This window comes from Pseudomonas svalbardensis (assembly GCF_030053115.1).
Classification (GTDB): domain Bacteria; phylum Pseudomonadota; class Gammaproteobacteria; order Pseudomonadales; family Pseudomonadaceae; genus Aquipseudomonas; species Aquipseudomonas svalbardensis.
The window spans coordinates 3,853,312-3,966,756 of record NZ_CP125619.1 but is presented as its reverse complement, the minus strand read 5'-3'; the positions used below and the strand labels follow the sequence as shown (position 1 = coordinate 3,966,756).

At 58.2% G+C, this 113,445-nt stretch carries 103 protein-coding genes and 16 pseudogenes (2 of these 119 cut by a window edge); 59 read left to right on the top strand and 60 right to left on the bottom strand.

Annotated elements, in window-relative coordinates; all coding sequences use genetic code 11:
• Positions 1-182, bottom strand: a pseudogene (locus QFX16_RS18330) (LysR family transcriptional regulator); it reaches 705 nt to the left of the window's first position.
• On the opposite strand from QFX16_RS18330, the pseudogene QFX16_RS18325 reads away from it, so the two are divergent.
• From QFX16_RS18325 to solA, 3 genes and pseudogenes are all read left to right on the top strand, one after another.
• Positions 132-1,107: pseudogene (locus QFX16_RS18325) on the top strand (MFS transporter); the annotation flags it as partial. The pseudogenes QFX16_RS18330 and QFX16_RS18325 sit on opposite strands and share 51 nt — an antisense overlap.
• Positions 1,104-2,122 (top strand): annotated as a pseudogene (locus QFX16_RS18320) (enolase C-terminal domain-like protein). The pseudogenes QFX16_RS18325 and QFX16_RS18320, both read left to right, overlap by 4 nt.
• Before the next feature lie 109 nt (positions 2,123-2,231).
• On the top strand, positions 2,232-3,410 hold the full coding sequence (gene solA, locus QFX16_RS18315; RefSeq protein ID WP_283180810.1) for an N-methyl-L-tryptophan oxidase: 1,179 nt from the start codon (positions 2,232-2,234) through the stop codon (positions 3,408-3,410).
• Here the strand turns inward: solA and QFX16_RS18310 are convergent.
• A complete protein-coding gene (locus tag QFX16_RS18310; RefSeq protein WP_283180809.1) occupies positions 3,400-3,702 on the bottom strand; it encodes a DUF7693 family protein in 303 nt (100 codons plus the stop codon). The two genes, solA and QFX16_RS18310, sit on opposite strands and share 11 nt — an antisense overlap.
• 113 nt (positions 3,703-3,815) lie before the next feature.
• Between QFX16_RS18310 and QFX16_RS18305 the strand changes: the two genes are divergently transcribed.
• The gene (locus tag QFX16_RS18305) at positions 3,816-4,205 is read left to right on the top strand and encodes a c-type cytochrome (protein ID WP_283180808.1); all 390 of its coding nucleotides are present in this window, start codon (positions 3,816-3,818) and stop codon (positions 4,203-4,205) included.
• Positions 4,206-4,301: 96 nt separating this feature from the next.
• Entirely contained in the window at positions 4,302-5,363 is a 1,062-nt protein-coding gene (locus QFX16_RS18300; RefSeq protein ID WP_283180807.1) for a sterol desaturase family protein, read from the top strand.
• Between the two features lie 64 nt (positions 5,364-5,427).
• On the opposite strand, the gene QFX16_RS18295 is transcribed toward QFX16_RS18300, so the two are convergent.
• The 4 genes and pseudogenes from QFX16_RS18295 to QFX16_RS18280 all read right to left on the bottom strand — a co-directional run.
• Complete coding sequence (locus tag QFX16_RS18295; protein WP_283180806.1) at positions 5,428-7,140, bottom strand: amidase; 1,713 nt, start codon at positions 7,138-7,140, stop codon at positions 5,428-5,430.
• 181 nt (positions 7,141-7,321) lie between these two features.
• Positions 7,322-7,750 (bottom strand): nuclear transport factor 2 family protein, encoded by a 429-nt coding sequence (locus QFX16_RS18290; protein WP_283180805.1) that lies wholly within the window; start codon positions 7,748-7,750, stop codon positions 7,322-7,324.
• A gap of 149 nt (positions 7,751-7,899) precedes the next feature.
• Positions 7,900-8,472: a chorismate mutase gene (locus tag QFX16_RS18285; RefSeq protein WP_283180804.1), complete on the bottom strand. Its 573-nt coding sequence runs from the start codon at positions 8,470-8,472 to the stop codon at positions 7,900-7,902.
• A gap of 156 nt (positions 8,473-8,628) precedes the next feature.
• Positions 8,629-8,832: pseudogene (locus tag QFX16_RS18280) on the bottom strand (phage infection protein); the annotation flags it as partial.
• A gap of 228 nt (positions 8,833-9,060) precedes the next feature.
• On the opposite strand from QFX16_RS18280, the gene QFX16_RS18275 reads away from it, so the two are divergent.
• Positions 9,061-10,734, top strand: coding sequence for a tetratricopeptide repeat protein (locus QFX16_RS18275; RefSeq protein WP_283180803.1), 1,674 nt, complete (start codon positions 9,061-9,063; stop codon positions 10,732-10,734).
• A gap of 112 nt (positions 10,735-10,846) precedes the next feature.
• Positions 10,847-11,155 carry a hypothetical protein gene (locus QFX16_RS18265; RefSeq protein WP_283184664.1) on the top strand — a complete coding sequence of 103 codons (309 nt, stop codon included), beginning with the start codon at positions 10,847-10,849 and terminating at the stop codon, positions 11,153-11,155.
• A 153-nt stretch (positions 11,156-11,308) separates the two neighbouring features.
• On the opposite strand, the gene QFX16_RS18260 is transcribed toward QFX16_RS18265, so the two are convergent.
• From QFX16_RS18260 to QFX16_RS18245, 4 genes and pseudogenes are all read right to left on the bottom strand, one after another.
• Positions 11,309-12,196, bottom strand: coding sequence for an alpha/beta hydrolase family protein (locus QFX16_RS18260; RefSeq protein ID WP_283180802.1), 888 nt, complete (start codon positions 12,194-12,196; stop codon positions 11,309-11,311).
• A 30-nt stretch (positions 12,197-12,226) separates the two neighbouring features.
• Positions 12,227-13,225 (bottom strand): MBL fold metallo-hydrolase, encoded by a 999-nt coding sequence (locus tag QFX16_RS18255; RefSeq protein ID WP_283180801.1) that lies wholly within the window; start codon positions 13,223-13,225, stop codon positions 12,227-12,229.
• A gap of 202 nt (positions 13,226-13,427) precedes the next feature.
• Positions 13,428-13,922: a PaaI family thioesterase gene (locus QFX16_RS18250; protein WP_283180800.1), complete on the bottom strand. Its 495-nt coding sequence runs from the start codon at positions 13,920-13,922 to the stop codon at positions 13,428-13,430.
• Positions 13,923-13,987: 65 nt separating this feature from the next.
• Positions 13,988-14,458: pseudogene (locus tag QFX16_RS18245) on the bottom strand (CadC-family transcriptional regulator); the annotation flags it as partial.
• Between QFX16_RS18245 and QFX16_RS18240 the strand changes: the two are divergent.
• Positions 14,459-14,984 (top strand): annotated as a pseudogene (locus QFX16_RS18240) (MFS transporter); the annotation flags it as partial.
• A gap of 8 nt (positions 14,985-14,992) precedes the next feature.
• On the opposite strand, the gene QFX16_RS18235 reads toward QFX16_RS18240, so the two are convergent.
• Positions 14,993-15,847, bottom strand: a complete 855-nt coding sequence (locus QFX16_RS18235; RefSeq protein ID WP_283180799.1) for a LysR substrate-binding domain-containing protein — start codon at positions 15,845-15,847, stop codon at positions 14,993-14,995.
• 147 nt (positions 15,848-15,994) lie between these two features.
• Between QFX16_RS18235 and QFX16_RS18230 the strand changes: the two genes are divergently transcribed.
• The 4 genes and pseudogenes from QFX16_RS18230 (at position 15,995) to QFX16_RS18215 (ending at position 20,220) form a co-directional block, all read left to right on the top strand.
• Positions 15,995-17,047, top strand: a complete 1,053-nt coding sequence (locus tag QFX16_RS18230) for an agmatine deiminase family protein (RefSeq protein ID WP_283180798.1) — start codon at positions 15,995-15,997, stop codon at positions 17,045-17,047.
• A gap of 4 nt (positions 17,048-17,051) precedes the next feature.
• Positions 17,052-17,960 (top strand): N-carbamoylputrescine amidase, encoded by a 909-nt coding sequence (aguB, locus tag QFX16_RS18225; protein ID WP_283180797.1) that lies wholly within the window; start codon positions 17,052-17,054, stop codon positions 17,958-17,960.
• Position 17,961: 1 nt separating this feature from the next.
• Positions 17,962-19,065 carry an extracellular solute-binding protein gene (locus QFX16_RS18220; RefSeq protein WP_283180796.1) on the top strand — a complete coding sequence of 368 codons (1,104 nt, stop codon included), beginning with the start codon at positions 17,962-17,964 and terminating at the stop codon, positions 19,063-19,065.
• A gap of 29 nt (positions 19,066-19,094) precedes the next feature.
• Positions 19,095-20,220, top strand: a pseudogene (locus QFX16_RS18215) (agmatine deiminase family protein).
• Between the two features lie 38 nt (positions 20,221-20,258).
• Here the strand turns inward: QFX16_RS18215 and phnE are convergent.
• From phnE to QFX16_RS18195, 4 genes are read right to left on the bottom strand one after another with little or no spacing between them, the layout of a single operon-like run.
• Entirely contained in the window at positions 20,259-21,026 is a 768-nt protein-coding gene (gene phnE / locus QFX16_RS18210) for a phosphonate ABC transporter, permease protein PhnE (protein ID WP_283180795.1), read from the bottom strand.
• The gene (locus QFX16_RS18205; protein WP_283180794.1) at positions 21,023-21,850 is read right to left on the bottom strand and encodes a PhnE/PtxC family ABC transporter permease; all 828 of its coding nucleotides are present in this window, start codon (positions 21,848-21,850) and stop codon (positions 21,023-21,025) included. The genes phnE and QFX16_RS18205 overlap by 4 nt, the downstream gene beginning before the upstream one ends.
• Entirely contained in the window at positions 21,844-22,641 is a 798-nt protein-coding gene (locus QFX16_RS18200) for a phosphonate ABC transporter ATP-binding protein (protein ID WP_283180793.1), read from the bottom strand. Before QFX16_RS18200 ends, QFX16_RS18205 begins: the two co-directional genes overlap by 7 nt.
• Positions 22,638-23,489 (bottom strand): putative selenate ABC transporter substrate-binding protein, encoded by an 852-nt coding sequence (locus QFX16_RS18195; RefSeq protein WP_283180792.1) that lies wholly within the window; start codon positions 23,487-23,489, stop codon positions 22,638-22,640. Before QFX16_RS18195 ends, QFX16_RS18200 begins: the two co-directional genes overlap by 4 nt.
• A 291-nt stretch (positions 23,490-23,780) precedes the next feature.
• Between QFX16_RS18195 and QFX16_RS18190 the strand changes: the two genes are divergently transcribed.
• Positions 23,781-24,089, top strand: a complete 309-nt coding sequence (locus tag QFX16_RS18190; protein WP_283180791.1) for a panthothenate synthetase — start codon at positions 23,781-23,783, stop codon at positions 24,087-24,089.
• 45 nt (positions 24,090-24,134) lie between these two features.
• On the opposite strand, the gene QFX16_RS18185 is transcribed toward QFX16_RS18190, so the two are convergent.
• From QFX16_RS18185 to QFX16_RS18170, 4 genes and pseudogenes are all read right to left on the bottom strand, one after another.
• The gene (locus QFX16_RS18185; RefSeq protein WP_283180790.1) at positions 24,135-24,620 is read right to left on the bottom strand and encodes a GNAT family N-acetyltransferase; all 486 of its coding nucleotides are present in this window, start codon (positions 24,618-24,620) and stop codon (positions 24,135-24,137) included.
• Between the two features lie 46 nt (positions 24,621-24,666).
• The gene (locus tag QFX16_RS18180; RefSeq protein ID WP_283180789.1) at positions 24,667-25,470 is read right to left on the bottom strand and encodes a 2OG-Fe(II) oxygenase; all 804 of its coding nucleotides are present in this window, start codon (positions 25,468-25,470) and stop codon (positions 24,667-24,669) included.
• 77 nt (positions 25,471-25,547) lie between these two features.
• Positions 25,548-26,357, bottom strand: coding sequence for a glycosyltransferase (locus QFX16_RS18175; protein WP_283180788.1), 810 nt, complete (start codon positions 26,355-26,357; stop codon positions 25,548-25,550).
• A gap of 323 nt (positions 26,358-26,680) precedes the next feature.
• A pseudogene (locus QFX16_RS18170) lies at positions 26,681-26,986 on the bottom strand (methyl-accepting chemotaxis protein); the annotation flags it as partial.
• A 126-nt stretch (positions 26,987-27,112) separates the two neighbouring features.
• Between QFX16_RS18170 and QFX16_RS18165 the strand changes: the two are divergent.
• Positions 27,113-27,583: an anti-virulence regulator CigR family protein gene (locus QFX16_RS18165; protein WP_283180787.1), complete on the top strand. Its 471-nt coding sequence runs from the start codon at positions 27,113-27,115 to the stop codon at positions 27,581-27,583.
• Positions 27,584-27,633: 50 nt separating this feature from the next.
• Here the strand turns inward: QFX16_RS18165 and QFX16_RS18160 are convergent, their stop codons facing one another.
• Together QFX16_RS18160 and QFX16_RS18155 are read right to left on the bottom strand one after the other, a co-directional pair.
• Positions 27,634-28,068, bottom strand: a complete 435-nt coding sequence (locus QFX16_RS18160; protein ID WP_283180786.1) for a GFA family protein — start codon at positions 28,066-28,068, stop codon at positions 27,634-27,636.
• 41 nt (positions 28,069-28,109) lie between these two features.
• Positions 28,110-29,051, bottom strand: a complete 942-nt coding sequence (locus QFX16_RS18155) for a carbon-nitrogen hydrolase family protein (RefSeq protein ID WP_283180785.1) — start codon at positions 29,049-29,051, stop codon at positions 28,110-28,112.
• 103 nt (positions 29,052-29,154) lie between these two features.
• Between QFX16_RS18155 and QFX16_RS18150 the strand changes: the two genes are divergently transcribed.
• Positions 29,155-29,838 (top strand): winged helix-turn-helix transcriptional regulator, encoded by a 684-nt coding sequence (locus QFX16_RS18150; RefSeq protein WP_283180784.1) that lies wholly within the window; start codon positions 29,155-29,157, stop codon positions 29,836-29,838.
• A 90-nt stretch (positions 29,839-29,928) separates the two neighbouring features.
• Positions 29,929-30,450: a hypothetical protein gene (locus QFX16_RS18145; RefSeq protein WP_283184599.1), complete on the top strand. Its 522-nt coding sequence runs from the start codon at positions 29,929-29,931 to the stop codon at positions 30,448-30,450.
• Positions 30,451-30,637: 187 nt separating this feature from the next.
• Here the strand turns inward: QFX16_RS18145 and chrA are convergent, their stop codons facing one another.
• Both chrA and QFX16_RS18135 read right to left on the bottom strand, forming a co-directional pair.
• Positions 30,638-31,996, bottom strand: a complete 1,359-nt coding sequence (chrA, locus tag QFX16_RS18140) for a chromate efflux transporter (protein WP_283180783.1) — start codon at positions 31,994-31,996, stop codon at positions 30,638-30,640.
• The gene (locus QFX16_RS18135) at positions 31,989-32,933 is read right to left on the bottom strand and encodes a chromate resistance protein ChrB domain-containing protein (RefSeq protein ID WP_283180782.1); all 945 of its coding nucleotides are present in this window, start codon (positions 32,931-32,933) and stop codon (positions 31,989-31,991) included. The genes chrA and QFX16_RS18135 overlap by 8 nt, the downstream gene beginning before the upstream one ends.
• A 99-nt stretch (positions 32,934-33,032) precedes the next feature.
• Here QFX16_RS18135 and QFX16_RS18130 point away from each other — a divergent pair, with 99 nt between their 5' ends.
• Positions 33,033-33,203: a hypothetical protein gene (locus QFX16_RS18130; protein ID WP_283184663.1), complete on the top strand. Its 171-nt coding sequence runs from the start codon at positions 33,033-33,035 to the stop codon at positions 33,201-33,203.
• A 38-nt stretch (positions 33,204-33,241) separates the two neighbouring features.
• Here QFX16_RS18130 and QFX16_RS18125 read toward each other — a convergent pair.
• The 5 genes and pseudogenes from QFX16_RS18125 to QFX16_RS18105 form a co-directional block, all read right to left on the bottom strand.
• A pseudogene (locus QFX16_RS18125) lies at positions 33,242-33,322 on the bottom strand (Mut7-C RNAse domain-containing protein); the annotation flags it as partial.
• Positions 33,323-33,575: 253 nt separating this feature from the next.
• Positions 33,576-34,001 carry a GNAT family N-acetyltransferase gene (locus QFX16_RS18120; RefSeq protein ID WP_283180781.1) on the bottom strand — a complete coding sequence of 142 codons (426 nt, stop codon included), beginning with the start codon at positions 33,999-34,001 and terminating at the stop codon, positions 33,576-33,578.
• Between the two features lie 164 nt (positions 34,002-34,165).
• Positions 34,166-35,179: an acyltransferase family protein gene (locus QFX16_RS18115; RefSeq protein ID WP_283180780.1), complete on the bottom strand. Its 1,014-nt coding sequence runs from the start codon at positions 35,177-35,179 to the stop codon at positions 34,166-34,168.
• Positions 35,180-35,686: 507 nt separating this feature from the next.
• Entirely contained in the window at positions 35,687-35,842 is a 156-nt protein-coding gene (locus QFX16_RS18110) for a hypothetical protein (protein ID WP_283180779.1), read from the bottom strand.
• A gap of 58 nt (positions 35,843-35,900) precedes the next feature.
• Complete coding sequence (locus QFX16_RS18105) at positions 35,901-36,530, bottom strand: LysE family translocator (RefSeq protein WP_283180778.1); 630 nt, start codon at positions 36,528-36,530, stop codon at positions 35,901-35,903.
• Positions 36,531-36,797: 267 nt separating this feature from the next.
• Here QFX16_RS18105 and QFX16_RS18100 point away from each other — a divergent pair.
• Positions 36,798-36,948, top strand: a pseudogene (locus tag QFX16_RS18100) (DUF3455 domain-containing protein); the annotation flags it as partial.
• Positions 36,949-37,095: 147 nt separating this feature from the next.
• Here QFX16_RS18100 and QFX16_RS18095 read toward each other — a convergent pair.
• Positions 37,096-45,765 carry a glycoside hydrolase family 94 protein gene (locus tag QFX16_RS18095; RefSeq protein WP_283184598.1) on the bottom strand — a complete coding sequence of 2,890 codons (8,670 nt, stop codon included), beginning with the start codon at positions 45,763-45,765 and terminating at the stop codon, positions 37,096-37,098.
• A gap of 900 nt (positions 45,766-46,665) precedes the next feature.
• Between QFX16_RS18095 and QFX16_RS18090 the strand changes: the two genes are divergently transcribed.
• Entirely contained in the window at positions 46,666-51,213 is a 4,548-nt protein-coding gene (locus QFX16_RS18090; protein WP_283180777.1) for a PAS domain S-box protein, read from the top strand.
• 11 nt (positions 51,214-51,224) lie between these two features.
• Positions 51,225-51,899 carry a GGDEF domain-containing response regulator gene (locus QFX16_RS18085; protein ID WP_283180776.1) on the top strand — a complete coding sequence of 225 codons (675 nt, stop codon included), beginning with the start codon at positions 51,225-51,227 and terminating at the stop codon, positions 51,897-51,899.
• On the opposite strand, the gene QFX16_RS18080 is transcribed toward QFX16_RS18085, so the two are convergent.
• A protein-coding gene (locus QFX16_RS18080) for an IS3 family transposase (RefSeq protein WP_283184552.1) occupies positions 51,900-53,455 on the bottom strand; the annotation gives its coding sequence in 2 pieces (ribosomal slippage) (positions 51,900-52,993 and positions 52,993-53,455; 1,557 coding nt in all).
• Positions 53,456-53,542: 87 nt separating this feature from the next.
• On the opposite strand from QFX16_RS18080, the gene QFX16_RS18075 reads away from it, so the two are divergent.
• The 3 genes and pseudogenes from QFX16_RS18075 to QFX16_RS29595 all read left to right on the top strand — a co-directional run.
• Complete coding sequence (locus tag QFX16_RS18075; protein WP_283180775.1) at positions 53,543-53,836, top strand: diguanylate cyclase; 294 nt, start codon at positions 53,543-53,545, stop codon at positions 53,834-53,836.
• A 105-nt stretch (positions 53,837-53,941) separates the two neighbouring features.
• Positions 53,942-54,193 (top strand): EAL domain-containing protein, encoded by a 252-nt coding sequence (locus QFX16_RS29600; RefSeq protein WP_369698816.1) that lies wholly within the window; start codon positions 53,942-53,944, stop codon positions 54,191-54,193.
• A pseudogene (locus QFX16_RS29595) lies at positions 54,171-54,233 on the top strand (hypothetical protein); the annotation flags it as partial. The gene QFX16_RS29600 and the pseudogene QFX16_RS29595, both read left to right, overlap by 23 nt.
• A 154-nt stretch (positions 54,234-54,387) precedes the next feature.
• Here QFX16_RS29595 and QFX16_RS18065 read toward each other — a convergent pair.
• Positions 54,388-55,083, bottom strand: a complete 696-nt coding sequence (locus QFX16_RS18065) for an FMN-dependent NADH-azoreductase (protein WP_283180773.1) — start codon at positions 55,081-55,083, stop codon at positions 54,388-54,390.
• Positions 55,084-55,189: 106 nt separating this feature from the next.
• On the opposite strand from QFX16_RS18065, the gene QFX16_RS18060 reads away from it, so the two are divergent.
• On the top strand, positions 55,190-56,044 hold the full coding sequence (locus tag QFX16_RS18060; protein ID WP_283180772.1) for a LysR substrate-binding domain-containing protein: 855 nt from the start codon (positions 55,190-55,192) through the stop codon (positions 56,042-56,044).
• Positions 56,045-56,592: 548 nt separating this feature from the next.
• On the opposite strand, the gene QFX16_RS18055 is transcribed toward QFX16_RS18060, so the two are convergent.
• The 3 genes from QFX16_RS18055 to QFX16_RS18045 form a co-directional block, all read right to left on the bottom strand.
• Positions 56,593-57,696: an IS110 family RNA-guided transposase gene (locus tag QFX16_RS18055; RefSeq protein WP_283180771.1), complete on the bottom strand. Its 1,104-nt coding sequence runs from the start codon at positions 57,694-57,696 to the stop codon at positions 56,593-56,595.
• Between the two features lie 160 nt (positions 57,697-57,856).
• Entirely contained in the window at positions 57,857-59,047 is a 1,191-nt protein-coding gene (locus QFX16_RS18050; protein ID WP_283180770.1) for a Fic family protein, read from the bottom strand.
• 245 nt (positions 59,048-59,292) lie between these two features.
• On the bottom strand, positions 59,293-59,565 hold the full coding sequence (locus QFX16_RS18045) for a hypothetical protein (RefSeq protein ID WP_283180769.1): 273 nt from the start codon (positions 59,563-59,565) through the stop codon (positions 59,293-59,295).
• 753 nt (positions 59,566-60,318) lie between these two features.
• Here QFX16_RS18045 and QFX16_RS18040 point away from each other — a divergent pair.
• Entirely contained in the window at positions 60,319-60,762 is a 444-nt protein-coding gene (locus QFX16_RS18040) for a PRC-barrel domain-containing protein (protein ID WP_283180768.1), read from the top strand.
• Positions 60,763-61,477: 715 nt separating this feature from the next.
• On the opposite strand, the gene QFX16_RS18035 is transcribed toward QFX16_RS18040, so the two are convergent.
• Positions 61,478-61,855 carry a c-type cytochrome gene (locus QFX16_RS18035; protein WP_283180767.1) on the bottom strand — a complete coding sequence of 126 codons (378 nt, stop codon included), beginning with the start codon at positions 61,853-61,855 and terminating at the stop codon, positions 61,478-61,480.
• A gap of 243 nt (positions 61,856-62,098) precedes the next feature.
• On the opposite strand from QFX16_RS18035, the gene QFX16_RS18030 reads away from it, so the two are divergent.
• The 4 genes from QFX16_RS18030 to QFX16_RS18015 all read left to right on the top strand — a co-directional run bounded on the left by QFX16_RS18030 (position 62,099) and on the right by QFX16_RS18015 (position 66,591).
• Positions 62,099-63,148 (top strand): IS110 family RNA-guided transposase, encoded by a 1,050-nt coding sequence (locus QFX16_RS18030; protein WP_439900090.1) that lies wholly within the window; start codon positions 62,099-62,101, stop codon positions 63,146-63,148.
• 177 nt (positions 63,149-63,325) lie between these two features.
• The gene (locus tag QFX16_RS18025; RefSeq protein ID WP_283180766.1) at positions 63,326-64,684 is read left to right on the top strand and encodes an MATE family efflux transporter; all 1,359 of its coding nucleotides are present in this window, start codon (positions 63,326-63,328) and stop codon (positions 64,682-64,684) included.
• A gap of 95 nt (positions 64,685-64,779) precedes the next feature.
• Complete coding sequence (locus QFX16_RS18020) at positions 64,780-65,478, top strand: phosphoribosyltransferase (protein ID WP_283180765.1); 699 nt, start codon at positions 64,780-64,782, stop codon at positions 65,476-65,478.
• 81 nt (positions 65,479-65,559) lie between these two features.
• The gene (locus QFX16_RS18015) at positions 65,560-66,591 is read left to right on the top strand and encodes an NAD-dependent epimerase/dehydratase family protein (protein ID WP_283180764.1); all 1,032 of its coding nucleotides are present in this window, start codon (positions 65,560-65,562) and stop codon (positions 66,589-66,591) included.
• Here the strand turns inward: QFX16_RS18015 and QFX16_RS18010 are convergent.
• Entirely contained in the window at positions 66,518-66,925 is a 408-nt protein-coding gene (locus tag QFX16_RS18010) for a MerR family transcriptional regulator (RefSeq protein WP_283180763.1), read from the bottom strand. The genes QFX16_RS18015 and QFX16_RS18010 overlap by 74 nt on opposite strands.
• A gap of 161 nt (positions 66,926-67,086) precedes the next feature.
• Complete coding sequence (locus tag QFX16_RS18005) at positions 67,087-67,842, bottom strand: SDR family oxidoreductase (RefSeq protein WP_283180762.1); 756 nt, start codon at positions 67,840-67,842, stop codon at positions 67,087-67,089.
• 205 nt (positions 67,843-68,047) lie between these two features.
• Here QFX16_RS18005 and QFX16_RS18000 point away from each other — a divergent pair, with 205 nt between their 5' ends.
• Together QFX16_RS18000 and QFX16_RS17995 are read left to right on the top strand one after the other, a co-directional pair.
• Positions 68,048-68,617 carry a YceI family protein gene (locus tag QFX16_RS18000; protein ID WP_283180761.1) on the top strand — a complete coding sequence of 190 codons (570 nt, stop codon included), beginning with the start codon at positions 68,048-68,050 and terminating at the stop codon, positions 68,615-68,617.
• A gap of 88 nt (positions 68,618-68,705) precedes the next feature.
• A complete protein-coding gene (locus QFX16_RS17995) occupies positions 68,706-69,428 on the top strand; it encodes a GNAT family N-acetyltransferase (protein ID WP_283180760.1) in 723 nt (240 codons plus the stop codon).
• A gap of 253 nt (positions 69,429-69,681) precedes the next feature.
• On the opposite strand, the gene QFX16_RS17990 is transcribed toward QFX16_RS17995, so the two are convergent.
• A complete protein-coding gene (locus QFX16_RS17990; protein ID WP_283180759.1) occupies positions 69,682-70,362 on the bottom strand; it encodes a TetR/AcrR family transcriptional regulator in 681 nt (226 codons plus the stop codon).
• Positions 70,363-70,448: 86 nt separating this feature from the next.
• Between QFX16_RS17990 and QFX16_RS17985 the strand changes: the two genes are divergently transcribed.
• Positions 70,449-71,099 carry an NAD(P)H-dependent oxidoreductase gene (locus QFX16_RS17985; protein WP_283180758.1) on the top strand — a complete coding sequence of 217 codons (651 nt, stop codon included), beginning with the start codon at positions 70,449-70,451 and terminating at the stop codon, positions 71,097-71,099.
• Here QFX16_RS17985 and QFX16_RS17980 read toward each other — a convergent pair.
• The gene (locus QFX16_RS17980) at positions 71,056-72,177 is read right to left on the bottom strand and encodes a DmpA family aminopeptidase (RefSeq protein ID WP_283180757.1); all 1,122 of its coding nucleotides are present in this window, start codon (positions 72,175-72,177) and stop codon (positions 71,056-71,058) included. The two genes, QFX16_RS17985 and QFX16_RS17980, sit on opposite strands and share 44 nt — an antisense overlap.
• A 202-nt stretch (positions 72,178-72,379) precedes the next feature.
• Positions 72,380-73,483, bottom strand: coding sequence for a polyamine ABC transporter substrate-binding protein (locus tag QFX16_RS17975; protein WP_283180756.1), 1,104 nt, complete (start codon positions 73,481-73,483; stop codon positions 72,380-72,382).
• 111 nt (positions 73,484-73,594) lie between these two features.
• On the opposite strand from QFX16_RS17975, the gene QFX16_RS17970 reads away from it, so the two are divergent.
• On the top strand, positions 73,595-74,371 hold the full coding sequence (locus QFX16_RS17970; protein ID WP_283180755.1) for a helix-turn-helix transcriptional regulator: 777 nt from the start codon (positions 73,595-73,597) through the stop codon (positions 74,369-74,371).
• Here the strand turns inward: QFX16_RS17970 and QFX16_RS17965 are convergent.
• On the bottom strand, positions 74,355-75,296 hold the full coding sequence (locus tag QFX16_RS17965; RefSeq protein ID WP_283180754.1) for a class I SAM-dependent methyltransferase: 942 nt from the start codon (positions 75,294-75,296) through the stop codon (positions 74,355-74,357). The two genes, QFX16_RS17970 and QFX16_RS17965, sit on opposite strands and share 17 nt — an antisense overlap.
• Positions 75,297-75,465: 169 nt before the next feature.
• Between QFX16_RS17965 and QFX16_RS17960 the strand changes: the two genes are divergently transcribed.
• From QFX16_RS17960 to QFX16_RS17940, 5 genes are all read left to right on the top strand, one after another.
• The gene (locus tag QFX16_RS17960) at positions 75,466-76,086 is read left to right on the top strand and encodes a cytochrome b/b6 domain-containing protein (RefSeq protein ID WP_283180753.1); all 621 of its coding nucleotides are present in this window, start codon (positions 75,466-75,468) and stop codon (positions 76,084-76,086) included.
• On the top strand, positions 76,083-76,868 hold the full coding sequence (locus QFX16_RS17955) for a molybdopterin-dependent oxidoreductase (protein ID WP_283180752.1): 786 nt from the start codon (positions 76,083-76,085) through the stop codon (positions 76,866-76,868). The genes QFX16_RS17960 and QFX16_RS17955 overlap by 4 nt, the downstream gene beginning before the upstream one ends.
• Positions 76,869-76,939: 71 nt before the next feature.
• Positions 76,940-77,221, top strand: a complete 282-nt coding sequence (locus QFX16_RS17950; RefSeq protein ID WP_283180751.1) for a pentapeptide MXKDX repeat protein — start codon at positions 76,940-76,942, stop codon at positions 77,219-77,221.
• 180 nt (positions 77,222-77,401) lie between these two features.
• Positions 77,402-77,809 (top strand): response regulator, encoded by a 408-nt coding sequence (locus QFX16_RS17945; protein ID WP_283180750.1) that lies wholly within the window; start codon positions 77,402-77,404, stop codon positions 77,807-77,809.
• Between the two features lie 243 nt (positions 77,810-78,052).
• On the top strand, positions 78,053-78,721 hold the full coding sequence (locus tag QFX16_RS17940) for an HAD-IA family hydrolase (RefSeq protein WP_283180749.1): 669 nt from the start codon (positions 78,053-78,055) through the stop codon (positions 78,719-78,721).
• A gap of 53 nt (positions 78,722-78,774) precedes the next feature.
• Here the strand turns inward: QFX16_RS17940 and QFX16_RS17935 are convergent.
• Positions 78,775-79,182: pseudogene (locus QFX16_RS17935) on the bottom strand (isoprenylcysteine carboxylmethyltransferase family protein); the annotation flags it as partial.
• 43 nt (positions 79,183-79,225) lie between these two features.
• A complete protein-coding gene (locus QFX16_RS17930; protein ID WP_283180748.1) occupies positions 79,226-80,173 on the bottom strand; it encodes a GlxA family transcriptional regulator in 948 nt (315 codons plus the stop codon).
• 123 nt (positions 80,174-80,296) lie between these two features.
• Here QFX16_RS17930 and QFX16_RS17925 point away from each other — a divergent pair, with 123 nt between their 5' ends.
• Both QFX16_RS17925 and QFX16_RS17920 read left to right on the top strand, forming a co-directional pair.
• Positions 80,297-81,088 (top strand): SDR family NAD(P)-dependent oxidoreductase, encoded by a 792-nt coding sequence (locus tag QFX16_RS17925; RefSeq protein WP_283180747.1) that lies wholly within the window; start codon positions 80,297-80,299, stop codon positions 81,086-81,088.
• A gap of 68 nt (positions 81,089-81,156) precedes the next feature.
• Positions 81,157-82,089: a pyridoxal-phosphate dependent enzyme gene (locus tag QFX16_RS17920; protein WP_283180746.1), complete on the top strand. Its 933-nt coding sequence runs from the start codon at positions 81,157-81,159 to the stop codon at positions 82,087-82,089.
• Between the two features lie 52 nt (positions 82,090-82,141).
• Here the strand turns inward: QFX16_RS17920 and QFX16_RS17915 are convergent, their stop codons facing one another.
• The 5 genes from QFX16_RS17915 to QFX16_RS17895 form a co-directional block, all read right to left on the bottom strand.
• Positions 82,142-82,459, bottom strand: a complete 318-nt coding sequence (locus QFX16_RS17915) for a DUF2388 domain-containing protein (protein WP_074880773.1) — start codon at positions 82,457-82,459, stop codon at positions 82,142-82,144.
• Between the two features lie 171 nt (positions 82,460-82,630).
• On the bottom strand, positions 82,631-82,984 hold the full coding sequence (locus QFX16_RS17910; protein ID WP_283180745.1) for an SLOG family protein: 354 nt from the start codon (positions 82,982-82,984) through the stop codon (positions 82,631-82,633).
• Positions 82,972-84,621 (bottom strand): Na/Pi cotransporter family protein, encoded by a 1,650-nt coding sequence (locus tag QFX16_RS17905; RefSeq protein ID WP_283180744.1) that lies wholly within the window; start codon positions 84,619-84,621, stop codon positions 82,972-82,974. The genes QFX16_RS17910 and QFX16_RS17905 overlap by 13 nt, the downstream gene beginning before the upstream one ends.
• 153 nt (positions 84,622-84,774) lie before the next feature.
• On the bottom strand, positions 84,775-87,495 hold the full coding sequence (gene mgtA / locus QFX16_RS17900) for a magnesium-translocating P-type ATPase (protein ID WP_283180743.1): 2,721 nt from the start codon (positions 87,493-87,495) through the stop codon (positions 84,775-84,777).
• Between the two features lie 273 nt (positions 87,496-87,768).
• Complete coding sequence (locus QFX16_RS17895; RefSeq protein ID WP_283180742.1) at positions 87,769-88,065, bottom strand: hypothetical protein; 297 nt, start codon at positions 88,063-88,065, stop codon at positions 87,769-87,771.
• A gap of 769 nt (positions 88,066-88,834) precedes the next feature.
• On the opposite strand from QFX16_RS17895, the gene QFX16_RS17890 reads away from it, so the two are divergent.
• From QFX16_RS17890 to QFX16_RS17875, 4 genes are all read left to right on the top strand, one after another.
• On the top strand, positions 88,835-89,203 hold the full coding sequence (locus tag QFX16_RS17890; RefSeq protein ID WP_283180741.1) for a DUF6124 family protein: 369 nt from the start codon (positions 88,835-88,837) through the stop codon (positions 89,201-89,203).
• A 122-nt stretch (positions 89,204-89,325) separates the two neighbouring features.
• A complete protein-coding gene (locus QFX16_RS17885; RefSeq protein ID WP_283184662.1) occupies positions 89,326-89,484 on the top strand; it encodes a hypothetical protein in 159 nt (52 codons plus the stop codon).
• Between the two features lie 16 nt (positions 89,485-89,500).
• Positions 89,501-90,619, top strand: a complete 1,119-nt coding sequence (locus QFX16_RS17880; protein ID WP_283180740.1) for an NAD(P)/FAD-dependent oxidoreductase — start codon at positions 89,501-89,503, stop codon at positions 90,617-90,619.
• A gap of 256 nt (positions 90,620-90,875) precedes the next feature.
• Positions 90,876-91,472 carry a DinB family protein gene (locus QFX16_RS17875; protein WP_283180739.1) on the top strand — a complete coding sequence of 199 codons (597 nt, stop codon included), beginning with the start codon at positions 90,876-90,878 and terminating at the stop codon, positions 91,470-91,472.
• Here QFX16_RS17875 and QFX16_RS17870 read toward each other — a convergent pair.
• The 3 genes and pseudogenes from QFX16_RS17870 to QFX16_RS17860 all read right to left on the bottom strand — a co-directional run.
• Positions 91,393-91,803, bottom strand: a pseudogene (locus tag QFX16_RS17870) (LysR substrate-binding domain-containing protein); the annotation flags it as partial. The gene QFX16_RS17875 and the pseudogene QFX16_RS17870 sit on opposite strands and share 80 nt — an antisense overlap.
• Before the next feature lie 71 nt (positions 91,804-91,874).
• Positions 91,875-93,176 carry an ATP-binding protein gene (locus tag QFX16_RS17865; protein WP_283180738.1) on the bottom strand — a complete coding sequence of 434 codons (1,302 nt, stop codon included), beginning with the start codon at positions 93,174-93,176 and terminating at the stop codon, positions 91,875-91,877.
• On the bottom strand, positions 93,173-93,913 hold the full coding sequence (locus tag QFX16_RS17860; protein ID WP_283180737.1) for a response regulator: 741 nt from the start codon (positions 93,911-93,913) through the stop codon (positions 93,173-93,175). Before QFX16_RS17860 ends, QFX16_RS17865 begins: the two co-directional genes overlap by 4 nt.
• Positions 93,914-94,218: 305 nt before the next feature.
• Here QFX16_RS17860 and QFX16_RS17855 point away from each other — a divergent pair, with 305 nt between their 5' ends.
• The 3 genes from QFX16_RS17855 (at position 94,219) to QFX16_RS17845 (ending at position 96,194) form a co-directional block, all read left to right on the top strand.
• Positions 94,219-94,482 carry a DUF2790 domain-containing protein gene (locus QFX16_RS17855; protein ID WP_283180736.1) on the top strand — a complete coding sequence of 88 codons (264 nt, stop codon included), beginning with the start codon at positions 94,219-94,221 and terminating at the stop codon, positions 94,480-94,482.
• Positions 94,483-94,530: 48 nt separating this feature from the next.
• Positions 94,531-94,743, top strand: a complete 213-nt coding sequence (locus QFX16_RS17850) for a hypothetical protein (protein ID WP_283180735.1) — start codon at positions 94,531-94,533, stop codon at positions 94,741-94,743.
• 221 nt (positions 94,744-94,964) lie between these two features.
• On the top strand, positions 94,965-96,194 hold the full coding sequence (locus tag QFX16_RS17845; RefSeq protein WP_283180734.1) for a cytochrome c biogenesis protein DipZ: 1,230 nt from the start codon (positions 94,965-94,967) through the stop codon (positions 96,192-96,194).
• A gap of 9 nt (positions 96,195-96,203) precedes the next feature.
• Here QFX16_RS17845 and QFX16_RS17840 read toward each other — a convergent pair.
• Positions 96,204-96,392: pseudogene (locus tag QFX16_RS17840) on the bottom strand (helix-turn-helix domain-containing protein); the annotation flags it as partial.
• 310 nt (positions 96,393-96,702) lie between these two features.
• On the opposite strand from QFX16_RS17840, the gene QFX16_RS17835 reads away from it, so the two are divergent.
• Both QFX16_RS17835 and QFX16_RS17830 read left to right on the top strand, forming a co-directional pair.
• Positions 96,703-96,972: a DUF4242 domain-containing protein gene (locus QFX16_RS17835; RefSeq protein ID WP_283180733.1), complete on the top strand. Its 270-nt coding sequence runs from the start codon at positions 96,703-96,705 to the stop codon at positions 96,970-96,972.
• A gap of 37 nt (positions 96,973-97,009) precedes the next feature.
• Positions 97,010-97,822, top strand: coding sequence for a class I SAM-dependent methyltransferase (locus QFX16_RS17830; protein WP_283180732.1), 813 nt, complete (start codon positions 97,010-97,012; stop codon positions 97,820-97,822).
• Between the two features lie 166 nt (positions 97,823-97,988).
• On the opposite strand, the gene QFX16_RS17825 is transcribed toward QFX16_RS17830, so the two are convergent.
• Positions 97,989-98,915, bottom strand: coding sequence for a universal stress protein (locus tag QFX16_RS17825; RefSeq protein WP_283180731.1), 927 nt, complete (start codon positions 98,913-98,915; stop codon positions 97,989-97,991).
• Positions 98,916-99,071: 156 nt separating this feature from the next.
• Here QFX16_RS17825 and QFX16_RS17820 point away from each other — a divergent pair, with 156 nt between their 5' ends.
• The gene (locus QFX16_RS17820; RefSeq protein ID WP_283180730.1) at positions 99,072-100,145 is read left to right on the top strand and encodes an NAD(P)-dependent alcohol dehydrogenase; all 1,074 of its coding nucleotides are present in this window, start codon (positions 99,072-99,074) and stop codon (positions 100,143-100,145) included.
• A gap of 89 nt (positions 100,146-100,234) precedes the next feature.
• Here QFX16_RS17820 and QFX16_RS17815 read toward each other — a convergent pair whose 3' ends face one another.
• Complete coding sequence (locus QFX16_RS17815) at positions 100,235-100,696, bottom strand: DUF3574 domain-containing protein (protein WP_283180729.1); 462 nt, start codon at positions 100,694-100,696, stop codon at positions 100,235-100,237.
• A gap of 334 nt (positions 100,697-101,030) precedes the next feature.
• Between QFX16_RS17815 and QFX16_RS29560 the strand changes: the two are divergent.
• Positions 101,031-101,279, top strand: a pseudogene (locus QFX16_RS29560) (hypothetical protein); the annotation flags it as partial.
• A 122-nt stretch (positions 101,280-101,401) separates the two neighbouring features.
• On the opposite strand, the pseudogene QFX16_RS17805 reads toward QFX16_RS29560, so the two are convergent.
• The 4 genes and pseudogenes from QFX16_RS17805 to QFX16_RS17790 all read right to left on the bottom strand — a co-directional run.
• Positions 101,402-101,497: pseudogene (locus QFX16_RS17805) on the bottom strand (helix-turn-helix domain-containing protein); the annotation flags it as partial.
• A gap of 88 nt (positions 101,498-101,585) precedes the next feature.
• Positions 101,586-102,026, bottom strand: a complete 441-nt coding sequence (locus tag QFX16_RS17800; protein ID WP_283180727.1) for a hypothetical protein — start codon at positions 102,024-102,026, stop codon at positions 101,586-101,588.
• A 152-nt stretch (positions 102,027-102,178) separates the two neighbouring features.
• A complete protein-coding gene (locus QFX16_RS17795) occupies positions 102,179-103,078 on the bottom strand; it encodes a carbohydrate kinase family protein (RefSeq protein WP_283180726.1) in 900 nt (299 codons plus the stop codon).
• Between the two features lie 71 nt (positions 103,079-103,149).
• Positions 103,150-104,100: an AraC family transcriptional regulator gene (locus tag QFX16_RS17790; protein WP_283180725.1), complete on the bottom strand. Its 951-nt coding sequence runs from the start codon at positions 104,098-104,100 to the stop codon at positions 103,150-103,152.
• Between the two features lie 287 nt (positions 104,101-104,387).
• Here QFX16_RS17790 and QFX16_RS17785 point away from each other — a divergent pair, with 287 nt between their 5' ends.
• The 5 genes from QFX16_RS17785 (at position 104,388) to QFX16_RS17765 (ending at position 109,577) form a co-directional block, all read left to right on the top strand.
• Positions 104,388-105,695, top strand: a complete 1,308-nt coding sequence (locus tag QFX16_RS17785) for an ABC transporter substrate-binding protein (RefSeq protein ID WP_283184597.1) — start codon at positions 104,388-104,390, stop codon at positions 105,693-105,695.
• Positions 105,696-105,840: 145 nt separating this feature from the next.
• Entirely contained in the window at positions 105,841-106,767 is a 927-nt protein-coding gene (locus tag QFX16_RS17780; protein WP_046055095.1) for a carbohydrate ABC transporter permease, read from the top strand.
• Positions 106,768-106,777: 10 nt separating this feature from the next.
• Positions 106,778-107,608, top strand: coding sequence for a carbohydrate ABC transporter permease (locus tag QFX16_RS17775; RefSeq protein WP_007936731.1), 831 nt, complete (start codon positions 106,778-106,780; stop codon positions 107,606-107,608).
• Between the two features lie 32 nt (positions 107,609-107,640).
• Positions 107,641-108,738: an ABC transporter ATP-binding protein gene (locus QFX16_RS17770; protein WP_283180724.1), complete on the top strand. Its 1,098-nt coding sequence runs from the start codon at positions 107,641-107,643 to the stop codon at positions 108,736-108,738.
• A gap of 65 nt (positions 108,739-108,803) precedes the next feature.
• Positions 108,804-109,577, top strand: coding sequence for an L-iditol 2-dehydrogenase (locus tag QFX16_RS17765; RefSeq protein WP_134104233.1), 774 nt, complete (start codon positions 108,804-108,806; stop codon positions 109,575-109,577).
• A gap of 113 nt (positions 109,578-109,690) precedes the next feature.
• Here the strand turns inward: QFX16_RS17765 and QFX16_RS17760 are convergent, their stop codons facing one another.
• The gene (locus QFX16_RS17760) at positions 109,691-109,891 is read right to left on the bottom strand and encodes a hypothetical protein (RefSeq protein ID WP_283180723.1); all 201 of its coding nucleotides are present in this window, start codon (positions 109,889-109,891) and stop codon (positions 109,691-109,693) included.
• Positions 109,892-110,086: 195 nt separating this feature from the next.
• Between QFX16_RS17760 and QFX16_RS17755 the strand changes: the two genes are divergently transcribed.
• From QFX16_RS17755 to QFX16_RS17745, 3 genes are all read left to right on the top strand, one after another.
• On the top strand, positions 110,087-110,317 hold the full coding sequence (locus QFX16_RS17755; RefSeq protein ID WP_283180722.1) for a hypothetical protein: 231 nt from the start codon (positions 110,087-110,089) through the stop codon (positions 110,315-110,317).
• Between the two features lie 323 nt (positions 110,318-110,640).
• Positions 110,641-111,795, top strand: a complete 1,155-nt coding sequence (locus QFX16_RS17750) for a GNAT family N-acetyltransferase (RefSeq protein ID WP_283184596.1) — start codon at positions 110,641-110,643, stop codon at positions 111,793-111,795.
• 74 nt (positions 111,796-111,869) lie between these two features.
• Entirely contained in the window at positions 111,870-112,988 is a 1,119-nt protein-coding gene (locus tag QFX16_RS17745) for a glycosyltransferase 61 family protein (RefSeq protein WP_283180721.1), read from the top strand.
• 200 nt (positions 112,989-113,188) lie between these two features.
• Here QFX16_RS17745 and QFX16_RS17740 read toward each other — a convergent pair whose 3' ends face one another.
• On the bottom strand, positions 113,189-113,445 hold the final stretch of the coding sequence (locus tag QFX16_RS17740) for a thiamine pyrophosphate-binding protein (protein ID WP_283180720.1). The gene runs 1,423 nt beyond the window's last position; only the last 257 of its 1,680 coding nucleotides appear in the window; the start codon falls outside the window, past its right edge — the gene reads right to left on this strand; its stop codon occupies positions 113,189-113,191.

Genomic DNA, 113,445 nt, shown 5'->3' with positions numbered 1-113,445 from the left:
GAAGAAGGCGCGGCCGGCGGCGGTCAGGGCGACGCTGCGGGTGGTGCGGTTGAACAGCTCCACGCCCAGGTAATGTTCCAGCAGTTGAATCTGTCGACTGAGAGGCGGTTGAGTCTGTTCAACCGTTCGGCGGCGCGGCGGCGATGGCCATGGCGTTTGTACGCGGCGAAACCAGCTTCTATGTACTGCGTTTTGTCCTCGGTGCAGCCGAAGCAGGGTTTTTCCCATGCATCATTTACTACTTCACCCAATGGGTGCCATCGACCGAAAGTGGCAAAGCCATGGCGATTTTCCTCCGCGGTTCGGCCATTGCCTCGATCATGCTCTGTGGGTTTGTGTGGTTCTGGTTGCAATCTCATCCGCGCGAGGCGAAATGGCTGAGCGCCGAAGAAAAGGGCGCACTGGTTGACGCCATCGCGCTGGAACAACAAGCCCGCGAAGCCACACAGACAGTCAAGCCGTCGATGTTCAAACTGCTGGCCGACAAGCAAATCGCGCTGTTCTGCTTCATCTACTTTTCCATCGCCCTGACCATCTACGGCGCCACGTTCTGGCTGCCAAGCATGATCAAGAAAATGGGCAACCTCGGCGACTTCCAGGTGGGCCTGTTCAACTCGATTCCGTGGATCATTTCGATCATCGCGATGTATGGCTTCGCCGCCATGGCCAGCAAATGGAAGCACCAGCAAGCCTGGGTGGCCTTGACCCTGGTGATCGCCGCGTTCGGCATGTTCATGTCCACCACTGGCGGGCCGATCTTCGCCTTCGTCGCCATCTGTTTTGCCGCCATTGGCTTCATGGCCGCCTCGGCATTGTTCTGGCCGATTCCGCAAGGCTATCTGGACGCTCGCATCGCCGCCGCGGTGATCGCCTTGATCAATTCCATCGGCAACCTCGGCGGTTTCGCCGCCCCGACGCCGTTCGGTTTCCTTGAGCAAAAAAACCGGCTCCATCGAAGGCGGGTTGTACGGCCTGGCGGCCACTTCGCTAGTCGCAGCCGTGGTGATCTTTTTTGCCCCTACGGCACCGTGCGGCGACGTCGCAACGCCTGAAAAATCCATCAGTCATCAAGCCTTGAGTTCAGGTTCAAAGGGAGCAGTTTCTTGAAAATCAAACGAGTCACCGTCACCCCAATCGCTTTCCGTGATCCGCCGCTGCTGAATGCCAGTGGTATCCACGAACCTTTTGCGCTGCGCTCGATCATCGAGATTGAAAGCGACAACGGCTACATTGGCCTGGGTGAAAGCTACGGCGACGCCCCGGCGCTGTTGATCCAGCAGCAACTGCAAGACCAGTTGATCGGCCTCGCCCCGTTCAACCTCAATCAACTGCGCCGCATCGTGCAGGCCACAGCGGCGGCGAACAAACCGGCGAGTATTGCCGGTGCGGAACTGGCGCCCGGCTCCCACGCCAGCAAAGCGGTGAGCAATGCGTATTCGGCGTTCGAAGTGGCGTTCCTGGATTTGCAGGCGCACTCGTTGAACGTGCCATTGGTGGACTTGCCGGGCGGGGCGATTCGCGACGAGATTCCGTTCAGTGCCTACCTGTTCTTCAAGTACGCCCAGCATGTCGACTCACCCTACAAACCCGACAGTTGGGGTGAAGCGCTGAACGAAGTACAGATCGTCGCCCAGGCGCGGCGCATGATCGAGGCCAACGGTTTCAAGAGCATCAAGCTTAAGGCCGGCACGCTGCCACCGGAGCACGAAGTGTCGTGCATCAAGGCGCTGAAAAAGGCTTTCCCCGGTTACCCGTTGCGCATCGACCCGAACGGCAACTGGTCGCTGGAAACTTCGATTCGCATGGCCGAGCTGTTGGGCGATGACCTGCAATATTACGAAGACCCGACGCCGGGCCTCGACGGTATGTCCGAACTGCACAAACGCACCGGCCTGCCCCTGGCGACCAACATGGTGGTCACCGACTTCGATGAGTTCCGCCGCAGTATTGCTTTGAACAGCGTGAAGATCACCCGCGCGCCCGGATTGGGCCTGGAACTGGATCACGATCAATTGGGCAAGCTGCACGACCAGTACCTGACCTGCGGCATTCGACAGCGCGATGACGTGAGCAGATGCAGCGTTACAAGCCGGAGTGGAAGGCGGTCAAACCGCGTTTCTGATCACGTGAGCTGTGCCCCCGGGAGTACTGAAAAGCCCTGGCAACCCAAAGGAGCAATCCTTGGCCTATGCTGGTGGCTTTTCAACGAGTCGGTTTCGGCGGGGGCATAGATGGATCATCGGTGTGAAGTAGCGGTTCTCGGCATGGGCGCAATGGGCGCTGCCACCCTGTATCAACTGGCGAAATCCGGCGTCAAGGTGGTGGGTATCGACCGCCATCATCCTCCCCACGATCAAGGTTCCAGCCATGGCGATACGCGCATCACCCGGCTCTCGGTCGGGGAAGGCGCCGAGTATCTGCCCATCGTCCGCAACTCCCACAAAATCTGGCGCGAGCTCGAAGCGCTGTCCGGTGAGTCATTGTTCGAGCAGTGTGGGGTGCTGGTCATGACCTCCAGCCCCACGTATGACGCTGACGATGAAAGTGACTTCACCCACAGCACCCTTCATCTCGCGAACACCTATGGCATTGAGCACGAGGTGTTGTCGGCGGGACAGATTCGCGAGCGTTTTCCGCAGTTTTCACCGGTGCTGGACACGGCAGTCGGCTATTTCGAACCGGGCGGCGGTTATGTCCGGCCCGAGCGTTGCATTGCGGTACAGCTCAAACTCGCCGAGGAACTGGGCGCGACGCTGCTGAAGGGCGAAACCGTCATGCAAATCACCTCGGACGAGCAGGGCGTCACCGTCATTACCGATCAGCGAACCATCCTCGCCGACAAGGTCGTGATCAGCGTCGGCATGTGGTCCAAGGGCTTGCTCGGCGAGCCTTTCGACCGGTTGCTGCGGGTGTGTCGTCAGAAGCTGTTCTGGTTCGAACTGGAGGAGAACGCCCGGTTTGCGCCGGTGTCACCGACCTATATTTGCGCTCACGGGCCAGGCGATGAAGACTCTGTCTATGGTTTTCCACCGCTGCCCGGCGAGGGCAACCTGAAGGTCGGCACCGAGCAATACAGCGAAGAGACTTCACCCGACACGCTGGACAGAACCGTCAGCGACGCCGAAGCACGCGAAATGTTCGACACCCATGTGCGCGGCAAGATGGCGGGCGTCAGCTCGCGGGTCGTCAAGTCGGCGGTGTGTGCTTACACCGTCACACCGGACGGCAATTTCATCATCGACGAGCACCCGACACTGAAAAATACCCTGGTGGTGTCCGCCTGTTCGGGGCATGGCTTCAAGCATTCCGCTGCGCTGGGCGAGGCGCTGGCGCAGTGGTGCGTGCGGGGCAGCAGTGATCTGGATTTGTCGGCGTTTTCGTTGAAGCGGTTTGAGGGCGTTATTGAGTGAGTGCAGTGCTCAGGCGCTCGATCTGCGCCAGCTCCCAGGTGCTGAGCAAACTGACCGGGTCAGTGCCGTAACGTTGCCAACTGTCGAGCGCGCCCTCGCGACCGTCCGGGCTTTGGCAACGTTGGCAGTGGCGCAAGTGATTGCCGTCGAAGTCGAGGGTCAGACGCCAGCCCTCGATATCGAGCTGCACCTGGCCGGGCTCGGGTTGTTCGTCGAGGCGCTTTAGAAGCCGAACTTCCAGCGCGGCGTCGCGCAATTGCTGGTAAACCTCGCGGGCGGTCAGGGGCGGCACTGATGTCTCCGGTGAGTTCGTGGCTTGCGTAGAATCGGGGTGCACAGGATAGACGATCATGGTGAAATCTCGGCGAGCTTGTGCTGTGAACACCTACTGATCTGGAACCCTACATGAAGAAAGCCGCTGTACTCACCTTCGCCCTAGTGTTCAATGCAGGATTATTGAGCACGCAAGCACAGTCAGCCGGCGATGCTGAAGCGGGTGCGACACTGTTCAAGCGGATATGCGGCGGCTGCCATCAGGTCGGGGAGTCGGCACGCGGTTCATTCGGGCCGCAGCTCAATGGCATTTTTGGACGCCCTTCGGGCAGCACCACGGATTACCAGTATTCCGATGCGATGAAATCAGCCGGCATCGTCTGGACCCGCGAAACGCTGACTGCATACCTCGAAGCTCCAAAGGAAGTGGTGCCCGGCACGCGCATGATTTTCTGGGGACTCAGCGACCCGGAGAAGATCGACAACCTGTTGGCGTACCTTCAGACGTTTCAGCCGCAGTAGGACTTTGCGACTTTAGAGGGCATTCGCGAGGCGCGGAGCACTCGGTGGTTCTGATCTGATTTACAATCCCCCCTTTTGACGGAGGGGCAGCCGTTCATGGATGTTCTCGCGTTTCTGTATGACTACCTGATCAAGTGGGTGATCGAGCCTGTCACGGATCAGTTTCTTGGCATTTTCGATCTGAACGGCCGCTTCAGCATCGTGTTTCTCTGCGTGTCCTACAGCATCGCCTACAGCCTGTACCGCTTCAGAAAATATCGCGGGCTGACCGACGCACGTTCTTTCTGGCAGTTCATCGGCGGGCACCGGGTTCATTTTCATCCCTCGGCGTTGCTGGATTACCGGTACTACTTCGTGCGGGCCATTCTGAAGGTCGCGCTGGTGTTGCCCATTGTTGGCCTGGTCGATCCGTACGTCCTGCGTTCCGGCGACTACATCTCGTTTTTCAACAATCTTTGGGGGGCGCGCGCGCAGGTGGGGGAGAACCTCTTACTTTCCTTGCTATACGGGCTGGGCGTGTTTCTGGTGCAAGACTTCATCCATTACTGGGGCCATCGCGCCTTTCATTCCCGGTATCTGTGGGCGTTCCACAAAGTCCATCATTCCGCGCCCGTCCTGGTGCCGGCGACGGCGAGCCGGATTCACTTTGTGGAGAAAATGGTCGAAAAACTGACTGACACCGTCTTCCTCGGCGCTTTTGCCGGTGTCTTCTGGTACGCCTGCGGCGGGGAGATCAGCCGGTACACCTTGTTCGGCGTGACGTATATGGTCCTGATCCTCAATGCCTTGGCGGCCAATTTGCGTCACAGCCATGTCTGGCTTTCATTCGGGCCCGTGGTCGAGCATGTGCTGAACAGCCCGGCGCAGCACCAGATTCACCACAGTGACGCGCCCCGACACTTCAACAAGAATTTCGGTACCAACCTGTCACTCTGGGACTGGATGTTCGGTACGCTCTACGTCACACACTCGACGCCCGAGCCCATTCAGTTCGGCACCGGCAAACAGGATCACGACCGTTACCTGACGCTCTATAGCCTGATCGTCACGCCCTTTGTGGACATCGCCCGCAAGATCCCCACCAGGCGTGCCATGGAATGGCCGTCGCGTTTTGCCGAAAAACTCTCGTTGAAACTCTTCCGCCGACGTTGGCGCTGAATTCCGGGGCGACGTTCAATCAGTGGGCGGGATTGGAGCGTGTAACGCCCCAATCCCGCCCTTATTATTTGCTAACCGGCAAGGGTGGGGTGCGAGGCGGGATCAATCGTTTCGTCCCGATCGACTCGAACGCCGAAGCCAGGCGCAGCAGCGTCGAATCGTCATAGGCACGACCGGCAAATGTGAGCCCGACGGGCATGCCGATGTCCGGCATGACGCCCATCGGCACTGTGACCGTGGGGACTCCCAGGTGCCGGATGGCAAGATTGCCGTTGGCGACCCAGACGCCGTTGCTCCACGCGATATCCGCAGACTTCGGATCGACATCGGCATTCGCCGGACCCACGTCGGCCACCGTCGGGAACAGCACCGCATCGAGCCCCAACCGATCCATCCAGTCCTCAAGATCGATTCGACGTGTCAGTTCAAGTCCGCGCAGTCCGTCAGGAACGGTGGAGATCTGGTCCCACGGTGTGATGCCGCGCTCGGCCATCTTCACGTACTCGTCCATGCCAGCGGCAAGGTCGTCCTCCCGGTTGGGGAGCGTGCCCGGGTCGTGGGGGAAAATCAGCGGTCCGTCGACATCGGCCAGGCGGTTCAACTTGGGATCGCCATTAGCCCGCAGAAAATCATCGAACGCCCAGGCCGACAGGTCCCACAATTCATGATGCAGGAACTCTTTGGACACCAGGCCTCGCGTAAACACGGTCGGCGCACCCGGGCGATCACCCTCGCAATTAGACACCAGCGGGAAATCGACTTCGATCACTTCCGCACCGGCAGCTTTCAGTGCCTTGCGAGCCTCTTCCCAGAGCCCGATCACGGAAGGACGGGTGATGATTCGCTGCCCCGTCGGACCACCGATGCCAGGCGCGTCGCTCGTGCCCGCTTCGGGATCCGCATTGATGTACATGCGCGGAACACCAAAGCGCTTTCCTGCCAGTGCATCGGACTTCACGGCCAACTCGGCATAGGAAGCGGGACGCACTGAAGCGACACTTGGAATCGGCACCCACAGTTGCATGCGCCACAGATCGCCACGGGTGTCGGGATCATCCGCCACCACCACGTCGAGCACTTCGAGCAGGTCGGCCATGGTTCTGGCAAACGGCACGACAACGTCCATCGTCGGCGTCAACGGCCAGTTGCCGCGCACCGAAATCACCCCGCGCGAAGGTGTGTAGGCACACAGACCATTGTTCGATGCAGGACCGCGTCCGCTCGACCAGGTTTCTTCCGCGAGGCCAAATGCCGCGAAGCTGGCGGCAGTTGCGGTACCGGCGCCGTTCGATGAACCCGAGGCGAAGGGAGCGGTGAGATAGTCAGCGTTGTACGGGCTTTCTGCACGGCCGTAGACCCCGCGCTGCATGCCGCCGTTTGCCATGGGCGGCATGTTGGTCTTGCCCAGGCAGATCGCGCCAGCAGCGCGAAGCCGTTCGATCGTGAACGCATCGCGATAAGCAATCAGGTTCGCGAAGGCCGGACTTCCCGAGGCAGCAGTGAGCCCTTTCACCAGATAACTGTCCTTGGCCGTATAGGGAATGCCGTCGAGCGGACCCAGCGTCTCGCCCTTGGCCCGGCGAGTATCGGACGCCTGCGCCTCGTTCAGCGCCTCGGGGTTTCGAACCACCACCGCGTTGAGGGCGGTGGGCGTGTCGGGACCGTCGTAGGCATCGATCCTGGCGAGATAGGCCTGGACCAGTTCAACCGCAGTGGTTCGACCTGACTCGAGCGCAGCACGCAGTTCGGCAATGGAAACTTCGGTGACCTCGATCATGCTGTTACCACCGTCTGCTGATGGACGACGCGATGAATGTTGCCATCGCGCTGAATGTTGGGCTCAGGGACATCACTAATCTCAAAATGGGTATTCATCAGTGTTCTCGTTGCGCTGCTTTTCGCGCTCTATTTAACACCAAGCCGGGAGCAGAGGCATCGCCCAAGGCGATGCAACGTCTTCAGGCTTTGCTGGCCGCCAGGTAAGCGCCAAGGCGTTGTCCCATTTGCTCGCCCAAGGCTTGCAGGCCGCTCAAGGGACGGACCATCACCTCAAACTCAACGATTTTTCCTTGTTCATTGAACCGGATCATGTCGATGCCCTTTAACGCTTTCCCGCCGACGTTGGCGCTGAACTCCAGGACGACGCTCAACCCGTCTGCGGTCGACAGTTCCCGGTGGTAGACAAAATCCTCAAATACCTCGATGACCGTGTTGAGAATCATCGATACCACGGCTGCACCCGGGTAAGGCGTGTGAGCCATCGGGGAGCGGAATATCGCCTGTGGGTCCAACAAACCGGGCAAGGCGCTCAAGTCTCTCTTGCTGATCATGTCGTGCCACTGGTTCAGGGATTCTGCGGCTTTGGGATGCAGTTTCAGTTCAGACATTTCAACTCCGATGGTTTGCCGTGTGACATTCAATAAGTGCCGCCAGGATCGTCTTGCGACCCTGCGGATGCACTAAAAGTAGCTCACAAAAAAGAAGCCCGGCTGATCACGCCTGGCTTCTTTTTAGAGACCGCTTTAAAGCTACTCAGTCACTGATCAGCGACACACAGCTCCCCGGTGGCGCGTATCAGTGCCTGACCATGCAGACCGTCCTTGATCAGGCTGGATCGTTCTTTGGCTAGCCAGTTCGCGCATTCCGGGTCATTGCGATAAGGCGCGAAGGCGGCGTATTGCTGCAACAGGCGGTTTTGCAGCTCATCGAGCTGTGGCCGGATTTGATTGGCGAGGTCTGGCCGTGGCGTGTCAGGCGCCTTGCCAGCCGCTCGCCATTGGGCCACCAGCCCGTACTGCACCAGCTTGTTGGCTTCAATCTGTGCGGCGATCAATTCGGCTACTTCATCCGGGTCCAGTTTGCGGTCAACGGCCAGCTTCCTGGCGTTGGCGATGACTTGCGCTTCCCGGGCACTGTCCTGGATCGGTTTGCCACTGTCCCACTTGGTCAGCGCCACAAGATCAGCAATGCTCAGGCGTTCGTTCAACGTTACCAGCAGCGGTTGCAAGCTATCGGGCGCCGGGGAGGGCGCAATGGCCTGTGCGCTGCTGGCGAGTAAACCGAGGACGGCGCAGATCAGCAGTTGCGGTAAATGTGGGGAACGGGGCATCGGCAAACCTCATTGGGTACGGGACTCACAATCAGGTGTTATGTATCACAGGTGCGGCGGAGGCATTAAGCAGGGATCGATTTATTTTGTGCACGAAAAAGCCCGGCTTGTCAGGCCGGGCTTTTCGTTGAGTGCTTCGGTAAAGCCATTCATTTATGCAGCGCGGTTTTCGATCAGACGATCGGAGCCACCTTCAGCCACGCGGTTTTCGATCAAGCGATCCGAACCACCCTCAGCCACACGACTCTCAATCAGACGATCCGAGCCGCCTTCAGCGACAACCGGGTGAGCAGAGGTAGCGGCGAAAGCGTTAACTGCAAAAACCGAGAAAGCGATGCTGAGGAGGATTTGGCGTTTCATGATGGTGTGCTCCGGGGTGTAGTTGTTGGGTCTGGAGCTGATGTTACGCCGCGGATTTTTTATGAGAACTTCATTGAGTTGATGGTGACTATCGACGTCAACAATGATCCTCCTGTCGTCGGCTGTACCGCTCAGCCAGAACCGCAGGGGTATGCTGAACCTCTTGAACTGTCGAGGCTCGCAAGGATTTCCTGCGAGGTTCCCTGCTCTGGTCGAGAGGATAAACCGATGCACGACTATTACGATTTGGGCACCTACAGCCGCCCGGTGACGACCCACTCGCCCCAGGCCCAGCGCTGGTTCGATCGTGGCTTGGTATGGTGCTACGACTACAACCACGACGAATCCATACGCTGTTTCCACAAGGCGATCGAACACGACCGCGATTGCGCGATGGCCTACTGGGGCATCGCTTACGCTTCGGGCCCCAACTACAACAAGCGTTGGGATGCCTTCATCGAACAGGAGTTGAAAGAAGCCGTGGCCCAGGCCCGACTGGCGACGCAAACCGCGCTGGCGCATATCGACGGCGCAACACCGGTGGAACAGGCGCTGATCCGCACGCTGGAGCAACGCTACCAGGCCGATCAGGCCACCAGCCTCGACCAACTCTTCGCCTGGAACGATGCCTATGCGGCGTCCATGCGTGATGTCTACAACGCCTTTCCCGAAGATCCCGATGTCGTTGCGCTGTTTGCCGAATCGATGATTGACCGTACACCCTGGCAATTGTGGGACCTGAAAACAGGTAAACCGGCGCCGGGCGCTGACACGCTTGAAACGGTAGACGTACTGGAACGGGCGCTACGGCGGATGGAGCAGCACGGCGATGCGCCGCACCCCGGCGTGCTGCACATGTACGTCCACACCCTGGAAATGTCGCCCTACCCGGAACGGGCATTGCGCGCCGGCGATGTCCTGCGTGACCTTGTGCCGGATGCGGGACATTTGCGCCATATGCCGTCGCACATCGACGTGCTCTGCGGTGATTACCGCGGGGCCATGGTCACCAATAGCCGGGCGATTCTGGCCGACAGCAAATACCTGGAACAGGAAGGGCCACTGAACTTTTACACCCTGTATCGATGCCACAACTACCACTTCAAACTCTATTCGGCGATGTTCCTAGGGCAATACCAACCGGCCCTGGAAGCTGCCGATCAACTGATGTCGACCATCAGGGAAGAACTGCTGCGCGTGGAGCAACCGCCCATGGCCGACTGGCTGGAAGGCTTCGTGTCGATGAAGGTCCACGTGCAGATTCGTTTCGGTAAATGGCAGGACATCCTCGCCACGCCGCTGCCGAACGACCAGGCGCTGTACTGCGTGACCACGGCGATGCTGCATTACGCCAGAGGCGTGGCGCATGCGGCCACCGGGTATATCGCCGCTGCAGAAGCCGAACAGCGTCTATTTCTCGAAGCCTGGACCCGAGTGCCGGACACACGCTACCTCTTCAACAATAAATGCACCGACATTCTGGCGGTTGCCGCAGGCATGCTGCGCGGGGAAATCGAGTACCGTAAGGGCAATTACGACGACGCCTTCGCCCACTTGCGCCAGGCACTGTCTCTGGACGACAACCTGCCTTACGACGAGCCATGGGGTTGGATGCAACCGGTCAGACATGCGTTGGGCGCGTTGCTTTTGGAGCAGGGCAGGGTAGAAGAAGCGTTGCAGGCCTATCGGGCCGATTTGGGACTGGAAAACACCCTCAGCCGTGCTTCGTGGCATCTGGACAATGTGTGGAGCCTGCACGGCTATGTGGAATGTCTGAAACGACTGGGTCTGGATGCCGAAGCTGCTGCTGCCCAGACGCGCCTTGATCTGGCCATGGCCCGGGCGGATGTGGAGATCAGGGCCTCGTGTTTTTGCCGTGTTGGGGCGGGGTGTTGTCAGTGATGCTCGAAAGCGCGGAGATTGCCTATGGATCGCTTGTCTACGTTGTTGTCGCAGTTCGGCGTGCGCGCAAACTTGTTTTACAACGGCAAGCTGTGCGGCATGGCGTCATACGATGGCGCTGACCAGCGCCGTCATCATCGCCGCCACGTACGCTGGCCCCGTCGTTGCGCCGGCCTTTTTAGGGCTTGTGCCCATCGTGCTGGCCATAAGCGGAAATTTTCACGGCGGGATTTCCTGGCGCTCGCTTCAAGTGCCTTTTGCACTGGCCGTGCTCGGCTTGCTCCTGGTCAACGGCCAGAGCATCGCCCAGTTCGAAGGGCAATCACACACCACGTTGGCGCTCGGGATCGGCGCGTCACTCGCGTCGGTCGCATTGTGGGGCTGGTTTGGTCTGGCCAATCAAATTCTGGTCAACGTTTGAGTCCAGATGCCGTTGCGTGGTCTTCGTGTTGACGCTCACGCATTCGCCGAACACGGTCACGTCATGCGGCTCCAGCGACTAAGCCCCTTGCCAGTCGTTAGTCAACGGCAAGGGACGCACTTCAAGCAACTTGAAATAGTCGGGGATGCCGGATCAGTGAATGTGTTTCTTGACGAAGGTAGCTGTCGTCGAAATCAGCTCGTCGATCTGCTTCTCGTCTTCGGTCATGTTGAAGGCGTGATCCATGGGCCGGACAAGCAATTCATGTTTTCCAGGGTGATGGCTAATAAAGCTTTTTCCGAGGGTTGGCTGTGGAAAAACAATGTCGTCGTTAGTGCCGACGGCGACGAGCAGCGGCCCCTTGTAATGGGTGATCTCGGCGGCGGCATCGAGGGTCATCAAGCCGATAAAGAACGCGGATTTAAGCTTGATCTCGCCACCACCAGGTATTGCCAGTACGACGGGGGTGTCACCGCTGTGCAATGCTTCCTTGATCTTCTCGGAGCCCCACAGCAGCGGGAAAGCGGCTCCCATATTGGTCGCGGGGTTCCAGAGTGCGACTGCGTCGAGTTTATGCGGGGTCCGTCCTGCTACAGCAGCACCAATTGCTCCGCCCATGCTCCATCCAACAAGAGCCATGCGGCTGGCGTCGACGCGCCCGGACCTGGCTAGAAAGTCGAGCGCAGCCAGCCCATCCTCAACACCCGTATCGAGTGTGCCGTCGGTCTTGGCGCCATCACTTTCGCCATCAAAACGGTAATCGATACGGAGGCTGGCAATGCCTTGTTCGGCCCAAAGACGTGCGGCACGGACATAAATACCTTCATTGACGGCCGGAATGATGTGCTCATCCCTACTGCCCCCGAAACTGTGAAGTAACAGAATTACTGGGGGCTTCTTAACGCCGTCAGGCAGGTTCAGAGTGCCGACGACGTTCATTCCCTCAACGGAGAAGGTGACTTTTTCCTCAGCTGCAAACGCGAAATACGGGGCTGTAATCAGGCTAGCGAGAAGTAATGTGCGGGTCAAAAAAGTGGACATCGGGTGATCCTCAGCCAAACGGGTAAAGGTTTAATTCTTGGGCAGGGGAGCATCGCCCGAAGATGCAGTCGGCGCTCCGAGCAGTCCGATAGCGCTGTACCAGAGCGGTCCTTGATTGATGCGGTCGGGGTGGAGTTCGATCATCTTGTCGAAGAACTCACGTGGGGTCGCCTTCTCGGCGAGTAGTTCTATGGCATCCAACAGGTATTGGCGTGTCTGCTCCAGAATGACTGGATCATCGGCACGGCTTTTCTGTTTGTGCCCAGCAATAACGATGCTCGGTTTCAAAGCTTCTACTTGGTCGATCGCCTTGACCCAAGCTTGGAGCCCTCCGTTGCCGCCTTCGAGGAGATATTGGTGTACACCGTTGTAGGCAACGTCGCCGGCCACCACCAGTCCCATGGACGGCACATACAGCACCGTGGTGTCGTCAGTATCTGTATGACCGACATCTATGGCCTGGATGGTATTGCCCTCAAGTGTGAAGCCTTCAGCAGGTATCGGTTGAGCAATAACATCGGTCTTTCCAATGAGCCCGGGAAAGTCTTTGTCATATACATTTTCGCGTCCAACAGTGGCCTGTTGGTGCATAAGCCGGATCGTGCCTTTGGTGGCATATACAGTGGCCCCTGGGAACCGTTCTAGGATCTCTTCAGTACCGAACCAGTGATCGCCATGTCCGTGGGTAACGTAGATGTATTTCAAGTGCTTACCGGATTGCGCAACCCAGTCGCTGACCTTTTGTGTTTGCTCTCGGCTCATTGGCGGATCGATCAGCACAGCGTCGGTTTTCCCGAAGATCAGGGTTGAGGTGATCGGCGATGAAACGATGCGATCACCATTGGGTAGGCGTTTATCGCTCGCCCGAGTTACCCCGTCAGTAACGAGTACTTCATAGGACAATGTCGAAGGGGGGGACATATCGTTCTCTCCTGTACTTTTCGCTGCTGTGGACTCGGCGGCGCCCGATAAGCAGGAGGCCGTGACCAAGATTGTGGTGAGCAATGCTCGAATGGAGTTGCTGGGCATAACTGACCTCTATCTAGTGAAGTGGGACGGAGGTTGGACATCTACTTGCGTTGCTGATGTCAGATGAGGCATTGATCGAGCCATTAGTCAAAAGTGCAGATTAGCACTGGGCGCATGAGTCGGTACTCGATGCGATGCAGCTTCGACCGCTTAAGTCCGGTTACTGCCTGTCGCGAAGGACTGCAGCTTGTGTGGAGGCAACCTACCGACTATGAGCAACGGCTGCCAGTTGCTCGGTATCCACGCGAACAAAAATGGAGTCTCCAATAGCCGTGAGCACATCCCCCGCGTAGACCTCGCAGATGACGCGAGTTTTGCGTCCGACTTCACCTTCGACTTTCGCACGCAGGGTCAGCGGTACACCCATCGGTGTCGGTTTGATGAACTTGATGCCAAGGTTGCCAGTGACGCAATTGATGCGGGGGAGGCTGCCGACTTCACGGTGTTCCGTACGGTAGTGATAAGCCATCGCCGTCCAGTTTGAATGGCAATCAACCAGCATCGCTATAAGCCCGCCGTAGACCAGATCCGGCCAGCCGCAATACTTGGCATCAGGCACGTGTTCGGCCATGACATGCACGCCGTCCTCATGCCAGGCGCTCTTGATGTGAAGCCCGTGCGGATTGCTACTGCCACAGCCGTAACAAACACCTTCAGGTGCGGCGGTGTCTTGCAGGGAGATGTCGAGCGTGGACATACCGTGATCCTCCTCAAAAAAGTGAACCAAACCTGTCGGATTTTAACGCTGCAATCGGGCATCGGTCACTCGGGCAACCCGACCAGCCGCAGTCCATCCGCGAACCGCGCGAGATCCTCGGGCCGTTGGATGGGCAGCCAGTCCTTCAGGTTGGAGACGCGCAACGATGGTTCCAGATCGTGCAGGCGCTGGATCGCCTGCTTCGCTTTGTCCATTTTCCCGGTGAGCGCATGACTGGCCGCCTTCAGGGCAACCGAGGGCAGGAGGGTGGGCAGGTTTCCCAGCGACTTCTCCGCCCAGGCCGAAGCGGCGTCGAAGCGCCTGGCGAAGAAATGCGCGAGCGCCATTCAGACCTGCATCCTGAACATTTCCGGATCCAGCGGACTCAAGCGAACGGCATGGGTCAAATGCTCAATCGCTTCGTCTGTTTCACCACGCAGCGAACGCAGCATTCCGCCCAGGTACCAAGCGGGGGCGAGGTTGGGATTGAGCAGGCGTGCCCTGTCGAGCAGGGCAATGCCGCCATCGACATCGCCATGCTCTCCGGTTCGACCAGCGAAAGCGGCACGGACGACATGATGGCAGCCATCCTGTTGCGCGGTCTGGGCCTTGGCTTCCTCTTTCTATCGATCACGCTGATCGCTTTCAGCGACCTCAACAGCCGAAACCTCGCCTGCGAAATAGGTCTCTTCAATACGGGGCGCCAGTTGGGTGGTCTGATGGGCGTCGCAGGGCTCTAGACACTGATCGACCATAACGTCTTCGCTAATGCCGTGGTCGTCGGTGCCAACGTCACCCCGGAAGGGGCCGCGGTCATCGAATGGCTGACGACCACGACAGCCATGCCGTCGGTGAAAGGGATGGATGCAGCGGCCGCCGGCCGGGCAGCGGTGAGCCTCCTGGGCCGGGCCGGGGCGTGTCAGGTCAGGCCACTGTGATTGCCTTCGACACAGCGTTCATCGTTGTTGTCCTGCTTTTTGTTGTCGCCGCCCCCATCCTGGTAAGCATCAAGATCGGACTCTCGCGATACGCGAAGTTCGCGCTGCGCGAACCGTAGCGTGAGGCTTCACTCAGTCCAGGTTACCCAGCAGCCACTCACTGAAGCTTCGTGCCAGCGCGTTGTTCTCACTGTCACGATGGGTCAGCATGGCCCAGTTCGGGCCGCGAATGGTTTGCTCCACCAAGGGTTGCAACAATCCTTGGGCGCGCGCCTGCCGACTCAATAACTGACTGACCAGGGCGATACCGAGCCCTGCGCACGCGGCGTCCAGCAGCAGGCCGGGGTCGGAGAAATTCAGCCCCTGATCTTTCTGGCCCACATCGATGCCAGCTTCCACCGCCCAGTGACTCCAATCCGTTTCCCGCTCGCCATGAAGGGTTGTGCGCTGTTCCCGTGGCAGCGCCAACAGGTTCGGGTGACACGCCGGATAGAGGCGGTCGGCGTGCAGCACCTTGAAGCTGCACTCGGCTTGGGAACTGATGTCATCGCGCACCGCGAGGTCGATGGTCTGGGTGGTCATGTCCGGGACTTCATCGGTACTGAAAACCCACAGATCAACGTCCGGATGCTCGCGGCGAAAATCCCCCAAGCGTGGCAGCAGCCAATGACGGGCGAACGCCGGGGTGGTGTTAAGGACCAGTTGATTGGGTTTCTGGTATTGCCCAAGACGGCGAATGCCGACCGCCAGTTGTTGCAGTAACGCTTGGGTGGTGCTGAGCAGGTCGTGACCGGCATCGGTCAGGCTGACGCTGCGTCCACTGCGAAAGAACAAGGGTTGTTCAAGGTACGCCTCAAGGCTGCGGATCTGCTGACTGATCGCCGATTGGGTGAGGTGCAACTCGGCGGCCGCCTTGTGGAAACTGCCCAGCCGGGCGGCGGCTTCAAAGCCGCGAAGGGTGCTGAGTGGCGGCCAGTGCTTGAGCATATTGATAAGTTCCTCTAATCATTTGTCCGCTAAATCCATCGTTTGTTTGCCTGATTTTACGGCCGTAGCATGCATGCCAGGACCACCCAAGCAGTTTTGTTGAACACAATGGCTTAACTAAAAGGGCTTTTTATCATGCAGCATGTCATGCAGCAGAATGAAATTCGAAACAGCGGTTGGATGATGCCGGCCGAGTGGGTCAGGCACGCCGCCACCTGGATGGTCTGGCCGCACAACACGGCACTCTGGGAGTCCGGTTGGGGCGTGACATTGCCTCTGGTGCAAGAGGATTTCGCTCGCGTGGCCAACGCCATCGCCCGTTTCGAACCGGTGAAACTGGTCGTCGACCCTTCTGCTATTGCCAGTGCCAAAGCGTTATGTGGGCCGAACATCGAATTGATCGAACTGGCGGTCAACGACAGCTGGTGTCGGGACTCCGGTCCGAGTTTCGTCTGCCATCCGCAACAAGGCCTGGCCGGGGTGAGCTGGCGCTTCAATGCGTGGGGCGGCAAGTCAGCCCATGATCTGGACGAAAGCCTGGCTCGTCGCGCACTCAATCACTTGGGCGTGGAGTGTTTTGGTACCGCGCTGAGCAATGAAGGGGGGGCCATCCATGTGGACGGCGAGGGCACGTTGATCACCACCGAGTCGGTGTTGCTCAACCCCAATCGCAATCCGGGCATGAACAAGGCGGAGATGGAGGAAATCTTCACGCGTCTGCTGGGCGTGAAGAAGACGATCTGGCTGCCAGGCGATCCGGACTATGTGACCGGCGACATGACTGACGGCCACGTCGATGGCGTGTGCGCATTCGCCCGCCCTGGGGTGTTGCTGGTGGACGCCACCCACGACCAGCACTCGGTGTATGCCGAAGTGGCCCGGGAAAACCGTCGTGCCCTGGAGCTGGCCACCGATGCCCAAGGCCGACAGTTCGAGCTGATCGAATTGTATGAAGCCACCGATGCTGTGGACACCGAAGCTGAAGTGTTCTGTGCCTCCTACACCAACTTCTACATCGCCAACGACGCCATCATCATGCCGGCCTACGGCATTGATGCCGACAACGTCGCGGCCGCCGTGTTGGGGCAGGCGTTCCCCGGGCGAGAAGTGGTGCCGGTGCGGATCAATCACCTGGCCCACGGCGGTGGCGGTGTGCATTGCATCACCCAGCAACAGCCCGCCTGGCCGGTGGAGGGCTGATGCCATGACGCTTCTGACCATCGCCACCACCCAGATGCCTTGCACCTGGGACCTGCAACACAACCTCGATCAGGCCGAGCAACTGGTGCGCGAGGCCGCGGCCAAAGGCGCCCAGGTCATCCTGTTGCAGGAGCTGTTTGCCACGCCGTATTTCTGCATCGAGCAGAGCCACAAGCACCTGGCGCTGGCCGAAGAATATCGATACAGCGCTGTGCTCAAGCGCTTTGCCGCATTGGCCAAAGAGTTGGGTGTGGTGCTGCCGCTGAGCTGGTTCGAGAAGGCCGGCAATGCCTACTTCAATTCCTTGAGCGTGGCCGATGCCGATGGGCGCTTGCTGGGTGTGTATCGCAAGACCCACATTCCCAACGCCATCGGCTATCAGGAGAAGGAATACTTCAGCCCCGGCGATACCGGTTTTCGTGTTTGGGACACGGCGTTCGGGCGCCTGGGTGTGGGGATCTGCTGGGATCAGTGGTTCCCCGAGACCGCGCGCTGCCTGGCGTTGATGGGCGCTGAAGTCTTGCTGTTTCCCACCGCCATCGGTTCTGAACCTGGCTGTGCGACGCTGGATTCCCGTGACCACTGGCAGATGACCATGCGCGGCCACGCCGCCGCCAACCTGCTGCCGGTGGTGGCCGCCAACCGCATCGGCCGCGAAGTGGCTACCACCGATCCTGCCCTGCAAATGAGCTTCTACGGCTCGTCCTTTATCTGCAACCACAAGGGCAAGTTGCTCGCCGATGCCGACCGCGACAGCACCGGCGTGCAGGTCCACAGCCTGGACCTGGCGGCCATGAGTGAAGAGCGCCTGAGCTGGGGCATTTATCGCGATCGCCGTCCGGACATGTACGGCGCGCTGTTGACTCAGGACGGTCGTCACACCCATGCACGCTGGAAGGCTCAAGAGGTTTGATGTGCACCCGATCAATAAACTGTTGAGCGGCGCCTTGGCCCTGGCACTGGGCTGTGCCTTGCCGGCGCTGCACGCTGACGAAAAAACCCTCAGGCTGTACAACTGGGCCGACTATTTTGCCGAGGACACGCTGGCCAAATTTACCGCCGAAACCGGGATCAAAGTGATCTACGACGTCATGGATGGCAGTGAGACGCTGGAAGCCAAAATGCTCGCCGGCGGCAGCGGTTATGACCTGATCTTCCCGGGTGACACCGTCGCCGAACGCTTGATGCGCGCCGGCAGCCTGCAACCGCTGGACCGGTCAAAACTCACGGCCCTGGATGACATCGAACCCGGCTTGCAGAAGCTGCGAACGCATTACGAGTATTCGCGCCAGGCCACCGTCCCTTACACCTGGGGCACCATCGGCCTGACCTACAATGCCGAGCAGATCAAACAGCGTTTGCCGGATGCTCCGGTCAACAGCCTCGACATGTTGTTCAAGCCGGAACTGGCTGCCAGATTTGCCGACTGCGGTATTTCGATGATCGACTCGCCGGACGAAGTGCTAGCAGTCGTGCTCAATTATCTGGGTCGGGAGCCACGCAGCGCCAAGCCCGAGGACCTGGCCGCGGCGAGTGAACTGTTGCTCAAACTACGGCCGTACATCCGCAAGTTCCAGTCGCAGCCGGCCACCGACCTGGTGAACGGCAACCTGTGCCTGTCGCTCGGTTACAGCGGCGACATGACGCAGGCGCAACGGACGGCGGATTCCGCCGGCAAGAACGCCACGTTCCAATACCGTGTTCCCCGTGAAGGCACCACGGTGTGGATGGACGCCATGGCGATTCCGGTCGACGCCCAACATCCGGAGTACGCCTATGCATTCATCAACTTCGTCATGCGCCCGGACAACATGGCCGCCATCAGTAACTTCACCGGCTACCCCACCTCCAATGCCAAGGCACGTCCGAGCGTCGATGCGACCATGCGCAACAACCCGGATATTTACCTCGATGAAGCCACTTATGCGCGGCTGATTCCCGGCAAGGACATTCCCCAACCCGATATGCGGGCGCGCATGCGCACCTGGACCAAGTTCAAAACTGCCACCGCGAAATGACTTCAGACAAACATTCCAGGGATCAACACATGTCGACGCGTCGTGCGTTCATCAAACAGGTATCGGTAGTCGCCGGTTTGGGCGCGGCAGCGTCTATCGGGCTTGGCCTGACCCCCCTGCGCACGCAAGCGGCTACCCCCGGCAGTTGGCGTATGCCGGATGAGGGCGACAGGCATCAGCGGGCCTTCATCGCCTTTGGCGCACAGGAAGCGATCTAGGAGGATTTCACTCCCGACGTACAAGCCGCCATTGGCCTGATCGCTCGCACCCTCGCGCGATATGAACCGGTGACCGTGTTCTGTCGTAAGCGTGAACGGGAGCTGGCCGAAGAACATTGCGGTACGGCTAACATCACCTACGTCACCAGCGAACTCGACGACATCTGGATGCGCGACATCGGCGCCAACTTCGTCATCGATGGGGAAGGCGGGCTCGGCGCCGTGGATTTCAACTTCAACGGCTGGGGAAACAAACAGCAGCACGGCGAGGATGCGCAACTGGCTGCTCTGGTTGCGAGCACCGTGGATGCCCGACATATGCGCAGCGAGTTGGTGGGCGAGGGCGGTGGTATCGAAGTGGATGGTCACGGCACGGGGATCATGACCGAAAGCAGCTGGATCAACGCCAACCGCAACCCCGATTGGAGCAAGGCCGAGATCGAGCAAGAGCTGAAAGCGCGCCTGGGCTTGCGCAAGATCATCTGGCTGCCGGGGATCAAAGGTAAGGACATCACGGATGCCCATGTCGATTTCTACGCCCGCTTCGTCAAACCAGGTGTTGTGATCGCCAACCTCGACAACGACCCTCAGTCATACGATTTACAGCCTCACGCGTGCCCATTGGGACATTCTTAAAAATGCCACGGATGCCGATGGCCGCAAGCTGCAGGTGCATACCGTGTCGCCACCGCTCAACCCACGAAAGAGCAAGTTCAGCCGCAACAACCCGGACTTTGCCGCTGGCTACATCAACTACTTCGTGATCAACGGGGCGGTCGTTGCGCCCGAGTTTGGTGATAGGGCGGCAGACTCCAAAGCCTTTGATTTGTTGTCCGAACTCTACCCGGACCGTGAAGTGGTGCAGCTCAACATCGACGCCATCGCTGCCGGTGGCGGCGGTATCCACTGTGTGACCAGTCACCAACCGTTGGCTTAGTCTGGAACAACTCTTTGCCATCGGGTGCTGCGAAGCCGTCAGGCCTTGACCCAGCGTTGACGGCTCCAGCTGCTCAAGGTGTCGACGGCAAATACCAGCAACAGCATCGCCAGAATGACCGTGCTGGCTTGAGCTTCCTGGAACAGGCTGAGGCTGACATAGAGCATTTGCCCCAAACCACCGGCGCCGACGAAGCCGAGCACACTGGCCATGCGGATATTGTTTTCCCAGCGGTACAGGATGTAGGCCAGTAGTTGTGGCAACAGGTTGGGCAGTGATCCGTAGCAGAATGCCCATAGGGCATTGCCGCCCTGCAGGCGGATAGCTTCGGCCGGTTCGGGTGGAGTGTTTTCCAGCGCTTCGGCGAACAGCCGGCCGAGCACGCCGGTGGTGTGCAAGGCCAGGGCCAGGGTGCCGGCATTGGGGCCGAGCCCGGCGGCGAGGACCATCAGCGCAGCCCACACCAGTTCCGGAACCGCGCGCAAGGCGTTGAGCACCAGACGCGACGCGCTCTGCAAAGGCCAGCCGAAGCGCCCGGCCGCGGGCAATGCCAACAGCAGGCCGAATACCGCCGCGAGCAGGGTGCCAAGGGCCGACATGGCGATGGTTTCCAGGGCACCGTGGCCGATGGCTTGCAGATGGCCCGCGCTCAGGTCCGGGCTGAGAAAACGCTGCGCATAAGCACTCATCTGCTTCAGGTTACCGCTGCCACCGATCTCGCCAAGGTCGATGCCCAAGTAGATGAACGAGGCGACCACCGTGGCGCCGATACACAAGAGCAGCACCAGGTTGATCAGGCGATTCATGTCAGCCTCCAGCGCAGCAGGCGGCTGAGTTGATCGGCGAGCAGTACCAGGACAAGAAACGTCAGTAACAAACTGGCCACTTCACCGCCGGCGAACATGCGCAACGACAGGTCCATTTGCTGGCCCAGACCGCCGGCACCGACGAAGCCCATCACCACCGAGGCGCGGATTGCGCATTCCCAGCGGTACACCGTGTACGACAGCAGTTCCGCAGCGACATTGGGCAGGATCCCGTAGAAAAAGGCTGCGAGCCGACCGCTGCCAGCCTGCAATAGCGCGTGGGCCGGGCGCTGGTCCACCGACTCGAAAATTTCCGCGTAGACCTTGCCCAACATGCCGCTGTAGGTAATGGCAATGGCCAGAACCCCGGCCGTCGGACCGAGGCCGACGGCGCGCACAAACAAAAGCGCCCAGACGATTTCCGGCACGCTGCGCAGGAAGATCAGTAAACCGCGTACCGGCCAACGCAGCAGTTGGCCCCAATAGCTCGGGTGGCCGGCGCGGGAGGCAGCTGACAGCGACAGAGCCCGACTGGCCAGCAGGCTGGCGGGGACGGCCAACAGCAACGCCAGGGCCATGCCGGCCGTGGCGATGGCCAGGGTCTGCAGGATGGCTTGCACTAGCAGCTCAATGAATTCCTCGCCATGGGCCGGTGGCCAGAAGGCTGAGACAAACCGGCCCATCTCGTTCTGACTGTCACTCGCCACCAGTACACTGAGGTCCAACTCGCTGAAGTGAATGCCCGGCCACAGCAAGGCAAGGGCCAGTAAGGTGAGCAGCAGGCGGGGCCAGGTGGCCGGATCTCGGGTAGCACGGGTCAGCATCGGGGAATCTGCACACTCAAGGGCGCCGGAGTAATCGGTGGGGATTGCAGTTGTTCGTTGGCGTAGAGCTTGTCGAGCAGCTGGCGGTCGACTTCGCTGGCCGCAAGGTCGAACATGATCTGCCCATCACGCAAGCCGATGATTCGCGAAAAGTGCGCCAGGGCCAGCTCCACCGCATGCAGGCTGGCGACCAGTGTGACGTTGTGCTGCCGGGCATGGCGGCAGAGCACCGAAAGCGTGTGCTCAGCCAACACCGGATCCATGGCCGATACCGGCTCATCGGCCAGCAACACCTCGGGCGCTTGATACAACACGCGGGCAATGCCTACACGCTGTAGCTGTCCACCGGACAGTTGCTGACATTGCGCGAACAACTTGTCGCTGAGGTCGAGCCTGGCCAATGCCGCGCGTGCGCCCGGAATATCCACTGGATGCAGCAAGTTCAGCAGACTTTTGCCCAGACCCCACTGACCCAGTTTTCCAGCCAGAACCGCGGTGACAACGCGCTGGCGCGGTGGCAGCGGGGGCGCTTGATGGATAAGGCCGATGCGCGCGCGCAGACGCTGACGCTGACGGGCAGACAGCTGCCAGGCACGCTCGCCGAGCACCTGCAGCTCGCCGTTGTCCGGTCGCAGGGCGGTGGCCAGCAGGTTGAGCAGGCTCGACTTGCCCGCGCCGGACGGACCGATGATGGCGACCTGTTCGCTGGCACCGATGTGCAGGTCCACACCGCGCAACGCATGGACGCCGTTGGCGTGGGTAAGGCTGACCTGGGTCAGATGCAACGTCATTTGAGCAGTTCGGCGGCGCGTGCGGCTTCCTCGATGCCCTTGTAGTTCTCGGGTTTGGTTTCGATGAATCGGCTGGCGGCCTGCAGATCCAGAATCTCCTTGTCCTTCGGGTTCGCCGGATCGAGCGCCAGAAAGGCTGCCTTTATCTTGGCCGCCAGCGCCGGGTCGAGAGTCCCGCGCACCGTCCAGTTGTAGTCATAGTAGGCCGGGGTGGTCGCAAATACTCTGACCTTGGTGGTGTCTACCTTGCCGGCGGCGACCAGTTTTTCCCACACGCTGGCGTTCAGTACCCCGGCGTCCACCTTGCCGGTCTGGACCCAGGCGACAGTGGCGTCATGCGCGCCGGAATAGCCCACGCGACTGAAGTACGTTTCCGGCTTGATGCCGTCCTTGAGCATGAAATAGCGCGGCATGAGACTGCCCGACGTGGATGACACCGAGCCGAAGGCGAAGGTCTTGCCCTTGAGATCGGCGAGTGACTTGACGGCCGGGTCGGCGGTGATGAACTTGCTGGTGAATTGGGCGTCCTGTTCGCGCTGTACCAGCGGAATGGCATTGCCGGTTTTCAGGCGTGCCTGCACGAACGTGAAGCCGCCCAGCCAGGCCATATCGATTCGGTCAGTGGCCAGCGCCTCGACCACGGCCGGATAGTCGCTCACGGGAACGAACTCGACCTTCATGCCCAATTGCTGTTCCAGGTAGGTGCCCAGCGGCTTGAACTTGCGCAGTAGTTCGGTCGGGGCTTCATCGGGAATCGCGCTGACTTTCAGGGTGTCGGCGGCCTGCGCCAACAGGGTGCAAAAAGACAGGGTCAAGCCGACAGCCAATGCCAGGGTACGGTTGAGCATGAAAATTCTCCGGTGCATTAAGGCAAAAGTGTCGATACGCCAAGCGCAAGCTGGTTGCTGCATGGCGCTTTGTGAGGGTAGACGAAATGGAGCTAAATTGACCGCTTTTGGCCCCATTGGTAGTGGGACAAGCCTGAAGTCGATCCGGCCAGGATGATCCCTGGGTTAGCGCTTTTAGCAGCCCGAAATCGCCATGTTTCATGACCGCCCGTAACCTGGCACGAGGGTTAGCTCACGCTTCGCTATTCTTGATGACACTGCAGGGTTGCAAGTGGAACAGAGGATTGAATGATGAAGATGTTACTGATGGTCGAGTGCCCTAACGAACCCTTCAACGCCCTTGTCAAAGCGGGGACGGTGGGCGAGGTTATTGAGCGCATCCTGAACAGCATCAAACCGGAGGCGGCGTACTTTACTGAACAAGATGGCATGCGTGGTGGGATTTTTGTGGTCGACGTACAAGACCCCTCCGACATCCCCGCTTTTGCGGAACCCTTTTTTCTCAACTTCAACGCCACCTGCAAGTTCCGTATTGTGATGAGCGCACAGGATCTGCAAAAGGCCGATCTGGTGACGCTCGGGAAAACGTGGGCGTGCTGAGAGGCCATTTGGGGTCGGTACTGACGACCCCGATCCGCCTGTCAGTCAGTTCCGTACAGTCCAAAGCATGGTCTGAACCATGATATGCGGATGACTGACCAAAGGTTCCCATTCATCGATGAAAGAGAAACCCTGCTTTAGATAAAAGTTCGAGGCTCTTGCATTGTCCGGGGAGACATCCAGAAAAACGCGATCATGCCCTTTGCCGATTGCGCAAGATTTCACCGCATCAACAAGCTGAGCTGCCACGCCAGAACCACGTGCGTCGGGTTCAACCCACATGCCGATCAGGTTATAGCGATTCGCTTGACTGACCCCGGCACCGATCATCCCCACCGGTTTATCGTCCTTGATGGCCAACCAGAATTCCGGTCCGGCCGCTGACGAGGCTCGCTCTTTCCACTGCTCGTCACTGTATTGAGCGGCCTCTTGGTAACTCACACCGAACGCTGTCGGCGTGTCCAAAAGCGCAGCGAGACGGACTCGCTTCAAAAACATCCAGTCTTTGGCTTCCGTCAATCGAATCTCCATGATCTTCCTTAAAGATGGCTAAATTTTTCACCGGGTGTTTCGTAGTTTAGTTTTTTTTCTTGATTAGTTTACCCAGGTAGTACTTTAGGCTTAAACGATCTTTGGGCCTTGGCTTGTAGTGGGTTTTATTTCTTTGTGCGGGATCGATTACCATGGTTCCTGCGGTGTAGTAATAAAGCGCTATAGACCTGCGCGTGATGTGCTCTGGCGTTGTTAAAGGCTCTGGATGCCCATGATTGCTGTCTTTGTCTGTATTGAAAATGACACATCGATTGTAAATGGGCAGGACTTTTTTAAGACAGGTCTTCATGTTGACATCCCAAAGTTCAAGGTTGCCGCCGTATTCCTCTCGCCAGTCTTCATTTAGATAAATGATGATATTCAGTCTGCGCTCAACGTTAAGCTTTTTGTTGAGCCTGAAGTCCGAGTGCACCCCCAGGAAACCACCAGTTTTCGTTTCATGCAGGCCGCCACCCGTAAAGTAGGGGTCGGGTATCAAGCCTTCGATGCCTGTGAGCTTTTCAAGAAATTGCAACATGGGGGCCGAGTTAAAGGCGTTGAAAATAGTCTTCAAATAGGGAGTGCATTCGTTGGGACTGATTTGACGTTTTCGTTGACCTTTATAGCCGCGCTCATAGAGCATTTCGTTGTTGGTGGGTTCGATTGGGAAGTGCGAGCAGATACTCGCAATCAGCTCTTCATCCAGGAAGTTATCGATGACGATGTGCGGAAATGGCGTAGCCTGAGTATAGCCACTGGCCAATGAGGAACCCAAGGCGCTGGCGGCGTTCTGGTCGAAATCAAGCGCCGGGGAGAGGGTCATAGGTAGTGCTTGAGTGATGGGTGCCATTACCGCTCCAATAACTTGATATAGGTGGATGACTTCAAGCAGCGTCCAGCACACTGCTCGTTATGTCTCTTCGTCGCTTAACTTTTGCTGTCTTCTTTTTTCAGGCGCTTAAGAATATCGTTGTACATTTTGGTTCGTCTATGAGTCTTTTCATAGCCGCCAGCCGCTGCGACAGTGCCGGATTGGATGTGATCCAGATAACTGAAGATTTTACGCGGTGATACCATTTCAACGACATAGCCAAGCTCGGTCATGCGGTCTTGGAGGGTGTAGCCTGGCACGCGATCATCCATCGAAAAATGCATGTTGTGCTGTTTGATAAGTTTACAGTTCCACAATGTACAGAAACTCTTCAAGTAGACTTCTCTGTACGGTTTTGGCTCTCTGGAGCGTAATCCCATGGAGATTTTCAGGCGTCTGAAATGGTGTTTGAATAGTCGTGAGCTAAAGCGCCAAAGCGTTCTTGTGGTACCGCGGTTTAATTGCTCAATACAACCGACGGCTACGACTTTTTGATTTTTCAAACATTTATTCAGCATCATCGGAAAAACATTTTTATCGAAAACAAATGTGTCGGTGTGCAGTAGAAATAAATAATCAGTTTCAACTCGCTCCAAAACCAGATCAAGTGCTTTGCCATGTGCGATATGGCCCGGTTCTGGTTCAGAAACAGAACGCTCGATTAAATTGATCCAGTCAAGCGTTCGTAAATACTCAGTGCTTTCATCGGCGGAATAGTTGTCAACTACCCATATTGGGACGCTGTGGCTGCCCACATGCTGGTGCAATAAGTCTAAGCATATCCTGGTGATTTCTGGTGTTTTGTAATTGACTATAACTATGCTGAAGGTTTTAGAGTTGTCAGCCAGAAATCTATTGTTATTCATCGTTCATGTGCCCAATGATACTGCATGTTATTGGAGGAGTAATTGAGCTTTTGTACAGCTTTTGCTTAGTTGGCTGCACAAGATCTGCTTAACTAAAAAAACACTATTTTTTAAGCCTCTTTGTCAAACATAACTATAGCTTACTCTGCCTGATGGAGAGCAGTATATGCGGGCGTCATCGTATAAGGGTCTGCTCTGTCGGTAAATATCCGTGACTTAATTCGTAACATGTTCCCCGTTGGTCATCTCCCGTACACGCAGCTTGGCTAAGTACAGCCATTGCTGTAGTTACCGTGGCACTCACGGCTACTGCGCATTGAGCATCACTGATCAAACGTGCGGCCCAGTGCATCCAGGCGAACCGCGATGGGTGGCAAGCGCTGGCTGCTCAGGGCAAGGGTTTCGATATCGTCTGCGGTGCTTTGCGCGATGGTCTGCACAGACTGCAAGCGCCCGACCACTTCGCGGCTTGCCGTGGATGGTTTGCGGGTGGTGGTGACAATGCGCCCATTGAGTTCATCGATATGGGAGATGTCGCTGCCCACCGCCTGCAACATCGCGGCCGCCAGCTGACTGTCTTCGACACAGCGCTCCACACCTTCGAGGCTGTCATGCATGGCCTCGACGGCGAGTACGACAGGCTCCGTTGCAAACCGGCCGTGGGGGCTTGGGTGTCGATGGCAGGAAATAGAACCCACATCACCGATAGCGTCTAAATTCCAGAGAGATGTCCCGCCACCCTGAAGGAACGACTCATGCTCAGCTCTCGCTCATTGATTGCAGCTATTACATGCCTTGCGCTGGTTTCCGGTTCAGTGACTGCATTGGCCGATCCTGGTAATGGAAAGGGTCAGGGAAACGGCAAGGGAAACCCGCAAAACAGCCAGGTTCATGGCAACCAGGGAGGTCAGGGAGGTAAGGGCAAAGATTCCGGGGGCGGTGATTGGGATAATGGCCCAAGCATCAATCGCGCAAGCGTTCTTGGAATTATTGGTGGGTATCGGGACTACTGGAGCCCCGGACCTGCATTACCACCCGGCATTCAAAAGAACCTCGCGCGAGGTAAGCCGCTTCCCCCCGGGATTGCCAAAAAACTGGACGGCCGGTTGATCGGCAGGCTTCCTCATTATGATGGATATGAATGGCAGCAAGTTGGCACCGACTTGATATTGGTCGCGCTGGCAACCGGGCTCATCTACGAAGTGCTCAACGGTGCTTTCGATTGATGGGCATGATCCATATGCCCATTTGAAGGTGGCAACCGGCGTAAACAGCGCTACTCGTCCACGCTGATACCCGATCCCCCTAATTCGTTGGGGACATCCTTCAGCTTGGGCAATCCATCTTTGATGCGCAGCACGGTCTCCTGGTAGTGGACGTGAACGCCTGGCGAATACGCAAGATCCGGGATGACCGCGGCATACACATCGATGAGCCCCATCCCCGGGTGCTCAGTGAAGAGGTGCCCACCGCACGTTTTGCACCATTTGCGATAACTCTGCGGTGTCTTGTTGTAGGTACCAATGTTGTCAGCACCCCGAGTCACTTGCACCGCCTCGGGTTTCCACAGCGTGAAGGCATTGACCGGCCCTGCTGACCAATGCCGACACGACTCGCAATGACAGTAGCCCATTCCGACCGGCTCGCCACTGACGGTGAACTCGACTGCGCCGCAAAAACAACTGCCTTTGTAAGACCGTTCAATGCTCATGGCATGACTCCTTGATCAATGTCAGGCGATACCGCCGGACTTCATTCGTCGATGTAACGCACCGCAGTCGCAGGCGTGCGCCGCACCTGCAGTTCGAAAATGTCAGGGCGCGCGTAATGCCCGGTGACATCGAGCGCCCGCCGCGCTGGCGCCACGAGAGCGACGTCGATGTCCGCATACAGAATGCCGGCCTCTCGGTGTAATGGACCGGCCACGATCCGGCCTTGAGGGCTGACCACCACTGAGTCGCCGTCGTTGATCCATTCGTCCGGATCGGGAAACAGTTGCGCACGAGACGGGAAGTCGTTGGGGATGTCGCTGCCGCGCAGTGCGGAGCCACTGCCGAGCACCCAACAGCGGCCTTCAAGTGCAATGTGACGCATCGTGCTGATCCAGCCTTCGCCCGTGTCGTACGTGGGGGCGACGTAGATTTCCACCCCTTGGGCATACAGTGAATAGCGTGCCAACGGCATGTAGTTTTCCCAGCAGATGAGCGCACCGACGCGGCCGACCGGTGTATCGACCGGACGCAACCCGGTTGCATCACCGAAGCCATGCACCATGCGCTCGGGATTGGTTGGCATCAGCTTGCGGTGTCGGTTGAGCACGGCGCCGTTCGCGCCGATAACGACTACGCTGTTGTAGAGCGTGCCGCCTCCGTTGCGCCGGTCGCATTCATTGATGCCGCACACGATCGTCACCGCATGCACCCTGGCGGCCTCGCACAATTGGCTCAGGTCACCGTTCGCGATATCGACGGCGTTGGTCAGCAGCCGCGTGTGCAACTGGCCCATGACAGCCCCGTCCTTTCCCGCCGCCAGCCGCCAGATCCAGGACGGGTAACCGGGAATGTACGATTCGGGCAAAACGATCAGCGAGGCTCCCGCCGTCGCTGCCTCGGCGACCGATTGCACGGCCTGGGCGATTGTCGCGCTGCGATCGAGCAGCACGGGCGGACGCTGAATGATGGCTACCTTGGTCATGGCGTGCTCCTTTGGTATTTGGCTTTCGAGGTTTCAGCGTGCGCGTGGCGAAGTGGCGGGGCTAGTTCAGAATCTGAAGCGTTGTAGTTGCGGAGCCAAGGCAATGGACGAAAGCTACGGTCAGTTCTGCACGGTCGCGCGCGGCGCTGAAGCCCTGTGCGAGCGCTGGACACCCTTGGTCGTGCGCGAGTTGCTGTGCGGCAGCAAGCGCTTCAATGAACTGCATCGCGGTGTGCCTCGGATGTCCACCAACCTGCTGGCACAACGTCTGCGCCATCTGGAAGAAATCGGCGTCGTGCACCGCACAGCCACCGGCAAAGTCTGGGAGTACAGCCTGACCAAGGCAGGCGAGGAACTGCGCCCCATCATCATGGCGCTAGGGCATTGGGGCGCGCGCTGGATCGGCAGTCGCCTTCGCGATGACGAACTCGACGCGGGGCTGCTCATGTGGGACGTGCGCCGATTCGTGCGCGTCGAGACATTCCCGTCCCGACCGGTGGTCATCCACTTTAAGTTCCGCGACGCGCGACCCGGCGAGCAAGCGTGGTGGCTCGTGGTTGAACAGGGCGTGGCAGACCTGTGTCGCGACGATCCCGGCCGCGAACTGACGCTCGTCGTGGACTCCAGCGTGCGCGCGTTGACTGAGGTGTGGACGGGCGACCGCACACCGCGGGAGGTTCTGCAGTCGCGAGAGCTGCGTGTAGATGGCGCGGTGAAAGATGCGGAAAGCTTGTGGCGATGGCTTGGCACAAGCGCGTTCGCGGGTACCCGGAGCGCTGCACGCTAGCGCCGGCAGCATCCCGTCGGTCGCAGGGCTTTGAACTGTCTGGGGCTTACAGCGTCATAAGATTCGCGATATCAACCTATGGAAGCCATCATGCTTTTAAAGAATAAGAGTCTCATTGCTGTAATGTCCTGCGCCCTGATGCTGGCGGCCGCCCCATTACTCCCTGCTGACCTGTCCATCATGAACTCCGCCTATGCGAAAGACGGTGGTGGTGGTGGTGGTGGTGGTGGTGGTGGCGGTAACGGTGGTGGTGGCGGCGGCGGTAACGGTGGTGGTAATGGGGGCGGAAACGGAGGCGGTAATGGCGGTGGCCACGGCGGCGGTCACAGCGGTTCAGGTCACTCCGGCAACTCTGACAGCAACGGCCGCGGTAATGGACTGTCCAGCGATCATGCCGGCAAGGCTGTTCGTGACCGTGGCGAAAGCGGAAACCACTACGGCAGTGTTCGCAATAGTGATAGCGGTCATGGCCAAACGACTTCAGGCATCGCCAATTCCAAAGACACTCGCGGCTTGGACAAAGCCAGGGCAGTCTCGACCACGACACCAGGCGATCACAACACGAAAGGGTTGAGCAAAGCCGGGACGTCGGTATCGAAAAAATCGCACTGATCAGCCATAAGGGCTGAAAGGGCTTAGCGGCTGGCTGCGATGGTCTGCATCGTCCAGCGGTGGGTGATGCTGCAAGCTACCAAACCCCACAGCAAGCAGTCCTGAACAAAAACGGGCGCCCGACAAGGCGCCCGTTTTCGTTTGTTGCGCTGCTTGAATCCGTAAGCGTCGACCGATCACATCCTCTCTAGCGCAGCAGATGCACCGCCAAGCCGACAAGCGCGCACGCCATCAGCACCTGAATGACGCCCCGTTTGAAGCGGAACAAGGCAATTGCCGCCAAAATGGCGATCAGTGCAGAGGGCCAGTCGAGGGTGCCGCTGAAACCTTGCGGCCACAGCACGTGATAGCCGAAGAAACAGGCCAGATTGAGGATCACTCCAACCACCGCCGCTGTGATTGCGGTAAGCGGTGCAGTGAACTTGAGTTCGTTGTGGGTCGATTCCACCAGCGGACCCCCGGCGAGGATGAACAGGAACGAGGGCAAGAAGGTGAACCATGTCACCAGGGTGGCCGCGACAGCCCCGGCCAGAAATACATGATCGGCGCCGAACACTTGTGAGACGTACGCTCCAACAAAGCCGACGAAGGCCACCACCATGATCAGCGGCCCTGGTGTGGTTTCCCCCAGTGCCAAACCGTCGATCATCTGAGTCGGGGTAAGCCAGCCATAGTGACCGACCGCACCTTGATAGACATACGGGAGGACTGCATAAGCCCCGCCAAAAGTCAGCAACGCAGCCTTGGTAAAGAACCAGCCCATCTGGGTCAAGGTACCTTCCCAGCCAAAAAGCGCGGTCAGGACTCCCATCGGCAACGCCCACAGCGCTGCGCCGATGAGGGCCAGCAGCGCCAGTTTCATCCAGCTGAACCGGGCATGTTCCGGGGACGGGGTGTCGTCATCGATCAAGGCCGGGCCGAAGGACTTTTTGGCAGCGCTATGGCCCCCGGTTCTGAACTTCTCAGGCGCCAGACGCCCTCCGACATAGCCGATTGACGCTGCCCCCAATACGATCAGCGGGAAAGGAACATTGAACGCAAAGATCGCAGTAAATGAAGCTGCTGCTATCGCCCACAGCCAATTATTCTTCAGCGCCCGAGTGCCGATCCTGTGTGCCGCCTGCACCACGATGGCCGTCACGGCAGGCTTGATCCCATAGAAGAGGCCGGCCACCACAGGCACTTCGCCGAACGCGATGTACATCCACGACAAAGCGATGAGGATGAACAGAGAGGGCAGCACAAACAACACTCCGGCGATCACTCCGCCCCAGGTTCGATGCATCAGCCAGCCGATGTAGGTCGCCAATTGCTGAGCCTCTGGCCCAGGCAGCAACATGCAATAGTTGAGCGCATGGAGAAAGCGTCGTTCAGAGATCCAGCGCCGACGTTCTACCAGTTCCTGGTGCATGATCGAAATCTGTCCTGCTGGCCCGCCGAAACTGATGAAGCCGAGCTTCAACCAGAACCGGAATGCCTCACACAAGCTGATCGCCTCCGGCCTCGATAGATCCTCTTCAGCCGTTGATGCCAACACCTTACTCATTGGGTTGTTCCTCTTTCACAAACTCGGCGAGCAGGCCGTCGAAGATGGCGCTGGCAGCAGCCAGCAAGTGGTCGTCATGGGTAATGGTTTCGCGCAATCCCGCCAGCACGCGCTCGATGCCGGCAGCCTCCAAAGGCTGAATGCCGCCGATATCGAGGTAGTGCACCAAGGCCGCGATGCGGTTCAGGCCGGGCTCTTGAAGCTCAAAACTGGCTTGCAGGGTTTCGAAGGTCACACGATTGCCGACATGACTGAAGGTCGCATCATCGAAGTCGAAGCCCAGCGCGTCTGCCGGACAGTCCTGTGGAGTATTCAGCCAGAGGATCTGAGCTTGAGGATCAATGAAGCGCCGAATCAACCAGGCGCAAGCCAGACGATCAACCCACGGACGCTTACGTGTTGCCCAGACACGACGTTGATAGTCGCTACGGTTGAGTGCCGTTATGGGTTCGTCGCGGCTATGTGGTTCATCCGCAGACAACGCTCTGCTGGCAGCCGTCTCAAGCTCCTGCAAGGCTGAATCAATCTGCTCCTTGGGCTTACCTGGGAAATAATCGATGTAGGTGAGCTGATCGTAGTTTTTGCGTAGCTTGCGAATTTGTTTGGTGGTGGCCAATGCGTTTTCAGGATTGAGCTGTCCACGGCACTCTTCAATTTCTGCGCGTAGCTTGCTGTAGTCATCGCTACGGTCGAATAACTCGACAAAACGCTCACCCTCCGGATCGACCACGGGCAGGATGTAAACAGTGCCATTAATAGAAAGGATGTCGCGTTCGACAGACGCCAGAGCATCGCGACAGACACTGGTATCAGGCAACAGATAGGCACCATCGCGCAAAACCGCCGCACCTGAGGCTTTCAGAGCACGCCAGGCTCGCATGCGCTCGGTGGCATTCGCGGTGGGTAAAGCGAGAATCAGTGTCAGCCAGTTATTCATGTAGAGAGCGCTATTTATTTTGTAGTTCATATTACGTTATCGGTGTTTTTGGCGTTTGGAAAGCCATCCTTAAAAACTGGGATTTTGGCGATGCATTAAATGGGAATTGATTTATTTAGTGTGGCCGAAGTGATCAATCGGCATATCCAGCAGATCTACGACGAGGCGCGGCTGGTCGAAAGCCTGGCCAGCTCTGCGCAAGAAGACTCAGGCCGGCTTTCGCACCTCTCGAATGAACTGAACGGGCGGGTGGGGCGCTTCAAGTCTTAGAGCCGGCCCGATGCGCTCGGCTATCGGCTCAGCAGAGGACAAGTGAAGGACTGCCGCCGCCGTTCGGCCGGCAGGAAGTCGTTGAGCTCCTCGTAGAAGCGGAAGGTTGCACTGGTCATGCTGAACAGTATGGCAGGGCTGCAAGGATGAACGAGTCTATTCCGGACATCTTCTCCGGCAGACCCCAAACTACGAAACGCCCGCTGAACGATTCAGCCAATCTGTTGCATCGACCGGTTGAATCCATAACCCATAGCGGACCTAACCGGTTTCTGAGTCCATCCAGGTCAAAAAATCATGGACCCTGAGTCGTAAACTCTTTTGGCTTCGCGTGTGGGTTCTTTGCCTCGGCAAAATTAACTCAAAACGCTGCTAGCACAGCGTCTTTTGGTAATAGAGTCGAGTATGTCCTGGTGGGTAATCTGCCAAGCATCCGAACTCGGAATACCCAAGTTTTCGATAAAACCCTGGCGCTTGAAAGCTGAAGGTCTCTAGCCAAATGCCAATGCAGTTCTTCTTTTGCGCGATATCTTCGGCCATGCGCATTAACCGCTCCCCGATACCCTGGCCCCGCATCTGCTCAGGAACGCTGACAAGATCGATAAGTAGCCATCGATAGGAAATCTTCCCGTACAGCCCGCCAATGACTTCGTCCCTGTCAGGGGCTCGTAGCAGCAGAGCAAATCTTTCATGCGCGTCGTCTCCGCCGTTAGTCAGGTTATGAGCCAGCAGCGGGGTCAGAATGGCTAGGCGCTCTGCTTCAGTTACATTTTCTGATAGTTGGATTTGTGCAGACATGGTGATCTCCCTGAGCGTTTTTCAACCGGGTCAAAATGGTATCCCATTCGCGTCACCCATAATGAGTCAGCTGACAAATTAAGTCGTCCGTTTTTAGACAGTTCTGAATGGCTGCTTTTGGCCGGATTGCTTCCTGTCGTGAAGGACCGCAATCGACTGTGGATTCAACCGGTCGATGTAACAGATTGGCCAGCTACTTTCTTGGCAAATCTCTTACCAAAAGCAATCCACCATTTTTCATAATAGAAGGTCGAGATATGCGCGGTGAGAAAAATGGCGGCGAACAACAAAGGGCGCTTCAAATATTTTATGACGGTATCTCCGCTACCCAGCCAAGTATGTATTAGCAGCGGATGAACAACGTAGAGAGCGTACGAGATGGTGGCGATATAGAATAAAACGCGATTATTCAGAATCTGGGCAACTCGTGTCCGGCTATTGAGTAACGTGCTCCCCACCATTGCTGCGGCAAGGTAGGGGCGGAAGTAGTTCATGAAGCCCGCATCGGGATGACAGGACAAAACAAATAGGAGGACTAAAAATATTTGCGCGATCTCCGTTTGTGTCGGAAGTTTCGCAAGGATGTTGCCCAGTCTATTGTTGTATATCAGTGCAAGTATGCATCCGGAAAGTATTTCATCAATGCGGTAATAAGTGTTGATTGCGACGTGGACATCGTTCATGACTCGGTACATCGTGACGGCGATGCAGAGACAAGGGATTAGCACTACCCACTTGTTTCTCATCAGAACTACCAGCAAGGCGATGGCGAAATAAAATTGGACCTCCATGCACAAACTCCATAGGTGGCCGTTTACACTACCAAGCCACATAGGCGGCCAGTTGGCAATGAACAGAAAGTTTGCGATGTAGAAATCCGGAGTGCTGTTCATGACAGGTAAAGCAATGGCCATATACAACCAGGCGAGAGGCACAACCCGAAAGATTCTGCGGATTAAAAAATCAACAACGCTGCTGTTGTTGAGCAGAAAATTTGTTATCAGGAAACCCGATAGCGTAAAAAATATAGCCATTCCCATAACGCCTGCGGCGGCATTAAATTGCCAAGGCTTTGGGCTAAGTGGTAGCAGGTGGCACGCCAAGACAAGCAAGATGCTTATGCCGCGCCATCCATCAAGTACGCTGAATCGAGAACCCGCTACCGAACTACCATTCATGTTTGCATTCGCTCGTTGGATTGTGTGTCTCAATCAGCAGTAAGCTAAAGTTTCCGCCCCCGCGCATTTTTTCCAGAAATCATAATTCCATATCAATGCCAGGCCCGTTCTTGGGTCGATAGAAGGCATTCGATAAAGGCAGTGCTGCGTTTGAAGACTGTCTGAATGCATATAAAAACCCAGTAGTTGCAGCGGTGAAAAATTCATGAAATCAGATCACTTAAGCCTGTAGTCTAGGACACCTTTTGCACTTTACACTTCACGCCATGAAAAAATTCCAGGCGCGAGGAATTCGCTAAATGACTGGGTTTTTGAGCATGGCGCTAAGTGAATCGCCCACTTTTGGTAGATACCCTGACCGGCGGCTTTTGGCCGTTCTCTGCCGATCATGGTTACAAAACGCGTCGGTCAAGTCGATGCAAACAGCTGGTCAGGTCGAATGCAAATGGGTGGTCAAATGCGACGAAAATGGGTGGTCAAGTGAGCTGCAATTTCGCACCAGTGCCACTACGCCTCAAAATTGAATCCACCAGGGAACGCGGTCTCGATTGCAATGGTCGGGATCGCAGTTAGGTCAACATCCATTTCTGAGGCGGTCACCGGCAGCAGCATCCGCCCGCGCCTGAGGTACTCCATCAGCGCAATGAGATGAGTGATGCCCATACGGTTCCGCGTGAGGGTGGTTACGCGTGCGTGAACGAGGAGGGCGATCCGCTCCTGTTCAGTGCAGATCGCTGCGGCGATACAGACTTATGCCCAGAGCCAACATGGCGAGCATGCCGGCGCAGCTGCGATTGATCCACGTCATCACCCGGGCGGAAAAGCTGCGCATCGCATGACGCCCGCCAAATGCGTAGATCGCCATCATCACACAATCGATCGCCGCGCTGGTCAGAGCCAGTACCAGATATTGCTGGGCGACAGGCTCGCCGGGGCGAATGAACTGTGGCAAGAACGCCGAAAAGAATAGCAATCCCTTAGGGTTCGATAGCCCGACCAAAAGGGCTCGCAGGAATGCGGCGCGACCGCTGGCCGTCGTCGTACCTGGCGCGTGCTGCAGCGCTTGCGTCGGCGCCCGCCAGAGCACCCAGGCCAGATAAAGAAGATAGAACGCACCCAGCCATTTGACTAGGCTGAACAGTTGCTCAGATGCCTGTAGCAATGCTCCCAAGCCACAGCCGACCGCTGCGATGAGGATCAGATCCGAGAGCGCCGCGCCTGCCATACCGAACGCCGCCACGCGCATACCGTGCGAAGCACCGTTATTGAGCGCCAGCAACATGGACGGGCCGGGGACCATCATCACCGCGCTGACTGCGACGATGTATAGAAAGAGTGTCGAAACAGCCATTGAGCAAACCCTCCAGTTTGGGGCCATATTGCATAGTGCAAAAAAAGTCGGCAAGGCCTTGCACGCGCTGAGCTACTGACGACACGGGTGTCATAGGTGTGAAAATCGGCATTCAAAGCCAACTAACTGTTGCCGCTGACCGAAAACTGACCCAGTAAAGGCTGTTCTGTCCGCCTTTCAATTTGACTGGAGCGAAGAAGGTCCGCTTTTGGCTGTGGATTCAACCGGTCGATGCAACAGGTAATTATGGGGCGATTTCAGTCAGTCGTGACAGAGGGTCATAAGGTCGCGCTGGAAGCCGTGGGCGAAATCGCTTATGAGTGCCGCGACAAAAGCTAACGCCGCTGGCCAGACTGAATGGTTTTTTGACGGACCCAAAGCGGTACTCAATGATCGCGGCATCAAACAGGCCGGCACCGACTTGCCGAGGGGCAAGATGATCAGTTTGAGATCATGGAAACGGTTCTGGGCTTGAACAGGGAGTGCGGCAAGCAGACAGTTCTGTGGTGACCCAAGTGCATCGAACCTATAACGCCACCGCTCAGAGCCCCTTTTACAACTGTCGTTAAGAAGTTGATGTGACGCGCCCCTCATTAACTGCCGTAGATTTCGGGCAAGTCGCCAAAATGCGGTGTTCGATCCCATCGTCCAGCAGTCCCAACATCGCATCGGTGAGTAGCTTGCCATCCAGGCTAAGTGTGCGTGTTGCTTCTTCGTTTTGGCGCACCTCTATATGGTAGAGGGTTGCACCGAACCAATAGTGGAGGGTGAAGCCCGGCCAATCGGCTGGCAGCACCGGTTCAATGCGCAACGAGTTGCCGCAGCGTGTCAGTCCCAGTAGTGATTCGACGATCAGGCGATACATCCAGCCCGCCGATCCGGTGTACCAGGTCCAGCCGCCTCGTCCTGTGTGGGGCGCAACCCCGTAGACGTCGGCGGCCATCACGTAAGGCTCAACCTTGTACGTTTCGATTTGTGCAGCGCTGCGACGGCTGACGGGATTGATCATGCGCAGCAGCTCCCACGCCCTGTCGCTGTCGCCGAGACGGGCGAAGGCCATACTTGCCCAGACAGCAGCGTGCGTGTACTGGCCACCGTTTTCGCGTACGCCGGGTACGTAGCCTTTGATGTAACCGGGATCCAGTGCACCCTTGTCGAACGGCGGGTCCAATAATAACACCACGCCGGTATCGCGCCGGACCAAGTGCAGATCCAGTGAATCCATGGCCGTTTGGCGCCGTACCTGCGATGCAGCCCCACTGAGCACCGACCAGCTTTGCGCTATGGAGTCGATGCGACATTCCTCGTTATTCGCAGAGCCCAATACCTGGCCGTCGTCGAAGTAAGCGCGGCGGTACCAAGCGCCATCCCAACCCTGATTTTCCAGGCTCACACGCAAGGTTGCCGCCTGGTCGGTACAACGCTGGGCGAAGACCCTGTCGCCCTCCAGCTGCGCAGTACTGGAGAATTGCAGCAGCACCTCATACTCGAAGAAGCCAAGCCACACGCTCTCACCAAGGCCTTGCTCGCCGACCCGATTCATTCCGTCATTCCAGTCTCCGCCCCCCATCAACGGCAGCCCATGTACTCCGCGCTTGAGACCATGCTCAATGGCGCGCACGCAATGTTGGTAGAGGCTTTCCTGGAGTTGCGAAGTGCCGGGCAGATCGTAGTAGGAGTCTTCGCCAGCATTCAGTGCGCGCCCCTCGATATAACCCACCACTTCGCTCAGTACACTGCGATCACCGGTGATGGACACGTAGCGGCTGGTTGCCAGGGGCAGCCAGAGGAAGTCGTCGGAACAGCCCGTTCGCACACCCCGACTTTGCGGTGGATGCCACCAGTGTTGTACGTCGCCTTCGGGGTATTGATGCGCGGCGCAGAGCAGCAGGTGTCGGCGCGCGGCAGCCGGGTCGGCATGGATCATTGCCATGCTGTCCTGCAATTGATCACGAAAGCCAATGGCTCCTCCGGATTGGTAATAGCCGCTACGCGCGCAGAAGCGGCACGCGATGACCTGATACATCAGCCAGCCGTTGACCAGCACATCGATGGCTGGATCGGGAGTCTGAATTTGTATGACTCCCAAGGTCGTGCGCCAATGCATACGCACAGCGTCCAGTTCACTCGCCGCGGCCTTGGCGCCGCGGTATTTCTGCACCAGGTGGGTGGCTGATTTGGTGTCCTGCTCGGCGCCGAGACGGAACACCACATCCTGGCTTTCGCCGTCCGCCAGCTCCAGTGCGACCTGCATCGCTGCGCACGGGTCGAAACCACCACCACACCGTCCGGACAGTCGGGCGCGAGTCAGTGCTGCCGGCGTTCGCAGGGTTCCGTTGCGACCGATAAATTCGGCACGATCACCGCTAAAACTGCGCCCCGTCGAGTCCGTGTCGAGAAAGGCGACGCGCCCGGAGAACTCGATCGAAAAGGCGTTGCGCGCGAATAGAGCGCCACTAAATGGGTCCACCTCCGTGACCACATGCATGGCCGACTTGCTGCGCAAATCCCCCAGCACCCACTCCACATAGCACGTTGCCGACAAACGCCGCGGCCGGCCGCTGGTATTGCGAATTTTCAGGCGCGAGAATTTGATCGGTGCATCCAGCGCCACATAGACCCACAACTCGGTTTGGATGCCGTCCTCTTCATACTCGAATACGCTGTAACCGAAACCATGGCGAGTACGGTAAAGGCCACTACCTGGGCAGGGTTGCGGGGTCGGCGACCAGAAGTGGCCGGTATCTTCGTCGCGCAGGTACAACGCCTCACCGCTGGGGTCAGAGATCGGGTCGTTATGCCAAGGGGTGAGACGATACTCGTGAGCATTCTCGCTCCAGGTGTAAGCTGCGCCGCTTTCGGAAATCACCGTGCCGAAGTGCGCATTGGCCAGCACATTGGCCCAAGGCGCGGGTGTGGGTTGGCCTGGTTGCAGGGTTACTACGTATTCGTTACCGTCCGGGCTGAAGCCACCGTAGGGATTGCTCAATATCAAGGCAGAGTCGGTTTGTGCGGCAAAAACCACAGGTGGTTGCTCCGCTCGCACAAGACTCGGTTCGAGCCTGGGGAGCAAAGGGTCCGCGCGGCGCCGATGGACTTGGTCGGCCAGGCTGCCGTGGCCGTCATTGAGCACCAGGCGGGCCACCGATAGCATCAGTGTCCGGTCCTCGCCCGACAACTGTTGTGCCTGGCGCACAAAAATCCCGCCAGGACGGTCGACCAGGCTCGCTTCACTGCCCGAGGTAACCAGTCCCATAATCAGGTCTTGCAGTTGCTGGCGATAGCCGGCCTGATCCTCGTTCCAGATCACCAGATCGACCGACAGGCCCTTCTGACGCCAATAGGCATGAGCTTTGACCACCTGCTGAACAAACTCGATGTTAGCCAGATCACTGATCTGCAGCAGCACGATGGGTAAGTCGCCCGATATGGCCTGTCCCCAAAGGCTGGACTGGTTACGCCGGTTGGCCACCAGCACGCTGCTCTCGGCCCGTAATGCAGCGCTGGCGTAGATGATCGACGCGGCCATCTGCTCGAACAGACGTGCGTCGCTCAGTGAAGCGTTGAGCTGGCGCAGCAGCACCTGGCTATGGGTCCAGGCCAAGTCAAAGACGCGATCGGCCAAATGACGGTCGCGGTACTTGTCGATCAGGTGCAGGCAGTTGTCACGGCTGTCGGCAAGGCCGGTCACTAGGTCGATGGTCGCCGTCTGACCGGGGTCCAGCGTAACGCGACAACGTATCGCTACAATCGGATCAAGTACCGGGCCGGCGGTTCCTGATAAATGTTCGACCTCATCGTCCATTGCCGCCGGGGCCACAACATTGCGCCCACGACCGATAAAGCGCGCACGGTCGGTCTCGTAGGAGAGCGCATCGACATCTACGCCATGCGCTGCCAGCAAATGACACATCCAGGGCACTGTTTCCTGGCTGGAGCGTGGCCGACGCGTACAGATGATTGCCTGCAGCGGGTGCAACAGCTCGGTCTGCACGAACAGATTGCTAAAGGCTGGGTGCATCGCATCGCTGATGGCCGAAGCCAGCACTACCTCGGCGTAGCTGGTGAGTTCAATACTGCGGCGCACTTGCGCGCGGTTGGTGATGTGCAAGCGGCGCAACTCGATGTCGTCCTCCGGTGATACGACGATTTCGGTATGAGTGTCGAAGTCTTGCTCACGTACACGGAATTCGGCACGGGCATCAGTGAAGATGGCTTCGTAGCTTTCCGGATGGCGCAACGTCGGTTGGTGCGCGGCGGACCAGAACGTGCCGCTTGCAACATCGCGCAGGTAACAGAACATCCCCCAATTGTCGCAGGTGAAGTCTTCATGCCAACGGGTGACAGCAATCTCGTTGCTGCGGCTATAACCTGCGCCGGCACTGCTGACCATCACATGGTAGCGGCCATTGGAGAGCAACTGCACCGCAGGGCGTTTGCGGTCAGGATCGGAAAAGACTCGCAGCTTGGTTTCATGTATTCGTGATGCCCGGTCCGCAGCCGGCGCGCTTGCGGCATGCAGGTACTGTGCGGCGGTCTTCGGCACACGCTCCTGCAACAGCAGGGTGGTCGCCTGGAATTGCGGGTCGGATTCGAAACGTCGCTGCATCGGACGGTCAAGAAGCAGGAAAGTCAGTGCGAGCAGGCTCATGCCCTGGTGATGCGCCATAAAGGAATAGACGACTGCGCAGCGCTGCCCGCGTTGCAAGCGCGCCTCGGTGAAATCCACGGCTTCATACAGGCCATAGCGCCCATCCAGGCCCAGCGCGGCAAGTCGCTGCAGGTTCCGGCACGAGGCCTCGGGGGCCACCATCAGCGCCAGGGCGCTGGCATAGGGGGCGACAACGGTGTCTTCGCCAAGGCCTCGCTTGAGACCCAGGCCTGGTACACCGAATGCGCGATACTGGTAGTTGGAGTGAGCATCCTGAATGTTGTAACCCGACTCGGAAACTCCCCAGGGAATGCCCAACTGATTGCCGTACTCAATCTGCAAGGCGACCGCGGCGCGGCAGGTCTGGTCGAGCAGGGTACCTTCGTAGTTGGGCATTACCAGCATGGGCATCAGGTACTCGAACATCGAGCCTGTCCATGACAGCAGCACGGGTACGCCGCCGCTGCTGGTGAGCAGCCTTCCAAGGCTAAACCAGCCTTCTTGAGGTAACTGGCCTTGAGCGATAACCACATAGTTGGTCAGCCGCGCCTCTGAGGCCAGCAAGTCGTAATAACCCGTATCCAGCTTGTGGTCGCTGGCGTTATAGCCAATAGCGAAAAGATTGCGCCGGGAATCATAGAGAAAGGAGAAGTCCATGTTCGCCATGGTGTCGGCCAGATTGGCCAGGCGGGTGACCGAGGCAATGCGCTGCACAGCCAGGCGCTGCACGGACGTCACTTGAGCCTGCTGAGCCGGCAACCAGCGAGCGACATCGATTTGCGCCAATTGGCGCCAGCTGAGCGCCAACGGCTCTGCCCTGTCGATGGCGGGCGGCAGTCTAAAGCGCAGCAGCTCGGCCTGCAGATCCTGACATTGCGCGCACAATGCCTTGAGCCAGAAAGCGGCCTCACCGACCGTCGCCAAGTCGCTGAGGGCAGTGGGTGCATGCATGCGCTCCAGCAAGGTCAGGAGCGTCTCGGGGGCGTCGTCAGGGTTCGAAACAATCCGGGCCTGCGCCAGGAGCGCTTCGTCTTGCAGGGTTCGTACCTCGGCGTCGTCCAGGCCCGCGGCGAGAAGGGTGTCTTGCAGCACATTCAGGGTGTCGATCAGCCCATTGACCACCCGCAGATCAAACAGTGGCGCATCAATCAGGTCCAACAGCCCTGGGCGCAAGGTCAATAGCAGCCCTGCCAGATTCCCGCTATCTACCGTCGACACGTAGAGCGGTGGCAAGGGCTTGAGCGTCAAGGTGTCATACCAGTTGTAGAAGTGCCGGCGGTAGCTCTCAAGGCCAGCCATGCTGGACAAGGACTGATCGAGGCGCTCCAGTAGCCGCTCGCCACTCAGATAGCCAAAATCGTGCGCGGCCAGATGGGACAGCAGCGCCATGCCCATATTGGTCGGCGATGTACGGTGTGCAATGGCAAGGTGGGGCTGCTCCTGGATGTTGTCAGGGGGTAACCAGTTGTCGGCCGGACCGACGTATTGATCGAAGAACGCCCAGGTTTTGCGCGCCAGGGAGCGCAGGAAGCGCAGCTCCAGCGCTGAAGGATTGAACTTCGCCCGGGGGGAAGGCCGACTGAGCCACCAAGCGACAGCCGGGCTCGTCAGCCACAGCACCAAAAAGGGTCCGGCCAGGGCGAGCACGTTCGGAGTGGGTAGTAACAGTACAAAAAGGACCGTCGTCAGCAATGGGGCTATCCACATTGTGCGGTACAGCTCAGATAGCGTGTTGCTGTCGCTGCGTTCTACTTCCCGTGAAGGGTTCCACTGCAACAGACGACGCTTGCTGATCAGCATGCGCCACAGCGTACGGCCGATTGCATCCAGGCTGTATAACGCTTCGAACGGCAGCCAGACCAGAGGAAGGACCGCCCGCATAAAGTGTTGGCTGGAGGTGCTCAGGGCAGCGGTCAAATGCTGCTCGATCGGAACGTCGACGGTTTTGTGCATTAGCTCCTGCAAGGCGCTCGACAGCGGTGGGATCAGTACCAGGATAAGCACCGCGAAGGTCCACGAACCAGGCTCCATTGCTCCAAGCCAGCCCCACAGCAACATTATCAGGAAAGCGCTCGGCTCCAGACTGCGCCGAAGATTGTCAAAAATTTTCCAGCGTGCCACGGCGCAAAGACGATTGCGCTCTAGCTCTCCACCTGCCTTGGGCGTCCAGGGCATGACCCAAGGCAGCAACTGCCAGTCCCCGCGAATCCAGCGATGCCGGCGCTTGACGTCGGCGCTGTAACGGGTGGGGTATTCTTCGAACAGTTGCACGTCGCTGAGTAACCCCGAGCGGGCATAACAACCCTCGATCAGGTCGTGGCTCAGGATGCGGTTCTCTGGGAAACAGCCTTCCAGGGCGTGCTCGAAAGCATCCACGGCGTAGATGCCTTTGCCAATGAATGAACCCTGCTGGAACAGATCCTGATAGACGTCCGAAACCGCGCGGGTGTAGGGATCGACGCCTGCATCGCTCCCGAACAGCCGAGCATAGGAAGAGCGTGCACTGCTCGGCAGGCTGATGCCCACTCGCGGTTGCAAAATTGCATAACCGCTGCTGATATGGCCCTTGTGCGGGTCGAACACGGGGTGGTTGAGCGGGTGCTCCATCGCGCCGATGCAGCGCTGTGCAACATCACGTGGTAATTGGGTATCAGTGTCGAGGGAGATCACGTATCGAACGGCAGTCAGTGCCTGGATATTGCCCACGATCAGTGAAAAGTACTCCTGGCCCCGGCCTCGCAGCAGGGCATTGAGCTCGGCGAGTTTGCCGCGTTTGCGCTCATAGCCCATCCAGGTGTGCTCGGCCTCGTTCCAGCGTCTTGGTCGGTGCAACAGGAAAAAGCGGTCATTGTGTGGGTCGGGGTATTTCTGATTTAACCCTTCAATCAACCGCCGTGCCAGCAACATCAGGCTCGCATCCTGCTCCAGCTCCTGGGTGGGAGCATCCATGAAATCGGTGAGCAGGGCGAAGTGCAGATTGGCATCCCGATTGGCCAGGAAGCGTACTTCCAGGCCTTCGACCAACTCTTCGACATCCACGCAATGGGATATCAGGGTGGGAATGACCACCAACGTGCGCGCTTGCAGCGGGATACCCTGGCTGTAATCCAGTCGGGGAAGAATGCAGGGGGGCATGGTGATAGTGATCAGCCAATTGACCAGCCCGATGGCCAAGCGGCTGGACATCAGCAGCGTGGGTATCGCGAGCAATACCAGCAGGTATCCAGGCCTTGCGTCGAGATAAACGGCCTCAAGGAAAGGCCAGGCGAACAGCATTGACAGGATCAACACCAGACCCAGGTAGAAGGTCAGTGGTGCGCGAAGCAGCAGGCGTGGCCATTGCTCGCCCAAGGGCACTCGAGCGGCGATTCGATGCTCGAGTTCATTGAGTCCAGGGCCCACCAGGTAGTAACCCACATGTCCAGCCACGTCACCCTCGGGTGGGGGCCTTGTCCGGGCATCGGCCAGGGCGATGGCCGCTTGTGCGACGCTTTTTTCAGTCTGGTCACAGTTCCTGGCCAAGCGTTCGACCACATGCCGATAGTGATCTCGGGTCGCGAAATCCATACGCGCGTAGATCCCTGCCGGGTCTGTGCGCAACACATGCTCGACGTGGCTCAGGTGTTCGACGAACTCCTGCCAGTCAATGGCCGACATCAGACGCAAGCTGGCGATGCTGTTGCTGATGGACACCTGATCGGCGGCTTGCTGCTGGGCATCCACCTGCACCAGGCGCTCGATGTTGAGTCCTGACTCGCTGAGCATCTGCTCGATCCAGGCCAATGGCAGTATCAGCGCGGCACTTTGCCCTTGTAGCCGTCGCGCCAGTTCAGCGACGAATGATGAGGTCATCGGCGGCTCCGAGCGCGCCATGTCAGCTACCGTCAGAACCACGCTTTTGGCATCGCGCTCGGCGGTTTCGATCAAGTGATCGGCCCAGTCATTGGCCAGGTTGCGGTCATCCCAGTTAGACATGACTCGCGAAGCTACTCGCCGCAGATTCTCGATCAGAGCCAGGCGTAGCATGATCGGAATCGCCCACAATTCGCCGAGTGTGAGGGGTGTTATCGTCTGATAGAACACTACAAAACGGCTCAGACTCTCCTCATCGACCCTGCCGTCGCCATGTGAAATGGTCTCCAGAGCGATGTCGTAGACCCGTGGCAATCCAGCCGACGGGCCATCGGCCAATTGCGGCAACTCACGGCTGTAGCCTCGGGGCAGGTGGGACTTGGTGGTGCGGATTTGCTCTTCGACCAGGTAATAGTTGTCCAACAACCATTCCGCTGCCGGTGTTGCACGCCGGGCGGACAACGGTGCCGCAGTGAGCGCCTTGCAGCTACTGGCTAGCGTCGTCTCGTTGTCAGCCAGGCGCGCCAGCAGCGAGTCTTTCGCGGTGCGGCCGCTAATACGGTGCTGTTGGGCCAGTAGAGTTCCATGGCTGGCCATCTGTTCGGCGCTGAACAACTCCGAGCGCAGCAGTGATTCGTACTCGAATTTACGACGTGATTCGCTCCACTGGCGATAGTAAATGGCAGGCAGACGCCAGAACCGGAAGAAGACGTGGGTCCAATGACTGTCCATGTTTCCTTGCATGACACGCCCTCGACGAATGGAGTGATGAGGGTGGGAGTGCTCCCGACGCAGCTCTAGACCTGATGGCTGCGTCACGAGCACCTTGCAGCACACAACTACGGCAGGCTTGTAGTCTGCCAAAAGCGCTGGCCGATGTTTGTATGCCTAGCGAGCATAGCTGCGTCAGCGGCTAATCGGAATGTTATGTCCACCTGACTTGCGACATAACGGACGGCGGCGTCGCACCGTCGCAGTGCAGGGCTTAAGACACTCGAGTTATTCCGCTATCGCAGCATTCATGCATCCCCCCGCCTATTTACCTGCGAGCTGTTTGCTTGCTTGTATAGTCCGCCGGTGAGGAACAGATTCGGTTGTGAAGCATTCAAAGACACGCGACACTTGAAACGGCTTGGTAAAAAAAGCGCTGCTCCCCAGAGACTTGACTGCCAAGACACTTTCTCGATCGGAACGCCCGGTGATCATAATCAGCGGTATTTTCAGATCCGGCGCACGAATCGTTTGCAACAGGCCTTTTTACACCCAAAATTAAAGTGGATATCGCCGTGACTCTGGTAAGCCCTCCCAATCGTTTAATGGCATTGATCAAACTGGTGTAGGGGTGGCCCGCTCCGTGATAAGCAGCGCTGTTGGCTGCTCCACTACAGAGTGCTGCGTTGCTGCACCGAATAGGCGAGCTTTGTGTGCTTTATCAAATCCAGAAGTGGGAGGGCCAGGGGCATAGGGTGCTATGAATAATGGAGAGCCTGAAGCGGACCTCGAAAGACTTCAACGATTGGCGGGCCTGGCCTGAGCGCATTCGGGGGTGATGCATGCAAACTAAGTTACAGACGCTCTCAACAGGGTTCTAACTTTAATATTGAAGGCTTGAAGGTCTTCTGCAATGGGACAATGCGGGTGAGAAAACATAAGTTTTTTGCATTGAGCAGGGGAGTAGCCATCACTCTGGTGGTGGGGTTAGGGGCAAGCATCCTGGGTGGCTGGATCCTCGAACGCATCAACGAACAGCAGGCTCAAGACGCGATCGCCGCGGCTACAGAGGAAGCCGCAGAGCTGGTTTTAACTCGCCTCGATCTTTACCAATACGGATTGCGTGGCGCTCGTGGAGCGGTGCTGACAGCGGGTGAACATGGCATCAGTCGCGAAGTTTTTGGCCAATATCACAAAACGCGCGACCTCGCTGCCGAGTTCCCCGGCGCCAGTGCTTTGGGCTTTATCAGGCGAGTATCGGAGCGCGATGAACGGGAGTTTCTCAAATACGCTCGGACCGATGGCAAAGCCGATTTCTCCATTCGTCAATTCTCACCCCATTCAGGCGAGCGTTACGTTGTCCAGTATGTCGAACCGGCTGAGGGTAACCAGGCTGCAATTGGCTTGGACATAGCGTCGGAAACAGCGCGGCGAGAGGCTGCCCAATCCTCGATACAAAGCGGTGTGGCACGGATAACCGGGCCCATCACTTTGATACAGGACACAGCGAAACCGCAGCAGTCTTTCCTGGTGTTGATGCCCATCTTTCGCGGCGGAGAGACTCCGGCGACCGCTGTTGACCGAGAGACAGCAGCGTTTGGCTGGAGCTATGTCGTGTTGCAGACAGAGCAGGTACTTAAGGGCCTGCGCATAGAAAATGAAGCGGTGCATCTGCGGCTGAGGGATATCACCGTCCCAGGGCAAGAGAAGCTGTTTTATGAAAGCACCGACGATTCGGCCAGCCGTGAAACGCTGATGACCCATCAGTTGGAGCGCGAGGTGTACGGGAGGCGATGGCAAATCGAACTCGGCGCGCACCCGTTGTTCATCCAGCGCCTGCATCAGGTTTCACCAACAGTCGTCCTGTTAATGGGTGGTCTGCTTACTCTTCTACTGGCTACTCTGACGAGTGTCGTGAGTGTCAGCCGTCAACGTCGGCGGCAGATACTCGCCGAACAGGCAAGGCTGGCCGCCATCGTCGAAAGCTCGGTCGATGGCATTATTGGAAAAACACTCGATGGCATCGTCACCAACTGGAACAAGGGGGCCGAACACCTTTTTGGCTATACCGCCGAGGAGGCTGTGGGCCAGACGTTGGTCAGTCTGGTTGTTCCTGAGGAGTTGGTAGCTGAGGAAGCCCATATCCTTGCGCGCATAAGGGCCGGGGAGAATATCACTGGCTTTGATACCCAACGCCGCCGTAAAGATGGCCGGCTGATCGATATCTCCGCCAGCATCTCACCCATTAAGGGCGAGGGTGGTCGCGTGGTTGGAGTCTCCAAGACGTTAAGGGATATCTCGGCGAAAAAAGTAGCAGAAGCCCGAATTCTTGAACTCAATTCAAACCTGGAGGAGCAGGTTGCTCAGCGAACTTCCGAGTTGCGGCATCTCAATCTATTGTTAGGCACTGTGCTGCGCTCGGCCACTGAGGTCTCGATCATTGCGACGGATCTCGATGGCGTTATCCGTGTGTTCAACAAAGGCGCCGAGCATTTGTTGGGCTATCACGCCGATGAGTTGCTGGGTCAAAACACACCTGAATCGATACATGTGCCAGAGGAACTCGCTGCTCGTAGCGTTGAACTGAGCGAGGAGTACGCTCAGGCAATCGATGGTTTCCGTGTGTTTACCCATAAACCTGAGCTTGAAGGTGCAGAAACCCGGGAGTGGACTTACATACGTAAGGACGGCTCGCGGTTTCCTGTCACGCTGGTGGTCACCTCCATGCGTGATGACGAAGGGAAATTGAGCGGCTACCTGGGCATCGCGGTGGACATCACCGAACGTAAAGCGGCGGAAAGGGAGCTGGCTGCGAGCCTGCAGACAACACAGCAACAACGTAGTGAACTGATGGCGATTCATGATCAGTTGCTGATGGCAGCTGAAGTAGCCGAACTGGGCGTCTGGTCATGGACGTTGGCCGACAATGCCTTGCAGTGGAATGATCGCATGTTCGAGTTCTACGGTCAGCCACTGACGTTGCGCAATAATGGTCTGGATTATGAGCACTGGTATTCGCGAGTTCACCCCGAAGATGCGGTGGCAGCGGCTGAAAAGCTGAGTGCCGCAGTCGAGGGGAGTGGTGTGTACGACACCACTTTTCGTGTCGTTCGCCCGGACGGCCAGATCCGCTTCATACAGGCAGGCGCGCAGGTCGAACGCAGTCCGAGCGGTGCGGCTTTGCGTGTGACGGGTATCAATCGGGATATAACCTCCCAGCGCGAGCTGGAGTCAAATCTGCTGTATGCCAAGGAACAGGCCGACACCGCGAGTGCAGCCAAATCGTCGTTCCTGGCCAACATGAGCCACGAAATACGCACGCCGATGAACGCCGTGCTGGGCATGTTGCAGTTGGTGCAGAACACTGACCTGAATGGTCGTCAACTCGACTATGTGACCAAAGCACAGTCCGCTGCGAAATCACTGCTGGGCTTGCTCAATGACATCCTTGATTACTCCAAGATTGAGGCTGGCAAGCTGCAACTCGACGTTCACCCATTCGAACTCGAATCGCTCATGCGTGACCTCGCCGTTGTGCTGGCCGGCAACCAGGGCCAGAAAGAAGTCGAGGTCATGTTCGACCTGGACTCCAATCTACCTAACGACCTGATAGGCGATAGCCTGCGGCTGCAACAGGTGCTGATCAACCTGGCGGGTAACGCCCTCAAGTTCACCCTGGAAGGCCAGATCGTGGTCAGCGTCGAGCAACTGATGCGCACGGAAAACTCCGTGAGATTGCGCATCGCTGTTTCTGATACAGGTATCGGTATCAACCCGGAGCAACTTCAGCGCATTTTTGAAGGATTCACTCAGGCCGAGGCTTCAACCACCCGCCGCTTTGGCGGCACCGGTCTGGGCTTGGTGATCTGTAAGCGGTTGGTCAGCTTGATGGGCGGTGAACTTCAGGTGGAGAGCCAGCAGGGTAGGGGAAGTCGCTTCTGGTTCGATATCACCCTGGATGTAGCGCCCAGTTCGCTGCTGAGATCTGACAGCCCTGGAGTCGATGTGTCCATACGGATACTGGTAGTCGACGACAACGCCATGGCGGGTGAATTGCTGTTGCGAACCGTTCATGCATTAGGGTGGGAGGCCGACCACGTGAGTGGTGGCACGCAAGCAGTGGAATGGGTGAAAAACGCCCAAGCGAGAGGCGAAGCCTACGACGTGGTACTGATGGACTGGCGGATGTCCGATATGGATGGCCTGAGCGCTGCTCAATTGATCCGTCAGCAGGGCAACGGCGTACCTCCTCCAATGGTCATTATGATTACCGCTTACGGCCGTGAAGTGCTGGCCGACGCAAACGAGATGGGAGACGCTCCCTTCGTGGGGTTTCTCACCAAGCCTGTCACGCCCAAGCAGTTAGCCGACGCTGTTCAGCGAGCACTCAACGGCAAAGGCCTTGCGCAGTCACTCCCGTCCAAGTCAACTGTTGACAGGCCGCAGCGTCTAGCCGGGCTGCGGCTATTGGTGGTGGAAGACAACATGCTTAATCGACAGGTTGCCGATGAGTTACTGACAGGGGAAGGCGCTCGAGTGACGCTGGCTGAAGGTGGGCTGGAAGGGGTGAGCAGGGTGATGGCTGAGAGTGTGCCCTTCGACGTCGTGTTGATGGATATCCAGATGCCGGATATTGATGGCTTGGAGGCGACCCGTCGCATTCGATCGAATCCACGCTTTGCAGCGCTGCCGATTGTGGCGATGACCGCGAATGCCTCCAATACCGACCGTGAGGCCTGTCTTGCTGCGGGGATGAATGAGCATGTCGGCAAGCCCATCGATCTGGAACAACTCGTGGCAACATTGCTTTTTCAAGTGGGCCTTGAGGATCGCAAGGCATCTCCAGGCTCGGGCCAAGCCGATACAGGAGAAGGCGTGATCGAGTCGCGTGCATCAATCATTAGTCGCTTTGGTGGCGACCTCGATTTGATCCGCAACGTGCTGCGTAACTTTGGCCCCGCGCTAGAAAAACTGCTTGGCCGGTTGCACGATCAGATCCAGCGGCGAGACGCATCGGGGGCAGCTTTCGTGCTCCATTCCATTAAAGGCAGCAGCGGCACCATGGGTGCCAAGGCGATGTCGCTACTGGCCGGCGATCTGGAGCAAAAACTACAATCCGCAGATGCAGGGTCTGTAGCGCGCATCTTTGCTGACTCAACATGGTTTGATGAGTTGAGCAGATTACTGCAACAAAGCCTTGAGCAGATGAATGTCGACTTTGGTCAGAGCCCGAGCGCACAGGTCTGTGACTCCGAATTGATGGCGCTCAAGCAATGGCGAGAATCCCTTGAGGAGATTTTGCTGTTGCTGGAAGCGGGCAACCTTCAAGCCATAGAGCTGGCAGACGCATTGGCGTCAAAAACGCCGCAATCCCTGCGCCCACAGTTCGACGAACTGGTTGTTATGGTGCAGTCGCTAGACTTTTCCGCTGCGATGCCGATTGGTCGTGAACTGTTGAGATCTGCCTGATGGAACAATCGATGGAAACCTGGTTACCACATCCCCATAACCGTCCCAAACTCCTCATTGTCGACGACCAACCGATTAATATTCGGGTACTCCATGAGTTGTTTCGTGAGGACTGTGATGTGTTCATGGCCACCAACGGTGAGCAGGCGATCACGGTATGCCAGACCCAACTACCCGACCTGATTCTGCTGGACGTGGTCATGGAGGGTGTGGACGGGCATGAAGTATGCCGTCGACTCAAGGCTGACCCTGCGACCCAGGACATCCCCATCATCTTCATTACCGCACAGCAGCAGGAGTCGGATGAGGTACTAGGTCTGGAACTTGGCGCGGTCGACTTCATCAGCAAACCCATCAATCCAATCATTGTTAGAGCCCGTGTGCGAACACACCTGACCCTGAAACTACAGAACGATCTACTGCGTTCCATGGCATTAATGGATGGCCTTACTGGAGTGGCTAATCGACGCAAATTCGATGAGGACATATTGGCGGATTGGCGCCAGTGCTTTCGAGAGCAAAAGCCGCTGTCGCTCATCATGGTGGATGTTGACTTTTTCAAACGCTACAACGACCAATATGGGCACCAGGCTGGAGATAGCTGCTTGAAATCTGTTGCCCAAGCGTTATCTGAAACGGTTAGACGCCCGGCGTTTTTCAAGGTAGTTGTCGCGTCAACCGTCTAACTATGCCGCTCTTTTCTCGACCTGCTGCTCTCGATCCGGGTTCAACAGCACGGTGCCGATCGGTTCCCAGTTACGTGTTCGACCCGACCACCGTTCCGGCTTTTGCTCCTTGGCTTGTTCGTACAGCTCATGTCGCCGGGCCAAGACCTGATGGTCCAGTCCTCGATGCCGCTCAGCCGGCGTGACGAACCGGATACGGCTATGCCGGTGCTCGTTGTTGTACCAGCGCATGAAATCCCTCACCCACGCTCGTGCAGCGTCCAAACTGGCAAAGCCATCTTGCGGCCATTGCGGGCAGTATTTCAGTGTTCTAAACAGCGACTCCGAGTAGGGATTGTCGTTGCTGACCCGCGGTCGGCCCCGCGAGGGCGTGATGCCCAGTTCGTACATCTTGCTCAACAGCGTCACCGATTTCATCGGCGCTCCGTTGTCCGAGTGCAGCACCAGCGGTTCATGTAAACACTGCTCGCCGATCACGCTGCGTTGCAGCAGCGCGGCGGCTTTCTCGCCGCTTTCCGCGTCGTAGACCTCCCAGCCCACGGCCTTGCGGCTGTAAATATCCTCGATCAGATAGAGGTAGTAATACTTGCCGCGTATCGGCGACGGCAGGTACGTGATGTCCCAGGACCACACCTGATTGGGCGCTTTGGCCGCATGCGTTGTCGGTGCTGCGTACCGCTTGGGGCGCTGACTACGGCCTCGATGTTGCTGTTGACCCGTTGCTCGCAAGACGCGATAAAGCGTCGCCTCCGACGCCAGATAGCGCCCTTGATCGGCCAGGCGCGGCACGATCTGGCTCGGCGGCAGGTGGGCATACGCAGGGCTGTTGCACAGCGCCACGATCGTTTGTCGCTCAGCCTCGGTCAGCGCATTGCGCGGCGTTGGCCGTGTGACAGTCGTTCGGGCATCGGCCTGGATAACGTCTGTTTCAGTCCATCGCTGCAAAGTCCGCAGCGATAGACCGATTTCCCGGCAGGCTCTGATTTTTCTGGCGCCTGCCGCGACCGCGCTACCTAGCCAGGCAACGAGCAACTGGCGCTCTGGCAAAGACGTTAGTTGTCCTCGTTGTCGTTCGTCCCCCAGTAGTCGTTGAGCTTTTTTCGCAGCACCAACAACGCGGCTGTTTCAGCGAGCGCCTTGTCTTTGCGACGCAGTTCGCGCTCAAGTTCCTGGATGCGTTTCTTATCTTTGCGAGACTGCTCCCGATCGTCTTTTTGCTGGGCCTTTTCCGATTTCTGGCCGGTGATGAAGGCTTGTCGCCAGGCCGTGATTTGCTCGGGGTAAAGGCCTTTGCGGCGGCAATACTCGCCCAGGTCGATCTCGGACAAACCGGCGGCTTCAAGGACGACAGCAAACTTGGTTTCGGCTGACCAGTTCTGAGTCGATTGCTTGTTTTCGGACACTGCACTTCCTTCAGAACTGAGCTGCTTGCGCCAGTTGGACAAAGACATTTCGCTGACCCCTTCGCGCCGGGAAACCTCGGCCATCGACAGGTTCAGCGGGGGAAGCAGCATCTTGAGTAATGCGGCTCTGCGTTCAGATGAATAATACGGCACGACCAGTCTCTTTCCGCCCCCGATGTGCTTTTTTAGGAAAATTCGGAGAGGCGACAACTATCCTGACACCGGGGGCGCCCCTACGACTTGGTCGCTCGGTATGGTGGCGAAGAGTTTGCCTGCATTCTTCCCAATACAGGTCTTTGCGGAGCGGTCCAACTAGCAGAAAAAATGCAAGAGCATATCCGGGCGCTGGGTATCGAGCATTCTGCTTCTGATGTAGCTCGTGTGGTGACTCTTTCCCTAGGCGTCGCAACATTGACGCCCACTGACGACCTTGAATTCCAGGCGTTGATAGAAGCTGCGGACAAGCAACTTTACGAGGCGAAAAAAACTGGCAGGGCCAGGGTATGTTCATCCTTTAGCGATGAATATCTTTAATCCTGCTTCTGTGAATAGCTCGGTTTCCAATCCTTGTCGAAGAATGCCTTGGGCGCTTCATATAACCGCAGAATCACGAAGAATCCACTGTGAGGCAGGGTTCTAATCCAGTTCTTACCGGCTTCTGGCGAGCTGGCGACAGGAATCGTTGCTGAGCACGGCGAGCGTTTCTTTGCTGCTGATTCCTATGCCGGTCGTACCATCCTCAGGCAGTTACATACGATGGGCATCCATATCGCCATCGATGATTTCGGCGGCGGCCATACGAGTCTGGCTCAGTTGAAGGATTTGCCCATCAGCGAACCTCAAGATCGACAAATCCTTTGTACTGGCCATGCAAAGCGATCAAGCAAATGAGCTGATCGTACGTATCGTCGTCGATTTTGGTCACGATTTTGGCATGGCGGTCATCGCCAAAGGCATAGAAACAGACGACGTGCTCGATGCGCTGGGCGCTTACCACTGGCATGGCCCAGGGTTTCCACGTCTGCCGACCAGTAAGCACTCGCAATACTGTCCTAACGCTGGCGGTTGGTATGGGTGGGCTGTGGCTATTCAGGTTTTTCGGTTTGTAATGAATCGATGTGTAACCGGGGGGCCTGAAGCGTCAGCGACAAACTGTCTGCCAGGCTCCTGGCCTGCCGAGTCGCGTCCTCACGCGCGCGCAGATCGACGTCTTCCCCCAGGATGGTTTTCTCCACAATCACCGAATGCACCTCCGTGACGCCGATAAATTTCAGCCAGGCTTCCACGTAGGGCTTCTGGAAGTCGAAGCGCTCCGCCGGTGTGATCGATAGCGCCGAAAAATCCAGGCCACGGGCGTACATCACCACGGCGAGTTTGTTGTGCAGCATGCCTTCCAGACCCCGTTCCGGGTCAACGCTGAACAGGATGTCTTTCTGCGATACCAAGTCGATGAAGTGTTTGAGTTTGTACGGGATGCTGAAATTCCACAGTGGTACGGACATCACGAGTACATCCGCGCGGTGCAGGTGATTTGCCAACTCATTTAACGTGTTCCAGGCGTCTTGTTGTGCGGGGGTCAACGGCGTGCCATTGAGCCCGGCGTATTTGGCCTCCATTGCCAGATCATCGAATTCCGGCAGCGCCATGTTCCAGAGGTCAAGGGTGATGATTTCGGTGTCCGGGGTGTTTGCTTGATAGCGCGCAATGAAGCTGCGGGCGACTTCAAGGGAAGCCGAACGCTGTTTGCGTGGAGAACACTGAATATGGAGAAGAGTCGTCATGGCACACCTTGAGTGATGGGGAGGCAGGGCAGGTGGGAGCATTGCAACATAGTTGTATTTGAAATATAAATCGTAAATTACAACTCAATTGATCACGTATAAAACTATGTTCGATGCTCTGCTGCTCAAGACATTTGTCACTGTCGTCGATGAAGACGGCTTCAGCCGTGCAGCCCAGAAGCTGCACCTCACTCAGTCGGCGGTCAGTGGCCACGTGCGGCGATTGGAAGAACAGATTGGTAAACCCCTGTTGACGCGCACCACCCGTTTCCAGCAATTGACGGCCGATGGCGAGCGCCTGGTCTCTTATGCGCGCACGATCCTCGCGCTGAACCGTGATGCCTGGACAGACCTGACCCGCACGCCGTTTCACGGGCGGCTGCGGATCGGGGTGTCCGAAGATTTTGTCGAGTCTCGATTGCTGCGCACTGTTCAGGAATTCGCGGCGCAGTACCCCGGGATGAAGATCGAGGTGCAGGTGAACATTCCGGGTACGTTACTGGCGCTGATGAAGCAAGGGCATCTGGAGGTGGTCATCGGTTCGCTGTGCGAAACCAGCGAAGCGGGGCTGTTGCTATGGCAAGAACCGCTGGTGTGGGCCTGGTCGGCGCAACCCGTCGCCCGGTTACCCACGCCGTTGCCGCTGGCCCTGTTCCCCGAGCCGTGCCCTTATCGCGAGGCCGCGCTGACGAGGCTGGCGCAGGCGGGAATCGCCCAACGCACGGCGATGTTGTGCAGCAGCACTGCCGGATTGCGGGCGGCGGCCCTGGCAGGCTTCGCGGTAGCGCCCATGCCACTCAGTCAGTTGGGGCAAGGATTGGCGGTTATTGGGGTAGAACAAGGGTTGCCGGATTTGCCGGATGCGCAATGTCGGCTGTTCACCTCGCCTGACGCGGATCAGGTGATTGTGGCAGCGGTCACTCAGATGATTGTGGAGTATTGCTCTACGCGGAGGGCTTGATTGTCATTTCAAGGGCCTGCTTGAACGTCTCGGGTACGCGGTCTTTGCCTTCCTGAGGGAAGGTCAGCCGTCTGTTGGATGCTGGTGAAGCACTTTGATCATGGACACAAAAAACGGGCACCTTGATGGCCAATGCCGATCAGTTAAGCCAAAACGCGATCCTTGTAGCAGCTGGCGAAGCCTGCGTTCGGCTGCGAAGCAGTCGTAAAATCAGCTATTGCGGTGCGTCGGGCGGACCGCGTTAGCCGGATTCACGACTGCTTCGCAGCCGAACGCAGGCTTCGCCAGCTGCTATGTATGGACTCGCCCCCACTGTCTACCCGCTTTTAAAAAAACTGCCGCCCCGTTGCATCTATGTATTAGGCCTACTCGAGGAAGCCGTCGTCGGCTTCTGGCCAAAATTGGAAGAGCTCGTGGCATGCCGATTACAGTCAGGCCTCGAAGGCCACTAGCAGCTTAGGCATCTATCCACGCCGGTCTTACCAGGGGTCAATGTTTTTTCAGCAACAGGTTGGTCAGTAGGTACCTCGGTGGCAGAACTCGGTGGATCAGTGGCTCATCGTCGCTTGCTGGCCGTCGGCGGGCTGGCGACGATAAGTCTGGTCATTCTGTAAAAGCACCCAGACGATGCGCAGGTTGCGATTGGCCAACCTGACCGCTGCGTCCTTGCGGCCCAATCGGCTCATCCAGCGCAACAAACGGCGGTCGTCGGGCTGTTGGGAATCAGGTCGCAACTGCTGCAATACCGCGTGGGCACCCTGGATCATCAGGCTGCGCAAATAGCTATCGCCTCGCTTGGTCATGTCCCCCAGTTGAATCGTCTTCCCGCTGCTGTGCTGATCAGGGACCATGCCGAAGTACGCGGCGAACATGCGAGCATTGGGAAAACGCTCAGGCTTGGTTTCCTTGGCCACCAGCGCCGTAGCGGTGATTGGGCCGATACCGCGCACAGTCATCAACCGTTTGGCTGTCTTGTCGGCGTTCGCGGCCACTTCCAGGCGTCCCGTCAGGACGTTGATGCGCTCGCCCAAATGGCGCCACTCGGCCAACAGTTCGTCGATCAGTTCGCGCAACATGGCAGGCACCGGCTGAGTGGCATCCTCCAATATCCGCGGGATTCTCTGGCTGATCGCGACGTCGCCCTGTGCCAGCGCAATCCCGTGCTCAAGCAGCAGGCCGCGCATCTGATTACTCACGGCGGTGCGGCGACGCACGTAACCTTGACGAGCGCGATGCAGTGCCTGCATGGCCAGCGCTGCGACACTTTTGACCGGCACTGCGCAGATCTTTTCGTCGCGACCGGCACGCAGGATTGCCAGCGCATCGTTACGATCATTTTTAGGGCCGCTGCGATGCTTGGCCACCAGACCGGCAGGAAGGATCCGCGCCAGGTTGCCTTGATCCTGCAACTGCCGGGCCCAAGCTTGAGCGCCCGGGCCGGTCTCCATCAGGACCACGACATGAGGCGGCAGCTGGCGGAGAAACTCGTAGAACGCCTCGCGCGACTTGATCCGCTGCTCATAATGCACCTTGCCGAGGGCGTCTTCGCCGGCGAGCTGGAAAACATGCTTGGCCAGGTCGACCGCCACGGTAGTGCAGGCCGATAAATCGGCAGAAGACAAAGATTGATCAATCGAAGTATGCTTTTTCATGGACTCGCCCTCGCTGTCGTTGGCTGTTTAGACTGCCACCGTGGCGCATTGACGCCTCGGCGTGGGCGAGTCCATTCAATTACAAGGAAATGCATCGCCGCTGAAATTTCTTAACTGACTGGCATTGGGCCTTGATGGCGCCCGTTTTCATTAAATCCAATTACTGAAACCGTTGATGCAAATCCGGAAAAATATCTTGAGCAAACCAAGCGGGCAGGCCGGGCGTGACGAACCGGGATTTAGGCGTTCGGCTTTCCACCAGGCCGACTTTGATTAGCCGCGAAAGCTCATCGATTGCCGGGCGTGGTGTAAGGCCGGTGAAGGTCTTTATTTCGTTGCGCGGCAGGCTTCCTTGGGTGATCAGCGCAATGATTGCAGGCGCACTTTCCGGGCGAATGCCTTCTTGTACAAGTTTTTCATTGTAGTGAAACGCGCGTATCACGCGCTCTCGAAGCTGAGACGGGTCCACTGCGGCGGTCATGTAATCGACCTGGTCGTGACAAACCTGCAGCATGAACTCGATGAATTCGAAATAGCGTCGCTGAGACAGCTGGCCGCGTCCGTCCAGATCACCTTCTCTTCGGCGGTCGGCCATGGTCAGTGCGGTGTAGTAATTCTGGTGTTGCCTTGCAAGGCCGCGAGACAGTGACCATAACGTTGGCTTCAGTCCCAAACTCACCAACTGAAGATGAGTGACCAACCGAGCAACCCGACCATTCCCGTCTGCAAAGGGGTGAACCCACGCGAGGCGATGATGGTAGGCAAGCGCAGAAATAAGCTGACGGCGGGAGTCTGTCTGTCGGCCGAAGCCTGCCTGAAGGTGTCGTAGCATTCCCTCTACAGCACAAGCGTCCGGTGCATCATGATTACCAACGACAACGTTCTGACCTGTGACCGAGCGCATACCGGGCTGCATGATCGAGCCATCTGACAGCGTTCGTTCCGCATCACTGGCACCGCGAAAAAGCCGTTTATGTGCTGTGCTCACAAGCTCAGGTGCGAACATGTCACCCCAGGCAAACGGCGCGCGTTGGCGCAAGACCCGTTCGAGCAATGCTTGCACCGCCATCTGTTCAACCGCCAGGTTTTTAAGCTGTTTGCGATCTTTGACCGGCGCCGCTTGTGCTTTTTGCATTTCGGCGGGCTCGGTGTATTGCCCTTCGATCAGGTTCGAGTAGTACGTATTGGTGATTTGCAGCAAACGGCCGAGGCGTGCAGCGGTTTCAGGCGGCAGGCGTCCGGCTAGGAATTGTGTCTTTCTGGGCAGCGCGTCCGCGAGAGCAATGATTGAAGGAGGCAATGCGTCAGGGAGAATCGGGTCGAGCCAGGATTTGGATGTGATCAGGGACATAGCGGTTTGTACCGTATGAAAGGCTTCACATTTTATTTCACATATTGAATGGATGAACAAGCGCTGATTTACTGGGCTTCAGGGGTTTTTGAGGCTTTCTAAACAAAATTATCTTCACATTTTATTTCACATATTTTTTGTGAAATGACTTCGGTCAATGGGCTCACGAAAGGATCCGTCAGCCGCGTTTACGCACAGATCGCAATTGCAGAAAAACGGGCGCCCATTGAGGCGCCCGTTTTTACTTACTCCTTCACCTGCGCTCGTAAGCGTCGACCGATCACGTCCATCAAGTCACAGCCGTCGCGTAACGGAATGACTAACAGCTGAGAAAAGTCTTTCAACACCACCGTGTCGCAACCGAGTTCGGCGCGGCAGGCGATATTTTCCAGCACTTGGGTGACCGTGCGGATGCGGTAGTCAGCCATGGCTTGCAGGACGTCGAGTGGGGCTTGGGTGTCGATGAGCAGGGAAGCCGGGATCAGGTCGATTCCGGGGAGGGGCATGTATCTTTCCATAGGTGAGATCTCGTTCAGTTAGATGAGACCGCCAACAGATCGTCGCCAAACGAATAGGGTGGCAGTTGCGCGCAGGTTGGCGAACCGGGAACGAAAACCGGCAGACCCGAAGGTCTCCCGCGCGCAACCGCCATAGTACAGCGGTTTTGCAGTTGCGACGACGCCTGCAAATGGGCAGGCGGCCCTCGCATTCGTTTCTCGGGTCGCCAAACCCGAATCGCCATTTTGGGCGACGAGATGGACTATAGGCCTCATCAGAACGGCGGGAAAGGTGAGGGATTCCGAGGTTTGTGTAGGAATTTTTATGGTGGTCCTAGGACCGTTACGCCCCTTCCGCGGGCGACTGCTATCGGCCAAAAGCAGACATATACCTGCCAATTTTATGTCCTGCTCCAGATTTTGCTGGACTTTTCCCTATATTAACTAACATTCAAATAAGTTTGGTCGCAGCAGCGACCCAAACTTAATCCTCATATTTATGAAGTCATATGCAAATCAGTTGCCATAATGAGAAATCGCTTCCTCCACGCATCTATGATATCGATCTGGTTAATGCCCAAAATAAAAACAAGCATCACACATGGATAGCGCACTAATTAAAAGTTGAGTGACTTTTTGCTTCAACCTACCATTCGTCGTCATGCAGAAAAAAAAATTCAACTTTTTCGAAAGCGGGTGACTCCCACTAATACAGCCATCAAGGCGGTGGGTACATTTTTCTGATTGATTGACGATTGCTGATAGGAGATAGTAATGAACTACGAAGATCGCGATACTTATGGCATGTACAAAACCAACCTCCTACGAGATGCCGGCTCTGAGGAACAGGGGCCTGGCCCCGACCTGATGGGGGCAGACACACTCATTGGAAATGATGTTTATAACCATAATGAGGAAGACTTGGGAGATATTAAGGAAATCATGCTGGATGTTCGCAGCGGTAGAGTGAGTTATGCTGTTCTATCTTTTGGTGGCTTTCTTAGCATGGGAGAAAAACTTTTAGCGGTACCTTGGAATGCATTGACACTCGATACAGTAAATAAGCGCTTCGTACTAAACGTAGAGAAAGAACGCTTGGAAAATGCACCAGGTTTTGACAAGGACAATTGGCCTAATATGGCCGACGAGTCTTGGGTAACAGAAATCCATTCTTTCTATGGAACTAAACCCTACGATTATGATGCTGTTCGGAGATAAAGTATCGATAAAGCTAATGTCCATATCCGAAACGAAGAGTGATGCGCGCCGAGCAAACAACGACATGTTTCGTTGGGGGTGCCAAACCCTGAGGCGCGCATTGCGGTGAAAAAAGGTTTGTCGAAGCAACAAGGGTTTAGGGTGGGTTCTGCTGACCGCCATCGAATCCAAGGCTAGGTCCCAGCCGCATCGTACCCGCAGTGCGGCGTCTGAATTCGCCCACATCAGAACAGCCAAACTGGGTAGCTATAACTGCTAGGTATGAGGCAGAGAACGGCCAATAGCAGCCATCACCTTCAAACTGGCACTGTCAGGATTCGATAAGCGACACATTACTGGTTGGATACAGCTTGTTCCTTTGCATACTCCTGCGAGAGCTACCCGGCCTTTCGTTGGGCATAGTCGATACATGGCCTGATCCTGCTTAGCACTTACAGGCCAGGTCAGCACTGACAGGACACGTGATAAGGATAATTTCTACAGTGCCCCATTGCATATTACTCGAAACGTGACCTTCCGCTTTTGGCCGTTACTTGCCTGTCACGACCGCAGCCGACTGCTGCTGGATGCGAAGAGCCGCCCGAGCTTGTATTGATCCGAGATTGTTCATTAGCGATATGCCCGCGAGAGGCCGACTGGCTCACCGGCATTGCCCCACAAGCCCTCAAACCTGAAATGGCTTTTAGATTTCTGTGCCTACCTCTCATCTCAAAAATCATCGATTTTTTGAAATCACACCACCCATGTATTGATTTAAATCGCGCAGATCTTTAATCCTCCATGAGTACGGCGATAGCTTTACACCATTCTCTCGCAAAGTTTTTGGAATCAAGTCTCCATTTGGACGAAGTATTATCGATGATACAATTACGCCCGGATAATCATTTAATCGTTTTTTGAAAGCGGATGTTGTTAGATTAGGTGTAGGAGGATTGCTTTTATTAAACAATGGTCCTGTTGCTTTGAGATCTATTCCGTGGCACATGGCGCATCGCTGTAAATAGAGACTTTTTCCATTAACATTATCCGCGAAGGATAGTGAAGTTTGAATTAGCGATAAAATTCCTAGCGAAGCGATGAATAATATATTCATTGTTTTTATCTTCCTTGATGGGGTCAGCGTCGATTGGACGCGATTTGGTGCGCGGGAAAGATATCAGCCATCGTGTCGGCACACACAGTCAATTTTGATGCCCATTGAATCAACTCGTTTTCCAGGCGCATCCCAGTGACCGCTTCTGGCCAAAAGCAATGGGATGGACTCCTCCTCACTTCGGCATCTTGAGTGCCAGACTGAAAGTACGAACCACAGTCAACCGTGAGGAGGAGTCCACACATGAAGCTTATGCGCATTGGGGTCGACCTGGCCAAGAACGTGTTTCAGATCCACGGCGTGGATTGTCATGAGCTACCCGTCTGGCGGCAGCGTCTGCCGCATGACCGCTGGCTGCAAACGGTGTTGGAGAAGATCGAACCTGGCTGTGAGATAGGCATGGAAAGTTGCGGTGGTGCGCATCACTGGGTCCGGCAACTACAAGCACGCGGATTCCGGGTGAAGCTGATAGCGCCGCAGTTCGTCAAACCGTACGTCAAGAGCAACAAGAACGACGCCAACGATGCCGAGGCAATCTGCGAAGCGATGAGTCGCCCCAGCATGCGCTTCGTCGCCGTCAAGACCATCGAACAACAGCGCTTTCGTCGTCTGCTGGATGGTTTGTGGGGCGACCTTCGTGCGCTGGATGAACGAGTATGCAAATTCGACGGCGAGATCACGGCGATCGCGACAAGCGAGCCGTCCGCCGTCCGTCTTCAACAGCTGCGCGGCGTCGGCCCAATGATCGCCACAGCGCTCGTCGTCGCTCTCGGTGATGCCCTTCAGTTTGCCAATGGCCGACAGTTTGCCGCCTCACCACTGACACCGAGGCAACACAGTTCTAGTGGTAAGGATCGACTACTCGGTATCAGCAAGCGCGGTGATGCGTATCTGCGAACATTGATGGTGCATGGCGCACGCTCGGCGCTACACACAGCCAAATCCAAAGAGGATCGACTTAGCCAGTGGGCCGTTCGTTTAGCCGAGCGATCGCATCCCAATGTGGCCGCTATTGCGCAGGCCAACAAAACTGCACGCATGGCTTGGGCGATGCTGCGTCACGGCACTGATTACCAACCGAATCAGGCAGCGGCTGACCTATTTACCCGACGTGCTCTACGAGAGAAACAACTCTTAACCACGATTGCGAAGCTACCTGAACGATGGCAAACCGGTCGAACCGGCGTCGGCAAAACCCTCGAATGTCCACGTGCGAAAAGCACGAAAAAGCGATCGGGAGCCGGCGCGCGAATAGCCCATCATGGCCCTGCATCGAAACGATGCCGTATTTAGAGGCCGAATATACGTGTGCAGTCGACACGGGCGCCAAAGAAAAGGGGCTTGCAATGAGGAGGAGTCCATATACGGACATTACTCTTGCTATCCAAATCTGCGAAATCGAATCGGGTGGTGCCCAGTCCCCTAGCGTAGAATTTCCAAAACACGAGCCCACCCCGAGACGGACCCTCAATGCAAACCCCCGCCACCCAACACCCCCTCTGGAAAACCTACCTCCTTTTCCTGGCCCCCATGGTCCTCTCCAATTTCCTCCAATCCATGTCGGGCACCATCAACAGCATCTACATCGGCCAAATGCTCGGCACCCAAGCCCTGGCTGCCGTGTCCGGCATGTTCCCGATCGTCTTCTTCTTCATCGCCCTGGTCATCGGCCTCGGCGCGGGTGCGGGCGTGCTGATCGGCCAAGCCTGGGGGGCGCGCGAGCCGCATCTGGTGAAAACCATCGCCGGCACAACCTTGCTGTTAGGTGCAATGATCGGTCTGACAGCGGCAGTACTCGGCAGCGTTTTCGCAAGACCCGCCCTGCAAGGCTTGGGCACACCGGCCGACGTTATCGACGACGCCGTGTCCTACGCCCACGTGATGATGTGGATCATGCCGTCCCTCCTGGTCTACGTGCTCTTCACCCAACTCCTGCGCGGGGTGAGCGATACGGTGTCGCCGCTGATTGCGTTGGTGGTGTCGACGTGTATCGGGTTGGCGCTGACGCCGGCGTTGATTCGCGGTTGGTTCGGGTTGCCGATGATGGGGATTCAGAGTGCGGCGTATGCCGGGTTGGCGGGTAACTTGTCGGCGATGGGGTGGCTGGCGTGGCGGTTGATTCGCAAGGGGCATCCGTTGGCGCCGGATCGGGAGATGTTTGCGGCGATGCGCCTGGATCTGGTGATTCTCGGCAAGGTGTTGCGCATCGGGTTGCCAACCGGGTTGCAGATGGTGGTGTTGTCGGTGTCGGAGCTGGTGATTCTGGCGCTGGTGAATCAGCACGGTTCGCAGGCGACGGCGGCGTATGGGGCGGTGACGCAGATCGTCAATTACGTGCAGTTTCCGGCGCTGTCGATTGCGATCACGGCGTCGATCCTCGGTGCTCAGGCGATTGGGGCAGGGCGGCTTGAGCGCATGGGGCCGATTCTGCGCACGGGGCTGTTGATCAATGTGTGCCTGACCGGTGGGTTGGTGGTGTTGGGTTATCTGTTGTCGCACTGGTTGCTGGGGTTGTTCCTCACGGATGATTCCACCCGGGCGAAGGCGGAGCATCTGTTGCACATCATGCTGTGGAGTCTGTTGGTGTTCGGCTTCCAGGCGATCGTCGGCGGCATCATGCGCGCCAGCGGCTCGGTGCTGGTGCCCATGGCGATTTCGATTTTTTGTGTGGTCGGGGTGCAGTTGCCGGTGGCGTATGTGCTGGACGGGCACTTCGGGTTGCAGGGTGTGTGGATGGCGTTTCCGGTGGCGTATCTGGGGATGCTGGTGTTGCAGACGGCGTATTACAAAATGGTCTGGCAGCATCAGAAGATTGAGCGGTTGGTGTAGGCGGGCGGACTTGCTGTCGGCCACCTTCAGACCGACAATCCTGAGTGACCGTGTGCTGCGAACCGACAGGCGTGATCGCCTGAGGAGGTTTTCAAATGAGCCCCTCATCGCCCACCATCCTGCAGGACCGGGCCGCTGCCGGACGACGTCTGGTGGAACCGTTGCTCAAATACGCGCATCGACCCGATGTCATCATCCTCGCCCTGCCCCGAGGCGGTGTGCCGGTCGCCTATGAGGTGGCCGCTGCACTGGACGTTCGTCTGGACCTGATGCTGGTGCGCAAGCTCGGGGTTCCGTCCCATCAGGAGCTCGCCATGGGCGCCATCGCCAGCGGCGACATCCAAATCCTCAATGAACACGCGCTGCGGGCCCACCCGATTGATCAGGCCACGTTCGACACCGTGGTCGCACGGGAAACCCGGGAGCTGTTGCGCCGCGAGCAGGTTTACCGGGGAACGCGCGCGCCTGTGCAACTCAAGGATCAGGTGGTGATCCTGATCGACGACGGCCTGGCGACAGGCGCCTCGATGATGGCGGCGATACACGCGGTGCGTGTGCACGCGCCGTCTCGTATCGTCGTCGCCGTGCCGGTGGCGCCGATTGAGACGGCGGAGGCGCTACGCAGCGAGGTGGATGAGCTGATATGCCCGCTCATTCCCGACTGGCTCATGTCGATCGGCCGTTGGTACATGGACTTTACCCAGACCTCGGATGCCGAGGTCATCAAGCTGTTGCAGCGGGCCTGGCTGCGAGAGTCCAGCGCCGGTCAGCAACGCTCCGGTCATGAGTCCTGATGCTTGACTCTGTCCCAAGGGACAGAGACTAAGGTCGTCCTCGCCAAAACAGCTGCTTATTCAAGCGAGGGGGACAGTTGTATGAGTCAGTTATGTCTGGTCACAGGCGCCAATGGGCATTTGGGCAATACCTTGGTCAGAGCCTTGCTCGATCAGGGTTACCGAGTCCGCGCCGGGGTTCGTGATGTCAACGATTCGGCAGCGTTTGAGGGGCTGGATTGCGAAAGGGTGTATGCCGAACTGCTCGACGAAGCGGCCATGCTCGAGGCGTTGAAAGGGGTCGACGTGCTGTTTCAGGTCGCGGCGGTGTTCAAGCACTGGGCGAGGCATCCGCACGCCGAGATTATCGAACCGAATGTGGAAGGAACACGTCGCGTTTTGCAGGCGGCGGCGAAGGCCGGGGTCAAGCGCGTGGTGTATGTCAGTTCCGTTGCGGCCATCGGTCAGAACGGGCAGGCGCTCGATGAAGAGCACTGGAATGACGAGGGCGAGAATGCCTATTACGCGTCCAAGATCCTGTCGGAGCAAATGGCCTGGAGAACGGCTCAGGCGCTGAATCTTTGGATGGTCGCGGTGTTGCCCTCGGCGATGATCGGCCCCAACGCGGCCAAGCTGACTGACACCATGAAGTTTGTCGATTCGGTCAGACGGCGACAAATGCCTCTGGACCCAGGCTTTCATTTCAATTTTGTCGACGTGCGAGATGTCGCCCTGGGGATGATCCTCGCGGCAGAAAAAGGCCGGTCAGGGCAGCGCTACATTCTGGCGAATGAACGGTCCTCTTCACTGGCCGAGATCATTGATGCCGCGAACGTGGTTTCACCGGGCTATCGCCCACCACGGCCGGCACCCAAATGGCTGTTGGTCGCGGTGGCGTGGATGCAGGAGCGTTGGGCCGGGTTGACCGGTCGGCCAGCTCAACTGTTGCTCAGTCAGGTGAGGATGTTTCACGGCGTTAAACAGGAATACACCATCACCAAGGCCAGGACCGAATTGGGCTTCCGCCCACGAGCGCCGCAAGTTGCCCTGCAATCGGCGTTCATCTATCTAGGCCAGCGCTCGACGCATCGCTATGAGGTGTTATCACTGCGCCCGGTTCAAAAAGGGAATTGATCTCGCTTTTGAGTTCGCTGAGGTGATCAGCCAAGGCCAGCAAGTCGGCTATTTTCTTGAAAATTTGCTGGCGCTTGAGATCGATCGCCTCGTTGGCCAGTTCCAAGGGAAAGGCTTTCAGTGTGTTCTTGGCAGCGATGAGCGGCACCATCTCGGCGAGCTTGAAACCGGCGATCTGCGCCCGGCGGATAAGGCGCACGAGCGTGAGGTGATGTGAGGTGTAGACGCGATATCGGCCCTGGCGATCCGGTTCCGGGATCAGCCCTATCTGTTCGTAAAGTCGAATGGCTTTCGGGGTGCAGCCGGTGAGCCCGGCGAGTCTTCCAATGAACATCAGCAATCCTTCTCGCCATGCGAGTCGCTATCGAAAATCCGGGCGTCATCCTATCGCAGCCCGATTTGCTTGCAAGCCGTTGCCTGTGAAGAGCTGAAACTTGAACGACGAGAGCGGGTTCAGTTTCACTGGCCCCGCTGATCTTCATTGCCAATAGCGACTCAGGAGGGATGCGCGATCTCTAGCCAATCTTCAAACCGAGTCGCTCCGACAATGGGGTTATCGCCGGGCGTGAGGGACTTGTCATTGATCGGGGCACCGAAGTAAGGAACCGTGTCGTCCGAAACAGCCTTGCGCGGGTCCTTGGTGTGTTTCAGGTACTCACTCACGAACTCGACAATGGGGCGGCGATCCGGCCCGGCCACTTCCACGGTCTGATTGTTCGGCGCTTTTTGAGCGATAGCCGTCAGTGCGGCCGCGACATCGACCGAGGCCACCGGTTGCAACGCGGCGGCCGTTAAATGGATGGTGTTGCCGTCCTCGCGACCCGAGTAAGCAATGGCACCAATGAACTCGAAGAACTGTGTGGCCCGCAGGATAGTGTAGGGAACACCCGATGCCTTGATGAGTTTTTTCTGGGCCATTTTGGCCCGGAAATAACCACTGTCGAGCATTCGTTCGGTGCCCACGACTGACAGGGCGACATGGTGTTGGGTGCCGGCTACCTTCTCGGCAGCAAACAGGTTATGCCCGGCGGTCTCAAAGAAATGCAACGCCGCGTGATCCTCGAATGAGGGGGAGTTGGCCACGTCGACCACCACGTCGGCGCCCTTGAGCGCGTCCGCCAGACCTTCGCCGGTGATGACGTTGATGCCGGTACTCGGTGATGCTGATATGACTTCATGCCCCAGATCCTGGAGGTTCTTGCAGACATTGCTGCCAATCAGCCCGGTTCCTCCGATGATGACAAATTTCATGGCCAGTCTCCCGATGCGGTGAGTTGGGACAGTCATTAAACACCTTGGCAGTGGCCGTATCGGGCGGCCATTGGCGTGGGCCGACAGGTGGTCGGAAGCCTGAGTGGCAGGTGGATTTAACGGCGTTTGTTTGCTTTAGTCCACCTATCGCTGGCTTACGTGTGCGGCGCCTCAGCTCATGACGGGAGCCCAACCGGAGAATCCCATGAAACATCGATTCCCGACCTGCGCCGTGCTAGTGGCCGCCCTTGCATTCGGCGCGTTGCCTTGCGTCCAGGCGGTGGAATACACGCAGGTCAATGAAACCGCCAGTACGATTTCCTTCACGTTTAAACAGTTCTCCTCGCGGGTATACGGCACGTTCCGCAAGTTCGAGGCCACGCTTGATTTCGACACGGCGAACCCGTCGGCAGGCCGGGCCGCGCTCACCATCCAGCTCGACAGCATCGACGCCGGAAGCAGCGACGCCAACAGCGAATTGCAAAAACCAGCCTGGTTCAACACGGCAACGTATCCAGTGGCGACGTTTGAATCGACCGGCGTGAAAGTGCTGGGCAACAACCACTACTCAATCACCGGCAAACTCACGCTCAGGGGGATCACGCGTGAAGTGGAGGTACCGGTCCTCTTGAAGACCGACAACGCCATCGGGATTTTCGATGGTCAGTTAACGCTCAAGCGCAGCGACTTCAAAGTCGGTGAAGGTGAATGGGCCGGCGGTGTTGTCTCCGACAAGATCAATATCCGGTTTCGGATGGTTGCGCCGCAGCAGTAACGTGCTGCGGCGCACGCTGCCCCGGCACGTTATGATAGGCACGCCCGCGAACACACTCTTCACGTCCGCCCCAGAGTCAGAGCCACGAATGCCCCAGATCACCCATTTCAAAACCCCGTGCCCCGAGCACATCAATAGCCAGATCCTGCAAATGGTGGTCGATTACCTGACTGACATCAGCATGGTCGCTATCGCGCCGAGCAACTTGTTGTACAACGTGTACCAGTACGCGATCGGCTTCGAGGTTCATCTCTATCTGGAAGCATTGAACGGGGCGAAAGGGATTGCGGTGGAGTTGCTCGTCGCGACCGACGAAGACGACCCCGAGAAGGTCGTCGGCTTCTTGCTGTACCTGCCGGTCAAGGACGATCCCGATGCGTGCGGTGTTGCGTATATGGCGGTGAGTGCCAGCCATCGGCGCCAAGGTATTGCCCGGCGGATGCTGCAGGAAATGGTCGGCCGATACCCGCATGCCGAGCTGACGTGCGCGGTGGCCAAGGTTCCGTATTTTGAGGCAATGGGCTTTCAGGTGGTGGGGGGGCGTGGTACGCAGGTACTGATGAACACCCGCGATCATGGCAGCGACGGCTTGATGGGCCTGCTGGACGTGGCGCCGATCTACAGCTCGCTGGAGGTGCGACAGATTCATACGTACCTGCTGCAAAAACACGGCAAGCGGGCCATGCTCGATGCGGAAAAACAGCGTGACCGGCATCTGGACCAGATGACGCGCAAGGCGAATGAGTTTGTTCGGGAGCGACTCGGTGAAGGTGCGGTGCCAGCTCCTTCCCCTCGGCTGCGGCTGGTCTAGTTACTTCGACTCAATGCAAAAAAAGCCCTTGGTGCGGACAACACGCCAAGGGTTTTTTTGTGTCTGGAATTCGTGCAGATAAAAAAAGAGCCTCAAAGCTCTTTGATGGGGAGGAAGTAGAGCCCTCGAGGCTCAAGATGCGCATGAAACAAGTGGTGAGCTTGGTAGGGGTTCATTTCACTCACCACTTACGCAACGGCTTGAGCAAACAAGCGGCTGCGTAGAATCATCGTAGAAAGTTGGGGGTTGGCGCTCAAGTACCGTTAGTCGAATCCATCTGTCCGACGTCAGTTTTCGCGATGTTTCCAGCGTCACCACGGGCACTTCTTTCGACCATTGCGATGATGGTTTCGTACAGTTCGTCTTGTGCCTGCACGGCGCTGATTTCTCCATTCGCCGCGGCGTGTGACAAGGCTTCCGCCGCACCGAGCATCGCCCGCAATCCCGCTGCCTTGATCTCACCCGCGCCAGCGAAAGGGGCGAGGACGGTTCGGCATTTGTTCAGGAAAATCGCTTCGTACTCGCGCTTGATCTTCTCCAGTTCCGGGGAGCTGGCCAGTGCCGCGATGACGCCGGGGATCTCGTTGCCCTGAAGCAGCACGCAGTCGACGTACGACGAAGCGATCACCCTGGCGGTGCCGGGTAAAGTCGGTTCGCTGCTCTGAAGCGCCGCATCCATCAGCGCTGTCTGCCGGGTATCGAAGTCTTGATAGAGCGCCGCCAGCAACCCGGATCGCGTGGTGAAGTGATCGTATACCACCGGTTTGGTGATCCCGGCTTGCTCGGCAAGGCGCCCCAATGTCAGCGCGTCCGTACCTTCTTCCCGAACGAGTTGCCAGGCGACGTCCAGCAACTGGCGTTGGCGGTCCTCCCGGGACATTCGTCGTCGCGGTTGCGGCGCGGAATCTTGCGCGTCTGTTTCGGTGGTTGACATGACTATGTACCAAAAGTAACTTACTGATCGTAACTTACCAAGAGTATATAAGGTCCGCCTTGTGCTCTCAATCAGGAGTTTCCAGCATGCACGCGCTTATCGTTGTGGCTCATCACGATCCTCGTTCGCTTACCCATAGCCTGGTTGCGCAAGTTGCTCAGGGCATCGCCCTGGACGATCCCGGCCATACCGTTGAAATCGCCGACCTCTCGGCTGAAGGGTTCGACCCAAGGTTCAGCGCTGCTGATCTGGCGGTGCATCACCGGGAAGCGCCGCCTCCTGCTGATGTGATTGCCGAGCAAGCGCGGATAGACCGCGCCGATGCGGTGGTGCTGGTTTATCCCGTCTACTGGTGGTCGATGCCGGCACTGCTCAAGGGCTGGATTGATCGGGTGTTCGCCAACGGCTGGGCGTTCGATTTCACGGCGGATGCCAAGCTGGAGAAGAAGCTTGGCCACCTGCGGGTTCACCTGATCGGTGTGGGCGGTGCCGACGCGGACACCTACGCCCGGCACGGTTATGCCGAGGCCATGAAGACGCAGATTGACCATGGGATTTTTGATTATTGCGGTGCGCGGGTGGTGACGTCCGAGCTGTTGCTCGAATCGGAAATTCGGGACCCAGCGGTGCACCAGGACGCCGCGAAAAGCCTCGGTCGCGAGCTCTTTGCGGCCTCCAGACACCTCAATCCTGTTAGTCCTGTTCACCCGGCCAACCCGCCCGACGCAAGGCGTTGAGCAGCGTTCCGGCATCCAGTCCCGGTACCGCATGCCCATTGCCCTCGGCGGTGTCGGAGGCGAGCAAGGCATTGATGATCGCTTCCTCCACCGCCTCGGTTGCGGCCAGGAACAACTCGCTGATGTGGTCGTTGTTGACCATGCTCAGGTTGTCGGTGGTCGGCGCACGCTTGCTCTCGTAAGCGGCAGGCGGCACGTGCTGATTACCGGTGGCGAAAGCGATGAAGATGTCACCGCTATGGTCTTCATTGCCGCCGCCGGTGCGGGCCAGGCCGAGGCTGGCGCGTTGCGCGAGGCGCGTGCACTGGTGCGGCAGCAACGGCGCATCGGTGGCCAGGCAGACGACAATCGAGCCCATGCCAGGATGCGGCAAGGACGCCTTGAGGAACGGCGAGTCAGCCTTTTCCATGTAGCGCCCGACCGGGTAACCGTCGACGCGCAATTCGTTGCGGATGCCATGGTTGGCCTGGACGATGGCGCCGACGGTCCAGCCGCCCTGAGCACTGCTCAGACGTCGCGAAGCGGTGCCGATTCCGCCCTTGAATTCGTGGCAGATCATGCCGCTGCCGCCGCCGACGGCACCTTCAATGACTGGGCCACCCAGCGCCGTGCGCAGGGCTTCGGCAACATGTTCAGGCTTCACGTGGAAACCGTTGATGTCGTTGAGCAGACCATCGAAGGTCTCCAGCACCACCGGCATGTTCCAGTAGAGCCGCCCGTCATCGGGCTGGTTCTGGCGATCCAGCGTCACCAGCGCATCGCGCACCACACCCAGGCTGTGGGTGTTGGTGAAGGCGATCGGGCTGGTCAAAAGGCCTGCTTCGCGAATCCATTCAAGACCCGTGGCATCACCGTTACCATTCAGGACATGGACGCCGGCAAAGCACGGTTGCAGGCTGGTGGAACCGGCACGCGGCTCGATCACGGTGACGCCGGTCAGGATGTCGCGGCCGTTGGCGGTGCGTCCTCGCACATTGCTGTGGCCGACCCGGACGCCGGGCACATCGGTGATGGCGTTGAGCGGGCCGGGTTGCAGTTGGCCGAACTGGATGTTCAGGTCGCGAGCACGTGGTTTCATCGTTTCTCTCTTATTCAAAATAGTTATTGGCTAACGCAATCCCTGTAGCAGCTGGCGAAGCCTGCGTTCGGCTGCGAAGCAGTCGTGAATTCGGGGATTGCGGTGTTTCAGGTGGACCAAAATTTCAGGATTTACGACTGCTTCGTCCGAACGCAGCCTCGCAAAGCTCGGCAGCTGCTACAGATTTCGCTATGGCTTAGGCTTACTGACCGTTTTTGACTTTGCTCCAGATCCGCGTCCGCACGCGCTCGGTGGCGGGCGGCAGAGGCTGAAGGGTGAATAACGTGGCCATGGCTTCGGCCGACGGATACACGGCAGGATTGTTGCGGGTCGCTTCGGCCACCAGTGGCGTCGCGCTGCGGTTGCCGTTGGGGTAGGAGAGGTGATCACTGACCGGCGCGATGACTTCGGGACGCATCAGGTAGTCGATGAAGGCCAAACCCTGTTCCGGATGTGGCGCGTCCTTGAGCAACACCAGTGTGTCGAACCACACCGGAGCGCCTTCCTTCGGCAGGCTGTAGGCGATCTTCACACCATTGTTCGCCTGCTCGGCATTGGTCTTGGCTTCCAGCATCGCGCCAGACCAACCCACCGCCACGCAGATGTTGCCGTTGGCCAGGTCGCTGATGAACTTGGACGAATTGAAGTAGGCGATGTGCGGACGCAGCTTGAGCAGCAGTGCTTCGGCCTTCTTGTAGTCCTCGGGGTTGGTGCTGTTGGGTGGCAGGCCGAGGTAGTGCAGGGCGACTGGCAGCATTTCGGCCGGTGAGTCGAGCATGGCTACGCCGCACTGGCCGAGTTTGGCCAGGTTTTCTTCGTTGAACACCAAGTCCCAGGAATCCACCGGCGCCTTGTCGCCCAGCGCCGCGCGGACTTTGTCGATGTTGTAGCCGATGCCGTTGGTGCCCCACAGATAGGGCACGGCGTACTGGTTGCCCGGGTCGTTGTTGGCCAGTTTCGCCAACAGATCAGCGTCCATGTTTTTGAAGTCAGGCATCTGAGCGTGGGGCAGAGGCGCAAGGGCGCCCGCCTTGATCAGGGTCGGCAAGCTGAAGTTGCTGGCCACCACCACGTCGTATCCGCTGCGGCTGGTGAGCAATTTGCCTTCCAGCACTTCGGCGCTGTCGAAGGTGTCGTAGACCGGCGCGATCCCGGTGTCACGCTTGAAATCCTGCAGGGTCGTAGGGCCAATGTAGTCATACCAGTTGTAGACGTGAACCGTCGGGCCCTCGGTGGCAATCGCCGATAAAGAGACCGACAAACAGGCGCCCAGTCCAAGATTGATATACGAGCGGTGACGACTCATGATGCGGCACTCCTGGCCTGCTGCAGGCCGGTGATGATCAGGTGCTTGCAGCGTATCGGCAGGGAGTGGACTCACCCATTCCCATCATGGGTTACTCGAAAGGGGTAGGGCGTGGACGCGTTGTTGAAAGAGTTACCGGTGCACCAAGGGCTGGCGCGGGTATTTGGTGCCTTGGGGCAGGACAGCTTCTGGCGTGCGCTGGTCGACACCCTGCGGTTGCTGGTGCCGCTGGACAACGCATTGGTCGCGGTGATGCGGGCCGGGCGGGTGCCGCGCCTGCTGATCGACTTCGACTCAAAGGGCAGTGCTGCCGAGCAAGAAGAACTGGCGGATTACAGCGCCGGCATGTACCTGCTCGATCCGTTTTATCAGGCCGCCTGTGCCGGCATTACCGACGGCTTGCACAGCCTCGAATCGGTGGCCCCCGACCAGTTCCAGCAGAGCGAGTATTACCTGAGCTACTTCCGCAGCGTGGTGGGCGGTGACGAGTTGCAATTCATGGTCAACATCGATGGCGCCGTGCTCGGTTTGTCGTTGGGACGCTCGACGCGATTCACGCTTGAGGAACAGGGCCGTCTGCTCTGCGTGCGCGATTGGGTGCTGGCGGCGATGCGCCGTCACCTGCAATTGATGCCACCGGAAGGACCGGCAACCGAGGTGGTGGCCGGGGATCTGGCGACCCTGCTGGATCGTTTCGACGCGCGTCTGTCAGTGCGGGAAATCGAAACGGCGCGCCTGATTCTTCAGGGCTTCTCAAGCAAGGCCATCGCCCAGCAGATGGGCATTTCCCCGGAGACGGTGAAGGTGCACCGGCGCAATCTCTATCACAAGCTCAATGTGAATGGGCATGGTGAGTTGTTTGCGTTGGTGCTCAATCCTCCAGCCTGAACACCAGCGCCTTCAACCCGCATTCAACATCGGCGTCCGCAAACTCCGGCGGATTGTCCAACCGTTGCTCGAACCGCAGGCTCGGGGCTTCGCGGGTGACGCCGTCGATGAGGAAGTCCGCACCGAACGCCGGATCGTTCATGCACGCCAGAACCGTGCCCTGGGGGCCGAGCAATTCCGGCAGCCGGCGCAGCACGCGCTGGTAGTCCTTGGTCAGCAGAAAGCTGCCTTTCTGAAAGGACGGCGGGTCGATGATCACCAGGTCGTAAGGGCCCTTGCCGATCACCTTGCCCCAGGACTTGAACAGGTCATGACCGAGGAACGTCACCTTGCTCAGGTCGTGGCCGTTGAGCCGGTGATTGTCGCGACCACGGCTCAGGGCCGGGCTGGACATGTCCAGATTGACCACGTGCGTGGCACCTCCTTCGATGGCCGCTACCGAGAATCCGCAGGTGTAGGCGAACAGGTTCAGCACGCGCTTGCCCTGGGCATTGGCCCGCACCCAGTCGCGGCCGTAACGCATGTCGAGGAACAGGCCAGTGTTCTGTTTGCGGCCCAGGTCCACCCGGTAACGCAGACCACCCTCGGTGATCGTCATCTCGTCGATTGCGTCCCCCAACAGCCACTCGGTCGTGCTTTGCAGCAGGTAGCGATGTTGCAGCAACAGCGTGTGCGCGCCGGATTGCGTCCACGCAGGCGATTGCGTGACGTCCATCAGCTTCTGTTTCAACGCTTCCAGCTGCGACGCTTCGGGTTCCTTGAACAGCGACACCAGCACCACGCCTTGCAACCAGTCGACGGTCAATTGCTCCAGCCCCGGCCAGCGCCGGCCACGGCCGTGGAACAGCCGGCGGGTTTCGGCGGGGGCCGCTGCCAGGGCCGTCATTAAATGGGCGTGGAGGGTGGATAGAGCGTCAGCGTTCATCGGGCAGGGCCAGCAATTTGTTGGGGCGGCATTTTAACCACAATTGAGCCAAGGGCGGACCACCGGTTATTGGGGGGGAGTTATCACGTTTAATTTAACTTTACGTGAGGATTTGGCGATCTATCGGCTCACATAATCGGCACCAACGATCAACCGCCGGGAGCCCATCATGTCGCAGTTACCTGCTTCACCCACGGTCAGCACACATCCCCGCTGGCTACGGCTGACCCATTGGCTGAACGCCCTGGCGGTGCTGGTCATGGTCACCAGCGGTTGGCGAATCTATAACGCTTCCCCGCTGTACGACTTCAGTTTTCCCAAAACGATCACCTTGGGTGGCTGGCTCGGCGGGGCGTTGCAATTGCATTTCGCGGCGATGTGGCTTCTGGCCGTCAACGGTCTTGTCTACCTGATCATCAACCTCGTCAGTGGTCGTCTGACACGGCGCTTTTTCCCGGTTTCGCCTAAAGGTGTCCTGCATGACCTGTGGGCGGGGTTGCGAGGGCGATTGGGGCATGCCGATCTGAGTCATTACAACCAGGTGCAACGGGTGGCGTACCTGTTCGTGATGGTCGACATCACGCTGCTGGTGATTTCCGGACTGGTGTTGTGGCAGTCCGTCCAGTTTCCGCTGTTGCGTGAACTGCTGGGCGGTTACGAAGGCGCACGGCACGTGCATTTCATCGCGATGGCGCTGTTGGTGGCCTTTGTAGCGGTTCATCTGGTGATGGTCGCGCTGGTTCCAAAAACGTTGTGGGCGATGATTGTCGGTCGCAAGGAGCCCGTATGAAAAAGCGCATCGAAGGCTCAGGGCTGGACGAGTCGTCCATCCTGACGGATGCCAGGAAAATCATTGCACCGCAGATCGAGGACCGCTCACGACGCTCGTTCCTGATGCGCGGCCTGACCCTTGGCGGCGTGGCCATGTTGTCCGGCTGCAACCTCACCGACAACGAGAGCGTCGAAACCGCGTTGTCCTCCATGTCCCGGTTCAACGATCGGGTGCAGGGCTGGTTGTTCAACCCCAATACCCTGGCGCCGACCTATCCCGAGTCAATGATCACCCGGCCGTTTCCGTTCAATGCCTTCTACGGCATCGACGAGGCGCCGACGGTGGAGGAGGCGAGTTATCGACTGGAAGTGACCGGCATGGTCGCGGACAAGCGCAGCTGGCGGCTCGAAGAGCTGCGAGCCATGGCGCAGACCGAACAGATTACCCGACACATCTGCGTCGAAGGCTGGAGCGCGATCGGGCGCTGGGGCGGCGTACGGTTCAGCGACTTCCTGAAGCGGGTCGGTGCCGACACGGATGCCAAGTATGTCGGCTTCAAATGCGCGGACGACTACTACACCAGCATCGACATGGCCACCGCACTGCATTCGCAAACCTTGTTGACGCTGACCTATGACGGCGCGGTGCTGCCTCGCGAATACGGCTTCCCGATGAAGCTGCGCATGCCCACCAAGCTGGGCTACAAGAATCCCAAACATATTCAGGCGATGTTCGTCACTAACACCTATCCGGGGGGCTACTGGGAAGACCAGGGCTACAACTGGTTCGGTGGTAGCTGATGGCGCCTGGCCACTTCACTGCGCGGCACCCGCTGCGCTCATTCGCAACCTGTGCTTCAAGGAGTTTCATCATGAAAAAGTTAGCGACCACCGTACTGTCCATGTGCCTGGCGTTTGGCACCGCCAGCGTGTTTGCCGCCGATGCTACAACCAATAACAGCATGAGCAACGACAGCATGAGCAAGGATTCAATGTCTAAAGACGCCATGCACAAAGACACGATGAAAAAGGACGCCATGACCAAGGATTCCATGAGCAAGGACGCGATGAAGAAAGACACCCTGTCCAAGGACGGAATGAAGAAGGACGCGATGTCCAAGGACGCCATGAAAAAAGACGCTCCGTCGTACTGATCCCAACACCCTCCTTCGAGGCCAGACCCTGGTTTGCAGGCGCCCATACAGCGCTGTATGGCGCCTGATTCATTGCCCGATTACATCAAAATGAATTTCCGCGAAGTCCGCTGCTCATACCTGATAGGTAGCGGATTTAAGCCCGCGAAATCATTTAGGCAATCAGGGAGTGTCACGGTCATGAGTCCAGTATCGACGGCGGGCAATAACCTTCCTGGTGGGTTGATTCTTGTGGTTGAGGACGACCCGTTGATTCTGGAGTTTCTCTGCGAAATTCTTCAGGACGAAGGCTTTGTGGTTGAACCGCAGGCCAGCGCGGATGCCGCGTTGAAGTATCTGGAACAACACTCCGAAGGCGTCCGTCTATTGCTGACGGACATCACCATGCCGGGCAAACTCAATGGCGCGGACCTGGCCAATCTGTTTGGCGACCGTTGGCCGGACAAGCCGATCATGATCATGTCCGGTTTCGAAACGCCGGAAAGCGCCGGGGTCAGGCATTCGGTGTCGTTCATCAAGAAACCGTGGGCGCTTGGGCAGTTGCTGGACTGTGTGGAAGGTGCCTTGAAGTCAAAACGTACCCTGTAAAACCTGCGGCACATCAGACCACTACAACCTGTCACGATGCGCGTTGTGGCAGGCCTACATTTCAAGAATCGGCACACTTGGTGCGACATGCGACGGCACCCCGCCCGTTGAGGCACTGCGTCCCGCTTAGCAACGAAATCCTCTGCAGGCGTTTCCGAAGGCACGGGCCGCCTTCGGCAGCTCCCTCGCAAATGCTACATTGCTCGGCGAACCCGCCTGGCACTTGCGAGAGGAAGCTCCCCCTTGTCTGTTCAAGAATCTGTCTTCAATACCCCGTACTGCGCTTTTCTGTTCGATATGGATGGCACCGTCCTAAATTCCATCGCCGCTGCCGAGCGGATCTGGGCGGCCTGGGCCTTGCGCCACGGCGTCGATGTCGACTCCTTCCTACCCACCATCCATGGCGTTCGCGCCATCGACACCATCAATCGTCTGGCGTTGCCCGGCGTGGATGCCGAGGCTGAAGCGGCGTTCATCACCGAGGCGGAAATCGAGGATGTCGAGGGGATTATCGAGGTGCCTGGCGCGGCGAATTTCCTGAAGTCGCTGCCCGCCAACCAGTGGGCGATCGTCACCTCGGCGCCGAAGGCATTGGCGCTGCGGCGGATGGCCGCGGCGGGTATCCCGCAGCCTTTGGTGATGGTCACTGCCGAAGACGTCAGTGTCGGAAAGCCTGATCCCGCGGGTTATCGACTGGCGGCCAAGCGCTTGGGCGTTGAACCGGCCGATTGCCTGATTTTCGAAGACGCCACCGTGGGCATTCTCGCCGCCGAGGCGGCGGGCGCTGGCCTGATCGTGGTGACCGCAACCCACGACCATCCGCTCCAGACTCCGCACGCCACGCTCGCCAGCTATGAGTCGGTCGTCGCCCATGTGGATCAAGACGACAAAATCCGCCTGCATGCAATCTAATGTGGGAGTAACTGTCTTGATGATCTTTATTTTGAAGGCATATTGATAGACAGCTGAATCGCCACCAGTCCACTGAAACGCTTGCCCAGCACAAACACCGGCCACAACCTCAGCGTGCCGCCGATGATGAACAGTAATGCCCCGAGCCAGCGCACACCTTCGCCACCAAAGGTCCAGAAATCGATCCGGTCGGTGTAGGCCGGCAGGTACCCGCTCAATAAACCGATCACCCCGAACGCCGGCAATACCCAACGATTGGCCCGGTCTTCACGTTCACCGGAACTCAGGTTGACCTCAGTGAACAAGGACGCGATGGCCATCACCAAAGCGGCCAACACAATGACCACCAACGGTCCATGAGAGAAAAACGCCGAGAATCCGCCAAGCCCCCACACCGCGAGCGCAAGGTAGGCGAGGGTGGAAACAACGGCGAAAAACGCCAGTTTGGTCGAGATTTTCATAAGCACCTCGTCTGTTTTTTTCAGTTTAGAGGCCCGGCGCCCCTCACGCGTTCAACCCGGCCCTGGCATTACGCCGAATCACCTGCGGCGGCTGCCCGAACGCCCGAAGGAAGGCTTCGCGCATGCGGCGGCAGTCGCTGAAGCCGGACTCTTCGGCGATCTGATCGAGGGTCAGGCGCCCGCGTTCCAGCATCTGCCGCGCCGTTTCCAGGCGCAGGTTCTCGATGGCTTTGGCCGGTGATTGACCGGTTTCCGCCCGGAAAGCCCGGCTGAATTGCCGAGGGCTGAGGCGCGCGACGTCTGCCAGTTGCTCCACCGACAACGTCTCGGTGAGGTGTTCTCGCGCATAGCCGAGGACGGTTTGAATCCGGTCGGATTTCGCTTCCAGTTCCAGCAGCGCCGAGTGCTGCGACTGGCCGCCCGCGCGGCGGTGGTACATCACCAGTTTCTGCGCCACGGAACGGGCCAGCGCGGCGCCGTGATCCCTTTCCACCATGGCCAGCGCCAGGTCGATGCCGGCGGTCATCCCGGCGGAGGTCCAGATCGAACCGTCGATGACGTAGATGCGGTCTTCTTCGACCTTGATCGACGGAAACCGCGCTTGCAGCTCCCGTGCATAAGCCCAATGGGTGGTGGCCCGCCGTCCGTCGAGCAAACCGGCCTGGGCCAGGACGAACGCCCCGGAGCAGATCGACGCCGTGCGCCGTGCGGTTTTAACGTTTGCGCGCAGGTAGTTCAGTACGCCCTCGGGCGCCTGCTCGAGGATGGCATCGCCGCCCACCACGATCACTGTGTCGAACACCCGCTCACCAAAGGCCTCGGTGCCGACGCTCAGCCCACCGGAAGCGCGCAATGTGCGGCCGTCTTCGGACAATACGCTGACCTCATAAAGCGCCTCGCCGGCGCTGAAATTGGCGTACTCGAACACCGGCATGGCCGCCAGCGCCATGGACTGGAACCCTTCAAACACTACAAATGCGACGGAAGTCATCGAGATGTCCTCAAAAGGTCATGTCCGAAAAACGTACTTTAAACGTCATTTGAGACGGGCGTTAGACCCTTTATAACGGTTCACACCCGGCGAAGTTATCGCCTCACTGTGAAGGAAATCGACATGGCTCTCTCATCCAAAGGTACCGCTCTGATCACTGGCGCTTCTTCGGGCATCGGCGCGGTGTATGCCGACCGTCTCGCCCGGCAAGGTTACGACCTGATTCTGGTCGCCCGCAGCCAGGCGAAACTGAACGCCCTGGCCAACCACCTGAGTAACGAAACCGGTCGCGCCGTGGAAGTGGTCGCCGCTGATCTGAAAGACAAGGCCGACTTGCGGCGGGTCGAAGAAATTCTACGCTCCGACGCCAGTATCACCCTATTGGTCAACAACGCCGGGGTCGGCGCTGTCATGCCGCTGCTCGGCAGCCCCGTGGATGACATGGAAGACATGATCACCCTCAACGTGACCGCGTTGATGCGCCTGGCTTACGCGGTGGTGCCAGGCTTCGTTGCCCGTGGCACCGGAACTGTGATCAATATCTCCTCGATCGTTGCCATCGCCCCGGAAATTCTCAACGGCGTGTATGGCGGGACCAAGGCGTTTGTCCTCGGCCTGAGCCAATCGATGCACCGCGAACTGGCGGACAAAGGCATTCGGATCCAGGCCGTATTGCCCGGCGCTACCGCCACCGACTTCTGGAGCGAGGCCGGCAACCCGGTGGAAAACCTGCCACAAGAGATCGTGATGTCTGCCCAGGACATGGTCGATGCAGCGCTGTCGGGCCTGGCGCAAGGCGAAGTGGTGACCATTCCGGGCCTGCACCAAGGCGATCAGTGGGACGCCTACGAAGCCCGGCGTCAGACGCTTTCAGGTTTGTTTGGCAACTCCACGGCAGCACCGCGTTATCGCTGAAGCGGTAGCCGCCGGGCAGGGTGAACTAAGCTTGGATTAGGACCGTTCACCCTTAAGGAGCTCCACAAATGCTTCACATCAGAACGCCCTTGATTCTGCATCCAGACCTGTCGACTCCATCCCGACGAATCTGGCTCAAGCTGGAAAACCTGCAACCCAGCGGCTCATTCAAACTTCGTGGCATAGGGCTCTTGTGCAGCCAGGCAGCGGAGCAAGGGAAACGCAAAGTGATCTGTCCTTCCGGCGGAAACGCGGGGTTCGCCACTGCCGTGGCTGCCGCCAGACTGGGGTTGAAAGCCTGCATTGTGGTGCCACACACCACGCCGGAAACCACCCGCGCACGGATCAGGAAAACCGGTGCCGAGGTGATCGTCCATGGCAAGGTCTGGGACGAAGCCAATCTACGGGCCAAGGAACTCGCGCAGGGCGTGGACACCGAATACGTGCCAGCCTTCGATCACCCGGTGCTGTGGGAAGGGCACAGCACGATGGTCGATGAAATCCTCGAGGATTGCCCTCAGGTCGATGCATTTGTGATGTCGGTAGGGGGCGGAGGTTTGCTGGCGGGAATTCTCACAGGATTGATCCGCCACAAGCGCATGGACTGCCGGATCATCGCGTGTGAAACCCAGGGTTCTGCGTCTTTTGCCGCCGCTGTCAGTGCGGGATATCCGGTCATATTTTCCCGGATCGATACGGTCGCCCGGTCGCTCGGCGCTACGTTGGTGGCCGCCTGGCCGGTGCAGCACATCCTCGATTTCCCCCACGAGTGCGTGGTGCTCAGCGATGACGAGGCGATCATGGGCGTGGTGCGTTACGCCAACGACCTGCGTCAGTTGGTCGAGCCGGCGTGCGGCGTTTCGTTGGCGATTGGCTACCTGAACCATCCGGCGATTGCCGGCGCCCATGATGTGGTGATTGTGGTGTGCGGTGGCGTGAGCATCAGCGCGCAACTGGTGGCGGGTTGGGCGCGATTATCCACGGGTGCTGAAGCAAGGTAGGGCTGCAAACACTATCCGGGTGCCGCAAGCCCCACCGCTACTTTTTCAGCCTTTATTGACCTGCAGCTACGCCTTCCTGGACGAGGATCGCTCTGGCCAGGTCTTCGTCGCTGGCGTTGAGGCCGGGATTTTCCAGACGAACCTGCTTTAAGTACGACTCCAGATAAGCACCACGAATCGCCCCGCCACTGGCGACGAAGCTGGTGGCGTCATCTCGGGCCGGAATCACCCGTTTGTCATCCTTGAAGGTCGAGTACAGCGATGCGGAGACCCCAGCCGAGGTGGCGACATCTTTTGCATCTACATCGGCCATGGCTGAACCAACGGGCAAACAAAGCACTAGTGAAGAGATGATAATCAGACGGCGCATGACGGTGTCCTCTGAAAGCGTGAAGCAAAAAAGGAAGTACCACATCTGTAGGATGCGTGGCGGTCGCCAGGAGTTCCCTGCCGAAGCGTTATCAGTCCAACGCCTGCCTCTGAAAAAACTCAGCCCCTCGCCGCTCCCACAGGGTTCCTCTTTTACTGACAGATCCTGGATTTAGCCCCAATCCGCTACCGATAACGTTTGCAAACCCTTCCCCCGAGCCTGTGCGACCAGTTCTTCAGTGTCTTCACCGCCGGGCAGGGCGATGACCACGTCGGGGCGGCTGTCGTGCAGCATGAAGTGGTTGCGCAGGCGTTCGGCCAGTTTGCCGTGGCGTTGCCAGTTGGGTGGGTAGCGCACGATGTCGGCGCCGTGTTCACGGGCCCATTCCTCGATGTCGGCGCCCAGGTATTGATTGCCGCCATGGATCAGCACCTGCACCGGGTGCAGGCGCTGGAAGGCGTCGAGCACGCGGCGGCATTGGCGGCTGTCGGCGTAATGGCGGCCGGCACAAATCAGGACGCGCATGGCGAGGCCTCCTTGGCCTGATCATCGCCCAACGGCTCACCCGCCCGTTCCAGCAGCGGATAGGCGAGGGCGGCGATGTGGTGGTGTACCCGACGATAGTCACGCAGCACGCGCTGAAAGATGTCGCCGGATTCAGCCCAGGTGTTTTTGTCCTCCTGCAGTTTGCGAAAGTGCTGACGGCTGGCGTCGGCTTCGAGTCGCCGGACGCTCTCCTTGCGACTGATCAACTGGTGCGCGGTGGCAATGTCTTCGCGCAGGAACACGGTGATTGCCAGGCTCAGGCTTTCCAACAGCGCCTCGTGCAACGGCGCAATGTTGCGCAACTCGAACACCGAAAAGTGTTCACCGCGGCGCAAGCGGCGCACGGCCAACTCCGTGAGGCTGGCGGAAAGAATGTCCGCGGCGTGTTCGAGGTTGATCACAAACGTGAGGATTTCCTGGGCGCGATCGGCATCGCTGTCGCTGATGCCTTCCTGGCCAATGTCCGCCAGATAGGCGCGAATCGCCGCGCTCAACAGGTCCGTGGATTGATCGATGCGCCGCACCTCATCGGCACAGGCCGGCGCCGAGGTATGGAACAGCTGCAGCGTGCGCTCAAGCATGGCCGAGAGCATGTCGGCGATGCGCAGGGCTTCGCGGGAGGCGTTGGACAGGCCGATGTTGGCCACCTCCAGCCCGGCTTCGTCGAGGTAGCGCGGCATGCCCGGATCGACATCCCGCGCCGGCTCCGGCAACAGGCGATTCAGCAGTCTGGCCATGGGCTCGGTGAAACCGATGAACACCAGCGCCAGCAAAAGGTTGAAGCCGGTGTGCAGGTAAACCACCAGCGCCGCCGGATCGAGATTCAGCGATGCCAGCCACCCGGCCAGGGGCAACACCACTGCCGCGCCCAAGGCCCGCACCAGCAGATTGCCGAGGGGCAGGCGTCGGCCGATGTTCGAGCCGGCATTGATCACCGACGGTAACGCACCGCCAATGTTCACCCCGAGCACCAGCGCGACGATGGTCGTTGCCGAGAGCATTCCGGTGGCGGCCAGGGACACGATCAACAGCACCACGGCCACGCTCGAATGGCAGAGCCAGGTAAGGATCAGCGCTACCAGCAGCGCAATCAGCAGGTCGCCGTCGAGGCTTTGCATGATCAGCTGGAACACGGGCGTGCCTTCCACGTCGGCCAGTGTCGAGCCGAGCATATGCAGGGCCATCAGCATCAGCCCCAGGCCGATCAATGCACAGCCGACGCTCTCGAAACGCGAGTCATCCCGCAGCCGGAAGACGGTCAGGCCGGTCAGTAAAACGATGGGTGTAAGGATCGAAATGTCAGCGCTGAGCAGCTGCACCACCAGGGTCGATCCGATGTTGGCGCCGAGCATCACCGCCAGCGCCGGGGCCAGGCCCAGGGTGCCGGCGGCAGTGAACGAGGTGGCCATCAGGCTGACGGCGGTGCTGCTTTGCAAGACGCCGGTGATGCCGATGCCCGCGAGCAGGGCCAGCCAGCGGTTGTTCAGATGCCGACCCATCCAGTGGCGCAGTGGCGTGCCGAAGCCGCGCAACAGCGCCGAAGAAATCATGTGCGTGCCCCACAGCAACAGTGCAATGGCGCCCGCGAGGTTGATCAGTAGAGTCGTTCCCGACATGAGAACTCTCCTTTTTTCGGTAGGGTTAACGCATGTCCCTTGTGGGAGCGAGCCTGCTCGCGAAAGCGGACTGTCAGCCAACATCGATGTTGATTGACCCGCCGCCTTCGCGAGCAGGCTCGCTCCCACAGGGGATTGGTGGTGTTCAGGCGATCAGTACCACTGCTTGAACCGGCGGATGTAGATCGTCTTCATGGTCTGCGCCACCACGCAGTAGCTGAGCAAAGTACCCACCAGCCAAGGGAAGTATTCCCATGGCAACGGCACCAGGCCGACCAGCGCGCCCAGCGGCGAGAAGGGGATGTAGATGCCCAGGCAGATCACTACGCCGGTCGCGAGAATCACCGGCAATGCAGCCGTGCTCTGGAAGAACGGAATCTTCTGGGTGCGCAGCATGTGCACCACCAACGTCTGCGACAGCAATCCTTCGATGAACCAGCCAGACTGAAACAGGCTCTGCATTTCCACGCTGTTGGCGGCGAACACGTACCACATCAGGGCAAACGTGGTGATGTCGAAGATCGACGAGGTCGGCCCGATCCACAGCATGAAGCGACCGATGTTCTTCGCATCCCACTTGCGCGGTTTGCGCAGGAACTCCTTGTCCATCTTGTCCCACGGCAACGCCAGCTGAGAGATGTCGTACATGAGGTTTTGCAGCAGCAGGTGGATCGACAGCATCGGCAAAAATGGAATGAACGCACTGGCCACCAGCACTGAGAACACGTTGCCGAAATTGGAGCTGGCGGTCATGTTCAGGTACTTCATGATATTGCCGAAGGTTTCGCGACCCTTGAGCACGCCTTCTTCGAGCACCATCAGGCTCTTTTCCAGGAGGATGATGTCCGCCGACTCCTTGGCGATGTCCGTGCCGCTGTCCACCGAGATCCCGACGTCGGCATCGCGTAGCGCCGGGGCGTCGTTGATGCCGTCGCCGAGGAAACCCACGGTGTGACCGTTGCCTTGCAGCGCCTTGAGCACCCGGGATTTTTGGAGTGGTGTCAGCTTGGCGAACACCGTGCGTTCTTCGACCCGCAGCTTGAGGGTGGTGTCGTCCATGTGCTCGATGTCTTGGCCGAGCAGCGGCGTGCCTGGATCGAGGCCGACTTCACGGCAGATCTTGCAGGTGACCACGGCGTTGTCGCCGGTCAGCACCTTGACCGTCACGCCCATGTCGCGCAGTGCGGCAATGGCCGGGCCGGCAGTTTCCTTTGGCGGATCGAGGAAGGTCAGGAAGCCGCGAATCACCAGGTCGCGCTCATCGGCGGTTTTGTACTGGTTTTTGCTTTGGGTTTTCGGGATTTCGCGGGTGGCAACCAGCAGTACCCTGAAACCGTCCTCGTTGTACTCGTTGGCCAGGGCCAGCAAGTCTTTGCGTCGCTGTGCATCCAGCGCGACCACCTGGCCGCTTTCATTGATGTGGCAGGCGATGCTGAGCATTTCCTCGACCGCGCCCTTGCACACCAACAGGTGATCGTCGCGGCTGTCCTTGACGATGATCGACAGGCGCCGACGGACGAAGTCGAACGGCAATTCGTCGACTTTGCTGTAGGCGAACGGCACACGGAACGTTGGATTAACGTTGGCGAATTGCACCACGGCTTGGTCCATCAGATTCTTCAGACCACTCTGGTGATGGCTGTTGAGCCACGCCAGTTCGAGGATCGAATCGTCGCGCCGGCCGTGGCTGTCGACGTGGTGTTCGAGGATGATCTTGTCCTGGGTCAGGGTGCCGGTCTTGTCGGTGCACAGCACGTCCATCGAACCGAAGTTCTGGATCGCATTGAGGCGCTTGACCACCACTTTTTGCTTGGCCATAGCCATGGCGCCTTTGGCCAGGTTGGCACTGACGATCATCGGCAGCATTTCCGGGGTCAGGCCAACGGCAACGGCCAAGGCAAACAGGAACGCATCGCCCCAGTCACCCTTGGAGAAGCCGTTGAGCAGGAACACAATCGGTACCATCACCAGCATGAAGCGGATCAGCAACCAACTGACGCTGTTCACCCCACGGTCGAACGCGGTTTGCACCCGCGAGCCGACGATGGCTTTGGCCAGTGAGCCGAAGTAAGTCCGAGCCCCGGTAGCCACCACCACAGCCTTGGCCGTGCCGCTGACCACGTTGGTGCCCATGAAACAGATGTTCGGCAGGTCCAGCAGGTTCGACTGATCTGGCGCGGTGCTGGTGGCGGACTTTTGCGCCACATTGCCCAGGGTGTCGTACTTCTCGACCGGCAAGGCTTCACCGGTCAGCACAGCCTGGCTGATAAACAGGTCGCGGGATTCGATCAGGCGGATGTCGGCCGGGATCATGTCGCCAGCGCTCAACTGAACGATATCGCCAGCCACCAGATCGCGCATCGGCACTTCACGCAGCACCGATTTGCCGTCCTTGTGCTCGCGGCGCAGCACGGTAGCGGTGGTGCGCACCATCGCCTTGAGGGCTTCGGCGGACTTGGCCGAACGGTATTCCTGCCAGAACCGCAGCAGGCTGCTGAGGCTGACCATGGTCATGATAATGATGACCTTGGTCAGGTCGGCGTCATCCGCTTCACCGTTCCTGATCGGCAGCCAGTAGTCAGTGAAGAAACTGATGCCGGCCAGGGTCAGCAGCACATAGATGAAGGGATTGTTCAGGGCTTTGAGCAGTTGGATGAGGGCGTGAGGCGGCTTGTCGTGGGCCACTTCGTTGTGACCGTTGCGTGCGAGGCGGCCCTGGGCTTCGAATTCGGTCAGGCCATCAGTGGTGGCGTTGAGGTTGGTCAGCGTGACGGCCAGGCCGTTCTGCGCTTCCCGGGCGGCGCGCATCGACAGTTTGGCATTGTCGTTGCTGGCGCCTTGGGCGGTTTTCTTTGCGGTTTTTACAAGGGTCATTGCTGTGCTCCTGCCGCCGGTTCGCGGCACGACACACAGGCACCTCAGCTAATTAAAGACGAGCGCACGTATGTCGAGCCGCCAATAAGCGATCGATTCTGATCGTTGCGTTTTTAATAGTTGATGTTCGCTGTCCGTCGATTGGAAAGTGACGGGCAGCGAACCGTCTACTGGCTTCGTCCATAACTAACTCACTATTTAACAGGCAATAAGAAGTTGCCGAATCCCTTGATAAGGAAAACGTTAAGGGAGGGCTTTTAAAGTGCCTTCAGTTCAATTGAAAGTGCGCGCCCCGAGGAACAGGCCGAACATCAGGCCGGCCTGCTGGAACAGGCGCGCGATGCGCCGACTCGGTGGTTCCTGGCTATCGTCGAGGCTCCAGCGTTGCTGAAGCTGATCCGTCATCGGGCAGACGCGCCAGTTGGCACGCCGTTGCGACTTGGCAGGGGAGGATGGGCTGGAAAACGGTGCGCTGGCCCGGGCTGTGGCAGGACGCTCACGGCAGAGCTTGACCCGCATGGTCGAGGCAAAGGCGCGTACGCCGGGCATTACAGTGGATTTGAAGTTCATAACATACCTCTGGACCGGACTGACGCCGGCGAGGCAAGTTACGGTGGAGCATCAAGCTCTAGCGCAGCTCACCCGACCGAAAAGTCGAGTCCCGTCATGTTCTGGGTTATGTGCCAGAGCCTGCGAATTCGCAGTCACCCGGCAGCGACTAGATACTGTGTCCATTGGATTCTTTTGTGAGTTGAAAAAAGGCCTGTGAAACCGGCCCGCGCAATTTACTCAGGCAGGTGGGTGAAGTCAACCTTCAATAGTTGATTAAAACGCAATTGAATGGAAAAACGTCGGATCCTGTTATTGAAGTTAGAACTTGTTCAGGTAAATGACAGTTAATTGTCATTTTTATGATGCGCACCGTAGGAGCAAAGTTCGCTCGCGATGGCGTCGGATCTGGCGCAGTGCATAAACCTGTTTAACGACACGCGTTTAAAGACACTCGGTGTTACGTCATAAGCGGCTACAACACCTTGCGTCGTTACCTACGCGTACGCCAGAATCCGCCGGCTTGTGCGGCTATGGGGCAGGCTATATCGTTTCCCGGTCACTGCAAAACAGTGATCGGGTTTGGTAGCCCGCCTTGTAACAGCCGTATGGCAACACCTTATGCCGTCTCTTTTTTGGGACTCTGCTTTTATGGTGGTCATGCGTGGGGCTCCTTTGTGAGCGCCGGGTTTCCTGTTGCAGCCGGTCTACCAACCCGCGTATGGCCGCCACCCTTCGTTTGGTAGCGAGGGTGATGGCTCCTTAAAATCTGCAACAAGGAGCTTCATCTATGTTCAAAGTTACGCCCAACCCCCCGAATACCGGTCCAGTACCCTACGACGCCTTTATTGATCTTGACCCCAAGAAAATGAAAGAGGCGGCCGACCGCGCACTCAGCTTTTACCTCAACCCCGGGGCGTCGAAAACGCAGATACCGCCCCGCAAACCCAGCACCATTTTCACCATCGACGCAGCGGTGGATGACGAAACGTTGCTCGTCGAGGCCTGTGAATCGTTGGCATCAGCCAGCGCCCTGGTCAACGATCTCGCCGACGTAACGGACGGCCCGCGACGGCAAACGGTGCTGGTGCTGCAACGGGTGATCATGTTGGGTGAGTTAGCGGTCAATCGGGTTTTGGATAACCACAAGCCTGGGTAGCAGCCAGGCACTGTAGGAGCAAAGCTTGCTCGCGATGGCGTTCTTGAGATCGCCATCGCGGGCAAGCCATGCTCCTACGAAAAACAACGTCCATTGAATCGAGAACACACGGACATGGTTCCTTGCCTTTGCAGCATCGCTGCACGCTTGCCTCGTCATGCGCAGCATGTTCAGCGTTCACCGGGTCGTATTTCCTGGTGCTGATCTTCTTCGTGGTCATGGCCATGCTGCTGGCGATATTCTCCAGCCTGATCGATTATCGGGAACGAGGGCTGGCGTGAAAGGAGCGGAGGGCAGGTGAGCATCGATATCGAATGCGTGCTGGTCGGGGCCGGAGTGGTCGGGCTGGCGGTCGCCAGAGCCCTGGCCCGCAGCGGGCGGGAAGTGATCCTGGTCGAGGCGGGCGAGGGCATTGGCGTGGGCATCAGCTCGCGCAATTCGGAAGTGATCCACGCCGGCATTTACTACCCGAGCGGCAGCCTCAAGGCGCAATTGTGCGTGGAGGGCAAACAACGCCTTTACGCCTTTTGCGATGAGCGCGGCGTCGATTACCAGCGCCTGGGCAAGCTGATCGTGGCCACGGATGACGGTCAGTGCGCGGCCTTGCAGAAGTTGTTGGCGCAGGGTCGCAGCAACGGCGTCGATGACCTGCAATGGCTGGAGGCCGAACAGGCGCGGGAACTTGAACCGGCAGTGTCCTGCGTCGCTGCGCTCTGGTCGCCGTCCACCGGGATTGTCGATTCCCATGCCCTGATGCTGGCGCTTCAGGCGGATGCCGAGGCCAGCGGCACGTCGCTGGTTTTTCATACGCCACTGGCGTCGGCCCGTTGCACCGAGCAAGGTTTCGAACTGCAGATGGGCGGCGCCCAACCGATGACCTTGAGCTGCCGCGAGTTGATCAATTGCGCCGGACTGCCGGCACCTGAGGTGGCGAGCCGGATTGAAGGTCTGCCGTCGCAGCACGTTCCCGAGGCACGATTGTGCAAGGGCAGCTATTTCAGTTTCAGCGGCCGGGCGCCGTTCCGGCATCTGGTGTATCCGGCCCCGGAAAGTGCGGGACTGGGCGTGCACATGACGCTGGATCTGGGCGGCCAGGCGCGCTTCGGGCCGGACGTCGAATGGGTCGATCACGTCGATTATCGTGTGGATCCACGCCGAGCCGATGGGTTTTATCAGGCGATCCGGCGCTACTGGCCGGCGTTGCCCGATAACAGCCTGCAACCCGCCTACAGCGGCATCCGCCCGAAAATCACCGGACCGACCGAGCTGGCGGCCGACTTCGTCATTAGTGGCCCGGCCGAGCATGGTGTGCCGGGGCTGGTGAACCTGTTCGGAATCGAATCGCCGGGGTTGACCAGTTGCCTGGCGCTGGCTGATCGGGTGACGACGATATTAGCCACACCACGACCGGTGTAGCAGCTGCCGAGCCTGCGAGGCTGCGTTCGGCGCGGGCCGCGATCGGACGAAGCCGTCGTAGTCCGGCGAATGCGGTCTACCTGATGCAATGCGGTCTCAGGTTTTACGACTGCTTCGCAGCCGAACGCAGCCTCGCAGGCTCGGCAGCTGCTACACAGTCCGTGTTACGGCGAAGTGACCGGTAATCAGCGTTTGCAATGCCGCTCGCCCTGAGGGCTATGCTTGGCAGTGCGCCCATCACAATGGGAGACCTGCGATGATTAACGTACGCACTGCCCGCATGCTTGCCGATTACAAACGCTGGGCCAATCAACGCCTCTTTGACAGCCTGGCCGCACTGCCGCCGGGTGAGGTCAATAAAGAGCGCGTGTCGGTGTTCAAGAACATGATCGGCACCCTGAACCACATCTACGTAGTGGACTGCATCTGGCAGGCCCACCTCGAAGGCCGAGGGCACGGCTTTAAAACTTCACACGATCTGCTGCATCCCGACCTCGCTGGGTTGCGCCTGGCGCAAAAGGTCATCGATCACTGGTATTGCGACTGGAGCGAACGACAGACCGATGCCTCGCTGGATAAACCCGTCGAGTTCAGTTTTGTCTCGGGGGAAAGCGGCATCATGAGCGCCGGCGCGATACTGATGCATGTGGTCAATCACGCCAGTTATCACCGCGGCTGGGTGATCCAAATGTATTTCGAGATTCCGGTCATGCCGCCGGTCACTGACTTGCCGGTGTACCTGCGAGAGACCGACCCCGCATCTTTCCCATCGGTTAGTGCCCCGGCAGCGGCGCCGAGATATGTTGGGCAATTCGCGAGCGCAACCAACGTTCTGCCGGATCGTTATCGTTGACCCCGTTCCAGACCATGGACAGCTCGGACAGCACGATGTCAAACGGCGGGTCGTCGGCACGCAACTGGCTGCTGCCTTCGATCAGCGCGCACGCCGCGTAGTCCGGCACCGTGGCGAGCATATCGGTGCCGGCCAGCAAGGCGCGCAGGCCGGCGAATTGCGGCACCGCCAGCACCACCCGGCGTGAGCGGCCGATGCGCGCGAGGTCGTTGTCGATGGCCCCGGTCAAGTCCCCGGAAAACGACACCAGCGCGTGCGGACGTTCGCAGTATTCATCCAGGGTCAGGGTGCCGGGACGATTGTCGCCGCGCAGGATCTTGACGCTCAGGTCACCCGTGGAGAGGGGGCAAGCCCCTTCGCCACAGTAACCGATCGTTCCCACAGAGCGTGGGAACGATCATGTTACTGAGCCGGTAATCTGAGCTCCGCGCACAACCCACCCCCCTCACGATTACTCAACGTCAACGATCCCCCGATCGCCAACGCCAACTGCTGCGCAATCGCCAACCCCAACCCGGTCCCGCCGGTACTGCGGTTACGCGAGTTCTCCACGCGATAAAACGGTTCCATCACTTGGGCCAATTCTTCCTCGGCAATCCCTGGACCGCGGTCCATCACCTTCACCGACAAACTGCCGTCAGCCTTCTTTTCCACCCACAACTCGGCGGTGCCGGCGAACTTCAGCGCGTTGTCCGTCAGGTTCACCAGCACTCGCCGCAAGGCGTGCGGCCGGGTGTTGATCACCGCGTCACTTTTACCGTCGAGCTGCACGTCTTTGCCCATGTCCTGATAGTCGAACACCAGGCTGTCGAGGAACGAATCCAGATGGGTGCGGCGACTTTCCTCGGTGGCGCCATGAACGCTGCGGGCATAGGCCACGCCTTCGCGCACCAGGTGTTCTATCTCGCCAAGATCATTCCAGAGTTTGTCTTTCTCGGCGGAGTCGTCCATGAATTCGGCACGCAGTTTCATGCGGGTGATCGGGGTTTGCAGGTCGTGTGAAATCGCCGCCAGCAGTTGCATGCGTTCCTTGAGGTAAGCGGCGATGCGCGCCTGCATCGAATTGAAGGCCTTGGCGGCATGGGCGACTTCGGTCGGGCCTTTTTCGTCCAGGTGCACCGCATGGGTGTTGGGGTCCAGGGTCTCTACCGCTTGGGCGAGGCGGGTGAGGGGGCGGATGGCGATTCTCACGGCCAGCCAGGTGCAGATCAGCATCAGTGCCAGTTGCCCCAGCAACACGATGGGTAACCACGGCGACAACGGCACCATCGAGGGTCGCACGTCGATGGTTACCGGGCTGCCGTCCGCCAGTTTCAGGTGGACCTGAAAATGTTTATCCGGCCCGGGGATGTCGGTCACCGTCATCGGGTAATCCTTGCCGATGGCCTCTTTGATCGAAGTCATCGCTATGGGCGAATCGCTCATGGGCATGCCCGGCGAGCCTTCGTTCAACAAATAGCGGTAGTTACGTCGATCCAGTTGTTGCAGCCAGCTCATGCGTTCTTCGGCCGGCAAGCGGTCGAGGATGGCGATGGAGGTCGAGACGTCGGTTTCCAGATTGCCCAGCATGGTGTTCTTCGTGCTTTCGTACCGCTCGTAGTATTGCGCGCCGAAAGACAGCGCCTGCGCGAGAATCAAGCCGATCAGGAAGATCAGCGACAGCCGCGAGGCGAGGGTGCGGGGCCAACGAACGGTGAAGCTCATGATGGCGCCCCGAGTACTTCCACCGGCAGCGAAAACACATAGCCTTCACTGCGCACGGTTTTGATGTAGGCCGGTTCGCGGGCATCGTCCAGCAAGCGCTGGCGCAAGCGGCTGACCAGCAAGTCGATGGAGCGGTCGAACAGGTCAGCATCGCGGCCTTGGGTCAGGTTCAGCAGTTGATCGCGATTGAGCACCCGCTGAGGATGATCGAGGAACACCCGCAGCAACCGATATTCCGCGCCACTGAGCGCGACCATCGTGCCGTCCTCATCGAGCAAGTGCCGGGCCGAGGTGTCCAGGCGCCAGCGCCCGAAGGCCAGCAAGCGACCGCTTTCGGTGACCACCAGGTTGGGCGGTAGCATCCGTGTGCGGCGCAGCACGGCGTTGATGCGGGCGAGCAGTTCACGGGCAGCGAACGGCTTGACCAGGTAATCGTCGGCGCCCATTTCCAGGCCGATGATGCGGTCGGTTTCATCGTTGCGCGCGGTGAGCATCAGCACTGGCGTGGCCTTGTGCTTGCCGGCGCGCAACTCACGGCACAGCATCAGGCCATCGTCGCCCGGCATCATGATGTCGAGCACGATCAGGTCCACCGGCGTGGACTCCAGGAAGGTGCGCATTTGCCGTCCATCCGACACGACGGTGGTGCGCAGACCGTTCTTCTTGAGGTAGTTGCCTACCAGTTCCCGGATCTCGCGGTCATCGTCCACGATAAGAATGTGATCGACGTGTTGCATTTGGCCAGGCCTCTGTAGATGGGGGATGTCGCGCAGTCTATCGAGCCTTGGCCCGTTCGCCCGTAGCCCTTTGTATTGCAGTGTATCTGGCATATCGGCGGATACACGTGGACGCAAAAACACCCATTTTCAGGGCATTTGTATCGCTCTGTATCCCGGCCCGGTTTTGATACGTACCGATTTACACGCGTCTGTTCCCGACACAGTCGGGATACCTCGCGGGCTTCTAATAGGTTCCATCGAGGCAAGCCAAGTCGCCTCGGCCAAATCAACGATTGACCTATTGAAGCCTTGAGGAAACCACCATGAACACCAAAGCCGTCTACGCCGCTTGCCTGTTTGCCGCCCTGAACATCTGCACCTTGTCGGCCCGCGCCGAAGCCGATATCACCGCTAAAACCTACACCTACGGCACGCACCTGGACATCAAGAAAGTGGTGTCGCTGAAACAGGACGCCTCGACTTCCTGTGGGGTTGTGGATGCCCAGCTGACTTACCTGGATTCCCATAACAAAACCCAGGTTCTGGACTATCGCAAATTTGCTGATGGCTGCAACTCAGACAACTGAGTCCTGCGCTGACCCATTGCCCATCCCAATTGAAACAGGAAGCACGTCATGAACAACATCACCCGCTTTTTGACTGCCATTGCCTTCTCCGTGGCTGGCGCCGCTGCCCATGCCAACGCTGCTGTTGAAAAAAAAAGCTGTGGCAGCGCGACTTGCTTTCAACTGACGCCGGTGGCGGAGAAGGGTGGGAGCGCCTTTCTGGCAGAGGATGGTTCGGGCCGTACGCCGCAGGGGCAGTTGCTGGATACCCAGACGGCTTGAGGGTGTCAGTGGAATCGACCCCTCACCCCAGCCCTCTCCCCACGGGGGGAGAGGGGGAAAGGGAGCCGATCTCCATGCTTTTCAGAGTGTGAGTTCGACTCAGACTTTCAGGTCGCGGAATTTCTACCAAACCACTCGGTCAGTCCCCTCGCCCCCTTGGGGAGAGGGTTAGGGTGAGGGGTGAATTTCGAATCCTAACCACCATTTTCAAGGTGACAACCATGTTTCTCATCGCTTTCCTGGGCGGCATATTGACCGTACTCAGCCCCTGCATCCTTCCGGTCGTGCCGTTCCTGTTCGCCGGTGTCAAACGCACACGTTCCTCGATCCTGCTCACCCTCGGCGGCATGGTCCTGACCTTCGCCCTGATCTCCAGCCTGGCCGTGGTCAGCAGCGAGTGGGTGATACACGCCAACAACACCGGTCGCCACGTAGCGCTGATCGTGATGGCGTTGTTCGCCCTGTCGCTGATTTCCGCCCGTGTCGGTGACTGGCTGGCCCGTCCCTTCGTGGCGCTGGGCAACCGCCTCGATCCGGACACCCGCAAAATGTCCGGCCCGTTGAGTTCGATCATGATCGGCGTTGCCACCGGTCTGCTCTGGGCACCGTGCGCCGGACCGATCCTCGGGGTCATCCTCACGGGCGCCATGCTGCAAGGCGCAAACGCTCAAACCAGCCTGTTGCTGGTGGCGTACGGCCTGGGCAGCGCATTGTCCCTGGGCACCTTGATCTTCGCTGGTCGCGGCCTGGTCAATCGATTGAAGTCGTCGATCCCGGTCACCGGTTGGCTGCGTCGTGGTTCGGGTGTTGCGGTGCTGGCGGCTGCGGTGGTGATTTCCACCGGTGCCGACAAAACACTGCTGGCCGGCACCTCGTCCGAAGGCGTGACCACGGTTGAGCAACGCGTGCTGGAAACCGTGCCGAAAGTCGTCGATTACTTCATCAGCAAGGTCAACGCAGACTCGTCCATGGACAACGCCAAAGGCGCCATGCCGTCGCTGTCCGGGGCGGTCGAATGGATCAACTCACCGGCGCTGAGCAACGATTCGCTGAAAGGCAAAGTGGTGTTGGTGGATTTCTGGACCTACGACTGCATCAATTGCCAGCACACCTTGCCGTACGTGAAGGACTGGGCGAAAAAATACGAGAAGGATGGCCTGGTGGTGATCGGCGTCCACACCCCTGAATACGGTTTCGAGCGCATCATCGACAACGTCAAGGATCAGGTGAAAAAGCTCGGCATTACCTACCCGGTGGCCATCGACAACAACTACGCGATCTGGCGCAACTTCGACAACCAGTACTGGCCGGCTCACTACCTGATCGACGCCAAGGGGCAGGTGCGTTTCACCCACTTCGGTGAAGGTCGCTACGAGACTCAGGAGAAGATGATTCAGCAGTTGCTGGAAGAGGCCAAGGCCGACGCCAAAGCCTCCGCACCCGCCGCATAAACCTTCAAATCAATGGCTCACAGGCTGCACGCTGTGGGCCATTGGTTTTTTCTCCTGACTGCGCCGCCACGCCGCCGGTGGCGCTCCATACTCTCGACGAAACGCCCGGTTGAACGCCGTGTCGGTCTGGTAGCCCACCTCTTCGGCAATCCGCATCAACGAGCTGTTACTGCTGCGTAACAGGTTGGCCGCCAGCACACCTTCGCCGCCGTGTCGGCGCTCGGCGATTGGTAGCAGGGTGCAGTGAACCTGGCATTGATGAAAATCGCGCCGACCGGGCGGACGACGCGCAGCGTCTGAGACAGGGCGTCCATGGTGGTTTTCCCGTGTTGGCGGGCAGCTTTGGGTGGGGAGCTTGATTGTGAGCCTGTCGCGCCGGAGCCTGAAATCTCCGGACGATCGGGCAGGGTTGGCCGACGATCGGGCAGGACGCCAGCGTTGCCCGGCGCGATAGTTGGCACTCAGGGTCTGCCGACCCTGTCATCAATAACAAGAATGAGAGGTTGCCATGCCGAAGTTCGTCATAGAACGCGAGAATCCAGGTGCTGGAACACTGTCAGAAAGGGATTTGAAAGCGGCTTCGCAAAAGTCCTGCAGGACGTTGCGCGACTTGCCAGAGGTGCAGTGGCAGCAGAGTTATGTCACCGGCGACAAGCTCTACTGCGTGTACATCGCGCCCAACGAAGAGTTGATCAAGGAACACGCCAGGCAGAGCGATTTCCCGGCCAACCGCATTTCCCAGGTCACGGCCATCATCGATCCCACCACGGCCGAATAAGCCGGGTTGCGTTCCAACCCGCAACGGAGCGGAATTCATGAGTACACCCATTGATCTTACTGCCTTGAAAAACCGTCAAATGGCCTCTTGGGCCAGTGGCGACTATGCCGTGATCGGCACCACTTTGCAGATTGTCGGCGAGCAACTGGCCGAGGCCTGCGACCTGCTTTGCGATGAACGCGTGCTCGACGTGGCCGCCGGCAACGGCAATGCGACGCTCGCTGCCGCGCGCCGTGGTTGCCACGTCACGTCTACCGACTATGTGGCCGCGCTGCTGGAACGCGGCGAAGACCGGGCCAGGGCGGAACGCCTGGACGTGACGTTTCAAGTGGCCGACGCTGAAGCCTTGCCGTTCGAGGATGCCAGCTTCGATGTCGTGCTTTCGACTTTCGGTGTGATGTTTACGCCGGACCAGCCCAAGGCCGCCGCGGAACTGGCGCGGGTCTGTCGCCCCGGAGGGCGGATCGGCCTCGCCAACTGGACGCCCGAAGGTTTTGTCGGCCAGATGTTCAAGACCCTCGGCCGCCACCTGCCGCCACCGCCGGGCGCTCAACCGCCTTCGCAGTGGGGCACCGAAGCCTGGCTGCACACGCAGTTCGACGAGCGTGACTTTCTGCTCCAGGTGACGCGCAAGACCTTCAACTTCCGTTACCGCTCGGCCGCGCATTTCATCGACACGTTCCGCAGCTGGTACGGCCCGGTCCACAAAGCATTCGCAGCGCTGCCTCCCGAAGGCGCCCAAGCGCTGGAAAACGACCTGACCGAACTGATCAACCGCATGAACAGAGCGGGAGAAAAATCGCTGGTGGTGCCGAGTGAATACCTTGAGGTGGTGATTACGCGGCGTTGACCTGAACAAGCTTTATGACAATGCAAAACCCCTGTGGGAGCGGGCTTGCTCGCGAAGGCGGTGTCTCAGTCGACAATGATGTTGCCTGACACTCCGCCTTCGCGAGCAAGTCGAATCGTCGCACCGCCGCTCCCACATTAGATTTGTGGTGTTTTGTAGGGATCAATTACTCATCCAGCCGCTCGGTATACACCACCCAAACGCTGCACGGCATTTTGTACAGCAGATGCTCCACCGTACTGCCGATCAGCCGGCCCATGCCGCGATGGCCGATCCGGCCCATGACAATCACGTCAACGTCATAGGCGTCGGCATAGCGGGTGAGGACCTTGGCCGGGTTGCCCATGATCATGTGCCGCTGCTCCGGCGCGATGCCGTTGCGCTCGGCCAAGTCGTTGAAGGCATCCTCCTGGTAATCGAATACGGTCTTGGCCTTGCCCGACGAGAAGAATGCCGACCCGTTGTCAAAGCCGAATTCGTCGGCGCTGATGGATGAAAGGTCATAGGCGTAGACCACATCGAGCTCGGCATTACAGGCGCTCGCCAGTTTCGCCGCTTCGTGAAGGATTCGGTCGTTGAAGGTTTTGTAATGGTCATCGCGATGAAAGGGGTCGACCGCCGCGACGATCTTTCGCGGCAAAGCGTGCACGGCGTGGCTGACGAAATGCAGAGGCACCGGGCATTCGCGCAGCAAATGCACATCGAGCGGGGTAAACATCAGCCGCGACAGCAGCGATTCGTGCTCCAGCGCCTTGATCAGCACGTCCATCGGCAGCTCTTTGAGGTGAATCAGGATTTCCTCCAGCGGGCGTTCGACCCAGGCCACTTCGGTGGTGACGTGGACACCGATTTTGCGCAAGGGGCGGGCCTGTTCCTCAAGCCATTGGCGATGGCGATCGACGTAGCCCAGGCGCATCTGTTCCAGGGCCTTTTCGTTGACCAGACTGGCGGTTGCCAGGCCTTCAAGATAGTCGAAGGCGACGATGTGCAGCGCGGCGTCTTCGGCCTTGGCCAGCGCAGCGGCCCTGTCGAAAGCAGGGCTGTGTTCCATCAGCGGTGATGCAACCAGCATGAAGCGGGATTGACCAGACATGATGAACCTCCCGTGGATTAGCCGCCCGACGTGCGGCTCGTGCGACGTACATCCAGTCTCTAAGTATTGACCATGATCAACCTCCCGTCCGTAAACCGGGTGCAGGCTGAGGTTCGTGCTGAACTCAAGCGCACGTGAACGCTTAGGAGAACCCCGATGGCAACCATGAAAGCCGCGATATTCGTTGAGAAAAACCGCATCGTGCTGGATGACAAACCGATCCCCGAAGTCGGGCCGCTGGATGCGCTGGTCCGCATTACCACCACGACGATCTGCGGCACCGACGTGCACATCCTGCGGGGTGAATACCCGGTGGCTAAAGGGCTGACCATCGGTCACGAACCGGTGGGCATCATCGAACGGCTGGGCTCGCAGGTGCGTGGTTTTGTCGAAGGACAGCGGGTGATTGCCGGCGCCATTACCCCCAGCGGACAAAGTTACGCCTGCCTGTGCGGTTGCAGCTCACAGGATGGCCCGGACACCCGCCATGGCTTTCGCGCTGCCGGTGGCTGGAAGTTCGGCAACACCATCGATGGCTGCCAGGCCGAGTATGTGCTGGTGCCGGATGCGTTGGCCAACCTGTGCCCGATCCCCGATGGCCTCAGCGACGAACAGGTGCTGATGTGCCCGGACATCATGTCCACGGGGTTTTCCGGGGCGGAGCGGGGCGAGGTCAAGATTGGCGATACCGTCGCGGTGTTCGCCCTCGGGCCAATCGGCCTATGTGCCGTGGCCGGCGCGCGCCTCAAGGGCGCCACCACCATTATCGGCATCGATACTGTCGCTGAACGAATGAGCGTCGCCCGGCAGTTGGGAGCGACCCACGTGGTCAACTTCAAGGACGGCGACGTGGTTGCGCAGATCATGGCCCTGACCGACGGTCGAGGTGTCGACGTGGCCATCGAAGCGCTGGGCACTCAAGGCACTTTCGAGTCCGCACTGCGGGTGTTGCGCCCCGGTGGTCGTTTGTCCAGCCTGGGGGTTTACTCCAGTGATCTGCGCATTCCACTCGAAGCCTTTGCCGCGGGGCTCGGGGATTTCAGCATCGTCAGCACCCTGTGCCCCGGCGGAAAAGAACGCATGCGACGGTTGATGGCGGTGGTGCAAAGCGGTGGCGTCGACCTGTCGTCGCTGGTGACGCATCGCTTCAAACTCGACGACATCGAAGCCGCCTATGAGTTGTTTGCGCATCAGCGGGACGGGGTGATGAAGGTTGCGATTACGCCTTGAGGTAGTCCGAAGCTGACCGACACTCAAGTGTTTTCTGCCGAGTCTCTGGCATTGAGCCGATCAGCTTCCACCCGGTAAATCTCGGCTGCTTAAAAAGAAACCTCTGTCGGTTGCGACAACCGCAGTACCGACAGATCGCCGGTCATGCGCTTCCAGGCCAGGCGAATCGCTTCGATGTCATTGCCATGCCGGGCATCGTTCTCGTGGACAATCACGATGGCTTTGGTGCCCAGGCGCTCCGGCTCCCTGGCGCCGTGGTCGCGCCACTGGCCGTAGGCATCCAGCATGCTGAAACCGTCCGGAAAGCGTGGTGTGACTTCCTGATCGAGAAACTCGCGCCAGCGAGCGGGGCTGATCACACCTTCCTTGCTCTCCAATGGCCCCACCGAAAAATACAGTTCGGTGCGGACCCATTGCGCCTGTGCCGGACGCGAGGCATCGCCTTGCAGTGTCGAACTGGCGGGATCTTTTGTATGAACGGAAACGGGCGGCGGGCTGGCACACCCGGCAACTGCCAGGAAAAGTGCGGCCAGTAAAAGGCGTTTAGGCATGGCACGTCCTTATTGAGCTGATAGGCAGCTGAATTTAAAAAAACCGGATCCTGTTTAGATCGATTATTTCTTTCGGTTATTTATATAGCTGTTGTTCGCATATCCATGACCTATAAAAACGCGCCATGACTTTGTCTGGGGCCGTGATAACAGCGGCCTGGTCGTTGTAACAGCAATGATTGCCCTGAAGGCCCCACTTGGGCGGTTCTAACGTCCGTTTTTGCTGTTCGATCATCATCTTGTCGCCTCTGCGTCAGTCCTTAGAATTCACTCCATCAGCTTCGTCCAACTGTTCAATCCTTCAGGGAGCAACACCAAGATGAACGCCATGCAAATGCAAATGCCGATGAACACCACCATGCCAATGCTGCCGATGATGGGGATGCCGATGCCACCGATGAAGTGCGTGATGGAATGCACACTGATGGCCGACTGCATGATGTGCAAAATCATGCCGATGGCCGGCATGAACATGGACATGATGAAAAACTGCTGCATCCTGATGATAAAAATGATGAACGACTGCAGCATGCCGATGATGATGAGCTGCAATGGCAAGCCGCTGATGTGCTGCACCTGCTGATCCCTGAAGCATAAAAAAGCCCCCGCGGTCATACAGCCGCCGGGGCTTTTGCATTCCAGCAAACACCACAGATCCCTGTGAAAGAGATTCCTGTGGGAGCTCGCTCCCACATTGTTTTTCGTTCAGTCCAGGCGTTCTGGGTACGTCACCACCAGATAGGCCACTGCCTGACTGTCGGCCGGGTTGCGGTTGCGGTGGGGCTGGTCGGCATAGAACAGGGGATGAAAGTTCGGCGGCCGAGTTGGCCGCGCGCGAGGATATCCAGAACTGTTACTTGGGGGCCGTGGGGTAGGGCACTGTTGAACACTAACTGCACATGACGCTAACGGCCTTCGCGGCGCGTTGCAGTTCTTGTTTAACGTCGACCGGTATCCGCTGTTTCACGAGTCGTTGCTCGAGGAATGTCTGATCGCCTCGGGTATCAACCTGAGCGTCAATAGCCTTATCCTCTGCTTCGATGGTGGCAGCGTGAGCCTCTATGACCGAGTCGACCTCAGCGTCGCTCTTGGCGGCGTCGAGCGCACCAATGAGTGTCGCCACTTCGTCTTCTTCAGCTTTGCCATAGGCTTCTACAGACAGTCCGGCAGCCAACGCCCGCGCCCGGATTTCCACGCCTTTCAGCGTCTGCTTGGCCTGTCCGCACAGCATGTCCTGTTTTTGGCTTTCGACGATTTTCCATTGGAAAAATCCATACGTCATCGTGCCGATAATCGCTACGGTGATACCACCGATCAGGATCCGTTTCATGGCTACAGTCGTGAAAGTCTGGGGATTGTGAGTTCGGTGGACATCGCTTCGTTCTCTATTCGAGGAAATGAAAGCGTAGCACCGGAACCCGGTCCAGCCCCGTCCAATGTCAATGCAAATTACAGTAGTGAAGGAGCGGCGTGTCTTCAAGATTATGGCGCATTAATTAACTCTGTCACATCGGCCAACGTCGGAGCGTGGGCCCCGGCATGGCGGCAGGACAGGGATGCGCAAGCTGATGAAAATCGCAAGCGATCCGCCAAATCGGTCATTCCGAGCAACTCCGATGCCAGCCAACCGGCCATGCAAGCGTCTCCTGCACCTACCGTATCGGCCACGTCTACGGCGATAGCCGGCTGCTCGTACCGCCTGTTGGGGGTATAGAGAACCATGCCGTGTTCACCTCGGGTAAACAGGATTTCAGCCACTGGATTCAGTGCGCGAAGCTCGTCCAATGCCTGGTGTTCGGTGAGCCCTGGATAAAGGTGCCGAAGGTCTTCGTCGGAAAGTTTAATCATGTCGGCCAGGGCGGTCATCGTCGGGAACGTCTGCTGCCGATAACGGCTGTCCATCAAATTACGCCAGTTCGGATCGTAGCTAATCCGTTTACCCACGTCTTTGGCCTGCTGAGCGAGTTTTACCAATCGGTCGCCAAGCGGCTGACGAGTCAGGCTGATACAGCTGAAATGGCACACCAGGGCATGGTCAATCCATCCTTCCGGCATCAGACCCGGATCGAAAAACTGATCGGCATCTCCAGCAAAAAAATATCGTGGAGGGCGGCTCGATGGAACGATGGCCACCAAGGGGTCTCGGTCTACTCGTTGGATAAATCGCCCGTCCAGACCTGCCGCCTCTGACTGCCGGGCGATCTCGTCGCCCAGGGAGTCCGTGCTGATAGAGCCTGCGAAAGCGCTGCTGACGCCCAAGCGACTTAGCGCTCGTGCAACGTTCCAGGGCGCGCCGCCTGGATAGCCTTTCCATTGTCCGGGGATGCCTTGGACAAGGTCGGTCAGGGCTTCGCCAAATACGACTGCGCGAGGCAATACCATCGTCATTTCCTCAATGTTTTCTCAGAGGAGTGCTGCTGGCTGATCGGAGTCGATCGCGGGGCATCATTCACTCAATGGGCGTTGCTGAAAGGCAGGGAGGGGTGAGCACCGTTGCGATTGAATAACGTCATCGCCATTGCTCGACGATATTCGCTCGGTGTCTGTTCCATTTCGATGCGAAAGTGCCTGTTGAAGTTAGAAAGGTTTTCATAGCCAACCTCAAAGCAGATGTCCGCCACTGACCTCTCTGTTTGCAATAACAGCCTGCAGGCGCGCTGAACCCTGAGCTTGCGCATGAGATCGATGAAGCCGTGGCCGGTAATCCTTTTGAAGAAACGCGAAAAACCGGGCTCGCTCATCTCCAGGCGCTGAGCGATAACCGACAGGCGAATGTCGCCTGTGAGCTCAGTCAGTAGATAGTCAAATGCCTTGTTGATGCGCTCGGAACTGCGGGCATCCAGGGTGGGCGCGTAGCACGCGCTGGCGAGCAAGTGAACGTCAGGCGAGGGGGCTTTCATCAGCGCGTTGATCAATTGCAGGAACAGAATCAAACGCTCGAGCCCTTGCGCCGGGCCTATGTCTTCCAGCAGTCGTGCTGCCTGTGCAGCCGTTGTCCCGGTGAATTCCAGGCCGCGACGTGCTTGTTCGAAAAGGTTTTGCAGCTCGCCCAGCTCAGGCATCGTTGCGCGTAAGGCCAAAATGGCTGCGCCATCAAACTGCAGCACCACATCGCGCCCCGCCAGGTATTCACCTGGCGCGAGATCCCCTATCCAGTCATGGGGAAGGTCGGGGCCGATGAGCGCCACGTGACCTGCACCGAACGCACCGATGTAATCGCCCGCGACGAGCTTGCCGCTGCCTTGGCGGATCAGATGAATTTCGAATTCAGGGTGATGGTTCCAGCGAGCCAGGGAGTAGGGGTAATCGTGTTCGTACCAGCGAAAGCAATGATCGGGCTCTGGAAGAATGACCTCGAGCTCGGCGGGTCGCTGCTCAAACAGGGTTGCTCGGGAATCAGGCATCTCATGCCCCTTTTTTGTTCTTCGAATGTGACCAACATACGCCTACTCGTCCGGCACCTGCTAGCTCACGTATTGCCTGCAACTGATACTTTTTTGATCTCGGGCCGCTCTGCTGCGTTCGGTTAAAAAAGTATCAGATGAGCATCCGCTATGCGTTTGTCCGGGCTTTTTTAAGCTGTTGTAATCCAGTCGTCCACCATTGCCGGTCAGACGTATTTGATCAGCGGTGGTTAACAAACAAAAATAATAGCTCCCGTCGTTCAAGGCGCGGAGCGGAGAGCACTACGATGAAAATCCCGAAAGCGCTTTTCCTTTCCGCTGGCCTATCCTTCGCCCTTGTCAGTCAAGCCGCTGAAACAGTGACCATTGCCACCGTCAACAATGGCGACATGATCCGGATGCAGCGGCTCTCCAAAGTGTTTGAACAGCAGCATCCTGATGTGAAGCTCAATTGGGTGGTGCTGGAAGAAAACGTCCTGCGTCAGCGCCTGACCACCGATATCGCCACTCAGGGCGGACAGTTCGATGTGCTGACGATTGGTACCTATGAAACGCCGCTTTGGGGGGCCAAGAGTTGGCTCGAGCCCATCACGGGGCTGCCACCCGAGTACGACCTGGAAGACATCTTCCCTTCGGTACGCCAAGGCCTGTCAGTCAACAACACGCTCTACGCCTTGCCTTTCTATGGCGAAAGCACGATCACCTATTACCGCACCGATCTGTTCAAGCAAGCAGGCCTGAGCATGCCGGAGCACCCGACCTGGACGCAGCTCGGCGAATTTGCCTCCAGGCTCCACCAGCCTGACAAAGGGCAGTACGGCATGTGCCTGCGCGGTAAGGCCGGTTGGGGCGAGAACATCGCGCTGATGAGCACCATGGCCAACGCCTTTGGTGCCCGTTGGTTCGATGAAAAGTGGCAGCCGGAACTGTCCAGCCCTGAGTGGACAGCAGCGGCGCACTTCTACGTTGATACGCTCAAGAAGTTTGGGCCGCCGGGCGTGTCGAGCAATGGTTTCAACGAAACCCTCGCGCTGTTCAACAGCGGTAAATGCGCGATCTGGGTGGATGCCAGCGTCGCGGGCTCGTTCACCACCGATAAAGAGCAGAGTAAGGTTGTCGACAGTGTGGGCTTTGCGCCTGCACCGACTGAGGTGACCGACAAAGGTTCGTCATGGCTGTATGCGTGGTCGCTGGCGATACCGGCAACCTCCAAACACAAAGACACCGCAAAGGCCTTTATCACGTGGGCAACGTCGAAAGAATACATCCAGCTTGTCGCTGAAAAGGACGGCATCACCAACGTACCGCCAGGCACGCGGCAGTCCACCTACAACGAGGCCTATTTGAAGGCTGCACCTTTCGCGCAAGTGACCTTGCAGATGATGCAGCACGCAGATCCCGCGCACCCATCGATCAAGGCTGTTCCTTACGTTGGCATCCAGTACGTCACCATTCCCGAATTCCAGGCGATCGGCACGTCTGTAGGGAAACTTTTTTCGGCGGCGCTCACCGGGCAGATGTCGGTTGATCAAGCCCTCGCCGCCGCACAGGCCTCCACCGAACGTGAAATGAAGCGCGCCGGTTACCCCAAGTAACCCGCCATTTCAATGTGGGAGCGAGCCTGCTCGCGAAGAGGTCGGTACATCCGATGCATCTCTGGCGACTGGAACACCGCTTTCGCGAGCAGGCTCGCTCCCACAGTTGATCTTCATATGTCTGTTCCTTATCGGTTCTATCGCCATGAATATTTCAACTGCCAAAGCTCACATGGACATTCCCCAACCGGTGCGTAAAAGCCGGTTGGCCAACCCCGGCTGGTTCCTGGTCAGCCCCTCGGTGGCGTTGTTGCTGCTGTGGATGATCGTGCCGCTGGGCATGACCGTTTACTTCTCGCTGATCCGCTACAACCTGCTCTACCCCGGCGAGAACGAGTTCGTCGGGCTTGAGAACTTCAGCTACTTCCTCAGCGATTCGGGTTTTCTGCCCGGCGCCACCAACACCTTGTTGCTGGTCGGCAGCGTGCTGTTGATCAGCGTGGTGTTCGGCGTGTTGATCAGTGCACTGCTGGAGGCCAGTGAGTTTCTCGGTCGCGGCATCGTCCGGGTGATGCTGATCTCGCCGTTTTTCATCATGCCCACCGTCGGTGCGCTGATCTGGAAGAACCTGATATTCCATCCGGTGTCCGGGATTCTCGCCTACGTCTGGAAGCTGTTCGGCGCGCAGCCGGTGGACTGGCTGGCGCACTACCCGCTGCTGTCGATCATCATCATTGTGTCCTGGCAATGGCTGCCGTTTGCGATCCTGATCTTGATGACCGCCATGCAGTCCCTCGACCAGGAACAGAAGGAAGCTGCGCGCCTCGACGGTGCCGGGCCGATCGCGATTTTCTGGCACCTGACCTTGCCGCACCTGGCACGGCCGATTGCGGTGGTGGTGATGATCGAAACCATCTTCCTGCTCTCGGTGTTCGCCGAAATCTTCACCACCACCAACGGCGGCCCCGGCTACGCCTCGACCAACCTCGCCTACCTGATCTACAACCAGGCGCTGGTGCAGTTCGACGTCGGCATGGCGTCCGCCGGTGGTTTGATCGCGGTGGTGATCGCCAACATCGCGGCCATCGTGCTGGTGCGCATGATCGGCAAAAACCTGACAGACAAAGCCTGAGGCCTGCGCCATGACCCTTCAACAATCCCGCCGTCTGCAAAGCCTGCTGCTCGGCACCCTGGCCTGGGCCATCGCGATCCTGATCTTCTTCCCGATCTTCTGGATGGTGCTGACCAGTTTCAAAACCGAAATCGATGCCTTCGCCACGCCGCCGCAGTTCATCTTCACCCCGACGCTGGAGAATTACCTGCACATCAACGAGCGCAGCGATTACTTCAGCTTCGCCTGGAACTCGGTGGTGATTTCCTTCAGCGCTACAGCGCTGTGCCTGCTGATCGCGGTGCCGGCGGCGTACTCGATGGCGTTCTACGAAACCCAACGCACCAAAGGCACGCTGCTGTGGATGCTCTCCACCAAGATGCTGCCACCGGTGGGCGTGCTGATGCCGATCTACCTGCTGGCCAAGAGTTTCGGCCTGCTGGACACGCGCATCGCGCTGATCGTCATCTACACGCTGATCAACCTGCCGATCGTGGTCTGGATGATTTACACCTACTTCAAAGACATCCCCAAGGACATCCTCGAAGCCGCGCGCCTCGACGGTGCCACGCTGTGGCAGGAAATGGTCCGGGTGCTGCTGCCAATCGCCAAGGGCGGCCTGGCGTCCACGGTGCTGTTGTCGCTGATCCTGTGCTGGAACGAGGCTTTCTGGTCCTTGAACCTGACCTCGTCGAAAGCCGCACCGCTGACCGCGTTGATCGCTTCGTACTCAAGTCCCGAAGGTCTGTTCTGGGCCAAGTTGTCGGCGGTGTCGACGCTGGCCTGCGCGCCGATCCTGATCTTCGGCTGGATCAGCCAGAAACAATTGGTCCGCGGCCTGTCGTTCGGCGCCGTGAAATAGTCCTTAAAGAATTAGACAAAAGGAGCGCCACCATGGCCAACCTGAAAATCAAGAATCTGCAAAAAGGCTTCGAAGGCTTTTCCATCATCAAAGGCATCGACCTGGAAGTGAACGACCGTGAGTTCGTGGTGTTCGTCGGCCCGTCGGGCTGCGGCAAATCCACGTTGCTGCGCCTGATTGCCGGCCTGGAAGAAGTCAGCGGCGGCACCATCGAACTGGATGGCCGCGACATCACCGAAGTCAGCCCGGCCAAGCGCGACCTGGCGATGGTGTTCCAGACCTACGCCTTGTACCCGCACATGACGGTGCGCAAGAACATGTCCTTCGCGCTGGATCTGGCGGGTGATAACAAGCAGGACGTCGAGCGCAAGGTGACTGAGGTTGCACGGATCCTGGAGCTGGAACGCCTGCTGGAGCGCAAGCCGAAGCAACTGTCCGGTGGTCAGCGTCAGCGCGTGGCCATCGGCCGGGCCATCGTGCGCAATCCGAAAATCTTTCTGTTCGACGAGCCGCTGTCCAACCTCGACGCCGCCCTGCGGGTGCAGATGCGCCTGGAGCTATCCCGGCTGCATAAAGAACTGCAGGCCACGATGATCTACGTGACTCATGATCAGGTCGAAGCCATGACGCTCGCCACCAAGGTGGTGGTGCTCAACGGCGGTCGTATCGAGCAGATTGGCTCGCCGCTCGAGCTTTATCACCAACCGGCCAATCTGTTCGTAGCAGGTTTTTTGGGCACCCCGAAAATGGGCTTTCTCAAGGCCACCGTGGTTGCCAACAGTCATCAGGGCGTAGAGGTCGAACTGACCTCCGGTCGACGTCTGCTGATCCCTCGTGATGGAAGCACATTGGGCAAGGGCAACGAGGTCACCGTGGGAATACGTCCCGAACACCTCAGCCTGGATGATCAAGGGCAACTGCCCATCACCACGGACGTCACCGAACGCCTGGGCAGTGACACCTTCTGCCACGTCGTCGCCAAGTCCGGTGAAGCACTCACCGTACGAGTCAATGGCGACTGCGACGTCGCTTATGGAGAGCAGCGGTGGGTCGCGCTGGACGTTTCGCATTGCCATTTGTTCGATGAACACGGCAAGGCTGTCGCCCCGTTGGTGCGTCGCGCCGCCTGATCTTAATCCACTTCAATGCCCTCGGTTGGGCGTACTCGACATTCAAGAAAACGGATGAACACTCAATGAAACGACTAGAAGGTAAAAGCGCGCTTGTCACCGGATCCGCCCGAGGCATCGGCCGTTCTTTTGCTCAGGCCTATGTTAATGAAGGGGCAACGGTAGCCATCGCTGACATTAACCTTGAGCGCGCCCGGGCCACGGCTGCCGAACTCGGACCAAACGCTTACGCTGTCGAGATGGACGTGACCGACCAAGCGTCTATCGATGATGCGATTGCAGCTGTGATTTCACAGACAGGCAAGTTGGATATTCTGATCAACAACGCCGCATTATTCGATCTCGCGCCCATAGTCGACATCACCCGCGACAGCTTCGAGCGTTTGTTTTCGATCAATGTTGCAGGAACACTGTTCACCCTTCAGGCGGCTGCTCGTCAGATGATCAGGCAGGGACATGGCGGCAAAATCATCAACATGGCCAGCCAGGCAGGTCGCAGAGGGGAGGCACTGGTGGGTGTGTATTGCGCGACGAAAGCGGCAGTGATCAGCCTTACACAATCAGCAGGTCTGGATCTGATCAAGCATGGGATCAATGTGAACGCCATCGCGCCAGGCGTGGTAGACGGCGAGCACTGGGATGGCGTCGATGCGATGTTCGCTCAATACGAGAATCGGCCATTGGGCGAAAAGAAAAGGCTCGTGGGTCAAGAGGTGCCTTTCGGACGGATGGGGACTGCTGATGACCTGACGGGAATGGCCATATTCCTCGCGTCGTCCGAGAGTGAATACGTGGTAGCTCAGACCTACAACGTCGACGGTGGAAACTGGATGAGTTGACGTCAAAACATCACCGACACTTGCAACGGTTACGCGCCCAACAAGATTAAAAAGCGGCCAACTCGACCCCCGTCTATGGCCGCTTTTGACGCCAGCCAGCGTCAAGCATCTGGCTAGTTACCGTCCGCCACTTTCCGTTCTATCTCAGCTATTTTCCGACTGAGCTCCTCAGCTTCCTGCTCCTTGGTTCGAGTTGAAGGGGGCGTATTGGTCTGATCGACACCTTTGGCGTCAGGGTCCCTGTCCTCAAGATCTCTTTCGGCGTTTGACGTTGCATTTGATTTGACGTCGTTGACACTGTTATCGCTGTTCATATCACTGACCTCCATTGACCTGACATTGGATTCAATGCAATGGCTTGAGTTCGAGATTTTTTGTCGGCGTCGATCAGCTAGGGCAATGAAACGTACCGGCGGTCAGACTCGCTGAATTTTCCCTCCGGGCGGTACTCCACCGTCCGAGGAGCAGTCGCTCCTTAACAGCGGTGTAATCCGCCGGGGGAACACGTAATGCCATCGGTCGAAGATTTCAGGATCCAGTCTCACGCTTTCCTGATCGAGCTGGACGCCGCAACGATGGGCATGATGACGCTGGTCTCTTCCAGATGTGTTTCAGGACCAGAATGGGAAGAGGCGACCAAACGGCATCACGATGCTTACGAGATCTGGAATGCCTTTCTTAATGTCTCTGCTTCAAGCACTGACGTAGTCGCTCCGTTAAATACTTCGGGCGCTGACTAAGGACGATTTTGGGGGTGACACTCCACGTCAGTTAACAGGGCGCTTCCACTCCTCGACGGCCGGGATCGGGGGGGGGCGATCGACAACGCCATACTGACGGCGCTTCTACCGGGTCTGGAAGAAAAATTGGCGTCATGAAATAGACGACTGGCGACACCCCATGTCGCTTGCAAAGTCGCTACCTTGATCTTTACTAGTCACTGAACGTGAGAACGTTCCTCATCAAATATGTCTTTTATATCAAGGTTTAAGCACGCCCCTTGAAGTTCCGCCTTGATCTTTTTCTGATCTACCCAAAAGAAAGCTCAAAGGATGACGAAGAAATGAAAGAGAACTTGGCGGCAGTTGTCAGGAAACTTATATCTCCTTCAATGCGGTATGAGATAAGAAACGCTTCAAACTGGTTGCGAGACATTCTTGGACGTGCGTGTTTCTGGCGCTGGGAGATTGCCAGGTTCAGAGTGCAGAACGAAAGTCCTTACGAAATCCTCTATATCGGAAGGAAAAAGAAGCGGGAGATGGCCAAGCTTCTCATAAGGGGAAAGTCCCAAGGTGATTCCCCTATGGTCGACAGCGAACCGGAATCTGGCGCGTCGAATCATGTGGTAGTGGTCAGTGAAATGCCGACCTCAGGGGCCTTGTCTGTACCCTTGTATCTGAGCGCCGTCGTACCGCTGGGGCGATCCATCGAGGAGATCACTACAAAATACGACAGCGAATTGCGTCGAAATATACGCAAGAACCGACCGCGCTACCGAATGGTCCAGACGCTGTTGGATGAAGACATTGAAAAGGCAGACAAGGAAATGCTTCGACCTTATGCCACGGCAAGGCAAGGCATCCACGCCGCGCAATTTGCCACGCAGGAGGTTTTCAGGATCGCCAGGACTGTCGGTCGGCTCGACCTGATCATGCTGGAGGACGAGGTTGTTGCATGCCACCTTGGCTGCGTAATAACCCGGGGCGGAAAACGCTACTGGAGCACGCTACGTTTCGGATATACCGAGGCGATTTTTTCAGATGCCAAAAGACTGCGTGAAGTGAACTCGATTACCACCTTCATGGCACTTGAATGGGCGATAGACAATGGCTTCGATTATTACGACATCGGTCTTTGCCTGGCACGGCCAGATGACGGACTTCTGAAATGGAAAAGAAGGCGCGGCGGTGATATTGATTCCCTGGGAAATCACGCTTATATGTTTGTCCGGCTGCCCAAGACAGGGACAGCCAAATTCCTCTGGGACACGCCGCTGTTCGCTGTCGAAGGAAAGGAATTGACCCTTCACCTTGGCTTGCCGGACGGACCAAGCGATGAGGAGGTCGCCAGCCGTTATCATGAAATGGTATTTGGCGGGCTGCACAAAATTTATCTTTATTGCGCCAAGAGCTCGGGCGAACAGTTTCTCGAAACCTTGCGTAGTCGCTACGCCAGTTTGCAGACCCCACCCATTATGAAAAGGATTGCATCCAGCTGAGCAATTTCCACGACTGAAATAAACAGAGCGCTTCGCGTCTGGCTATTGACCCTGTCCCGCAGGGAGGACTCTTCATGGAAAGCGATGTCTCGCAAATAAGCACTTCGACCACTGGCAGTCGGAAAAAATGGACCCTTGCCGCCTACAGGTATATGGCAAGAAAAAGACTCGCACGAAAGGCGGAGATCAACTTGAAAAGCCTGGCGGTGAAAAGCTGGGATGTTGCTCCGGGTGGGATATCGCATTCTCCGCCGGCTTTCTTCCTGCCCAATCAAATGGACCGTGTGACAGGATGGGAGGCGAAGCGCTTTTATCCTTTCGAGCATCCCGCTCGCACAATGGAAGGGCTGGGCGACGTAGTACAAGGCCCGACACGTGGCTACCTGCTCAAGGATGTCTGGCTGATCGATGGAGCGCTCTACAAGAACAAGGCAAGTCACTGGTTGTCTCTCAAGCCTGGTTTGTTTCCGCGAATTCTCGTGGAAAACGAGATCGAGCGCGGTGCCGCCTACTGCACGCAAAATGGGAATACATGGTTTGGTACATGGTTGATGGAAGACTGCCCGACCTATTCATTGGCGTGCGACGAAGGCGTCCCGGTAACCACAGCGCCATCCGCCAGGTTTCCTCTATTTACCCAGGCCCCCGCCTATGAGGACTGGTTTGATATGAAGCCGCTTCGCTTGCACAGTGCGTTTTTTCGTGAGCTCGTGCTGTTCGACGATGTGAGCAACAATCAAAGCAGGCATTTACGTTTCCGTGCCATGGGTGAAAAGCTACTGTCGCACGTGAGCTATGACACTCACCCTGGCGTGTTCATTCTCCGGGGTGGCGACGGTGACTTGCGTTTTTTGCGCAATGAAATGGAGCTCGCTGAACATCTGCGCAAGAGCAGAGGGTTTCGCATAGTCGATCCTTTGAAAACCGATGTCCCGACCATAGTGGCGACGTGTGCCGGGGCGCGAACCGTGGTGGGGGTCGAAGGGAGCCAGCTTGTCCATGGTGTCAATGTACTGCCGCAGGGTGGTTCGTTGCTGGTACTGCAGCCACCGAACCGTTTCGTCAGCTACTTCAAGTACCTGACGGATCGCGACAACCAGAATTTTGGCTTTGTGGTCGGAACGCCAGAGGGCGATGGCTTCAAAATCGACATTCAAGAGGTTGAGCGCACACTGGACTTGCTCCCATCCTGATGGGTGATGGCGCCTCCCCCTGATGGGGCAGGTCGATGAACTCACGAGTCACAAGCAGCAATCCATGGGTTTTCGCTGGGTGGTAACGCACCGTTGTCAATTCAGTAGCAGGCAGGCGAATCATTACGTGCGAGGGAAGAACTAAAAAAAGGCGCCTTTTACAGCGTGAACCGGGCGCCCAAAACAGAAGAAATTCCCGCTCACTTGTTGCTTGATTGTTCTCTGATCTGAGTCAGGCTAAGTCGAGGGGTCAATGCTTCAGGGTCGACTCTGACCTCAATCAACGATGGCCGGGACATTTCAAGGCAGCGTTCAAACGCTGGCGCAAAGTCGGACGTGGCTGTTACCACCTCGCCATGCAGTCCATAGGCTTGGGCCAGTGCGGCGAAATCCGGGTTGCGCAATTCAGTGCCTGACACGCGTCCAGGGTAATTGCGTTCCTGGTGCATTCTGATGG

Coding starts and splice junctions, on each gene's coding strand:
- QFX16_RS17930 (WP_283180748.1), bottom strand. CDS start 80,173: ATGACTTCCGTCGCATTTGTAGTGTTTGAAGGGTTCCAGTCCATGGCG.
- QFX16_RS17790 (WP_283180725.1), bottom strand. CDS start 104,100: ATGCCTGATTCCCGAGCAACCCTGTTTGAGCAGCGACCCGCCGAGCTC.
- QFX16_RS17835 (WP_283180733.1), top strand. CDS start 96,703: ATGCCGAAGTTCGTCATAGAACGCGAGAATCCAGGTGCTGGAACACTG.
- QFX16_RS17845 (WP_283180734.1), top strand. CDS start 94,965: ATGTTTCTCATCGCTTTCCTGGGCGGCATATTGACCGTACTCAGCCCC.
- QFX16_RS17780 (WP_046055095.1), top strand. CDS start 105,841: ATGAATATTTCAACTGCCAAAGCTCACATGGACATTCCCCAACCGGTG.
- QFX16_RS17855 (WP_283180736.1), top strand. CDS start 94,219: ATGAACACCAAAGCCGTCTACGCCGCTTGCCTGTTTGCCGCCCTGAAC.
- QFX16_RS18040 (WP_283180768.1), top strand. CDS start 60,319: ATGAACTACGAAGATCGCGATACTTATGGCATGTACAAAACCAACCTC.
- QFX16_RS18185 (WP_283180790.1), bottom strand. CDS start 24,620: ATGGAGATTCGATTGACGGAAGCCAAAGACTGGATGTTTTTGAAGCGA.
- QFX16_RS17950 (WP_283180751.1), top strand. CDS start 76,940: ATGAAAAAGTTAGCGACCACCGTACTGTCCATGTGCCTGGCGTTTGGC.
- QFX16_RS18045 (WP_283180769.1), bottom strand. CDS start 59,565: ATGGAAAGATACATGCCCCTCCCCGGAATCGACCTGATCCCGGCTTCC.
- QFX16_RS17860 (WP_283180737.1), bottom strand. CDS start 93,913: ATGCAACACGTCGATCACATTCTTATCGTGGACGATGACCGCGAGATC.
- QFX16_RS18025 (WP_283180766.1), top strand. CDS start 63,326: ATGCAAACCCCCGCCACCCAACACCCCCTCTGGAAAACCTACCTCCTT.
- QFX16_RS18235 (WP_283180799.1), bottom strand. CDS start 15,847: ATGCTCAAGCACTGGCCGCCACTCAGCACCCTTCGCGGCTTTGAAGCC.
- QFX16_RS17905 (WP_283180744.1), bottom strand. CDS start 84,621: ATGTCGGGAACGACTCTACTGATCAACCTCGCGGGCGCCATTGCACTG.
- QFX16_RS17895 (WP_283180742.1), bottom strand. CDS start 88,065: ATGAACTTCAAATCCACTGTAATGCCCGGCGTACGCGCCTTTGCCTCG.
- aguB (WP_283180797.1), top strand. CDS start 17,052: ATGACGCTTCTGACCATCGCCACCACCCAGATGCCTTGCACCTGGGAC.
- QFX16_RS17955 (WP_283180752.1), top strand. CDS start 76,083: ATGAAAAAGCGCATCGAAGGCTCAGGGCTGGACGAGTCGTCCATCCTG.
- QFX16_RS18155 (WP_283180785.1), bottom strand. CDS start 29,051: ATGACCAAGGTAGCCATCATTCAGCGTCCGCCCGTGCTGCTCGATCGC.
- QFX16_RS17820 (WP_283180730.1), top strand. CDS start 99,072: ATGGCAACCATGAAAGCCGCGATATTCGTTGAGAAAAACCGCATCGTG.
- QFX16_RS17825 (WP_283180731.1), bottom strand. CDS start 98,915: ATGTCTGGTCAATCCCGCTTCATGCTGGTTGCATCACCGCTGATGGAA.
- QFX16_RS18135 (WP_283180782.1), bottom strand. CDS start 32,933: ATGAATAACTGGCTGACACTGATTCTCGCTTTACCCACCGCGAATGCC.
- QFX16_RS18105 (WP_283180778.1), bottom strand. CDS start 36,530: ATGGCTGTTTCGACACTCTTTCTATACATCGTCGCAGTCAGCGCGGTG.
- mgtA (WP_283180743.1), bottom strand. CDS start 87,495: ATGACCCTTGTAAAAACCGCAAAGAAAACCGCCCAAGGCGCCAGCAAC.
- QFX16_RS18305 (WP_283180808.1), top strand. CDS start 3,816: ATGAAGAAAGCCGCTGTACTCACCTTCGCCCTAGTGTTCAATGCAGGA.
- phnE (WP_283180795.1), bottom strand. CDS start 21,026: ATGAATCGCCTGATCAACCTGGTGCTGCTCTTGTGTATCGGCGCCACG.
- QFX16_RS17915 (WP_074880773.1), bottom strand. CDS start 82,459: ATGCGCCGTCTGATTATCATCTCTTCACTAGTGCTTTGTTTGCCCGTT.
- QFX16_RS17745 (WP_283180721.1), top strand. CDS start 111,870: ATGGAAAGCGATGTCTCGCAAATAAGCACTTCGACCACTGGCAGTCGG.
- QFX16_RS17865 (WP_283180738.1), bottom strand. CDS start 93,176: ATGAGCTTCACCGTTCGTTGGCCCCGCACCCTCGCCTCGCGGCTGTCG.
- QFX16_RS18015 (WP_283180764.1), top strand. CDS start 65,560: ATGAGTCAGTTATGTCTGGTCACAGGCGCCAATGGGCATTTGGGCAAT.
- QFX16_RS17850 (WP_283180735.1), top strand. CDS start 94,531: ATGAACAACATCACCCGCTTTTTGACTGCCATTGCCTTCTCCGTGGCT.
- QFX16_RS18055 (WP_283180771.1), bottom strand. CDS start 57,696: ATGAAAAAGCATACTTCGATTGATCAATCTTTGTCTTCTGCCGATTTA.
- QFX16_RS18085 (WP_283180776.1), top strand. CDS start 51,225: ATGGAAACCTGGTTACCACATCCCCATAACCGTCCCAAACTCCTCATT.
- QFX16_RS17965 (WP_283180754.1), bottom strand. CDS start 75,296: ATGAACGCTGACGCTCTATCCACCCTCCACGCCCATTTAATGACGGCC.
- QFX16_RS18020 (WP_283180765.1), top strand. CDS start 64,780: ATGAGCCCCTCATCGCCCACCATCCTGCAGGACCGGGCCGCTGCCGGA.
- QFX16_RS18110 (WP_283180779.1), bottom strand. CDS start 35,842: ATGGGCATCACTCATCTCATTGCGCTGATGGAGTACCTCAGGCGCGGG.
- QFX16_RS17910 (WP_283180745.1), bottom strand. CDS start 82,984: ATGCGCGTCCTGATTTGTGCCGGCCGCCATTACGCCGACAGCCGCCAA.
- QFX16_RS18180 (WP_283180789.1), bottom strand. CDS start 25,470: ATGGCACCCATCACTCAAGCACTACCTATGACCCTCTCCCCGGCGCTT.
- QFX16_RS17750 (WP_283184596.1), top strand. CDS start 110,641: ATGAAAGAGAACTTGGCGGCAGTTGTCAGGAAACTTATATCTCCTTCA.
- QFX16_RS17890 (WP_283180741.1), top strand. CDS start 88,835: ATGTTCAAAGTTACGCCCAACCCCCCGAATACCGGTCCAGTACCCTAC.
- QFX16_RS17765 (WP_134104233.1), top strand. CDS start 108,804: ATGAAACGACTAGAAGGTAAAAGCGCGCTTGTCACCGGATCCGCCCGA.
- QFX16_RS18190 (WP_283180791.1), top strand. CDS start 23,781: ATGAAGATGTTACTGATGGTCGAGTGCCCTAACGAACCCTTCAACGCC.
- QFX16_RS18050 (WP_283180770.1), bottom strand. CDS start 59,047: ATGTCCCTGATCACATCCAAATCCTGGCTCGACCCGATTCTCCCTGAC.
- QFX16_RS18205 (WP_283180794.1), bottom strand. CDS start 21,850: ATGCTGACCCGTGCTACCCGAGATCCGGCCACCTGGCCCCGCCTGCTG.
- QFX16_RS18115 (WP_283180780.1), bottom strand. CDS start 35,179: ATGAATGGTAGTTCGGTAGCGGGTTCTCGATTCAGCGTACTTGATGGA.
- QFX16_RS18165 (WP_283180787.1), top strand. CDS start 27,113: ATGCTCAGCTCTCGCTCATTGATTGCAGCTATTACATGCCTTGCGCTG.
- QFX16_RS18255 (WP_283180801.1), bottom strand. CDS start 13,225: ATGCCCAGCAACTCCATTCGAGCATTGCTCACCACAATCTTGGTCACG.
- QFX16_RS18300 (WP_283180807.1), top strand. CDS start 4,302: ATGGATGTTCTCGCGTTTCTGTATGACTACCTGATCAAGTGGGTGATC.
- QFX16_RS18030 (WP_439900090.1), top strand. CDS start 62,099: ATGAAGCTTATGCGCATTGGGGTCGACCTGGCCAAGAACGTGTTTCAG.
- QFX16_RS18120 (WP_283180781.1), bottom strand. CDS start 34,001: ATGTCTGCACAAATCCAACTATCAGAAAATGTAACTGAAGCAGAGCGC.
- solA (WP_283180810.1), top strand. CDS start 2,232: ATGGATCATCGGTGTGAAGTAGCGGTTCTCGGCATGGGCGCAATGGGC.
- QFX16_RS17990 (WP_283180759.1), bottom strand. CDS start 70,362: ATGTCAACCACCGAAACAGACGCGCAAGATTCCGCGCCGCAACCGCGA.
- QFX16_RS17925 (WP_283180747.1), top strand. CDS start 80,297: ATGGCTCTCTCATCCAAAGGTACCGCTCTGATCACTGGCGCTTCTTCG.
- QFX16_RS17800 (WP_283180727.1), bottom strand. CDS start 102,026: ATGAAACGGATCCTGATCGGTGGTATCACCGTAGCGATTATCGGCACG.
- QFX16_RS18005 (WP_283180762.1), bottom strand. CDS start 67,842: ATGAAATTTGTCATCATCGGAGGAACCGGGCTGATTGGCAGCAATGTC.
- QFX16_RS17785 (WP_283184597.1), top strand. CDS start 104,388: ATGAAAATCCCGAAAGCGCTTTTCCTTTCCGCTGGCCTATCCTTCGCC.
- QFX16_RS18150 (WP_283180784.1), top strand. CDS start 29,155: ATGGACGAAAGCTACGGTCAGTTCTGCACGGTCGCGCGCGGCGCTGAA.
- QFX16_RS17760 (WP_283180723.1), bottom strand. CDS start 109,891: ATGAACAGCGATAACAGTGTCAACGACGTCAAATCAAATGCAACGTCA.
- chrA (WP_283180783.1), bottom strand. CDS start 31,996: ATGAGTAAGGTGTTGGCATCAACGGCTGAAGAGGATCTATCGAGGCCG.
- QFX16_RS18195 (WP_283180792.1), bottom strand. CDS start 23,489: ATGCTCAACCGTACCCTGGCATTGGCTGTCGGCTTGACCCTGTCTTTT.
- QFX16_RS18260 (WP_283180802.1), bottom strand. CDS start 12,196: ATGTCCACTTTTTTGACCCGCACATTACTTCTCGCTAGCCTGATTACA.
- QFX16_RS17995 (WP_283180760.1), top strand. CDS start 68,706: ATGCCCCAGATCACCCATTTCAAAACCCCGTGCCCCGAGCACATCAAT.
- QFX16_RS17985 (WP_283180758.1), top strand. CDS start 70,449: ATGCACGCGCTTATCGTTGTGGCTCATCACGATCCTCGTTCGCTTACC.
- QFX16_RS18145 (WP_283184599.1), top strand. CDS start 29,929: ATGCTTTTAAAGAATAAGAGTCTCATTGCTGTAATGTCCTGCGCCCTG.
- QFX16_RS18175 (WP_283180788.1), bottom strand. CDS start 26,357: ATGAATAACAATAGATTTCTGGCTGACAACTCTAAAACCTTCAGCATA.
- QFX16_RS17980 (WP_283180757.1), bottom strand. CDS start 72,177: ATGAAACCACGTGCTCGCGACCTGAACATCCAGTTCGGCCAACTGCAA.
- QFX16_RS18000 (WP_283180761.1), top strand. CDS start 68,048: ATGAAACATCGATTCCCGACCTGCGCCGTGCTAGTGGCCGCCCTTGCA.
- QFX16_RS17960 (WP_283180753.1), top strand. CDS start 75,466: ATGTCGCAGTTACCTGCTTCACCCACGGTCAGCACACATCCCCGCTGG.
- QFX16_RS17975 (WP_283180756.1), bottom strand. CDS start 73,483: ATGAGTCGTCACCGCTCGTATATCAATCTTGGACTGGGCGCCTGTTTG.
- QFX16_RS18200 (WP_283180793.1), bottom strand. CDS start 22,641: ATGACGTTGCATCTGACCCAGGTCAGCCTTACCCACGCCAACGGCGTC.
- QFX16_RS17775 (WP_007936731.1), top strand. CDS start 106,778: ATGACCCTTCAACAATCCCGCCGTCTGCAAAGCCTGCTGCTCGGCACC.
- QFX16_RS18295 (WP_283180806.1), bottom strand. CDS start 7,140: ATGATCGAGGTCACCGAAGTTTCCATTGCCGAACTGCGTGCTGCGCTC.
- QFX16_RS17815 (WP_283180729.1), bottom strand. CDS start 100,696: ATGCCTAAACGCCTTTTACTGGCCGCACTTTTCCTGGCAGTTGCCGGG.
- QFX16_RS18275 (WP_283180803.1), top strand. CDS start 9,061: ATGCACGACTATTACGATTTGGGCACCTACAGCCGCCCGGTGACGACC.
- QFX16_RS18010 (WP_283180763.1), bottom strand. CDS start 66,925: ATGTTCATTGGAAGACTCGCCGGGCTCACCGGCTGCACCCCGAAAGCC.
- QFX16_RS18065 (WP_283180773.1), bottom strand. CDS start 55,083: ATGACGACTCTTCTCCATATTCAGTGTTCTCCACGCAAACAGCGTTCG.
- QFX16_RS17830 (WP_283180732.1), top strand. CDS start 97,010: ATGAGTACACCCATTGATCTTACTGCCTTGAAAAACCGTCAAATGGCC.
- QFX16_RS18250 (WP_283180800.1), bottom strand. CDS start 13,922: ATGTCCACGCTCGACATCTCCCTGCAAGACACCGCCGCACCTGAAGGT.
- QFX16_RS18290 (WP_283180805.1), bottom strand. CDS start 7,750: ATGTCTGAACTGAAACTGCATCCCAAAGCCGCAGAATCCCTGAACCAG.
- QFX16_RS18090 (WP_283180777.1), top strand. CDS start 46,666: ATGCGGGTGAGAAAACATAAGTTTTTTGCATTGAGCAGGGGAGTAGCC.
- QFX16_RS18160 (WP_283180786.1), bottom strand. CDS start 28,068: ATGAGCATTGAACGGTCTTACAAAGGCAGTTGTTTTTGCGGCGCAGTC.
- QFX16_RS17920 (WP_283180746.1), top strand. CDS start 81,157: ATGCTTCACATCAGAACGCCCTTGATTCTGCATCCAGACCTGTCGACT.
- QFX16_RS18265 (WP_283184664.1), top strand. CDS start 10,847: ATGGCGCTGACCAGCGCCGTCATCATCGCCGCCACGTACGCTGGCCCC.
- QFX16_RS17875 (WP_283180739.1), top strand. CDS start 90,876: ATGATTAACGTACGCACTGCCCGCATGCTTGCCGATTACAAACGCTGG.
- QFX16_RS18285 (WP_283180804.1), bottom strand. CDS start 8,472: ATGCCCCGTTCCCCACATTTACCGCAACTGCTGATCTGCGCCGTCCTC.
- QFX16_RS18060 (WP_283180772.1), top strand. CDS start 55,190: ATGTTCGATGCTCTGCTGCTCAAGACATTTGTCACTGTCGTCGATGAA.
- QFX16_RS18230 (WP_283180798.1), top strand. CDS start 15,995: ATGCAGCAGAATGAAATTCGAAACAGCGGTTGGATGATGCCGGCCGAG.
- QFX16_RS17795 (WP_283180726.1), bottom strand. CDS start 103,078: ATGGTATTGCCTCGCGCAGTCGTATTTGGCGAAGCCCTGACCGACCTT.
- QFX16_RS18095 (WP_283184598.1), bottom strand. CDS start 45,765: ATGGACAGTCATTGGACCCACGTCTTCTTCCGGTTCTGGCGTCTGCCT.
- QFX16_RS17945 (WP_283180750.1), top strand. CDS start 77,402: ATGAGTCCAGTATCGACGGCGGGCAATAACCTTCCTGGTGGGTTGATT.
- QFX16_RS18130 (WP_283184663.1), top strand. CDS start 33,033: ATGGGAATTGATTTATTTAGTGTGGCCGAAGTGATCAATCGGCATATC.
- QFX16_RS17755 (WP_283180722.1), top strand. CDS start 110,087: ATGCCATCGGTCGAAGATTTCAGGATCCAGTCTCACGCTTTCCTGATC.
- QFX16_RS17770 (WP_283180724.1), top strand. CDS start 107,641: ATGGCCAACCTGAAAATCAAGAATCTGCAAAAAGGCTTCGAAGGCTTT.
- QFX16_RS18035 (WP_283180767.1), bottom strand. CDS start 61,855: ATGAATATATTATTCATCGCTTCGCTAGGAATTTTATCGCTAATTCAA.